This window comes from Leifsonia sp. 2MCAF36, from assembly GCF_052115525.1.
In the GTDB taxonomy this organism is placed as follows: Bacteria; Actinomycetota; Actinomycetes; order Actinomycetales; family Microbacteriaceae; genus Leifsonia.
Map to the genome: position 1 here is coordinate 1 of NZ_JBFRGV010000010.1, position 112,845 is coordinate 112,845.

Below are 112,845 nucleotides of genomic sequence, written 5' to 3' on the forward strand. Positions count from 1 at the left end.
ATATCGGGGTGTCCACCGTGAAGAACAGGGTGTCGAACCCCGCCGCTGCTGCCCGCTCCACCAGCCCGTAGGAGATCTCGCGTTGCCGCATCACATACAACTGGAACCAGTTCCGACCGGCCGGGTTGACCGCCTTCACCTCCTCGATCGACGTGGTCCCCAACGTGGACAGGGTGAACGGGATCCCCGCCGCCGCCGCCGCCCCGGCACCCGCGGTCTCCCCCTCGGTCTGCATCAACCGGGTGAACCCGGTCGGCGCGATCCCGAACGGCAACGCCGACAGTCCACCCCAAATCTGGCACGACGTGTCCACGGTGGACACATCCTTCAGGATCGACGGGTGGAACTCCACATCCTGAAACGCCTGCCTGGCCCGCGCCAACGACAACTCACCCTCCGCCGCGCCCTCGGTGTAATCGAACGCCGCCTTCGGCGTCCGACGACGAGCAATCCGCGCGAGGTCCTCGATCGTCAACGCAGACTCAAGCCGACGCTTCTTCAGATCCAGCTCCGGCTTCTTGAACTGCATCAACTCCAACAGTTCAACCGGCTTCGGGAATTGGCGAGTCACCATGGGGAAAGATCCTAACGGGGGTCGTAGCGGACGATCTGGGTGGTGCGGGCGACCAGGGCGCGGAGCGTCTCCAGGTCGCCGGTGAGGAGGCCGACGGCGCGGCCCTGGACCAGGACGTTGCCGATGGCGGTGGCCTCGACCGGGCCGGCGAGCACGGGCAGCCCGCTGCGGTCGGCGGTCGCCTGGCAGAGCAGGGCATTGCGCGCTCCGCCGCCGACGATGTGAATGGCCTCCACCCCGACGCCGGTGAGCGAGCCTGCGCGCTGGACCGTATCCCCGAACGCGGCGGCCAGGCTTTCGACGATGACGCGGACCATCCCGGCCGGCGACGCCGGCGCGCGCAGGCCGCGCTCGTCGAACCACGACGCGATGCGAGACGGCATATCGCCGGGGGCGAGGAAGCGCGGGTCGTCCGCGTCGAAGACGTCCGTCGGCCGCGGCAGCTCGGCCGCCTCCGCCAGCAGGCCGGAGAGTCCGACCTGCAGTCCACGGCGCTGCCACTCGCGCAGCGACTCGCTGAGCAGCCACAGCCCCATGACGTTGTGCAGGTAGCGGATGCGGCCGTCCACGCCGCCCTCGTTGGTGAAGTTGGCGGCGCGCCCCTCCTCGGAGACGACGCGATGCTCCAGCTCCACACCGACGAGCCCCCAGGTGCCGCAGGAGATGTACGCGGCGCGGGACGCATCCATCGGCACCGCGACGACCGCCGACGCCGTGTCGTGCGAGCCGACAGCGGTGACGACCGGTCCGGCGCCCGCGAACGGCAAGTCGCGCGCCAGCGTCGGCAGCAGACCGCCGACAGACGTGCCCGCAGAAACCAGCGACGGGAACGCTTCCCGCGGCAGCGCCAGTCGCCCGATGAGCGCGTCGTTCCACTCACCTTCGGCGGTCAGCAGCCCGGTCGTGGAGGCGTTGGTCCGCTCCGCCTGCTGCACCCCGGTCAGCCAGTAGGTGATGAGATCAGGCACCAGGAGGAAGCGATCGGCCGAGTCGAAAGCGCCGTCGGCCGCATCCACCGCCAATTGATAGAGGGAGTTGAACGGCAGGAACTGCAGGCCGCCCTCGCGGTACAGCTCGGCGGGCTCGACAGCCGCTTGCACCAGCGACACGCCCCGCTCGGTGCGCTCGTCGCGGTAGTGGTACGGCTCCCCCACCAGCCGTCCGTTGCGCAGCAGCCCGTAGTCGACCGCCCACGAGTCGACACCGATGCTGCGGAGCGCCGGGTCCGACCGGGAGACGGATGCGAGACCATCGAGCACGCTCGCGTACAGCCCCGTCAGGTTCCAGTGCAGGGCCGCGCGGCTCCCCTCCCACACCCGGACGGGCGTGTTCGGGAAGCGCGCGGCCTCCGTGAGCTCCAGCGTGTTCGCGCCGACCCTAGCGTGCATCACCCGGCCGCTGGTCGCGCCCAGGTCGACGGCGGCGACCGTACCGTCCTGCGTCGCCCTGCCGAGAGGGTTCCCGCTCATCGCAAGAAGGCGGCCGCGACCCCGGCGTCGACCGGGATGTGCAGGCCCGTGGTGTGGTCGAGGTCGCTGGTGCAGAGCACGAACACCGCGTTGGCCACGTGCTCGGGCAGCACCTCGCGCTTGAGCAGCGTGCGCTGGGCGTAGTACTGGCCCAGTTCCTCCTCGGGCACGCCGTAGACCGCGGCGCGCTTGGCGCCCCAGCCGCCGGCGAAGATGCCGGAGCCGCGCACGACCCCGTCCGGGTTGATCCCGTTGACCCGGATGCCGTGCTCGCCGAGCTCCGCCGCGAGCAGTCGCACCTGGTGCGCCTGGTCGGCCTTGGTCGCCGAGTAGGCGATGTTGTTCGGTCCGGCGAAGATGCTGTTCTTGGACGAGATGTAGACGATGTCGCCGCCGAGCTTCTGGTCGATCAGGACCTTCGCCGCGGCACGCGAGACCAGGAACGAGCCCTTCGCCATCACATTGTGCTGCAGGTCCCAATCGGCGTTCGTGGTCTCCAGCAGCGGCTTCGAGATCGACAGGCCGGCGTTGTTGACCACCAGATCGAGGCCGCCGAACGCGAGCAGCGCATCCCGGATGGACGCATCCACCGCCTTCTCATCGGTCACGTCGGCGACGACACCGATCGCGACGTCACTCTTGCCGATCTCGGCAGCGGCAGCCTCCGCTTTGGCCAGGTCGAGGTCGGCGATGACCACGCACGCGCCCTCGGCGGCGAGCCGGGTGGCGATCGCCTTGCCGATGCCCGACGCCGCACCGGTGACGAGCGCGATGCGGCCGGCGAGCGGCTTGGGCTTCGGCATCCGCTGAAGCTTCGCCTCCTCCAGCGACCAGTACTCGATCCGGAACTTCTCCGACTCGTCGATCGGCGCGTAGGTCGAGAGCGCTTCGGCGCCGCGCATGACGTTGATCGCGTTCGTGTAGAACTCGCCGGCGACCCGGGCGGTCTGCTTGTCCTTGCCGTAGGAGAACATCCCGACGCCGGGGATGAGGACGATCGCCGGGTCAGCACCGCGGATCGCCGGCGAGTCGGCGGTCGCGTGCCGGTCGTAGTACGCCTGGTAGTCGGCGCGGTACTGCTCGTGCAGCTCCTCCAGCCGTGCCACCGAGTCCTCGATGGACGCGTCGGCCGGCAGGTCGAGCACCAGCGGCTTCACCTTGGTGCGCAGGAAGTGGTCCGGGCACGAGGTGCCGAGCGCGGCAAGGCGCGGGTGCTCGGACGACGCCAGGAAGTCGAGCACCACGTCGGAGTCGCTGAAGTGGCCGACCTGCACCCGGTCGGTGGATGCGATGGCGCGCAGGTGCGGAGCCAGTTCCGCCGCCTTCGCACGGCGCTCCGCCTCCGGCAACGGCGCGTAGCCGGCCAGAGGCGTGCCGAACGGATCGGGACGGCCATTGGCCGCGATGTAGTCGGCCGCGGTCTGGATGATCCACAGCGAGTTGGCCTCGGCCTCTTCGCTGGTCTCCCCCCACGCCGTGATGCCATGGCCGCCGAGGAGGGTGCCGATCGCCTCGGGGTTCGCCGCCTTGATCGCGGCGATGTCGAGCCCGAGCTGGAAGCCGGGGCGCCGCCAGGGCACCCACACCACGCGTCCGCCGAAGATCGTCTCGGTCAGCGCCTCCCCGTCGGCCGCGGTCGCGATCGCGATCCCGGAGTCGGGGTGCAGGTGGTCGACGTGCGCCGCGTCCACCAGGCCGTGCATGGCCGTGTCGATCGAGGGAGCCGCACCGCCCTTGCCGTGCAACGTGTAATCGAACGCGGCGACCATCTCGTCCTCGCGCTCCACCCCCGGGTAGACATTCTGCAACGCGCGCAGGCGGTCGAGGCGGAGTACGGCCAGGCCGGACTCCTTCAGGGTGCCGAGGTCTCCCCCGGAGCCCTTCACCCACAGCAGCTCCACGGGCTCACCGGTGACCGGGTCGGTCTCGGTGCCCTTGGCCGAGGTGTTGCCGCCGGCATAGTTCGTGTTCTTCGGGTCCGACCCGAGGCGGTTGGAGCGGGCGATCAGCGCCGCGACTGTCTCGTTCGTCATCGGTGTCACGCACCCCATCCGGCTTGGGTGCCGCCCACGCGGTCGGCCTCGATCTTCTGCTGGTACCCGGAGGCCTTGTAGGCGGCCATCGGGTCGGCGGGCAGACCGCGGGACTCGCGCCAGGCGGCCAGGTCGGCACGGACGTCGGTGTTGAACGCATCCATGAACACCGTGTTGGCGGCGAGCACGTCGTTGGCGCGCTGCGCCGCGGCGAGTGCCTCGGTGTCGACGAGAAGCGCCTTGGCCGTCGCCTCCTGCACGTTGAGCACCGAGCGGATCTGCCCGGGGATCTTCGCCTCCAGGTTGTGGCACTGGTCGAGCATGAAGGCCACGTCGGGGTTGGCGTAGCCGCCGCCCTGGATGACCTCGAACAGGATGCGGAACAGCTGGAACGGGTCCGCCGCCCCGACGATCAGGTCATCGTCCGCGTAGAACCGGCTGTTGAAGTCGAACGAGCCGAGCTTCCCGAGCCGCAGCAGCTGCATGACGATGAACTCGATGTTCGTGCCCGGCGCGTGGTGGCCGGTGTCCAGGCAGACGAACGCACGCTCACCGAGAGCGGCGGTCTGGACGTAGCTGGTCCCCCAGTCCGGAACATCGGTGTGGTAGAACGCCGGCTCGAAGAACTTGTACTCCAGCACCAGCCGCTGGCCCTCGGCGATCCGCTCGTAGATCTTCTGCAGGCTCTCCGCCAGGCGGTCCTGACGGGCGCGCATCGAATCCTGACCCGGGTAGTTCGTGCCGTCGGCGAGCCAGATCTTCAGGTCGCGCGAACCCGTCTCGTTCATGATGTCGATGCACTCGAAGTGGTGATCGATCGCCTTGTTCCGGATGCGGTCGTCGGCGTGGGAGATCGAGCCGAACTTGTAGTCGTCGTCCTGGAACGTGTTCGAGTTGACGGTGCCGAGGTCGACGCCGTTGTCCTGCGCGTGCTTGCGCAGGTCGGCGTACGAGTCGACCTTGTCCCACGGGATGTGCAGCGCGACGGTCGGGGCGAGCCCGGTGTGCTTGTGCACCTGGGCCGCGTCCGAGATCTTCTCGAACGGGTCGCGTGCGGTGCCGGGGGTGCCGAACACCTTGAAGCGGGTGCCGGAGTTGCCGAACGCCCAGCTCGGAAGCTCGATCGCCTGCAGCGCCAGCTGGTCGCGGATGGACGTGAAGTCAGTCACTGTTCCTTACGCCTTTCGTGTCGTGTCGTCGTGCGTGTCATCGATCGCAGCGAGCTGGTCCTCGAGATGGAAGATCTCGGGGATCAGCTCGAACGACCGATCGGGCGCTGCCCCGTCGAGGCCGTCGAACAGGCGGCTCATCTCGGCCTGCCAGCGCGTGTTGACCTCCGTGAGGTCCATCCGCCGCTGCGCCGATTCGTAGTCGTCCCGCGCCTCGACGTAGCCGATCAGCCAGCCGTCGTCCGCGAGGAAGAGCGAGTAGTTGTCCCATCCCGTGTCCTTCAGTGCCGTCAGCATGTCCGGCCAGACCGCGGCGTGCCGCGCGCGGTACTCGTCGAGGTGCGCCGGATCGACACGCAGTCGGAAGCACGCACGTTGCATGGCGGTCACCTTCAGGAGAGGGAGGGAGGGGTTCGCCCGGCCGGCCGGAGCCGGCCGGGCGAGGGGTCAGGACAGGATCAGAAGTGGAACTTGTCGATGTTGTCCTTGTTGAAGACGAACGGGTCGCCCAGCAGCACGGTCCCCTTGTCGCCGACCGTGAACGAGCCGAGCTTGCCCGCCTTGAAGGTGTCGCCCTTCTTGCCGGTGATGGTCCCGTCGATCAGCGCCTTCGCGGCGAACGCGGCCAGGTAGCCGAGGTCCTCCGGGTTCCACAGCGCGAACTCGTCGACCGTGCCGTCCTTGACGTAGGCACGCATCTGGTTCGGGGTGCCGAGGCCGGTGAGCTTGACCTTGCCCTTGGCGTCCGACGTCGAGAGGTACCGAGCGGCTGCCGCGATGCCGACCGTGGTGGGCGAGACGATGCCCTTCAGCGTCGGGTGGGTCTGCAGCAGTGCAGCGGTCTTGTCGAAGGAGGTCTGGTCGTCGTCGTTGCCGTAGACGGTGTCGACGAGCTTGACGTTCGGGTGGTCCTTCGCCAGGTCCTTCTTCATCAGGTCGATCCAGGCGTTCTGGTTCGTCGCGTTGGCGGCGGCCGACAGGATGGCGATGTCGCCGCTGTCGCCGATCTCCTTGGCGATGGTGTCCACCTGGATCTTGGCGATGCCCTCGGCCGTGGCCTGGTTGACGAAGACGTCGCGGTACTTGGCGTCGGTGTCGGAGTCGAAGGTGACGACCTTCACGCCGGCCGACTTGGCCTGCGTGAGGGCGCTGCCGAGCGCCGTCGGGTCGTTGGCGGAGAGCACGATCGCGCCGACCTGCTGCTGCGTCAGCGTGTTGATGTAGCTGACCTGCGCGTCGGCGGTGGCGGTCGACGGTCCGACCTGGTTGTAGGTGCCCTTGAAGGACTTGATGGCCGTCTCGCCGCCCTTGTCGGACGTGTCGAAGTACGGGTTGCCGAGGTTCTTGGGCAGGAAGGTGATCTTGTAGTTCTTGTCGCCGGAACCGGAGCCGGAGCCGCCGGAGCTGCTCGAGCAGCCGGTGAGGGCGAGGGCGACGGTGACGACGCCGGCGCCGAAGGCGAGTAGGCGCTTGGTGCGGCGCGAGGTGGAGGGCAACATCGTTGTTCCTTTCGGGGTGGGTGAGTGCAGGTGATGCGGGTGGAACGCGCCTACGGCTGACTTCGCCGTCGGCGGGCACGGGAGCCGCGCGCCCAGGCGAGGATGCGCGGTGAGAGGACGGACAGGATCAGCAGGACGCCGGTGATGATGTTGATGGCGTCGGAGCTGACGTTCGCCAGGCGGAGCGCGCTCTGCAGCACGCCGATCAGGAGCACGCCGGCGATCACGCCGTGCATCGCGCCCTTGCCCCCGAAGATCGAGACGCCGCCGAGCAGCACCGCCGCGATCACGGACAGTTCCAGGCCGACCGCGTTGTCGCCTCGGGCGCTGCCGTAGCGCAGGGTCCAGTAGATGCCGGCCAGCGCGGCGATCAGTCCCGTCAGCAGGAAGGCGATGAACTTGGTGCGCGCGACATGCACGCCAGAGAAGGCGGCCGTCTCGGAGCTGAGCCCGAGGGCGAACAGCCCGCGCCCGTACGGGGTGGCATGCAGCAGCAGCGCGAAGACGATGACGAGCACCACGACCAGCACCATCACGACCGGAATGCCCGAGGTGCCGAAACGCTGCTGTGCGAGGTTCTGCCAGAAGAACGGGAAGTCGGTGATGGCCGTCGTCCCGAGCAGGCCGACCGCGATGCCGCGGAACAGCGCGAGCGTTCCGATCGTCACCGCGAGCGACGGCAAGCCGACCACAGTGACCAGGAACCCGTTCACGGCGCCGCAGACCAGCCCGACCACCAGGCAGACGACGAACGCCCCTTCGATCGGCCAGCCGGCTTTCGTCAGCACGCCCAGGAGGACGCTGCTGAGGCCGAGAGTGCTCGCCACCGACAGGTCGATCTCGCCGGTGACGATCACGAAGGTCATCGGGAGGGCGATCATCAGGATGGGCGTCACATCCAGCAGCAGGAAGCCGAGCGTGACCGGCGTGCCGAAGTTCTGCACGGTCGAGGAGGCCACGATGGCGACCACGATCAGCGCGACGATCACGGCGGACTCGCGGGTCAGCAACCAGCGCTGCCACAGCGGGCGGCTGTAGTCGGGGTAGCTGCGGGTGGACGCGGCGGCGGTGGGCACCTGGGTGTCGGTCACGCGGTGACCTCCCTTTCGGCGACGAGGCGGCGGGACAGCCGCAGAGCGAGGACGCGGTCGAGGACGATGGCGCCGATGATCAGTACGCCGACGACCGCCTGCTGCCAGAAGTCCTGGATTCCGAGGATGGGCAGCGCCCGGTTGATGGTGAGCAGCAGCACAGCACCGAGCACGGCGCCGTACACCGAGCCGCTGCCGCCGAAGATGGCGACGCCACCGATGACCGCAGCTCCGACCGCCTGCAGTTCGAGGCCCGTGCCGGTCTGCGAGCTGACCGTGCCGTAGCGGGCGACGAAGAGCACGCCGGCGAGGCCGGCGGTCGCACCCGAGAGCACGAACGCGGTGAGGATGCGACGCGTCACCTTGAGCCCGTAGAGCTCGGCCGCTGCAGGGTCGGACCCGATCGCGTACAGTTCACGACCGCCTCGCCGGTTCCGCAAGAACCAGCCGGCGACGAGCATGACGAGCACGGCGAGGATGGTGAGGTACGGGATGGTCAGGAACGACCCCGTCCCGAGCCCGAGGAAGCCTGCGGGCATGTCGCTCGCGTTGATCCGGTTGCTGCCTGCCCACAGAACGTCGATCCCGCGGAACGCGTACAGCGTGCCGAGGGTGATGACCAGGGCGGGCACCTTGCCGAACGCGACGAGCGCCCCGTTCACCAGTCCGAGGACGGCCCCGGCCAATGCGCCGATCACGAACACCGCGATGATCGGGATGCCCGGGATGTCGGCGAACAGACGCCCCGTCAGGTAGGCGGTGAGGCCGACGACCGAGCCGACCGACAGGTCGACGTTGCGGGTGATGATCACGATCGCCTGCCCGATCGCCACGAGCGCGAGGATGGCGGGCGTCAGCAGCAGGTCGCGCCAGCCGTCGGCGCTGAACAGGAACGACGGGTTGATGGCCGTTGTCACCGCGATGACGACGAGGATCGCGAGCAGGATGCCGGTCTCGCGCGCCCGGACGAACGAGCGTGCGATCCGGACACCCGCATTGGGCACCTTCTCCGGGGTGAGGGCGGGTGTCGTCATTCGGCGGCCTCCTCGAGAGCGTGGGTCGCCGCGAACATGACGTTCTCGGCGTCGGCGACGGAGCGGTCCAGCTCTGCCGTGATGCGGCCCTCGCGTACAACGAGAACGCGGTCCGCCATCCCGAGCACCTCCGGCAGTTCGGACGAGATCATGAGGATGCCGATGCCCCGCCCGGCCAGCTCGCTGAGCAGCCGGTGCACTTCGGCTTTGGTACCGACGTCGATGCCGCGAGTGGGCTCGTCGATGATCAGTACGCGGGGGTCGGTGGCCAGCCACTTGCCCAGGACGACCTTCTGCTGGTTGCCGCCGGACAGCGTGCCGACGAGCGTGTCGAGGGAGTTGGTCTTGAGCTGGAGCCGGCTGGCCCACACGCGGGCGGCCGAGTTCTCGGAGGCACTGCGGATGAACCCCGCCTTGGTCAGCTTCTTCCGGATGGCCAGGGTGCTGTTGCGCGCGACCGACTCCTCGAGCACCAGACCCTGCTTGCGGCGGTCCTCGGGGACCAGCGCGAGGCCGGCGGCCATCGCAGCGGTCGGCCGGCGCTTGGGAACCGCCCGCCCCTCGACCCGCACACTGCCGGTCTCGTAGCCGTCCACACCGAACACCGCTCGCGCGATCTCGCTGCGGCCGGCGCCGACGAGGCCGGCGAGCGCCACGATCTCGCCGGCGCGAACCGTGAAGCTCACATCGTGGAAGACGCCAGGGGAACTCAGGTGCTCGATGACGAGGAGCGGCTCGCCGATCGTCGTCTCCTGCTTGGGGAACAGCTCGGTCACATCCCGGCCCACCATGCGGCGCACGATCTCGTCCTCGGTGACATCGACCGTGCTATCGGTGGAGACGTAGGCGCCGTCGCGCATGACGGTGATGGTGTCGCAGAGGGAGAACACTTCGTCGAAGCGGTGCGAGATGAAGACGATGCCGCGGCCCTCGTCCCGGAGGCTGCGAGCCACGGCGAACAGCCGCTCGACCTCGACGCCCGAGAGGGCGGCGGTGGGCTCGTCCATGATCAGGAGGCGCGCATCGAGCGAGATGGCCTTGGCGATCTCGATCAGCTGCTGATCGGCGATCGACAGGCCCTCCGCGAGGCGGTCGGGGTCGATGTGGACACCGAGCCGCTGGAAGATCGCGCGGGCCTCGGTGCGCATGCCCTTGCGGTCGATGCGCCCGGCACGGTCGGTCGGCTGCCGGCCCATGAAGATGTTCTCGGTGACCGACAGGTCGGGGAACAGCGTCGGCTCCTGGTAGATGACGGCGATGCCCGCGTTCTTGGCCTCGGCCGTTGTGCTGAAGTCGACCGTCTCGCCGCGGAAGCGCATCTCACCGCTGTCGCGCTGGTACAGCCCGGCGACGATCTTGACGAGAGTGGACTTGCCCGCGCCGTTCTCGCCGACGAGGGCGTGGATCGACGCCTGCTGGACGAGGAGGTCGGCGCGGCTGAGGGCCACGACCTGTCCGAAGGACTTGGCCACGCCGCGGAGTTCGAGAACCGGCGGGCCGCCGGGGGCGGCAGTTGCTGGGGACGTCATTGTCGTGAACGTATCTCCGCGTCGAGCTGTGAACCGTTTCAATTTGAAACGTTGAAATGACCTTGCCAGACCGAATGGGGGTGCGTCAAGTCTTTGGGAAAAACTGACACGGAGCGCGTTGAAACGTGCATAATTGCAGGCACTGCCCCGAACGAAGGAGCCCCATGCCCTCCGCCAGCGTCAAAGATGTCGCCGCGCTCGCCGGTGTTTCCGTCGGGACGGTGTCCAACGTGCTGAACCGCCCCGAGCGCGTCTCCGACGCCGTGGTGCAGCGCGTGCAGTCCGCGATCACAGAGCTCGGCTTCGTGCGCAACAACGCCGCCCGCCAGCTCCGCATGGGTCAGGGCAGCGGCATCGGCATGGTCGTACTCGACGTCGGCAACCCGTTCTTCGCCTCCCTCATCCGCGGCGCGGAGGACAGGGCGGCCCGCGACGGGCTCTCGGTGCTGGTCGGCAACTCGGACGAGAACGAGCAGCGCGAGGCCGGGTACCTGACCATGTTCGAGCAGGAGCGCATCCGCGGCGTGCTGATCTCCCCGGTCGGCGACGCGATCCCGCGCCTGCACCGGCTGCGCGAGCGCGGCATCCCCTCGGTCCTGGTCGACCGCACCAGCCTGGACCGCTCGTTCAGCTCGGTCGCGGTCGACGACGTCGCCGGCGGCCGACTGGCCGCGAAGCACTTGATCGAGCAGGGTTTCCGCCGCATCGCGTTCGCCGGCGGACCGTTCGCGATCGAGCAGGTAGCGGACCGCTACAGCGGCGCCGCCGACGAGCTGGCCGCAGCGTACCCTGGGAGCACGATCGAGAAGCTGGAAACCGAGAACCTGACACTCGAGGGCGGCCAGCGGGTCGGCACGGCGCTCGCATCCCGTGCGCCGGAGGACCGCCCCGACGCGGTCTTCGCCGCGAACGACCTGGTCGCGATCGGCCTGCTGCAGAGCCTCCTGCAGGCGGGCCTGCGGGTGCCGGAGGATGTGGCGCTGATCGGCTACGACGACATCGCGTTCGCCTCGGCGGCCGTGGTGCCGCTGTCGTCCATCCGCCAGCCCAGCCACGAGATCGGTTCGACCGCGATGGACCTGCTGCTCCAGCTCACCGTCCAGCCGGATGCCCCGCCGGTGCACGTCGAGTTCCAGCCGGCGCTCGTCGCGCGAGCGAGCAGCGGCGCGGTCCCCCGCGCCTGAAGGCCGCCAGCGTCCGTCCGGGCCGCCGCCGGCTTCCGTCCGCGCTGTCGCTGCTTCCGTCGGAGATCCGAATGGATTCCGGTCGAATCTCCTGCACGACCGCGGTCCGTCGGAGATTTGAGCACACTTCTCCTTCGCTACAGGCCGCGACCCCTCCGGTAGCATCCCGGTAGAACCACGACGAAGGGGGATGTTCGTGATCGAGTCGAAGCTGCGACCGAAGGTCGTGCTGTGGTGGGGAATCGGCCTGACGCTCGGAGGACTGGTGCTGACCACCGTCTACCCGGCGCTCGCGTATGGGGTGATGCCGCAGAACCTGGGCGCCGGCGGCGTCGACCAGGGCATGCTGACCGCGTCGTCGTACGTGGTGCAGCTGATCAGCCAGGTCGTGCCGCCGCTCGGTGTCGCGCTGATCGGCGCTTCGGTGGTGATGGCGTACGTCGGCCGGCTGCTCGTGCCTGCCGGTAGCGTGCATGAGAAAGGCGCGGCACCCGTCGAGTGACGGGCCCGCGCCTCCGCGAGTGCTGACGGACGTCAGCTCTGCTGCTGCTCGGCCGCGGCCTTCAGCTCGTCGTACTGCTTCCGCACCTCGGTCATGTCGAGTTCGCGAATCTGCGCGATGAGGTCCTCGACGGCCTCGCCCGGCAGCGCGCCGGCCTGCGAGAACAGCGGGATGCCGTCGCGGTACGCGACGAGGGTCGGGATGGACTGGATGCCGTACGACGCGGCGAGCGCCTGCTGCGCCTCGGTGTCGATCTTGCCGAAAGTGACGTCGGTGTGCTGCTCGGACGCCTTCTCGAAGACGGGGGCGAACATGTGACACGGGCCGCACCAGTCGGCCCAGAAGTCGAGCAGCACGATGCCGTCGGCGACGGCCTGGTCGTGGTTGGTCGAAGTGATCTCGGTGGTTGCCATGTCAGCTGAAACGTAATCGGACCAGGCACTATTCCGGCTCAGCTGCCGCGACGCCCGGCGAACACCGCGACGGCCAGCGGGATCACCGAGGCGATCATGATGACGCTCCCGAGCGTCGTGTCGTCGGCGTGCACGATCGCCCCGGCGATGATCGCACCGCCGAATACGACGGCCGCCACCAGCCGCCGGGCCGTGCGTTCCAGTCGCCCGACCCGCTGCTCGAGCCGCGGCGACGTGACTGCGACCGAGCCGTCCTCGACCTGCGTGACCAGCGCATCCAGCCGCTTCGGCAGCCGCCACGCGATCCCCGCGAGCTCGAGGGCCTGCTGCGCGACATCCTGGATGACGTTGCCTCGCTCGTCCCGGATCAGCTGCCCCGCGTACGGCTCGACCGAGTCCCACAGGTTGAACGCAGGGTCGAGCGCGCTGCAGACACCCGACGTGAGCGCCATGGCCCGGATGATGAGGAGGAAGTTCTCCGGCAGCTGGAACGGCAGCGACCGCACCACGTCGCCGAACTCGACCGCGAAATCGCGGAACTCGCGGGGGTCGACCTCCCGCAGCTCAGCGAACCCCATGCCGCCGAACCGGGCGAACAGGTGCGTCATCGCCCGCTCCAGTTCGGCCGTGTCGGCGGTCGGGAGCAGCACGCCCACGTCGCGGATCGCATCCACGAGCCCTTTGCCGTCACGGGATGCCGCAGCGATCAGCAGCTTGCGGAGCCCGCTGCGGGTGCCGGACGGGACCTCGCCCATCATGCCGAAGTCGACGAACGTGAGCTTCCAGGGGCGGCCCTCCGCCCCCTCCGGTCGCGGTGTCACGAAGATGTTGCCCGGGTGCGGGTCGGCGTGGAAGAACCCGTTCGAGAACAGCTGGTCGAACATCACCTCGGCGAACATCGGTGCGACCTCGGCGGGGTCGATGCCGGCGGCGCGCAGCCCCTCCGCCTCCGTGATCTTGATCGCGGTGACGTCCTGCATTGTGAGGACGCGCCGGGTGGTCCGCTCCCAGACGACGGTGGGGACGGCGACGCGCTCGTCGCCCTCGAACTCTTCCGCGAACCGCTCCGAGTTGGCGCCCTCGTGCAGGTAGTCGATCTCTTGGAGGCTGGTGCGGGCGAACTCTTCGACGAGCGCCGGAGCGTCGACGCGGTCGGAGACGAGCCGGACGTGGCTGAGCCAACGGCCGACCCGGCGCAGGGCGGCGAGGTCCACATCCACGATCGCGTCGATGCCGGGACGCTGCACCTTGATGACGACGCCGACCAGCCCGGTGTGCTCGGTCGCCTGCGCCGTCAGGGTGGCCCGGTGAGCCTGCCCGAGGGAGGCGGCCGCCACCGGCACCTCATCGATGGAGGCGAACGCCTGCCCGAGCGGAACGCCCAGCTCGGCCTCGGCGAGGTCGCGGATCGCCGGGAACGGCACGGGCGGGACCTCGTCCTGAAGCCCCTCCAGCTCGCTGGTGATCTCCGGGGGCAGAACATCCAGGCGGGACGACATGAACTGCCCGACCTTGATCATCAGACCACCGAGGTCGACGGCGAGCACATGGAAGCGCTGCGCGAACCGGCGCATCCGCCGCGACCGGGTGCGCGCGGCGACGCCGGCGAGCCCGATCCGCGGCAGGAACAGCTCGTACCACCAGGTGACGGCGAGGTTCCAGCCGGCGAATCGCAGGATGCGGCGGTAGCGGGCGCGGGTGGCCGGTGTCGCCGCGGGGCGAGCCGCGGCGGCCTGGTCAGACGTCACCCGCGTCAGCCCTCGGCGAGGATCGAGTACAGACGCCGGCGTGCCTCCTCGAGCACGCTCACCGCCTCCTGCACCTGCTCGGGGGTTCCGGTGCGGTGCACCTGCGCCGCCGCCTGGGCCAGCGCGACGCCGGCCTTGGGCAGAGCACCCGAGTTCGTCCGTCGCTGGCCGGTCGTGCTGCCGGCGCCGCCGGTCGTACCGTCGGTCTGCCAGGGGGCGGATGCCTCGCTCGCGGCGACCTCCCGGCCGGCCTCGGTCAGAGCGTACGTCTTGCGCCCGTTCGACTCCTCGGCGGTGATGAGGCCCTCGTCGGCGAGCAGCTGCAGCGTCGGGTAGACGGAGCCGGCGCTCGGCTTCCAGCTTCCTCCGCTGCGCTCCTCGATCTCGCGGATGATCTGGTACCCGTGCATCGGCTTCTCAGCCAGTAGGGAGAGCACGGCCGCGCGGACGTCGCCGCGGCCCATGCGCGAGCCGACCTTCTTCTCGAACGTCGAGCGCAACTGCTCGAACGCCTGCCACATGGCGTCCGGGTCCATGCGGGCGCCGAACCCGCCGGTGGGGAATGAGTTGGACATGACAGCCTCCTATCGTCAGCGATACCCAACGATATATCGTTCAGAGGCGGAGGGGAAGGATCTTCAGGCTTCGCTCAGCGAACACGCCCGAGCACCCCGTTCGGGGGCAGTTCCGTACCGCACGGCCCGTTTCCGGATAATCTGCACGGGACCCGAAACGAGAGAATCTCACGTGACCGAAGCCTCCCTTCCGCCCGCCGGCTGGTACCCGAACCCCGACGACCCGTCCGAGCTGCGCTGGTGGGAGGGAGCCGCATGGTCCACTCACACCGCGGAGCCCGGGACGGTGACACCCGCAGCCTCCGTGGGCGGTTCCGGCAAGAAGACTCGCCGCATCCCCGTGAGCACCTGGGTCGGCGGCGCGCTCACCGCGCTGATTCTGCTCCTCGTGGCACCGGCCGGCGTCGGCACCCTTCTGGTCTTCCTCGCACTCGTGGCGATCTTCACCGCGATGTACACGATCATCACGCGTCGGCGCGGGTGGGCACTGCTCCCGAGATCCCGCCGGTTCGCGGGTGCCATCGCGGGTGGCGCCGTCGTGCTGCTGGTGGTCGGAGCGACCGTGTCCGCCGCCGCTCACCCGAGGGACCCGGTGAATGCGGCCGCAACAGTCGCCTCGCCGACCGCGACCCGGACCCCGGCTCCCACTCCGACGAGGACGAGCTCACCGCCGGACGAACCCCTCGACCCGGCGACCGTCGTCGCCGCCGAGAGCGGGCCGTCCGTCGCGCTGGCCGACAACAGCATCACCTCGAAGACAGCGCTCGAGGTGCTCGCGACGCTTCCCGTGAAGGGCAGAGCACCGGCAACCGGGTACCAGCGCACCTCCGACTTCGGGGCGGCCTGGCTGGATGTCGACCGCAACGGCTGCGACACCCGGAACGACATCCTGGCTCGAGACCTGACCGGCATCGTGCGACAGGGGACGTGCACCGTGCTCAGCGGGAGCCTGCACAACCCGTACACGGGAGCCACGATCGGCTTCGTCCGCGGCGCCAAAACCTCGGCGCTCGTGCAGATCGACCACATCGTGCCGCTGCAGAACGCATGGGTGACCGGAGGGCAGCAGCTCACGCAGGCCCAGCGGATCAGCCTGGCCAACGACCCGCTGAACCTCCTCGCGGTGGATGCGCACTCGAACGAGCAGAAGTCGTCCGGCGACGCCGCCACCTGGCTCCCGGCCGACAAGTCATTCCGGTGCGAGTACGTCGCACGTCAGATCTCCGTGAAGGCGACCTACGGACTGTGGGTGACGAGTGCGGAGCAGGCAGCGATGAGCCGCGTGCTGGCCGGGTGCTCCTCGCAGAGTGCCGAATCGTCGACGTTCACGCCGGCCGCTCCGGCACCGACGCCCACCGTTGCGCCCGCGCCGGCACCGGCGCCCGCCCCGGCTCCAGCGCCCGCCCCTGCGCCCGCGCCCGCTCCTGTGCCCGCGCCTGCGCCGGACCCGTTCTACGCCAATTGCACGGAGGTCCGCGCTGCGGGCAAGGCTCCTCTCTACGCAGGCCAGCCGGGCTATTCCCGCAAACTCGATCGGGACGGCGACGGCATCGCCTGCGAATAAGCATCCGACCCGCTCCACCCCGGCCCCCCGGCTGTCGCCCCCCTGCCCCTGTCACCGAGGGGCGAGTAGATGTCGGAAATCCGGCGGAATAAGGGCATCTACTCGCACCTCGCGGCCCCGCGAGGCGGGTCAGGGGCTGGGAGCGGGGGCGGGGGTAGGAGGCTGGTCCGTGGGCGGGAGTGCGCTGGGCTCGGTGGTCGGCTGCGGTGCGGCGGTCGGGGCGGGTGCCGGCGCCTCCGTCGTCGGAACGCCGGGCGCGGGCGCGGGCGCCGACGTACTGCCGCCGTCCGGCGCTCCCGAGGACCCCGGCTGCGGGGTCGAGGTCGGCGCGGTCCCACCCCCGCTCGCCCTCGGGCTGGCGGCCGGATCCTTCTGGATGACGTCCTTCAGCTGGCGCTCGTAGGCGAGCAGCTGCGACTGGATGTCCGACGCCGAGAGTCCCTGCAGGTTCCGCGACAGCGCCATGATCTTCGACCAGAGCGCGCTGACGCTGTCCATGGTGCTGGGGTTGAGCGGGCCGGAGAGGGTGAGCACGAGCTGGTCGGCGATCGCGGCGGTGAGGCAGTTGACGCATCCATAGTTCGCAGCGACCGAGAGGTTCTGCGGGACGATGACGTTCGACTGACCGACGATCAGGACCACTTGGAAGGCGACCGCCACCGTCGTGCAGCCGCTGCAGTGGGCGAACGCGTAGGCGGAGTTCGTGTTCAGCGCAGCGTCTCCGCCCTGCACCCAGACCAGCGCGAACGCGACGTCGTAGAGCACCGAGCCGTCCGCGGTGTTGACCGCCAGCGCCTGGTTGTCGCCCGGGCGCGGCGGCTGCGGCTTGTCGAACGGGAAGACCCACGAGGGCGCCCGCCCGTTGCGTGGCACGAGGACCATCGCCAGTTGCGGGTGCGCGGCGGTGGGCCGCGCCGCCCCGGCAGGCCACACGGTCTGGACCTGTCCGTGACTGCCGGCGGCGAGGCGGCCGGTCCGGTCGCTCACCGGCGAGAGCACGTCGCTGATCGTGCCCCGCTCGTACGACTGGATCGGACGGTACGTCTGCGGCGCCGGCCACCAGGCCCAGGCGAGGCCCGCCACCATGGCGAGCACGAGCACGACGGCGGCGATCCGGCGACCGGGGCGGCCGTGGGTGCCGGTGCGCAACCGGCCGAGTCCGGCGCGGGCGAGCCGGAACAGGATGTACAGCGTCGCCAGGATCGGGATGGCCGTCGCCGCCATCAGCACGAGCTGGGCGCCAGCGGCCGCCAGCTCCCCGTGGGCGAACGCCGTCGCGAGAGCGCCCCCGCGTGCGCTCAACGCAACCCAGGCTGTCGCGAGCACCCGCGGCAGGGTGAGCACCATCATCAGCAGCGAGAACAGCAAGAGGGGGATGACGACCAGAACCCAGACGCACACGACGGCGCGCGCCCAGGGCTTCAGGGTGCGGCCCTCGGCGCGGCCCCACCGCCAGGGCAGCAGGCCGAGGAGGGTCGGCCGGATGCGCTGGAAGAGATCCGGGACGCCGGTCAGGTCGGCAAGAACGTGGTAGCCGTCGAAGCGGACCATCGGAAGCAACTGGTGCACCATCTGGAGCACCTGGGTGAGGACGACGAGGAGGAGCGCGTCCCACCGCGTCGCCCACCAGATCCCGACGATGGCCACAGCGACGATCGCGTTGAAGTAGAGTCCGCCGAGATCGGTGCGAACGCGGCCCGCCCGGCCCAGTCGGTAGGAGTCGGTCACGTCGGTGAAGAACGCCGGCCAGAACAGGTAGAGCCCGAACCCCATCCGGCCGGGAGGCGCACCCCCATAGCGAGCCGCCGCCGCGTGCCCGAATTCATGGAAACCCGCCGAGAGGATGGTGACGACCACGATCAGCAGGAGCACGCCCGGGTCCTGGAAGGCGTGATAGGTGGCGGCGGCGAGACCCTCGACCAGGAACAGCCACCAGCACACCGCGAGGAACAGGCAGACGAGCGGGATGACGACGAGCGGATGGAACAGCCGGGCGAACGGAGCGGTCACCCGTCGCGTCACATCCGGGTTGGTGATCTCCTTCCGCAGCCGCAGGGCGAGCAGAGGATCGGACCGTTTGAGCTCGGGTTCCGATCCGTCCGGCTGCGTCAGCAGGCCGAGGGGCCGGAGGGAGCCGTCGACCAGTTGGGCGACATCCGCGGCCCGCACCAGCCGACCGGTTCGTGAGCTCACGCGCGCGGCGATCTGCGTGAGCGTGCTCCGCCCATCCACTTCGTCGAGCGTCGCGTACAGCAGCGGTGTGAGCTGGAGGGTCTGGCCGTCGATGCGTCGCGCGAGCGACGGCGGCTCCCGGTACCCCGAGCCGCGCATCGCGCCGAGGAGTTCGACACCGCCGGCGCGCGTCGGGACCTCGTCGCCGCGGTTCGCGACGACCTCGGGCCGCTCGCCGGCCGCGTCGACGGCAGCACCGGCCGGAGGATCGTGCCGCTCCGGCCGGCGGTCCGCGATTTCTGTCACGCGCGGTTACTGCTGGATGGTGGACTGCTGGCCGGCGGTGGCGTCGGCGGTCCCGGTGATGTTCTGGTCGATCACGGCGTCCTGGTGCGAGACCGCGGCGGCCTGGCTGTCGATCGTGCCGATGTTCGCGGCCACGCTCGCGTCGATCGGCGCCGCGACGTTCGCGTTGGCGGCGACGGCGCCGTTGATCGGTGCCGCGATGTGCGCGTCCGCCGCCGCATTCACGTTGACGTTGAGCAGGCTGCCGTCGGTCAGCGATCCGGGGGTGGCCGCGGGAGTGGCGGGAGCCGGTGCCGGGGTGGTGGTGTCGGCTGCCGGAGCCATGTCGCTCGTCTGCTGGGAGTTGGCGAGAGCGTCCGCGGCGATTCCCTGGTGGATGCCCGCGGACTGATCCGCACCGGCCACCGCCGTCGACCCCTCCGAGAGCACGTTCGCGCCGGCCGAAGCCTCGATCGGCGCAGCGACGTTGGCGTTCGCGGCGACGCCGAGGTCGACCGGCGCCGCGAGCCCCAGGCCGAGGTTGAGGTCGGCGTTGAGGTCGAGGATGGACGCCACCTCTTTGTCGGGCAGCGCCGTCACGCCCTCCGCGGCGAGTTCGTCGGCGGAGAGCGGCTGCAGCTCCTGCTGGTCCTGTTCGTCGTTCACGTGTGACTCCCTGTCCGGCGCAGGTGCGCCTTGTCGGTGCGGGCGACCGGTTCGGTGACGACCGGCGCTGACGGCGACGGTATGCCGGATTCCGGGGGCGAAAAGGCCGTTTTCCAAAGCGCTCGTTCGTGCTAAAGGAGCCCGAGAGGGAGGCGTTTTGTTGCCTCAATGGACAAACCCGTCGCGGTGGGTACTATCCGATTCATGGAATATCGTCACCTCGGCAAGACCGGCCTCAAGGTCTCCACCGTCAGCCTCGGAACGATGGGGTTCGCGGGCACCGGCTGGGCGAGTCCCGTCGGCCACATCGATGTGGACGGTGCGCGGCGGCAGATCGACGTCGCCCAGGCCGCCGGCGTGAACCTCATCGACACCGCCGACGTGTACTCGGACGGCGCGTCGGAAGAGATCCTGGGCAAGGCTCTCGGTGCCGAGCGCGACCGGATGCTCATCGCGACGAAGGTGCGCGGTGGCATGGGCGAGGGGCCGAACGACGGCGGACTCTCGCGTCACCACATCATCGAGGCGGCCGAGGCCAGCCTGCGGCGGCTCGGCACCGACCACATCGACCTGTACCAGCTGCACGGCTGGGACGGCTCCACCCCGCTGGAGGAGACGCTCTCCGCACTCGACGACCTGGTCCGCTCCGGCAAGGTGCGCTACATCGGCGCCTCCAACTTCTCCGGCTGGCATCTGATGAAGGCGCTCTGGGCCTCCGACAGGGGCAGCTTCGAGCGTTTCGCCAGCCAGCAGATCTACTACTCGCTGCAGTCGCGCGAGGCCGAGAACGAACTGGTCCCGATCACCCTCGACCAGGGTCTCGGCATCCTGGTCTGGAGCCCACTGGCCGGCGGGCTGCTCACCGGCAAGTACCGTCGCGGGCAGGACGCACCGGAGGGCTCGCGTCGCTTCGAGGGCTGGACTGAGCCTCCCATCTACGACGAGGACCGCCTCTACAACACCATCGAGGTGCTGGTCGAGATCGCCGAAGAGCACCATGCCTCCCCCACCCAGGTCGGCTTGGCGTGGACGCTGTCGAAGCCGGGCGTCACGTCCGTCATCGTCGGTGCGCGCACCGAGGAGCAGCTGACCGACAGCCTGGGCGCGGCCGACCTGAAGCTGACCGACACCGACATCGCCCGTCTCGACGAGGCCAGCGCGACCCCGCTCCCCTACCCGTACTGGCACCAGGCGAACACCGCGGACGGCCGGTCCAGCGACGCCGACCTCAGCCTGATCGGACGGCATCTGAACCGCGACTGACCCGGTGCGCCGCTGGATCGGCTCCGAGCCGAGGCTCACAGGGTGTGCCACGATGGGCGCATGACGCAGGCCTACGACACGATCGCCGAGGGCTACGCGGCTCTGAACGAGACCAGCCTCCTGAACGAGTACTACAACCGTCCGGCACTGCTGGGTCTCGCCGGAGACGTAGCCGGCCGGCGGGTGCTCGACGCCGGATGCGGCTCCGGGCCGATCCTCTCCGACCTCTGTGAACGCGGTGCCATCGTCTCCGGCATCGACTCCAGTGCCGGGATGCTGGAGCAGGCGAGGCAGCGCGTGGGCGTCGACGCGGACCTCAGCGTGGCCGACCTGGCCGATCCGCTGCCGTTCCCCGACGACACCTTCGACGACGTCATCGCGTCGCAGGTCCTGCACTACCTCGAGGACTGGGCGCCCACCCTGGCGGAGTTCCGTCGGGTGCTGAAACCGGGCGGACGACTCATCGTCTCCGAGGAGCACCCGTCGGCCACCTTCCTGAGCGACCGGTTGTCCGGAGGAAGCGCGGAGTACTTCGGGACGCATGCACGGACCGAAGAGTGGACTCTCGGCGGCAAGAGCGCGCAGCTGACGTTCTGGGACCGACCGCTTCACGCGATGACCGACGCGTTCGCTGACGCCGGCTTCCGCATCGTCTCGATCAGCGAGCCGCCACCGGCAGCGGCAGCGTACGAGCGGTTCCCGGAGGAGTTCGCTGCGCGGCCCAGCGGGCGCTTTCTGGCATTCCTGTTCTTCGTGCTGCGGGCGGAACCGGCCCACCACCCCTAGTCCTCATGGCATCTGCTACGCCACCACAGCCGAGGCACGACTTACGCCGAGGGTCGCGCGGTCGTCGTCGCGCCCGGGTCGCGGTGCTCTCGGCCGCGGCGCTTCTGCTGTCCGGCTGCACTCCCCTCTTTCCTGCGGCGTGCGCCATGCCGGCGATTCAGCCGCCCCACATTGCCGTCGACGCCCGGGCCTGGCACGGAGCGCACCCCGGCGGGACGGTCCGCATCTGCTACGCGGGCTCCTGTGATGAGAAGGACGACAGCGCGCTGGAGTTCGAGTTGATCGTCCCCGCCGCAATGGCGCCGGGCGAGGAGCATCCGCTTGCCGTGACCGAGACCGACAGCGACGGCACGGGCACCTTCACGGCCAGGGTCGCGCTCGAGCGCATCCCCGGACAGCCGGGCGCTCCCTGCCCGATGCCGGACCAGTGGAGCCTGCGGCTCACGATCCTCCTCGACGGCCGACTCCGGTTCGACGGCGCGGACGACGGCCACCTCGTCATCCCGACGGTGCCCCAGACACCCGACACGACTCCGACACCAGGCCCAAGCCCGACGCGCGTCGGCCCTTAGACTGCTGCGCGCCAACTAGCTCCGCGGCCTGCTGAACAGGTTGACGAGGTTGCCGTCCGGGTCGCGGAGTACGGCGGAGCGGTTGCCCCACGGCATCGTCGACGGCTCGATCACGACATCCCAGAGGTCCGAGTCGTGGAGTTCGTCCTGCAGACGCGCGAATTCACGGTCGACGTCGTCCACCTCGAATTCGACGATCACGGAGCGGTTGGACGCGGTAGCCGGCGCCCCGCCGAGCATCGCCACAGTGGCCGGACTCGCGATCGCGAGCGTCGCTCCCGGACCGGTGAACTGCGCGAACACCGGCGCAGGCCGATCGGCCGGCCTTCCGGTGACGCGCTCGTAGAACGACGCGAGCCGATCGACGTCCTCGGTGATGATGCGGATCGATGCGAATGACATGGGCTGCCTCCAGCTGGTTGGGTTCCCCTCCATGGTCACAGCGCCTGGCGACACCGTCCTGTCGGTGTTTCTCGACACGATGCTTGTCGACAGGGTGTTTGCCGAGACATTCAGTCCAGGTCGTCGCCGATCGAGCGGAGAGTCCCGAAGGGGATCTCCAGGTCCGCCCGCTGCAGCGACCGGGTGGCCGGCCGCTCACCCGTCGGCTCGAGCGACGTCATCCGGTCCGCCCGGAACGCCCGAACCCCGTCCCGGAGCCGGCACCAGGCGATGAGGTACCAGTCGCCGCTTTTTCCGATGTACCCGAGGGGCTCCACCTCGCGCTGGGTGACGGCGCCCTGCTTGTCGCGATATCCCAGTGCGAGCACGCTGTTGGAGCGGAGCGCCTCCGCGAACATCGGAGGGGCGGACGCGGTCTCGCTCTCGTCCTCGCTCTCCAGCAGATGCACGCGCGCCGCCAACGACGCGGCCCGCCGCGCATCGGCGTCCGGCATCACGGCCAGGAGCTTGCGGAGCGCCGTTCCCGACGCATGCCGGAACGGCCCTCGCCGCAACCCTCCCAGCCCGATCATGATCGCGAGAGCCTCGTCCGGCGAGAACCCGAGCGGGCCGAGAGTGGATGCGGCGTCGATGACGTACCCGCCCGTCCGGCCTTGCTCCGCCCAGATCGGGACGCCCGACTCCTGCAGGGCCGAGAGGTCGCGCTCGATGGTCCTGGCCGACACCTCGAACCGGTCGGCCAGCCAGCGGGCGCTGCGCGGACGCGGCGAGACGGCGCGGAGTTCCTCCACGAGGGCGTAGAGGCGTTCCGTTCGGTTCACCCGAGGAGTCTACGGTCCCGGCTCAGCGCACGGGACCGGCCGAAGTGTCGGAGATTCGCCGCCTTGCGTCGGAGATCCGGCTGCGATGTACGCGGTTGCTCCGACCGGCCGCGGTGCGTCGGAGAATTGCGGCCGGTTGTCCGACGCTGGGTGGCAGCCGGGCCCTCCGCCCCACCGTCGCCGAGCGCGTCTATCGGCCGTTATGCAAGCGTTGCTTGTTTTGGTAAGTCGACCGTACGAACGCCATTAGTGTTCGATCATGAGGGGAATCACATCGGGGTTTCTGGCCCTGTCCGTCGCTGCCATCCTTGCCGGGTGCTCAGCGACATCCACGGTCGCCGACTCGACGCCGATAGCGCACTCGACCAGTTCTACAACCCCGACCGCTTCCGCCCACACACCGACGCCCACGCCGACGCCGACGGCCGCCGCGCCGGTCGACAACGGACAGCTCAGCGCGACGGTGCCAGACGCGCAGTCGCAGCCGCTGCCGGCCGTTCCCGTGCCTCCCAGCCAGCCAACGCGCGACCCGAACGCGGTCGACCCCGCCGACTACACATCCCACGCGTGGGACACGACCAATAACGTCCCGCTGAAGGGCGTGGAGTTCATGACCGCCGACGGCAACATCATCTGCGGAATCCGGTCCAGCGACGCCGTGACGGGCGCTGGAGTCTGCACCCCGAGCACCTGGAAGGACATCATTCCGCAGGTGCCCGGTGGGGGCATGGGCACGCACGCCGTCGAGGTCATGGACGGGAGCCAAGGTGCCCTGTACTTGTATCCGGACACCTTCTCGCAGCCCGCACGCACCATCCCCGTGCTGCCGGACGGCAAGAACATCACCCTCGAGCAGATCACCTGCTCGGTCTCGGGTGCAACGGTGACGTGCACCAACTTTGTCTACAACAAGGGCTTCACGGTCTCCACCTCCGCGATCACGATGCACAACTGACGTCCCCGGCGATCGTCGGCGTGAAACTCGTCGGGGTGTGACTCCGGACGATTCGGTTTGGGGTGCTCGCCGACCTCAGGGCAGCACGTGCTCCTCCGAGTCGCGCTCGAGCTCTGCCGCCTGCTGCTCGGCGAGGGCCTGCTCGGCGACGACATCCACGTTGCGGGTCAGCAGCCAATATGCGCCCGCGGCCACGGGTAGGCCGACGAAGAGCGAGAGGTCGACGCCGCCGAGGGCGTGCGCGATGAACCCCTCGAAGAAGCCTGCGACGTTGAAGAAGGGGATCATGCACACGAAGCCGAGCAGGTAGGAGGCGATCCCCGCCCAGCCCCAGCGCCCGTAGATGCCGTCCGGTTTGAAGATCTCGGCGATGGCGTAGTGCCCGCGCCGGACGATGAAGTAGTCGGTGAGGTTGACGGCGGTCCACGGGATGAACAGGTACAGGATCACCAGCAGGAAGTCGGCGAAGTTGCTGAGGAAGCTCTCCGAGGCGAAGTTCGCGAAGCCGATCGAGATAGCGGCGGTGATCACGATGGTGATGATGCGGATCCTGAGCGTCGGCCGGATCTTGCGGATGCTGTCGATCGAGGAGATCAGGGTGAGCGACCCGCCGTACATGTTGAGGGCGGTGACGGAGATGAGTCCGAGGGCCGCCACGATGAGGGCGATGGAGCCGAATCCGGGGAACAGCTTGTCCGCGACGGTGCCGATGGCCGCGATCGTCGCGGAGCCGATCGTCTTGACCGACACGGCGATGTACGTGCCGAGGAACATCACCCAGATCCCGCCGAGGGCACTGCCCCAGAACGTCCAGCGGAAGGTGCTGCTCCGGGATACGGTCGCCGGCAGGTACCGGGAGTAGTCGGAGACGTAGATGGCCCAGGAGATCTGGTAGCCGGCCGCGACGCCGAGCTGGGCGAAGAACGGTACCGCCGAGAAGTGCCCGAGGTCCCACTGGGATGCGGGCATCTGAAGGTGGGTCAGCACCGCGATCGTGAGGAGAAGCAGCATCACCACGGTCACGATGCTGAGGTAGCGCTCGAACGAGTGGATCAGGTCGTAGCCGTACAGGGCGATCCCGGCGGCCACGATGGTGACGACCCAGAACCAGAGGTTGTCCAGGCTCGACGGAGTGTGCAGCGAACCGCCGACGGCTTCGCCGGCCAGCACCGTGTTGAAGATGTTGAACCCGGCGTACTGGATGTACGCGAAAAGCCAGACGAGAAGGGCACCGATGTAGCCGAACTGCGGCCGGGACTGGATCATCTGCGGAAGGCCCAGCACCGGACCCTGCGACGAGTGTGCCGCCATGAACAGGGTTCCGAGGGCGGTTCCCAGCGCGATGGCGATGAGGGACCAGACGACGTTACCGCCGCTGGTGATGCTGATCAGGCCGGTCGCCAGGGTCGCGATCTGCGCGTTGCTCATGAACCACAGCGAGCCGATCCGGGACACCTTGCCGTGGCGCTCGCTCTGCGGCACGTAGTCGATCGAGCGGACTTCGATTCCGCGCTGCGGCCTGGTGGCCGTTGATTCCTGGCTCATGTCGCTCCTCGTCGCTCAACACCATCCGTCTCGTTATCCGAGACGATAGCGACATCGGGGCGCCCACTGTCCTGAGAACCCTCACATGGTCAGGGCTTGATCCCGACCGCGGGGAGCAGCACGCCGTCGATCAGCGACAGCAGGAACTCGCGATCCACCGGCTTCTGGAGGATGAGCACGCGATACGAGGTCATCGACGGCATGATCATCGCCAGGGTGTCGACGTCCGTGTCGGCGGCGATTTCGCCGCGCTCGATGGCACGGCGCATGAGCATTCGGTTGAGCGCCGCGCGCGGCTCGACGATCGCGGCGGTCACCGCATCCACCAGTTCGGGATTGCGGGCGAGCATGGAGGTGATGCCGGCCATCACCTGCAGCTTCTTCTCGCCGTCCTCGATGGCGTGCGGCCGGATCATGGCGACCAGGTCGCCGCGCAGCGTGCCCGTGTCCGGCACGTTGTCGAGGTCGATGTCGTTCTTCTTCAGGCAGGCGATGGCCTCCACGACCAGTTCGCTCTTGGAGGCCCAGCGGCGGTAGACCGTGGCTTTGCCGGCCTGCGCCCGGGCGGCCACCATGTCCATCGTCATCCGGTCGTAGCCGGTCTCGGCCAGCACATCGACGGCGGCGTCGAGGATCTCGGCGTCGCGGGTGTGGTCGCGGCGGCGGCCGAGTTTGCGCGGCGCGTCGCCGGTGTCGAGCTGCGTCATTGCGGCTTCTCCCTGTTCTGGCTGGTGCATCGCATCCATTGTAAGGTTAATTTTGGAACTAAAGAGATCCGAAACTGACAAGTTTCGTATATGCTTGCCGCCATGTCGCAGACTTCCTCCCTCACCGCAGTCGCTCCCGAGGCGCCCGCCGCGCCCGCTGCGCGCTCCCACCGCTGGTGGACGCTCGTGACCGTCGCCCTGGCGCAGCTCATGGTCGTGCTCGACTCGACCGTCGTCAACATCGCCCTGCCGTCCGCCCAGCAGGACCTCGGCTTCTCCAACGCCGACCGGCAGTGGATCGTCACCGCCTACTCCCTCGCTTTCGGCAGCCTGCTGCTGCTCGGCGGCCGCCTCTCCGACCTGATCGGCCGCAAGCGGGCGTTCATCATCGGCCTCATCGGCTTCGCGGGCGCCTCGGCCCTGGGTGGCGCGGCCGGCACGTTCGGGATGCTCGTCGGCGCCCGGGCGCTGCAGGGCGCGTTCGGCGCGTTGCTCGCTCCCACCGCGCTGGCCGTGCTCACCACGACGTTCACCATCACCAAGGAGCGCGCCCGCGCGTTCGGCATCTTCGGCGCCATCGCCGGTGCGGGCGGTGCCGTCGGCCTCCTGCTCGGCGGCGTGCTCACCGAGCAGTTCGACTGGCGCTGGAACCTCTACATCAACGTCTTCATCGCCATCATCGGCATCGTCGGCGCTGCCTTCTTCGTGGTCTCGACGCCCCGCACCGGCCCACGTCCGAAGCTCGACATCCCCGGGACGGTCCTCGTCTCCGGCGCCCTGTTCTCGCTGGTCTACGGCTTCTCGAACGCCGAGACGGACGGCTGGGACTCGCCGTCCGCCTGGGGCTTCCTCGCGGCGTCCGGCGTGCTGCTGATCGCCTTCGTGATCTGGCAGCGCCGGGCCGCACATCCCCTGCTTCCGCTGCCGATCGTGCTCCACCGCAACCGCGCGGCGTCCTACATCTCCATCCTGATCGCCGGCGCCGGGATGTTCGGCATCTTCCTCTTCGTCACCTACTACCTGCAGACGACGCTAAAGTTCACCCCCATCCAGACCGGGCTGGCGTTCCTGCCGATGATCATCATGCTGGTGGCCGCCGCGCAGCTCTCCACCAACCTGACCCTTCCGCGATTCGGGCCGAAGTTGATGGTGCCGATCGGGATGGTGATCGCCGGCTCGGGAATGGTGTACCTGACGCACCTCGGAGTCAGCGCGAACTACGCGGCCGACATCCTGCCCCCTCTGATGATCCTCGGCTTCGGCATGGGGTCGATCATGCCCGCCGCGATCCAGACCGCCACCCTCGGCGTCGACCGGCACTTCGCCGGCGTGGCGTCCGCCCTCGTGAACACCAGCCAGCAGGTGGGCGGCTCGATCGGAACGGCCCTCCTCAACACGCTGGCCGCGACGGCAGCGGTCGACTATGTCGCATCCCACCTGCCCCCGACCGCGGAGGTCGCACGGCAGGCGGCCGTCCACAGCTACGCGACCGCGTACTGGTGGGGCGCGGCGTTCTTCGCCTTCGGCGCCCTGCTGTCCGCGCTGCTGTACCGGCGGCGCGAGGCGCTGAAAACGGGTGCGTAGGCGGTAACTCGCGGGAGGTCAGCGAGCCTGCTCCACTGCTTTCACGGCGGCCGCGATGCCGCCGTGCCACGGTGCGCCATGCCCGGGGAGGACCCAGCTCGCTCCGGTCGCCAGCAGCGCCTGGAGCGAACTGATCGCCTGCTCGGGCTCATCGGTGAAGGGCGCGGGCTGCGGCCCGACCGTGCCCGTCAGAACATGGCGTGTCGTCAGCCCGTCTCCGACGAACACCGCGTCGACCGCAGGGATGTGGATCGCAATGCTCCCCGCCGAGTGACCGGGAAGCGCAATGATCCGCGGCGCACCCGGCAGATCGAGGATTTCCCCATCGGATACTTCGACGACCTCCGTCAGCCACTTGGCGCGCGCGCCGCCCTTGCTCAGGGAGTACGCCCCGAATTGGAGCAGCGGTCCGAGGCGCATCGTCTGCTTCGCGTTGGCGGGCTTGGGTCCGCCCTTGGCGCGCTCGGCGTCGGCCGGGTGCACATATATCGGGACTCCGTGCTCGCGCCGCAGCCGCTCGGCGAAACCGACATGGTCGGAGTCTCCGTGGGTGAGGATGAGGCCCTTGACGTCACCGATCGGGCGCCCCATCGCCTTGAGTTCGGCGAGGAGGTCGCGCCAGTGTCCGGGAAGTCCGGCATCGATGAGCGTCACGCCCTCGGAGGTGTCGACGAGATAGGCGGCGACGATGTCGTTGCCGATGCGGTGGAGGTGGGGGGCAAGTTCCATGATGGCTACGCTACATAGCCTTCATGGCTATTGTCAATAGCTATACTGTGAGCATGCCTGCACCGGACCGCACATCGCTCGACGCTATCGTCCTGGCTGCCCGCAAGATTCTCGAGACGGACGGTCTGACCTGTGTGACGATGCAGGCCGTTGCTGCCCGGGTCGGCGTGCGCGCTCCCTCGCTCTACAAGCGCGTGCGGAACCGTGATGAGCTCATCCGCCTCGTCGCCGAAGCGACCCTGCGCGACCTCACCGGCCGGCTGCACTCTACTTCGAACGCACAGGACCTCTTGAACGGTCTCCGGGTGTTCGCGAAGGAGTCTCCTGCAGCGTTCCAACTGGTGATGACCCCGGATCCCGGTGCTCCGGTGGCCAGCTCGGATGTGAACATCGCGTCCAGCGCGGGGATCCTCCGCGTGGCGAGCGACCTCGCCGGCGAAGCGTCGGCGCTCGAAGCAGCGCGCACGTTGACGGCATGGGCGACCGGCTTCATCAGCATGGAACTCAATGGGCGGTTCCGCCTCGGCGGGGACGTCGATCGCGCGTGGGAGTTCGGGCTGACGCGGATCATTCGTGCGGTAGGCATGCCGTCACCGAGCTGAGCTTTCCGGTGGGCGGTCCGCGAAGCCGGCCGAGCCCGACGCCACGGTCGCACCGGGAGTCAGCCGAGGAGCGCCTCGTGCGCGACCTCCAGCAGGCGACCCGTGCGGAACTCCTCGTGGGCGGTGACGGTCAGAACCGCGTCGTGAGCGTCGTCGACGACCACATACTGGCCGTACCGTCCGTCGAACCGCCACAAGCCGGACGGGCCCTCCCAGGTCCCGATGCCGTAGTGCGCCGACGATCCGGCCTCCCCCGTGTCGCGCCACTCGGTGTGCATCCCGTCGATCCACGCCGCGCTGACGATCCGCGAACCCTGCCACTCGCCCCGGTCGCGCAGCACCCTGCCGATGCGGGCCACCTCCCCGGTGCGGAGTTGGAGGCCGCTGCCCGCGACGATCCAGCCCTGCGGGCACCGCATCCACTGCGGATTGTCGATGCCGAGCGGGCCGAAGAGCCGCGGGAGCAGCCAGTCGCGGACGTCGCCCACGGCAGCGCCGAGCATCCGCATCGCGACGTACGTGCTGGAATCGGTGTACAGGAAATGCTCGCCGGGGCCACGGGTGGGGTGACGCAGCATTTCCTGCGCCAGGTCCGGCCCTGGCACCGGCTGATCGCCGAACCACTGGAACGGGATGCCACTCGACATGGTCAGGAGGTGGCGGAGCGTCACCCGCTCCACCCCCTCGCCCAGCTGGACCTGAGGCAGGGCCTCTACGACGGTCGTGTCGAGTGTTAGCAGGCCCTCGTCCACGGCGATGCCGGCAGCCAGGGCACTGACCCCCTTCGACACGGAGTACAGGTTGACCCGGTCGTCGCTGCGCCAGCGGTGCTGGGCCTCGTCGCCGCCGACGAGCGCGTGGGCACCGTAGGCGCCGAGGCCCTCCCGGTCGACGGCGTGGACGAAACGGGCCAGGAGGGCGTCAGCGGCGGTCATCCCCTCATTCTGGCGGGAAACCGGACGCGGTCATCAGTTGTGCATGGTGATCGCGGTGGTCGACACCGTGAAGCCCGCGTTGTAGACGAAATTGTTGCAGGTCACCGTCCCGCCGGACACGGAGCAGGTGATGTTATCGAGAGTGATGTTCTTGCCGTCCGGCAGCACGGGGATGGTGCGCGCGGGCTGAGAGAACAAGTCGGGGAACAGATACATCGCACCCCTGTACGCCTGGTCGACCTCGACAGCGTGGGTCGGGGGCATCTGCGGGACGCCCTGGGGAATGATGTCCTTCCAGGTGCTCGGGGTGCACGCGGCCACGCCCAACCCCTCACCGCTCGGGCCGATTCCACAGACGATGTTGCCGTCGGCAGTCATGAACTCCACGCCCTTCAGCGCGACATTGTTGCCGGTGTCCCAGGCGTGAGACGGGTAGTCAGCTGGGTCGACAGCGTTCGGGTCGACAGGCGGCGCGGGCGCAGGCGCCGGAGCAGGAGCGGGAGCGGGAGCCGGGTCGGGCGACGGGGCGGAGTCGACCGGCACCTCCGCCGTGTCGGGCATGACCGCGCCCGGGCCGTCCACGGCCGCTGAAGAAGGGGGTGTCGCGATCGGCGTAGGAGTCGCCGCGTCGGAGTTCGACGGCACCGGCGTGGAGCTCGGGCTCGCGGAAGCAGTCGAACTCGGCCGCGCGGTGGCCAGCGCCACCGGCGACATGCCGGACGGCGACGATGCCGAACAGCCGGCCATGGTCAAAACGACGGCCGCAGCGACGAACAGCGCAACCTTCTTCATGTGATCCCCCTTGGTGTCAACGGGCAACTGCCCTTACCTCATAGTGTCCGGACGGGGTCAAATGGTTCCATCGGGCCACTTCGGATGTGTCAGCGGCGGAGTACGAGGCTGCTTCCAGCTCGATGAATGGTTACTACCAGTTCGGTGCCGGCCACAGAGCGAGGTCAGAGAATGCTCAGTGCGCTTGCAATGAGCAGTTGCTCCACTCCGTCTGGTGAGGTTGAGGTTGGCTTGCCGCGGAAGTGGGCGATGTGATTGTAGACACCCATCGAACCGCCGCCGATTCCGGGCGCATCAGCGTCATATCCTGCTTCGTAGCCAGCGGCACGCAGTATCTCGTCGCTTGGGATATAGGCGGGTACTTCGTTCGAGTACGCGTTGATCCACACGTTCTCCGTGCCAAATACGTTCCTGAAGTACTCGGCGTACCCGGACACGAGCTCTCCGCCGGTGAAGAGGATACGGAGGCCTCCGAACTTCCACGACTGAATCGGCAGTGGAATGCTCGTTTCAAGCGAGTCGAGGGGCGGCTTGGACCGGAGATATGCCGCTGAGACGGACGCGTGTCGAATAACCCAGCCCGGGTACGGAGGGTCGTTCGGGCGAGTTGCTCGCGCAGCGAAAGCATTCGCGACGGCCTTAATGTTTTCGTCCGTCAGGGTGATGTCAAGCGGTAGTTGGACCTCGGAGTACGAGGTGGAAATGGGACCCGATATCGATCGGCCCGGCAACTCTACGGCGTTTACAACGGTCAGGCCGAGGTCTTGCCCATAAGCGTCCGACTGTTCGAACGACTCGGTGGTTGCCGGGTTCTGGTCGCCGGCTGCACCGGTGAGAAATTGTGCGAAGCAACCGGGCAAGTACGCCTCGATCGTCTTGATCGCCTCGGACGGATAGTCAGGGTCGAAACTAACCTGCCCTCCGGCGGCCACCGGGTGGGTTCCGTATCCGAAGAGCACTGAACAGGGATTGCCTGCGAGGTCGCGGGCGACGAGAGTCGGTACCGCGGTTTCCTGGTGTGCGAACCCTGTGCGGTTAATGGAGAAATTTTCGTCGAGTAAGTAGTACTCAAGCGTGCACGTCGTTCGGGGAGCCGCGAGGGCATCCGCCACGAGGTCGATCAGCGCTTGCACCAGCCATGAGCTGTATTCCGAGATTTCGGTCTGGTCGCTCATGTTGTAGGCGATATAGGGGTCAAGCTTCTCGATGAGCACGGGGCCGTTGTGAGTGTGGGTCGCGGTCAGAACAAAATCCGAATTGCCGACGCCGAGATCCACCACGCCGGCGCGGATCTGTTGGTGCATCGTTCGACCGAACGCGAGCACATCAGCCGTGACGATGACGTTGGGCGCGCCCGAGTCCCAGAGAACAGTGCAGCGCGCGCGCAGCGGCTCGTTCACGTCTTCGGAGAGGCGTGGCGAGTCCACCCCATAACCCGCCATCGGATATCCGATGGACGGGGTTATGTCGATGTCCGCGTTGGAAACCTGGAATGCAGGCACCGCCGCCGCAGCGGCTGGCGCCACCTTTGCGGTAAGCGCCGCCGCCTCCACGGTGAGGGCCACGCCACCAACAACTAATGCCCGACGCGAAATCTCCACAAATCCCCCCCCGAGTGACCGTTACGTCCGTGCCGACTATGCCAGAGCCGCCAAGCGAATCTCAAGAACAATCAGAATCCACGAATGACCACCTTCGATAGAGTGCGTGCCATGGACGCTTCGTGGCTGGGCCTGATCGGCGTCGTCGTAGGAGCCGCCTTGGTGTCAGTTACAACGCTCGTCACCGAACACTTCAAGCGACGGAACGACCGCCAAAGGGACGACTCCCTACGCGAGGTAGCAAGACGCGAAGCCCTCCGGGCTGTCATTATCAGAATGGGAGCCGCCGTAACCGCCCTCGCATTGGACAAGCGACAGGGGGAACGCCTGCGCGTGGCATTTGACGCGGCCCTCTCGTGCGAATTGGAATTCGGCCTGCTCATAGCTGCAGAGGACAGTTCAGCCGGGCTCGCCGTGTCCAACGCGATGAAAGCTGCCATGCGCGCCGAGACGGCCGAGCAGACCAGCTGGATATCCGTACTCATCGCGGAGCATCTTCCTCGCTGGTATCGAGGTGAAATCTCCGGTGAAGAAATGAACGACATTTTCGGGTCGGTGACCTCCCGAATCCCCGCGAATCCTGCCGCCGAATAACCGTCCACGTGTCGTCACGTCTCACCCCCGAAACCCTCCACTGCAACTCATCCGCAAAGGCCGCGCCCATCAACCCACGCCGCCGCCCTCCCCGCCGACGAGGTGGAAGCTCGGCCTCAGTGATCTGTGGAAACAATTCATTGAAGACGGGCAAACAGTTACGCAAACGGCCCACAACGCCGGGCTGCGCCCCACGCGCTACCCCAAACGCCGCTCCGCGCTTCGCGCGGGGCGTCGCCCGGGGCCCCTCGCGCGCGGGGACCCCAATAGTCAGGTGCGAGTTGTGACATGAGAGAAGCCCCGATCTACTCGCAGAGCGAGTTGATCGGGGCTTCTCTCATGTCACAACGTCGGGCTGACAGGATTTGAACCTGCGACCCCTTGACCCCCAGTCAAGTGCGCTACCAAGCTGCGCCACAGCCCGCTGTCCGCGAGAGCCGAGGCTCCGCGCGAGGCAACCCGTCCATCTTACCGTGTCCGCGAGAGGCTCCGCGCACACGCGATCACACATTCGATCGTGCCGGCGGGGACCTCGTGCGCCACCCGACGGCCGCACACATCCCCGCCGGCACTGCGCAGCGCGCGTCGGCCGAATTCCGGCGCGCGTGGGCGCCCGGGCGCTCCCGCCCCGCAGCGGGAGTCCAGGTTGGGGTCGGCGACGGGGCGCGAAGGGGGATCAGCGCCCCGCCGCCGAGCTGGGTCAGCGGCCGGAGCCGCCGATGATCTGGTCGATCTCGTCCTGGGTGAGCGGGTTCCAGGGGGACGAGTCGGGGTTGGCGCTGGCGGCCTCGGGGCTGTCGCCCTGCGTCCACCATTTGGCCTCGAAGGGCACGCCGTCGAAGAGGACGCGCTGGCCCTTGTCGTAGGCGGTCATTCCGCTCCAGTTCGGGTACGTTCCGGCGGGCAGCGTGGGCTGCGGGATGGGCGTCTCACCGGGCAGCACGGGGCCGACCAGGTCCCACGGGGTCTCCCACGCGTTCAGCACCGGGTTGTCGGGGACGTCGCCCTTCGTCCACCACTTCGCCTGGTAGACGTTGTGGTGCCAGACGACCTTCGCGCCCTTCAGGTACGAGTTCTTGGTGGCCCAGACCGGGTACGGCGACGTCGCGGGGTCGTCGGCCGCGATGCTGGAGGTGGGCTCCGGCGTGGTGACCGCCGCCTCCCCCAGCGCGATGTGGCCGGCGAAGCCCTTCGCCAGCACGCCGGCGAACGTCTTCTTGCCCTGGGCGACGCCGCTGCAGGCGTCCGAGACGACGGTCAGGTCGACGTAGTTGGAACCGCACGTCTTGTCCCTGTTCGCCGACCACATCGACATGCGCCCGAGTCCGTTCGAGACCGCCCAGGCGTTGAAGGATGCGGCGTCCGCCAGGGTGAAGACCTCATCCTGGACGTCGTTCTGGCCGATCATCGGCGTCGCGCCGAGCTTCGCCCACAGACTCGGGTCGCTCTGGTGCAGCTTCGCCCGGTCGTACAGGATGCCGAGCTGGCGCTGGGCGGCCGACACAGCCGCCTCCGACGCCTTCGCCATCGAGGACTTCGCGTCCTTGGCGTTGCCGTAGTCCATCGTCATGACGTTGACGCCCGCGATGTCGACCTTCGCCTTCAGCATCGCCTCGATGGCGTCGGTCCCGTCGGAGGTCATCCCGGTCGGCGCGACCGGGAGGGTCAGCCAGACGGCCAGGCTCTTCCCCGCTGCCCGTCGCTCCTGCTGCAGGGCGGCGATGGCGGAGGCGCGGCGCGCGGCGGCGTCGCGGTCGGCGAGTCCGCTCCCCTCCAGGTCCAGGTCGATGGTGCCGATCTTGTAGCGGTCGACCACGGAGGCGTACGCCTTCTTCAGTGCGGACGGGTCGTCGCAGTGCACGGCGAGCTCGTCGTTCGCCTGGCCGCCGAACGAGACCGCGACCGTCCCGCCCTGTTGCTGCAGGCGTGCGATCCGGCGATCCAGGTCGAGGGAGCCTCGCGCCTCGTCCATCGTGTACGCGGTGCCCCAGGTGGGCTCGCACGGGTCGCTCTTCGACGACACGACGAACGAGAGCACCGCATCCTTGGTCGACGTGCCGCCCATGTTCTCGAACGCGAACCGGGGAGTTGCCGTCACATCCACATAGGAGGCGAACCACGGCTGCACGTCGACGGAGGCGCGTGCGCTCCACCACTGCAGCCCGACGGCGCCGACGGAGACGACCACGACCGCGACCAGGCCTGCGCCGATCACCCGCCACGGGGAGAGGCGGCGGCCGCCGGTCGACTCGGGAGCCTGCGCGCGCTCGACAGCGTCGGCAGGCTTCGACCCGGCGTCCTTCGACGCCTTTCGTGCGCGGGCCATCAGGCGGCCTGCCTCTCGCCGGAGACGGACTCAGCAGTGGACTCAGCGGCGGCGGATTCGGCGAGCGCCGACTCCGGGTCCCCGCTCAGGTCGGAAGCCGAACCCGCCGGGACGTTCACATCCGCGCCGACGCCCGCCAGATGCGGAACCTCGCCACCGGCGTGCCCGTGGTAGAGCACGGAGCGCCAGTCGATGGATGCGGTCGCGGGCGTCGCGACGGAGGCCGACTGCGTGCGGGACTTGTCCACGTACAGCGGCTTCGTCACGCCGAGCCAGATGTCCACGATCGTGTTCCACGGGCCGATGTAGGCGACGATCGCCCAGATGGCCAGGGTCGCGTTGAAGGCGGCGAACGCGGCATTGCCCCAGTTGTGCGCGTTCACGTCACGCCACAGGGTGAACAGCGAGAACCCGACGATCGCGAGCGGGGCGACGACGTACAGCAGCGGCGAGGCGGTGCGGTTCTTCACCTTCGGCGTGCGGGCGAACGGGATCTTCTTGCCGGTCAGCGACTGCTGGATCGACTTGAGCACACCGGCCAGGTTCACCGGGAGCAGGATGAGGTTGAAGCCGTAGATCCGGAAGATGTCGGTGGCCTTGTAGCCGCTGTAGCGGAGGTCCGCCGCCTGGCTGATGAAGTACGGCAGGGCGGCGAGGAGCACCATCGGGCTCAGCAGCCGGCCGTCGTACGGATACGCCAGCAGGAAGACCAGGCCGAAGCTGGCCCAGCTGATCGACGCCATGTAGTTGACGCGCAGCAACAGTTCGATGCGGGAGACGGTCTCGCCGCGGCGCTTCCGCTCCTTCACCTGACGCCAGAGCTTCGGGAGGATCAGGAGTCCGCCGTTCGCCCAGCGGCGGCGCTGGACGATCAGCGAGCCGAAGTCCGGCGGGGTGGCCGAGTAGCTGAGACGCTCCGGGTAGTTCGACAGCGTCCAGCCGTGGGTGCCCAGGTCGATGCTCGACTCGGTGTCCTCGATGACCGTGCGGTCCTGGATGTAGCGGCGCACCTCGAACCCGCCGACGAACTCGGTCTCGACGATGTCGTCGAGTGCGCGCTTGCGGATGACCGCGTTCGCACCCACCCAGAAGGTGGCGCCGTAGTACGACTTGCCCTGGTGCAGGATGTGCTGGATGTCGGTGGTCGCACCGGCGAGGCGCTCGATGCGAGTGCCGGCGCCACGGAACGACGAGTACGGCGTCTGGGTGACCGCGACGCGCGCGTTGTCGGGCTGCTGCAGGAAGTAGGTGAGCCGGAGGCAGTACTCGCGCAGCAGGATCGAGTCGGCATCCAGGGTCAGCAGGAAGTCGCTGTCCGGGATCTCGATGTCACCGTGGCGGCGCTGACCGGCCGGAACCGGGCTCAGGATGGGGCCCTCCGGCGTCTCCTCGACGCGGTAGTTGCCACCCATCAGGCCGATGTAGGCGTTCAGGTTCATCGCCTTGTTCGCCTCATGCGAGAGGGACGCCCACTTCTTGCGCTCGAAGACGGTGAGCTCGGCGTCGAAGGTCCAGGCGAGGCGGCGGTACAGCTGCGCGACGCGCTTGGTGGTGAGGGACGCCCCCTCGGCGATCGCCGCGGAGACGGCCTCGCCGGTGAGCGCCAGGTCGTCGCCGAGCGCCCGGAGCACCTGGTCCACGAAGAAGACGTCGACGTGGTCCTGGATGCTGTGCGCGTCGGCCTGCCCGTACAGCCACTGGGCGGCCCAGCGGTAGTGCTCGGCCAGCTCGAGAGCGGACTCGTCGGTCGCGTAGACGCCGGAGTCGCCGAGCTCGTAGCGCATGAGCGCGTCGGAGAAGCGGAACCGCGGCTCGGCGAGCATCGCGCTGATGTCGTCGGCGAGGTCGCGGGTCGCGTCGAGCCGCTCGCGCACGGCCGGGTCGGTCGGGTTCGGGTTGTCGTCGAGCAGCAGGACGACGCGCTTCGAGGGGAACTCCTGCAACGCGGCGGAGAGCAGGGTCATCCGGACCACCTCGGGCTCCTCCGCGTAGGAGGGCACGAGCACCGTGATGCTCGGCTGGTTCTCGGCGAAGTGCCGGTCGATTTCGGCGCGCGGCACGCGGACGTGCTTCTGGAAGCGCTGGAGCGCTCCCTGCCGGGCCACCAGGTACATCAGGGCCGAGAACGTGAGGAACGTGACGACGACCGTGTAGCCGATCGCCTCCATCGTGAAGCGGAAGTTCTCGCTGCCGCTGTCGATGAACTGGCGGATGATCGTGGTGACCACGTAGATCGCCCAGAACAGGACGGTCAGCACGATGGCGACACGGCTCCAGGTGATCTTGCGATCCGACGGCTTCGGGTGGACCGTCGGGAGGGGTTCGGTGCGCTTCTCGGAGCCGAGCTGGCGCTTTCGGGCAGGGGTGTATTGATTTGTAGAACTCATGATCGGGTATGCGTCCTTGTACGTCGGGAGCCCGGCCCTCGGGTGGGCACGGTCGGGTGGCTCCCGGTTGTCCACACTAGTGAGGACAAACCGGGGTACAAATACCCCTTTTCGGGTCCCCCTCCCTTTGGGGGTGGATTTCTCTGAAGGTGCACAGCGTGCGGCGGCGTGTCGGAGTTGCGGGGGTCGGTGATTCATGCGAACGCATCGACTGGGCGGGCAGGTCGCAGGGCGAGCGCGCGAATGGCGGAGCATGTCGGAGGGCGAGGCATAGGCTGGCGGCATGCCGTCGCAGCCGTCTCCGCAGCTGTGGCGGGGCCGCAGCGCAGGTGGGCGAGTCGTCTTCGTCCTCGGGCTGATCGTCGGAATCCCGATCGCCCTCGCCCTCGGGCTGCTCCTGCTGGCGGTCGGAGTCGTTGCTGCTGTTGTCGGGCTGCTGCTCTGGCTGATCTGCGCCGGTGCGGCCTGGGTGTGGTTCGCCATCCAGAGCAGGGAGCGCATCCCGTATCCGTTCGCGACGCCGCCGCCGTCCACCCGCCGGACCAGGCGCGTCGCCCTGAGCGGGCTCTACCTGACCCTCGTGCCGCGGACGGTCGGAGCGGCGGCCCGCGGCGCCGGGTGGCTGTTCGCCCCGCTGGCGTTGCTGGTCTCGCTGATCGGAGTGTTCCTCCCGCGCTGGCGGGCGCGGCCGTACGTCGCGGTGTTCACTTTGCCGGCCATCCTGCGCAAGATCGTGAACCTGGGGCGGCGGCGCGGGCTGCTGCGCGACGGCCACGACGCGCTGCTGCTCGGCTACGACGACTTCCTGGGCCGCGCGTTTCCGCTGATCCGCGACGTGCTCGACTGGTGGAACGATTCCGACGGCGGCGACGACTACGTCCCGACTCCGGGTCTTCCGGACGTACCGGGCGGGCTGCTCGGGCTGCCGCTCGGGCCCTCCCCCGACCCGCTCGGTCAGCCCGGGATCGCCGCGGGCGCGATGCGGCGGCGGTCGATCGGCTCGCTGCGCGAGCTGCTGCTCAGCCAGCGGGAGATCGACGACCTGTGCGATCCGGACCTCGACGACCGGGCGGACGTTGCGCTCGTGCGTGTGGTCGAGGTGGATGCGCCGGGCGGTCGGCGCTGGGTGGTGCAGTTCGCGAGCACCAAGTCATGGCACCCACGCGCCGGAGCGGCGCCGAACGACATCACGGCCGACCTGCTGATCGGCGCAGGGGCCGAGCCGACCGTCACCCGTGCGGCACTCGACACGATGCGGGCGGCGGGGATCCGGCCGGGCGAACCGGTGCTGCTGGCGGGCTTCAGCCTGGGCGGCATGGTGGCCGCGCAGGTCGCCTCGGCCGCGGTCACCGAGGGGCTGACGGTGACGCACCTGGCTGTCGCGGGGACACCCCTGGGGCGGATCGGCGTGCCCGACGCGGTGACGGTGCTGGCGCTGGAGCACGTACTCGACCCGGTGCCCCGGGTTGAGGGCCGCGACAACCCGGTCCGCATCCAGGCCGGGACCCCGTTCCTCACCGTGAGGGCGCGCCCGCCGCTGACGCACGGCTTCCGGATCGGCTCGCTGCACCAGTCGACGGCCTACGCGGACACGGCGGCGGCGGTGGAGGCGGACCCGCCGGACCCACGGGTGGCGGACGTGCTGGCCCAACTGAGGGAGTTCTTCGGGCCGCCGCAGCGCATCCACGACCACGCCACGTCGCGAGCGGGCGGGCTGCCGCCGCGACCGTCGGTGCCGCTCTACCTGCACAGCACGGTCGAGGAGGGCATCACCCGTGGGACGCTTCGGCAGACCGTGCGGCGCCTCGACGGCGTGATCGCGGTGGACGTCTACGAGTCGCGCAGCGGGTTCGCGACGACGATCCTCTGGAACGCGGACATCCTCGTGCGCGAACTCGACCCGTGGCTCATCGACGCCGGACGGACCGCCGTGTACCGGGGCCTGCTGTCGCTGCTCGCGCGACGGCGCGCTGTGGGCATCCACCTGCGGCTGCAAGCCCGCGCGACGCCCGGGATCACGTGGGAGTCCACGGTGCAGCGGCTGTCGGACGGCCGCTGGCGCGAGTCGATCGACATCACGGTCGACGACCGGGCCGACCCGGCCGAGGTCGGGCGGCTGTTCCCCGGCGGTACGGCGCCGGTCGTCATCGTGCACGCGCCGGACGCCTTCGACCCCGTCCTGGACGTGGCCCGCCAGCGCTGAGCAAGCTCACACACCATCGCTTCCTCGAAAAATCCGCGCCTCGAGCCGCGAGACACGGATTAAGTGAGGAAGCGATGGTGGGATTCGCGCCCCGAGCGCCTAGCGCTTGCGCTTCTCACGCACCCGCATGTTGAGCACGATGGGCGTGCCCTCGAAGCCGTACACCTCGCGGAGCCGCCGGATGATGTACCGCCGGTAGCCCGGGTCGAGGAACCCGGTCGTGAACGCCACGAATGTCGGCGGGCGGCTCGTCGCCTGGGTGCCGAACAGGATGCGCGGCTGCTTTCCGCCGCGGACCGGGTGCGGATGCGCGGCGGTCAGCTCGGCGAGGAACGCGTTGAACTTACCGGTCGGGATGCGCGTGTCCCACGACTCGAGCGCCAACTCCAGCGCGGGCACCAGCTTCTCGAGGTGGCGGCCGGTGCGGGCGGAGATGTTCACCCGCGGCGCCCACGCCACGTGCGCGAGGTCCTGCTCGATCTCGCGCTCCAGGTAGCGGCGGCGGTCGTCGTCCAGCAGGTCCCACTTGTTGAAGGCGAGCACCAGTGCTCGGCCGGACTCGAGCACGAGATCGATGATCCGGACGTCCTGCTCGCTGATCGGCTCGCTCACGTCGAGCACCACGACGGCGACCTCGGCCTTCTCGAGGGCCGTGGAGGTGCGGAGCGAGGCGTAGAAGTCGGCGCCCTGCTGCAGGTGCACACGGCGGCGGATGCCGGCCGTGTCGACGAAGCGCCAGACCTTGCCGCCCAGCTCGACCTGCTCGTCGACCGGGTCGCGCGTGGTGCCGGCGAGTTCGTTGACGACCACACGCTCCTCCCCCGCCGTCTTGTTCAACAGGGAGGACTTTCCGACGTTCGGTCGCCCGATGATGGCGACGCGGCGGGGGCCGCCCACTTCGCGCTTGGCGACGGCGGACTCCTCCGGCAGCACCTTGAGCATCTCGTCGAGCAGGTCGGCGACGCCGCGGCCGTGCAGAGCCGAGACGGGATGCGGCTCGCCCAGCCCGAGCGACCACAGCTCGGTCGCGAACGGCTCCTGGCGTGCGTCGTCCACCTTGTTGGCGGCGAGGAAGACCGGCTTCTTCGTCTTCCGGAGCAGACGGACCACGTGCTCGTCGGTCGAGGTCGCGCCGACCGTCGCATCCACCACGAACAGCACGGCGTCGGCAAGATCGATCGCGACCTCCGCCTGCGCCGCGACGGACGCGTCGATGCCGCGAGCATCCGGCTCCCAGCCGCCGGTGTCGACGAGGGTGAAGCGTCGGCCGTTCCACTCCGCCTGGTACGAGACACGGTCGCGGGTGACGCCAGGGGTGTCCTCCACGACGGCCTCACGGCGGCCCAGGATGCGGTTGACCAGCGCGGACTTGCCCACGTTCGGGCGGCCGACGATGGCCAGCACGGGCAGCGCCGGGAGGTAGGTGATGCCGTCGACGTCCTCGCCGGCGATGTCGAGCAGGTCGAGGTCGCTCTCTTCGAGCTCGTAGTCCTCGAGGCCGCTGCGCAGCGCGTTCGCCCGCTGGACCGCGAGGTCCTCGTCGATGGCGGAAAGCCGGGCGACGAGGTCGTCGTCGCCGATGGGCTCGTTTTCGATGTCAGACATGTGCTGCTTTCTGTACGACCTGGATGACCGCGTCAACGGTCTGGTCGAAGTCGAGGTCGGTGGAGTCGACGGTGGTCACACCGTCCGCGGCGTTCATGAAGTCGACGACGCGGGAATCCGCGGCGTCGCGCCTTCGCAGGGCTTCACCGACGTGGGCGGCGGAATGGCCGATCAGCTCCGCGGAACGCCTGGCCATTCTAACGGCTTCGTCGGCGGTCAGCAGGATGCGCACCGGAGCATCGGGGCAGACCACCGTCGTGATGTCCCGGCCCTCCACGACGATCCCGTCGCGGTCGGTGTGCCGGATGATGTCGCGGAACAGCCCGGTCAGGAACGTCCGCACCTCCGGGACACGAGCGATCGGGGCGACGACCGCCGTGACCTCGGGCGTGCGGATGGCCTCCGTCACGTCGTGGTCGCCGACGAACACGTGGTAGGTGTCCGGGTCGGTTCCGATCCGGTAGTCGAAGTCGGGGAGAGCGTCGATCACCGCGGCGGAATCGGTCGGGTCGACGCGCCGGGCCACCACGTGCCAGCTCAGTGCGCGATACGCCGCCCCGGTGTCGAGGTACGCCCAGCCCAGGCGGCGGGCGGCCGCCTTGCTGACGCTCGACTTGCCGCTGCCGGCCGGTCCGTCGACCGCGACCACGATTGTCTCGGTCATCCGGTGATCCTCCATCCACGCTCGGTCAGGTCTGTGACGGTGCGGTGCTCCACCTCGGGCAGCACCGCGATGTCGGCGAGGCCGAACGGTGCGCCGGGCGAGTGCTCCAGTCGCAGGTCCTCCATGTTGACGCCCAGCTCGCCGAGTTCGTTCAGCAGCCGCGCCAGTTCTCCGGGGCGGTCCTCCACCATCACCACGAACCGCGCATACCTGCGATCCTGGCCGTGCTTGCCCGGCAGCCGGGAGACGCCGGTGTTGCCGCCCGCGATCTCCTCCGCGAGGGTGCGACGGGCGCCGGAGGCGTCGACGTCGCCGAGCGCGACGAGCACGCGGTCGAGGTCGTCCCGGTAGGCACGCAGGATCTCGACGATCGCCGGGGCGTTCGCACCCAGGATCTGCACCCACAGTTCGGGCTCGCTCGCGGCGATGCGCGTCACGTCGCGGACGCCCTGCCCGGCCAGCGCGAGCGCGGCGTCGGGAGAGTCGGCCAGTCGTTTCGCCATGAGGGAGGACACGATCTGCGGAGCATGCGACACCAGAGCCACGGCGGCGTCGTGCTGATCGGCAGCCATCTCGACCGGGGTCGCACCGAGGTCGAGGATGAGCGCCTCGACCAGGCTGACCGCCGACCGCGGGTTCTCCGGCCGCGCCGCGACGACCCACGGCCGCCCGACGAACAGGTCGGCGCGAGCCGACGAGGGTCCTCCGCGCTCGCGCCCGGCGAGGGGATGCCCGCCGACGTAACGGGCGAGGTCGAGACCCGAATCCTCGAGCTCCGCCAGGGGCGCGACCTTCACGCTCGCCACATCCGTCACCACCGCTTCGGGGTGCGCCGCCAGCTCGTCAGCGACGACCCGGCCGGTCAGGTCGGGCGGCACGGCGACCACGATCAGGGCGGGCTCCACTCCGCCGTCGTCGATCCGTCCGGCGCCGTAGTCCGCCGCCAGCCGCAGATGCGCGGGCGAGGCGTCGGCGAGCACCACGTCGACGCCGCGGGCACGCAGCCCGAGCCCGACGGAGGCGCCGAGCAGCCCCGCGCCGACGACGCGGACAGGGCCGGTGAGGCGGGCGGAGTTGTCAGTCACCCGTCCACTTTAGCCAGCGGCGGGCGCGGGTTTCCGCCGAGAGCGGGCAACGGAGGAGCCTTCGGGCGGATCGGTTGCCGATTCCTCCGTTCCCCGCGCGTGATCGGCGCGTCGGGCCCGGACTCCTCCGTTCTCCACGCGACGTCTCCGCGGCGGGAAACGGAGGACATCCGGCGCGACACGCCGCGGGCAGGCGGGAAAGGGAGGTAGATGTGGCAGGAAGTGGCCAGACCTCCTCCGTTCCCGGAGGGCAGGGACGGGACAGCCGGTCAGCGACTCTCGCGCGAGATAGTCAGCAGCTGCCCGAGTTCGGCCTTCGTCAGGTCGCGCAGCTGGCCCACCTTCAGCGTGCCCAGATGCAGCGGCCCGAACTGCCGACGGACCAGCTCGATGACCGGGTGCCCGACCTCGGCCAGCATCCTTCGCACGATCCGGTTGCGACCCGAGTGCAGGGTCACCTCGACCAGCGAGTCGTCGCTGCGCGTCTGCAGCAGCTTGGCCTTGTCGGCGGCGATCGGCCCGTCCTCCAGCTCGACGCCCTTCGTGAGCCGGCCGATCGTCTGCGGTGAGACGACGCCGCGCACCCGCGCGATGTAGGTCTTGGTCACGCCGAACGACGGGTGGGCGAGCACGTGCGCCAGCTCGCCGTCGTTGGTGAGGATGAGCAGGCCCGAGGTCTCCGCATCCAAACGGCCGACGTTGAACAGCCGCTCCGGGTAGTCCGCGGTGAAGCGCGACAGGTCGGGCCGGCCCTGCTCGTCGCGCATGGAGCTGACCACGCCGACGGGCTTGTTCAGCATCACGTAGCGGCGGGAGGTGTCGAGCTGAACGGCGGTCCCGTCGACGGCGACCAGGTCAGTGGTCGGGTCGACCCGTCGTCCGAGCTCGGTGACGACCTTTCCGTTGACCGTCACGCGGCCTGCCACGATCATGTCCTCCGAGACGCGGCGGGACGCCACCCCGGCCGCGGCCATCACTTTCTGCAGGCGCTCGCCCTGCGCGTCGTTCTCAGCGGACATCGCCCTGGAACCCGTCCGCTCCGTCGCTCAGCAGCGGCGAGATCTTCGGCAGCTCGTCCACCGAGTTGATGCCCAGCTGGCTGAGCAGGAGGTCGGTGGTGCCGTAGTTGATGGCACCCGTCTCGCTGTCGGTGAACAGCTCGGTGATGAGGCCGCGGCCGAGCAGCGTCCGCACCACCGAGTCCACGTTGACGGCGCGGATGGAGGCGATGGCGCCGCGGCTGATCGGCTGCTTGTAGGCGATCACCGCCAGAGTCTCCAGCGCCGCCTGCGAGAGCTTCGTCGGGTTCTGCTGCAGCACGTAGCCGGACACTACCCGGTCGAACTCCTCGCGCACGTAGATGCGCCAGCCGCCGCCCACCTCGCGCAGCTCGAAGCCGCGGCGGACTCCCCCGTCCTCGCCGTCGAAGTCGGCGACGAGCGTCGCGATCGCGGCGCGCACACGCTTCACCGGCGCGCCGACGGCGGTCGCCAGCGTGATGATGCTCATCGGCTCGTCGGCGACCATCAGGATGGCCTCCAGCGCACGCTCGATGTCCGCATCTTCGACCGGCGCCGGGACCTCGGTGGTGTCCGTCGCGTCGACCACCGCTTCCGCGGCCACATTCTCAACCGTCATAGTCGGCTCCCAGATTCGACAGGTTCTCTTCGGACCAGTGCTCGGCGGTCCACCGCAGTGTCAGCTCACCCAGCGGCTCCAGCTGCTCGAAGGCGATCGCCGCACGGCGGTACAACTCCAGCACGGCGAGGAAGCGCGCGACGACCACGCCCTTCTGCTCGGCCCCGGCCACCAGCTGGCGGAAGTTCATCGGCTCGCCGTGCCGCAGCATCCCGACCACGATCGCCGCTTGCTCCCGGATGCTGACCAGCGGGGCGTGCAGGTGGTCGAGCCCGACCACGGGGATCTCGCGCGGCGTCATGGCGAGCGTGGCCAGCGCGGCGAAGTCGTCCAGGCTCAGTGTCCAGACGAGCTCCGGCGTGCGCTGGCGGAACTTGTCCTCCAGCCGCACCAGGCGCGCGTGCCGGGCGCCCTCCGCCTCGAGCCGCTGCGCGAACCAGGTGGACGCCTCCTTGAACGCGCGGTACTGCAGCAGGCGGGCGAAGAGGAGGTCGCGCGCTTCCAGCAGCGCCACATCCTCCGCGTCCACCAGCTCGCCCTGCGGCAGGAGACCCGCCACCTTCAGGTCGAGGAGGGTGGCGGCGACCAGCAGGAACTCGCTGGCCTCGTCGAGGCTCTCCTCCGTGTCCAGGGCGCGGAGATAGGCGATGAACTCGTCCGTCACGCGACTGAGTGAGATCTCGGTGATGTCGAGCTCGTGCTTCGTGATCAGCGAGAGCAGCAGGTCGAACGGACCCTCGAACTCGCCCACGGAGACGCGGAAGCCGGCTTCCGCCGGCTCGGCGGTGCCCTCCGGCTCCGTCGCGTGCTCCGGCTCCGTCGCGTGCTCCGGCTCGGTCGTGCGCTCCGGCTCTGTCGCGTGCTCCGGCTCGGTCGTATCAGGCGACGGCGCCACGGAACACCAGTTCCCGCGCCAGCTGGCGGTACGCCTCCGCCGCCGGGTGCTCGGGCGCGAACTGCGTGATCGGGGTGGCCGCGACCGACGCGTCCGGGAACTTAACGGTGCGCGAGATGACCGTCTCCAGCACCCGGTCGCCGAAGGCGTCGACGACGCGCTCCAGCACCTCGCGGGAGTGCAGCGTCCGGGAGTCGTACATGGTGGCCAGGATGCCGTCCAGCTCGATCGCCGGGTTCAAACGCTCACGCACCTTGTCGATGGTCTCGATCAGCAGGGCGACGCCGCGCAGCGCGAAGTACTCGCACTCGAGCGGGATGAGGACGCCATGGCTGGCAGTGAGCGCGTTCACCGTCAGGATGCCCAGCGACGGCTGGCAGTCGACGAGGATCACATCGTAGTCGTTGGCGACCCGGCGCAGCACGCCGGCGAGGATCTGCTCGCGCGCGACCTCGTTGACGAGGTGCACCTCTGCCGCCGACAGGTCGATGTTCGCCGGGATGATGTCGAGACCGGGAACCGACGTGGACTGGATGGCCTCCTGGACGTCGGCCTTCCGGTTGAGCAGCAGGTCGTAGATCGTGGTGACGTCGTGCGTCCGCGCGCCGAGACCGGCCGACAGCGCACCCTGCGGGTCGAAGTCGACGGCCAGCACCCGGCGGCCGTACTCGGCGAACGTCGCACCCAGGTTGATGCTGGTCGTCGTCTTTCCGACGCCGCCCTTCTGATTGCAGAGGGCGACGATCTTGGCGGGTCCGTGCTGGGCGAGCGGGGCGGGCACCGCGAAGGGGCGCAGCGGCCGACCGGTGGGCCCGTGCTTCACGGCGATGGATGCGGCATCCATGCCCGGAAGCTGGGTCTCGACCTCGTCGTTGCGCGTCACCTGGGTGTTCCTCGTCCCTCTCGTGGAGCGGTCTTTCAAGGCACCAGTCTATGCGCGCCGTGCCTCGCTTGCGGGGCGTGCGCCCGGCGGTTCGGTACGCTGACGCCGTGCAGCAGATGCCGTCCACCCTCCAGACCCCGCGCCTGCGTCTGCGTCGGCGCGACGGGCGGGACGCCGAATGGAACCTCGCACTGCTCGCCGAGCACCCTCTCGGCCGCGAGCCAGGGTCGGTGGAGGAGGAGCGGAAGCGGCTGGATGCGCAGCGCGATGCGTTCGACGAGCTGGGCTTCGGGCTGTACACCGTGGAGCTCGCCGAGACGGGCGAGGCGGTCGGCTACTGCGGGCTCGTCGTCGGCCGGGCCAGCCTCGCCCAGCCGGAGATCGCGTACGAACTGCTGCGCGCGCATGTCGGCCACGGGTACGCGACGGAGGCCGCCGCCGCGGTCGCCGACGCGGCGTTCGACGCGGGTCTCCCCGTGGTCTGGGCGACGGTGGCGACCTGGAACGCGCCGTCGTTCGGTGTGCTCGGCAAGCTCGGCTTCACCGGCACCCGGCGGGCCGGGGGCGACGGCCGGTCGGTCTTCGTCTGGTTGCGCCGTCGCGCGCCGCGCCGGCGCCACCGCGACGCTCAGCCGACCGGCGAGCGCGGCGGTTCGTAGCGTCGGCGGCCGCGCGCGCAGCGGCGCACGTGACGAACGCCGGCGCCACCGCGACGGTCAGCGGGCGCGCGGGTGGGATGTCGTGTAGACGTCGCGCAGCGTGTCGGCCGTCACGAGGGTGTAGATCTGCGTCGTGGCCACGGATGAGTGGCCCAGCAGCTCCTGCACGACGCGGACGTCCGCTCCCCCGGCCAGCAGGTGCGTCGCGAACGAGTGCCGCAGCGTGTGCGGCGACAGCTCGATGTCGAGTTTCGCCCGCTCGGCCGCGGCGCGGATGATGAGCCACACGTTCTGCCGCGACAGCCGCGCACCGCGCATCCCCAGGAACAGCGCGGGGGTCGCACGGCCCTTCGCCGACATCACAGGCCGCGCCCGCACGAGGTACGCCGAGACCGCCTCCTGCGCGAAACTGCCGAGCGGGACGATGCGCTGCTTGCTGCCCTTGCCGGTCAGGCGGACGACGTCGGTGTCGATCACGTCGTCCACATTCAGGCCGACCGCCTCGCTGACGCGGGCCCCGGTCGCGTACATGAGCTCCAGGAGCGCCTTGTCACGCAACGCGGCCACGTCGTCGCCGTCGGTCGCGGCGAGCAGGGCCGCCACCTGCTCCACGGAGATCGCCTTCGGCAGCCGGCTGGGCAGCTTGGGAGGGCGGAGGTCGCGCGCCGCATCCACCTCGACCCGGCCCTCCTCGAGCAGGAACCGGTGGAACCCGCGCACGGTCGACAGCATCCGGGCCAGAGAGGATGCGGCCAACGGGGATGCGCCGAGCGGTGACTCCTCACGCGTACCGAGGTGCACGGCGAACGCCGAGAGCATGACGGGGGTCACCTGCTGCACGTCGCCGATGCCCTCAGCCTCCAGCCACGCGCTGTAGACGGTCAGATCGCGCCGGTACGCCGCGACGGTGTTCGCCGAGAGGCCGCGCTCGATGGCGACATGCCTCAAAAAGGCGTCGACATCGACCGCGACGGTCATGGCGTGAGCTTCGGGTGGCTCGGCCAGGGCTCGTTCGCCGCGCCGAGCGTGCTCCATCCCTGCTCCCGCGCGGTGCGTGCGGCCAGCAGGGCGATGATCAGCGGTGCGTTGTGGACCCGGCGCTGCAGCACCGCCTCCACCGCATCGTCGAGCGGCACCCAGCGCACCTCGATGTCGGCCTCCTCCGCCTCGCGGGCGAACGCGGAACCGGTCGAGCGGATGCCGCGGGCCAGGTACAGGCGGATGGACTCGTCGTTGCCGCCCGGGCTGGTGAAGACGTCGGTGAGCACGTTCCACTCGTCGGCTTCGAGGTCCGCCTCTTCGCCCAGTTCGCGCTGGGCCGCGGTCAGCGGGTCCTCGCCCGGCTGGTCGAGCAGCCCGGCCGGGATCTCCCAGTCGCGGTGCCGCACCGGGTGCCGGTACTGGCGGATGAGGAGCACGCGGCCGTCCTCATCCATCGCCAGGACGGCGACGGCCCCGGTGTGGTCCACGTACTCACGAGTGATCTCGTCGCCGTTGTAGCGGAAGACGTCGCGGCGGACGTTCCAGATCTTGCCCTCGAACACCGTCTCGGACGAGACGATCTCCGGCCGGAACGGCTGGTCGTTCAGGTCGCCCGTCATCAGGCTTCGGCGACCATCTCGGCGTCCGCCTCGGCCACCTCGAACAGCAGGGCGGCCTTCTGACGCTCGAGCGCGGCGCCGACCAGCCCGGAGAACAGCGGGTGCGCGCGGTTCGGGCGCGACCGGAGCTCGGGGTGCGCCTGCGTGCCGACGTAGAACGGGTGAACCTCGCGCGGGAGCTCCACGTACTCCACCAGGTGGCCGTCGGGCGACGTTCCGGAGAACCAGAGGCCGGCGTCGGCGATCTGCTCGCGGTAGTTGTTGTTCACCTCGTAGCGGTGGCGGTGGCGCTCGGAGGCCTCGCTCGCGCCGTAGAGCTCGGAGACGATGGAGCCGTCGGCGAGGGTCGCCGGGTAGAGGCCGAGGCGCATGGTGCCGCCCAGGTCGCCGCCCGCGATGATGTCGACCTGCTCCGCCATCGTGGCGATCACCGGGAACTCGGTCTCCGGGTCGAACTCCGACGAGGATGCGCCGCCGAGGTCGGCCTCGTGCCGGGCGTACTCGATGACCATGCACTGCAGTCCGAGGCACAGGCCGAGCGCGGGGATACCGTTCTCGCGTGCGAAGCGCAGTGCACCGACCTTGCCCTCGATGCCGCGCACGCCGAAGCCGCCCGGCACGCAGATCGCGTCCACGTCGCTGAGCTTCGACGCGGCACCCTCCGGCGTCTGGCACTCGTCGGACGGGATCCACTTCAGGTTCACCTTGGTGCGGTGGGCGAAACCGCCCGCGCGCAGAGCCTCGGTGACCGAGAGGTAGGCGTCCGGGAGGTCGATGTACTTGCCGACCAGGCCGATGGTGACCTCGTGCTTCGGGTCGTGCACCGACTCCAGGAGGCGCGCCCAGCCGTTCCAGTCCACGTCGTCGGCCTTGTCCAGGCCGAGCTGATCGATGATGTACGCGTCGAGTCCCTGCTCGTGGAGCATGGTCGGGATGTCGTAGATGCTCGGCACGTCGATGGCGTTCACGACGGCCTGCTCGTCCACGTCGCACATCAGCGCGATCTTGCGCTTGTTGCTCTCGGAGACCGGCCGGTCGCTGCGCAGCACGAGCGCATCCGGCTGGATTCCGATGGAGCGGAGGGCGGCGACGGAGTGCTGCGTCGGCTTGGTCTTCTGCTCGCCGGAGGCGTTCATGAACGGCACCAGGGAGACGTGCACGAAGAAGCAGTTCTTGCGCCCCAGCTCGTGCCGCACCTGGCGGGCCGACTCGATGAACGGCTGCGACTCGATGTCGCCGACGGTTCCGCCGATCTCGGTGATGATGACGTCGGGTGCGGGCTCGCCGTCCGGTCCCGGCTGCGCCTGCAGCCGCATCCGGCGCTTGATCTCGTCGGTGATGTGCGGGATGACCTGGACCGTGTCGCCGAGGTACTCGCCGCGGCGCTCCTTGGCGATCACGTTCGAGTAGATCTGCCCGGTGGTGACGTTGGCCGACTGGCCGAGGTTGATGTCGAGGAAGCGCTCGTAGTGTCCGATGTCGAGGTCTGTCTCGGCCCCGTCGTCGGTGACGAAGACCTCACCGTGCTGGAACGGGTTCATCGTGCCCGGGTCCACGTTGAGGTACGGGTCGAGTTTCTGCATGACGACGCGGAGTCCGCGAGCCGTCAGGAGGTTGCCGAGAGAGGCCGCCGTGAGGCCCTTCCCCAACGAAGAAACGACACCACCCGTCACAAAAATGTGCTTGGTAATGCCGTTTGAGAGGTCCGCATCTGAATTATCCACCACGGGCTTACAGCCTATCATCTGCGCGCGGACGCCATCTCGACCAGTTCGCGCGCGTGGGCCAGCCCGCTCTCGGAATCAGGCAGGCCGGAGAGCAGGCGCGCCATCTCGGCGATGCGCTCGTCGCCGTCGAGCCGGCGGACACTGGAGGCGGTGACCGCGCCGTCGTTGCCCTTGACGACCGTGAGGTGGTTGTTGGCGAACGCGGCGACCTGAGCCAGGTGGGTGACGACGATGACCTGGGCCGACTCGGCGAGGCGCGCGAGGCGCCGGCCGATCTCGATGGCCGAGGCGCCGCCGACACCGGCATCGACCTCGTCGAAGATGAAGGTCGGCACGGGGTCGCTCCCGGCGATGACCACCTCGATCGCGAGCATCACCCGTGACAGCTCGCCTCCCGAGGCGCCCTTGCCGAGCGGGCGCGGCTCGGCTCCGGGATGCGGCTGCAGCAGGATGGCGACCTGGTCGCATCCATTGGAGCTGTACGAGCCGAGGTCGTCGGCGTCGCGCTGGGTCACCTCCACCACGATGCGCGCGTCCGGCATGGCCAGGGCGGACAGCTCGTCGCTGACCGCCTCGGAGAGCCGGACCGCCGCTGCCGTGCGCTCGGCGCTCAGACCGGCGGCGAGCTCGCGGACGAGGGCGGCCTCCTCCTCCACCTCGCGCGTCAGCTCGCCGATGCGGTCGGCGTCGCTGTCCAGTTCGAGCAGGCGGAGGCTGCCGGTCTCCAGGGTCTGGATGACGTCGTCGAAGGTCGGACCGTACTTGCGGATGAGTCCCGCGAGTTCGGCGCGGCGCTCCTGCACCGCTTCGAGCTCGTGGGCCCCGTCCGCATCCAGCGCCGCCAGGTAGGACGACAGTTGTGCGGCGATGTCCGAGATGAGGTAGTTGGCTTCGGCGACGGACTCGGCCAGCGGCCGCAGCGCGCTGTCGTGCGGGGCGACGCGCTCGAGTTGGCGACGGGCGTTGTCGAGCAGGGCGAGCGCATCGACGCCCTCCGACTCCTCCGCGCTCATCAGTTCACGGGCGGCGGCCGCGGCAAGGCGCAGCTCTTCCAGGTTGGTGAGTCGCTCTGCGCGATCGGCCAGTTCGTCGTCCTCGCCCGGCTGGGGCGCGACGGACTCGATCTCGGCCATCGCGACCCGCAGATCCTCGGCCTCACGGGCCCGGCGGTCCTGATCGGCCACCAGCTCGTCGAGTTCCGCCCGGTTGTCGCGCCAGCGGTGGAAGACCTGCTCGTAGGCGGCGAGCGCCTCGCCGAAGACCGGCCCGGCGAAGCGGTCGAGCGCGGCACGCTGGGCGATGGCGGAGCGGAGCCGGATCTGGTCGGACTGGCCGTGCACCACCACGAGTTGCTCGCCAAGCTCGGAGAGCACAGCGACGGGCGCGCTCCGGCCGCCGACGACCGCGCGCGAGCGGCCCTCCGCCGACACCGAGCGGGTGAGCACCAGCTCCGCCTCGGCGGCATCGATCGGATCCACATCGCCGCCGGCGTCGCGTACGCGCGCGACGACCTCGCTGGCCGACGGCACGCGCCACCTGCCCTCCACCCACGCCTGCGGGCTGCCGAGGCGCACGGAGCCGGTGTCGGCGCGCTCGCCGAGCAGCAGACCGAGCGCAGAGACGACCATCGTCTTGCCCGCGCCCGTCTCGCCGGTGATCGCGGTGAAACCGGACCCCAGCGGGAGGGACGCGTCGGCGATGACGCCCAGGTCTTTGATCGAGATCTCCTCGATTCCTCCGCGAGCGTCAGTCACGACCGGCCGGCCCCCGCCATCCCGTCACGGGAAGGTTGAACTTGTGCACCAGGCGGTCGGTGAACGGCGACGTGTGCAGGCGGGCGAGGCGCACCGGGATGGGCGAGCGGCGGACGACGACGCGGGCGCCGCGCGGCAGGTCGAACGGTCGGCGGCCGTCGCACCAGAGGATGCCGGCGCCCCCTGCGCGATCGAGCAGTTCGACGGCGAGCGACGAATCGGCGTCGACGACGAGGGGCCGCGAGAACAGGGCATGAGCGCTCAGCGGTACGAGCAGCAGGGCGGCGACGCCCGGCCAGACCACCGGACCGCCTCCCGAGAACGAGTACGCCGTCGATCCCGTCGGCGTCGACATCACCACGCCGTCGCAGCCGAAGCTCGACATCGGCCGGCCGTCGACCTCGATGACGACCTCGAGCATCCGCTCGCGGCTCGCCTTCTCGACCGTCGCCTCGTTGAGGGCCCAGCTCTCGTAGACGACCTCGCGGCCGACCTTCACGCGGGCGGAGAGGGTCATCCGCTCCTCGACCTCGTAGTCCTTCGCGAGCCCGCGTGCGACGGCGGTCTCCAGGTCGTCGCGCTCGCTCTCGGCCAGGAAGCCCACGTGCCCGAGGTTCACGCCGAGGAGCGGCGCCGAGCAGCCGCGCACGAGCTCCGCTGCACGCAGGATGGTGCCGTCGCCTCCCAGGACGATGACCAGTTCCAGCTCGCTCGGCGGAACGTCGTCGCCGAGAACGGCCACGGCCTCCAGCGACGGGTCCGCTTCGAGCAGGTCTTTGCGCTCGTCGGCGCTGAGCACCGGGACCACGCCCGCGGCGAGCAGCTGCCGGGACACCCGGACACCCGCCTCCAGGGAGTCCTGACGACCGGTGTGCGCTACGACGAGGATGTACCGCGTCGCTGCACCCATCAGTGTCACGTCGTCTCCCTTCACAAGCGGTCCTCCCATTCTGTCTGGTTTCTCGCGCGGGACGAGTCCGCGGTCCGGGTTTGTGGAGAACATTCACTCAGCGCGAAAGCCGGACCACCTCGTCGCGCAGTCCGGACGGGTCCGGCGCGCCCGCCCGGAACCAGGCGAGGAACTCCCTGTTACCGTGGCTGCCGGCGATCGGAGAGGCGATCAGCCCGGCCGTCCCGATCCCCGCGTCGTACGCGGCCCACAGCACATCGGAGACTGCATCGGCCCGGAGACCCGCGTCCCGGACCACCCCTTCCCGGATGCCCTGGCGGCCGACCTCGAACTGCGGCTTGATGAGCAGCACGAAATCCGCGCCGCGCGCCGCCGTGGCGACCAGAGCGGGCAGCACCTGGGTGAGCGAAATGAACGAGAGGTCGGCGACCACGAGGTCCGGGCGGACGTCGTCCCCCGCAAGCCCGGCCAGCGCTTCGGCCGTCAGCGAGCGGACGTTCACGCCCTCATACGACTCCAGCCGTTCGTCGGCGGCGACGACCGGCGACAGCTGCCCGTGCCCGACATCCACGGCGATCACCCGGGCGGCTCCCCGCTCCAGCAGGACCTGACTGAACCCGCCCGTGGAGGCACCCGCGTCGAGCGCCACCCGGCCGACCGGGTCCACCGCGAACGTGTCCAGCGCGGCGATCAGCTTGTCCGCGCCCCGGCTCACGTAGTGGTCGGCGCCGGCAACGCGGATGTCCTGGTCGTCCGACACCTTGAGGGATGCACGCACCGCCGGGCGCCCATCCACCGTGACGAGGCCCTCCGCGATCACGGTCGCCGCGTGCGAGCGCGACCGCGCGAGACCCAGTTCGGCGAGCGCCACGTCGAGGCGGCGCTCAGCCGCGGCCATGCTCGTCGTCGCCCTCCAGCGTTCGCCGGAGCTGCTCGTGCAGCTGCGCGTACGCGTCGGCGCGAGCGGTGAGCGGCTGCTCCTCGATCACGTCCAGGCGGGCGACGAGCCCGTCCTCGCCGACCTGCGGTTCATCCGTCATGACCCCACCGTACGTCAGCGCGTCACGCGACGAAGACACCCGCGAGCGTCTTCTTTCCGCGTCGCAGCACGACCATGTCGCCCGGGAGCACGTCCGCCCCGATCGACTGGTCGGCATCCTCCACCTTGGCATTGTTGACGTAGACGCCGCCCTGGGCGACCGCGCGGCGCGCCTCGCCCAGGCTCGAGGTGAGTCCGGTGTCGACGAGCGCCTGCGCGACCGTCGCCGACGGTTCTGTGGTCGTCGTGTTCGGAAGCTCCCGCAGCGCGGCCTCCAGCGTTTCCGCGTCGAGCGCCGTCAGCTCGCCCTGGCCGAACAGCGCCTGCGACGCGGCGATGGCCGCCTGCGTCGCCTCCTCGCCGTGGACCAGCGACGTCACCTCGAACGCCAGGCGGCGCTGCGCCTCGCGCTTGAAGGGCTCGTCGGCGACCTTCTGCGCCAGCTCCTCGATCTCGGCACGCGACAGGAACGTGAACACCTTCAGGCGGTCGATCACGTCGGCGTCGTCGGTGTTGAGCCAGAACTGGTACATCGCGTAGGGCGTCGTGAGCGCGGGGTCGAGCCAGATGGCGTTGCCCTCGCTCTTGCCGAACTTGGTGCCGTCGCTGTTGGTGATCAGCGGCGTGCCGATGGCGTGCACATGCACGCCCTCGACCTTCCGGATGAGCTCGGTGCCGCTGGTGAGGTTGCCCCACTGGTCGCTGCCGCCGGATTGCAGAACGCAGCCGTACTGCCGGAACAGCTCGAGGAAGTCCATGCCCTGAAGGATCTGGTAGCTGAACTCGGTGTACGAGATGCCCTCGTCGGAGTTCAGACGTGCGGCGACCGCATCCTTCTTCAGCATCGTGCCGACTCGGAAATGCTTGCCGATCTCGCGCAGGAAGTCGATCGCCGACAGCGGGGCGGTCCAGTCCAGGTTGTTGACCAGGCGGACGGCGTTCTCGCCCTCGTCGGAGAGGTAGCGGGTGACCTGCGCCTGCAGGGAGCCGACCCACTCCGCGACCGTCTCTTTGGTGTTCAGTGTGCGCTCTGCCGTGGGTCTCGGGTCGCCGATCAGGCCGGTGGACCCGCCGACCAGGCCGAGCGGGCGGTGGCCGGCAAGCTGCAGACGACGCATGGTGAGGAGCTGCACCAGGTTGCCGAGGTGCAGGCTGGCCGCTGTAGGGTCGAAGCCGCAGTAGTAGGTGATCGGCTCGCCGGCCAGGAGCTCCTTGAGCGCGGCTTCATCCGTCGACACGTGGATGAGGCCGCGCCATGTGAGCTCGTCCCAGACGTCGTCGAAGGACGCGTCGTTGGTCTGCGCGGTCAGGTTCTGCGCGCTGGCGATGGCGATTTCGGACACCCGTTCAGGGTAGCAGCGGTGACGAGGCCGCCGCCGTGCGCTGTCAGGACCACGCGCCTGATGATCTAGCGATCAGGTGCAGAGACCTGATATGGTCGTCATCAGGACCAGAAGCCTGATGAAGGGGATCAGATGTACGTCGTCACTGCCGACCAGGTGGACAGCCGGCGTCGCGCCGACATCGTCGCGCCGACGCTGGCCTCGTTCGCCGAGCGCTTCGGACCGCGGCTCGCACTGCCGCCCGACCGCAACGCAGGCGACGAGCTCCAGGTGCTCACCGCCGACGCGGCGACCTCACTGGACGTCGTCCTCTCCCTCACGCGGGACGGCACGTGGAGCGTGGGGCTCGGCCTCGGCGACGTCCGGCGCCCACTCCCCGAGAGCACTCGTGAGGCCACGGGCGACGCGTTCGTCGCGGCCCGCGCCGCGGTCGACCGCGCCAAGCGCATCCCGACCCGGCTGGCGGTCGAAGCGGTGACCGCGCCCGAGCCCGCTGCCGATGTGGAGGCGATGCTCGCCCTGCTGCTGACGCTGCGGCAGGGGCGCACCCCGGCCGGGTGGCAGCTCTACGACCTCCTCACCGCCGGACTGACCCAGGCGAAGGCCGGGGCGCGCCTCGGCATCACCCCGCAGTCGGCCAGCGATCGCGCCCGCGCCGCCGCCCTCCGTGTCGAGTTCGCCGCCCTCCCGGCGCTGACTAGGCTGTTGGCACGCGCCGACGCCGCACAGTCCGGCACTGCATCGGATGACGCACCCGCCGAGGAGGACGAATGACGACCTGGCCACCGGTCCCCGTGCTGCTGAACCAGGTCCTCCCCCAGGCAACGTGGGCCCTCGCACTGGTGCTGCTCATCGCGGCACTCGGCTGCATCGCCGCGACGCTCCGGAGCCCGCGCCGCCCCCTCGTCTACTGCGCGACCGCGCTGCTCGGCGCCGCTTTCGTCGTCGTCCTGATCCCGGAGCAGCACGCGCCCCCGATCTTCCGCATCCTGATCGGCATCGTCGTCTTCGCCCTCGCCGTGCTGGGCGGCTGGCCCGCGTCGCAACTGGCCCTCGTCCTTGCGACCCGGAGCACCACCCGGCCGAGCCCGCACGACGGCATCCTGGTGCCCGCACTCACTCCCGGCGGTGAGACCACGACACGCGAGGTGCTTCGTGGTGGAACCACGATCGGGGTGCTGGAGCGCTTCGCCGCCGCGGCGACGATCATGGCCGGATTCCCGGAGGGGCTGGCCGTCCTGGTGGCGATCAAGGGTGTCGGCCGCTTCACCGAGCTGGCGGAGGCGGAGGCGCGCGAGCGCTTCATCATCGGCACGCTGACCAGCGTCCTCTGGGCGTGCGTCTGCGCAGGGATCTTCCGGATCGTCGCGGGCTGAGCGCGGGCGACACCCCCGCCGGGTCGGCGGGCCCGGTCAGTCGTGCGACTTCGGGTGCCGCTTGTACGGCGAGACCGTCGGGTCGCCGGGCAGCCAGTAGCGCCAGGGGAAGCCGCCACCGCCTCCCCGGCCGGACACACCCGTGCGCGGGCCGGTCGCGTACTCGGCCTTCTCCGTCGGCAGCTCCAGCTCGAACGGCGAGCGGAACAGGTCGGCCCCGTCGTCGGCGAGGCTCATCCCCGCCGCGACCACCAACCGGGCCGGCCCGCGGGCGAGGTCACGGTGCGGGATGCGGCGGCCGCTGGCGCCGACGCGGCGGTGCTCCGCGAGGTCCTCACCCTCGACGACCTCCGCCGCGCGCAGCAGCACAGCGGTCGCCTCGCCCTCGGGCGAGCAGACCACGTTGGCGCAGACGTGCATCCCATACGTGAAGTACGTGTAGACGTGCCCGGGCGGACCGTACATGACGGCATTGCGCTTGGTCCGGCCACGGAAGGCATGCGAGCCCGGGTCGAGGCCGTCGCCGATGTACGCCTCCACCTCGGTGATGCGCAGAGCGACCGCCCCGTCCGGCGAATCGTGACGCAGCACGGCGCCGAGGAGCCGCGGGGCGACCTCGAGCGAGGACGCCAGGAACTCGTCGCGCGCGGGTCGGTAGAGCGTCACGTCAGAAGATCCGGCCGCCCACGGCCACCGCGACGATGAGGCCGACCACGACGACCACGACGGCGACCGTCACGATCGTCGGGATGATCCAGGGCCGCTTCCGCTCGGGCTCGAAGCGGGCCATCAGACGAGGTCCCGTCGTGTCGCACGCAATCCGAGCGTGGCCTTCCGGACGTGCTCGGTGAGGGCTGCCAGCTGCTCCGCAACCCGGTCGGGAGCCGTCCCGCCGACGCCGTCGCGACTGGCAACCGAGCCCTCCACCGACAGCACCGAACGCACGTCCGGGGTCAGCAGGGGCGAGATCGCGGCCAGCTGCTCGTCGGAGACCTCGTGCAGCTCCAGACCGTTCTCCTCCGCCACCCGGACCAGGCTGCCGCTCAGCTCGTGAGCGGTACGGAAGGGGACGTGCTGCTTGACCAGCCACTCGGCCACGTCGGTCGCGAGCGAGAAGCCCTGCGGCGCGAGCGCGGCCATCCGTTCGGTGTTGAACCGCAGCGTGGCGACCATTCCGGTGAACGCCGGCAGCACCGTCTCCAGCGTGCGGACCGAGTCGAACACCGGCTCCTTGTCCTCCTGCAGGTCGCGGTTGTACGCGAGCGGCAGACCCTTCAGGGTCGTCAGCAGGCCGGTGGCGTTGCCGATCAGGCGACCGGCCTTGCCGCGTGCGAGCTCGGCGATGTCGGGGTTCTTCTTCTGCGGCATGATCGACGACCCCGTCGAGTAGCCGTCGTCCAGGGTCACGAAGCTGAACTCGCGCGTGTTCCACAGGATGATCTCCTCGGCGAACCGGGAGAGGTCGACACCGATCTGGGCGGCGACGAAAGCGAACTCGGCCACCACATCCCGGGCCGCCGTGCCGTCGATCGAGTTCTCGGAACTGCGCGCGAAGCCCAGCTCCCGCGCGACGAGCAGCGGGTCGAGACCCAGGGTCGAGCCGGCCAGGGCACCCGAGCCGTACGGCGAGACGTTCGCGCGGACATCCCAGTCGGCCAGCCGCTCCAGGTCGCGCACCAGCGGCCAGCAGTGGGCCAGCAGGTGATGCGCCAGGAGCACCGGCTGCGCGTGCTGGAGGTGCGTGCGCCCCGGCATGACGGCGGTGGGATGCGCGCCCGCCTGCGACGCGATGGCGTCGACCAGGGCGATCAGCTGCTCGGCGATGACCCCGGCGTGGTCGCGGAGGTACAGCCGGATGAGCGTGGCGATCTGGTCGTTGCGGCTGCGACCGGCGCGCAGCTTGCCGCCGAGCTCCGGGCCGGCACGCTCGATGAGGCCGCGTTCCAAGGCTCCGTGCACGTCCTCGTCGCTCTCGGCGGCGGCGAACGCACCGGAAGCGACGTCGCGGTCGAGAGCGTCGAGGGCGGACAGCATCCCGTCGAGCTCCTCTGGTGTGAGGTACCCCGCGGCGGCGAGCGCCCGGGCGTGCGCCCGCGACCCCGCGATGTCGTAGGCCGCGAGCTCCCAGTCGAAGTGGGTCGACTTGCTGAGCGCGGCAAGCTCGGGTGACGGACCGCCGGCGAACCGGCCGCCCCAGAGCGAGCCCTCGCCGGTCTTTCCGACGCCCGTCGTGCCGCATGTCGTCTCGTCCGTCATGCGGTGGCCTCCGCGGCGTCGTTCTTCTCGAGCAGGTCGTCGTTCTTCTCCAGCAGCCAGGCGAGCAGCGCCTTCTGCGCGTGCAGCCGGTTCTCGGCCTCATCCCAGACCATCGACTGAGGACCGTCGAGCACGTCCGCGCTCACCTCGTAGCCGCGGTAGGCGGGCAGGCAGTGCAGGAAGATGGCCTCGGGGTCGGCCAGAGACATCAGCCGGGAGTCGACGGTGTAGTCGCCGAAGACGGCGACGCGTTCGGCCTTCTCGTCCTCCTTGCCCATCGACACCCAGGTGTCGGTGACCATGACATCCGCACCGGCCGCAGCCTCCGCCGGGTCGGTCAGGAGGGCCACCGAGCCGCCGGTGCGCTCCGCGATCGCCCGCGCGTCGGCGACGATGGCCGCGTCCGGTGCGTAGGCGGCGGGGGCCGCGATGCGCACGTGCATGCCCGCTGTCGCGCCGCCCAGCAGGTACGAGTGCGCCATGTTGTTGGCGCCGTCTCCGAAGTAGCTCATCGTCAGCCCCTCGGTGCGGCCCTTGTGCTCGCGGACCGTCAACAGGTCGGCCAGGATCTGGCAGGGGTGGAAGTCGTCCGACAGCGCGTTGACGACCGGGACGCGCGTCCCCGCCGCCATCTCCTCCAGCCCCTTCTGGGCGTAGGTGCGCCAGACGATCGCGGCGACCATCCGCTCCAGCACGCGGGCCGTGTCGGCGAGCGACTCCTTGCCGCCCAGCTGGCTCTCCCCGCTCTGAATGATCAGCGGGCTGCCGCCCAGGTCGGCGACCCCCACGGCGAACGAGACGCGGGTGCGGGTGGACGTCTTGTCGAAGATCACGGCCACGGTCTGCGGGCCGGCCAGTGGTGTCGCGGAGAAGCGGTCGCGCTTGAGGTCGGCCGCGAGGGCCAGCACCTCGGCCTGCTCGCTGGGCGAGAGGTCGTCGTCGCGGAGGAAGTGCCGGGTCATGCTGCCCGCCCTTTCGTCGTGCTGAAGGAGGTCGTGGTGTTGCAGGAGGTGGTCGAAGGTGGTCGAGATGCGGTCAGACGGCGGCGAGAGCGCGGCCGAAGCGTTCGCGGAACTCCGCCAGCTCGGCGTCGCCCACGATGAGCGGCGGCGCCAGGCGGATGCTCGCCTCGTTTGGTGCGTTGATGATCAACCCTTGCGCGAGCGCGGCGTCGGAGAGGCGGTGCGCCTCCCCCTCCGTCAGGCCGATGCCGATGAGCAAGCCGTGGCCGCGCACGTCCCCGATCAGCGGCGATTCGAACGACCGAATGATCTGCTTCAGCTCTTCGCCGCGCCTGGCCGCGTTGGCGACCAGGCCGGCGCGCTCGATCTCGGCCAGAACCGCATTGCCGGCGGCCGTCGCGAGCGGGTTGCCGCCGAATGTCGAACCATGCTGGCCCTGCGAGAACAGCTCGGACGCCCAGCCGAACGTGACGAGCGCGCCGATCGGGACGCCGCCGGCCATGCCCTTCGCGACGGTGACCGCGTCGGGGAGGATGCCGTCGTGCTGGTAGGCGAACCACTGGCCGGTGCGGCCGACCCCGGTTTGGATCTCATCGATGATCAGGAGCGCGCCGTGCTGCTCCGTCAGCTCACGAGCCCGGCGCAGGAAGCCGGCCGGGAGGTCGAGCACGCCGGCCTCACCCTTGATGGGTTCGAGGAAGAGCGCGGCGACCCGGTCGTCGATGGATGCCTCCAGCGCTTCGATCGTGGAGTCGATGTGCTCGACACCGCCCGGCAGCGGCTCGAACGCCTCCCGCATCGGCGGTTTACCGGTGAGCGCGAGCGAGCCCATGGTGCGACCGTGGAAGGCGTTGTGCAGGGCGAGAACCCGGGTGCGGCGACCGTGCGGGCCCCGCTTGTTCAGCCGGGCCAGCTTGAAGGCGGCCTCGTTGGCCTCGGCGCCCGAGTTGCCGAACAGCACACGGCCGCGCTCACCCGCGCCCGTGATGGTGCGCAGGCGCTCGGCCAGCTCCAACTGCGGCGGCGTCGAGAAGTAGTTGGACACGTGGGCGAGCGTGCCGACCTGACGACTCACCGCCTCCACGAGTGCGGGATGCGCGTGCCCGAGCGAGTTGACCGCGATGCCGGCCAGGAAGTCGAGGTACTCGTTGCCGTCGACGTCCCACACGCGGGCGCCCTCGCCGCGGACCAGCATCACCTTGGGCGTGGCCAGCGTGCGCATGATCGCGTCGCCGAACGGTGCCCTCCAGGCGCCGTCGCGCCACTGCGCCGTCCCGCCGACCGCGTTCTCCTCCAGCGCCTCGCTCACGCGGGCACCACCTCCGTCCCGATTCCGGACTGGGTGAACACTTCGAGCAGAATCGAGTGCGGCACCCGCCCATCGATGATCGCGGCTTTCGCCACTCCCCCGTCGACCGCGTCCAGGCAGGCCGCCATCTTGGGGATCATGCCCGACTCCAGTGACGGCAGCAGTTCGCGCAGCTCGTCCGCGCCGATCTTCGAGAGCAGCGAATCGCGGTTCGGCCAGTCGCTGTAGAGCCCGGCGACGTCGGTCAGGATCACCAGTTTGGATGCGCCCAGCGCCACGGCGAGCGCGGCCGCGGCGGCGTCGGCGTTGACGTTGAGCGCCTGCCCGGCGTCGTCGATGTCCGGCGCGATGGACGACACGACCGGGATGCGGCCGGCCGCCAGCTGCGCCAGAACCGCCTCAGGGTCGACGGCGACCACATCGCCGACGAGACCCAGGTCGACCTCCTCGCCGTCGATGACCGCCGCCCGGCGCCTGCCCTGGAACAGGGCGGCGTCCTCACCGGAGAGACCCGACGCCAGGGGCCCGTGCTTGTTGATGTTCCCGACGATCTCGCGGTTGATCTGGCCGGTGAGGACCATGCGCACCACATCCATCGCCTCCGGGGTCGTCACCCGGTAGCCGCCACGGAACTCGGAGGCGATGCCGAGCCGGTCGAGCATCGCCGAGATCTGCGGACCGCCGCCGTGCACGACGACCGGGCGGATGCCGGCGTAGCGCAGGTAGACGATGTCCTCGGCGAAGGTGCGCTGCAACTCTTCGTTCACCATGGCGTTGCCGCCGAACTTCACCACGATGATGCGGTCGTGGAAGGCCTTCAGCCAGGGCAGCGACTCGATGAGGGTCGCCGCCTTCGCGGCGGCGAGCTCACGGTCAGCCTGCTCGTCGGTCAGCTCGTCGACGTTCTCGTCGATACTCTCGTCGACATTCCCCGCAAGGGCCTCGTTGGTCATCTCGTCCGTCGTCATCAGCTGGAGTACGCGCTGTTCTCGTGCACGTAGTCGTGGGTCAGGTCATTGGTCAGGATGGTCGCCGTCGCCTCGCCCGCGTGCAGGTCGATCAGGATGTGCGCCTTCCGCGGCGTGAGGTCGACGAGTTCGCGCGGCTGGTCGGGCTCCCCCGCGGTGCAGACCTGGACACCGTTGATCGCCACGTCGATTCCATACGGGTCGAAGGCGGCGTCGGTGGTGCCCGCAGCCGCCAGGACGCGTCCCCAGTTGGGGTCGTTGCCGAAGATCGCTGCTTTGAAGAGGTTGCTGCGGGACACCGCCCGGGCGACCGTCACGGCGTCGTCCTCGCTCTGCGCGTTGACGACCTCGATGGCGACGTCGTGCGCGGCGCCCTCGGCGTCGGCCTGCAGTTGCTCGGCAAGGTCGCGGCAGAGCGCAGTCAGCGCGAGCGTGAACTCCGCCTCGTCCGTCTCGGCGCCGCTCGCACCGGACCCCAGCAGGGCGACCGTGTCGTTGGTGGACATGCAGCCGTCGGAGTCGAGGCGGTCGAAGGTGACGCGCGTCGCCGAGCGGAGGGCCCGATCCAGCTGGGCCGAGTCGAGCACGGCGTCGGTGGTGATCACGACGAGCATGGTCGCGAGGCCGGGCGCGAGCATCCCGGCGCCCTTCGCCATCCCACCGACCGTCCAGCCGGCGGGTGAGCGGTACTCCGTCTGCTTGGGGCGGGTGTCCGTCGTCATGATGGCCTCTGCGGCACCGAGTCCCGCATCCGGCGCCAGGGCCCCGGCCGCCGCGGAGACACCGCCGAGCAGCTTGTCGAGCGGCAGCTGCTCCCCGATGAGACCGGTGGAGCAGACCAGCACGTCGCCTGCGGAGACGCCGAGCTGCTCGGCCACGGCCTCCGCGGTGGCGTGCGTCGTCTGGAAACCCTGCGCGCCGGTGTAGCAGTTGGCGCCGCCGGAGTTCAGCACGATGGCGGAGACGACACCGTCACGGATGACGCGCTCGCTCCACAGCACGGGATTCGCCTTGCAGCGGTTCGTGGTGAAGACGGCGGCCGCCGCGAACAGCGGACCGCGGTTCTGTACGAGCGCCACGTCGCGCTTGCCGGTGGACTTGAGGCCGGCGACGACACCGGAGGCGGAGAATCCGGACGCGGCTGTGACACTCACGGTGCGACCCCGTTCACGCTGAGGCCCGCGGTCTCGTCGAGGCCGAGGGCGATGTTGACGGACTGGATGGCGGCGCCGGCCGTCCCCTTGTACAGGTTGTCGAGGGCGAGCACGGTGACGACGCGGCCAGCCGCTTCGTCCAGCGCCACGCTCATCAGCACGGTGTTGGCCCCCAGCACGTCCGACGTCCTCGGAAGCGTCCCCGCGGGAAGCACCTCGACGAACGGCTCGCCGGCGTACGCGGCCTCCCAGGCGGCCTGCACCTGCTGCGCCGTCACGCCGGGCTTCACGCGGGCGGTGGAGGTGGCCAGGATGCCACGCGACATGGGGACGAGGACCGGCGTGAACGAGACGGTCGGCGCGGTGGCCCCCGCCTTCCGCAGGTTCTGCTGGATCTCCGGGACGTGGCGGTGCGTGCCGCCCACCCCGTAGGGGCTGGCGGAGCCCAGGATCTCGCTGGCGAGGTACATCGTCTTGAGCGACTTGCCCGCCCCGGACGGACCGACCGCCAGTACGGCCACGATGTCCTGGTCGTCGATGAGTCCGGCCTGGATGCCCGGCGCGAGCGCCAACGAGACGGCGCTGGCGTTGCATCCCGGCGCGGCGATGCGGCGGGCGCCGACGAGGTTGGCCCGCTGCTTGGCGGCGTGCGGGCTGGCTGCGTGCGGGCTCTCGGCGTCGGGCGCTCGGGTGCTCGTAGCATCCGCCAGCGGAAGCTCGGGCACGCCGTACGCCCAGGCGCCGAAGTGCTCGCCGCCGTAGAAGGCGGCCCAGTCGGCCGCGTCCTCCAGGCGGTGGTCGGCGCCGCAGTCCACCACGAGCGTCTCGTCGGGCAGCTGGGCGGCGATCTCGCCGGAGGCACCGTGCGGCAGCGCGAGGAAGACCACGTCGTGCCCGGCGAGGGTCTCGACGGAGGTCTCCTGCAACGTCAGGTGCGCCAGGGAGCGGAGGTGCGGCTGGTGGGCGATCAGCGGGTGTCCGGCGTTCTGGTGCGCGGTGACGGTGCGGATCTCGAAATCCGGGTGGCCTGCGAGGATGCGCAGCAGCTCACCACCTGCGTAGCCGGAGGCGCCTGCGACAGCGACCGAGAAAGTCATGCTTCTTCCTTTTCGTGGGGACGACGTGGGTCTCGGCGACGGCGACGCCCCACGTCGATCCGCACAGGACCGCCCGGAACGCCGCCTAGCTTCGGCGGTCGCGCAGGCGTCGGCGCAGAGCGCGGGCGGCGAATGCCGCACGCGTCGAAGCGGTGCACCGGACGGAAAGCATGAGTCAACCCTAGCGCTCCTTCCCCGACCGCCGCCAAATCCGGCCGGTCGGCGTACGCCCGCGGCACCGTGCGCCGCTGTTCGTACCATGCGCCGCCGCTCGCGCAGCGGCGCATGGTACGAACGGCGGCGTACACGCCCAGCGGGTGAGGGGACACGCGGCGCTACTCGCGGATGGCTGCGCCGTAGAGGTCGGCGGCGCGGGCGGAGCCGGCCAGTTTGGCTTCGCTCGCCTCGGCCGCGGTCAGGGTGCGGTCGTCGGCGCGGAAGCGCAACGCGAACGTGAGGCTCTTCGTGGCGTCCGGGAGACCGGGGCCGCGGTAGTCGTCGACGAGCCGGATGTCTTCGAGGAGCGGACCGGCACCCTCCCGGACCGCGCGCAGCACGTCGCCCGCGGGCACCTCGACGGGTACGACGAGGGAGAGATCCTGCGTGGCCGCCGGGAAGCCCGCGATCACGCCCGCCACGATGTCCGCCGGCGCGACTGCGATGAGCGCGTCCAGGTCGAGTTCGAAGACCGCGACCACGCGCGGAAGGTCGAGCTCGTGGGCGAGCGCGGGCAGCAGCTCTCCTGCGTAGCCGACCGGCACCTGGGTGCCGTCTGCCGCCAGCGCGACCAGCTGTGCCGTCCGGCCCGGGTGAAGGGCCTGGTGCGACGACTGGACGACGTCCACGACCACGCCGACCGCCGCGGCGGTCTGACGCACCATGTCGAGCGCGTCGATCAGGCCGCCGGGCGTCGCGGGCATCCCCGGCTGCTTGTCGACGACGTCGCCGACGACGAGTCCCGCGAGGAACCGCGGCTGCGCAGGGATGCCGGCGTTGAGTTCGGCGAGCACGTCCGCTCCCGGTCGCGCGGCGCCCGGCGGCAGCGACGTGCTGCCGACGGAGCCGTCGGACGGGCGGAACACTGTGCCGAGCTCGTACACGCGCAGGTCGACGAGTCCGCGGGCGAGGTTGCGCTTCGCTGCGTCGAGCAGGCCGGGAAGCAGCGACGTGCGCAGGTAGGGCGCGGTGGCGTCGAGCGCGTTGGCGAGGCGCACGGCCGGGACGTGACCGGTCGCGTCGGCTCGGCCGAAGCGGTCGTTCTGCGCCTCGCTGACAAAGGGGAAGGACAGCACCTCGGTGGAGCCGTTGTCCGCGAGGGTCTGCGCGACGGCGCGGCGCAGCCGCTGCTCACGGGAGAGGCCGCGACCCGGAGGCGCGACCGGCAGCACGGAGGGGATGCGGTCGTACCCGACGATGCGGGCGACCTCTTCCGCGAGGTCGGACTTGTCGCGCAGGTCGGGACGCCAGGTCGGCGGCGCCACGAGCAGTCCGTCGGCTGTCTCCGTCACGCCGCCACCGATCTCGGCGAGGGCACTGCGGATCTCGTCGTCGGTGTAGTCCACGCCGATCAGCGCCGAGAGGTAGCCGTCCGGAAGGCGGATGGCGTCTGCGGTCTGGGATGCGTCGAGCAACGAGCCGAGGTCGTCCGCGCGGCCGCCGGCGAGCTGCTCCAACAGCTGCACCACGCGGCCTGCTGCCGCCACCGCGACCTGCGGGTCGACACCGCGCTCGAAGCGCTTGGACGCCTCGCTGGGCAGCTTGTGCCGGCGGGCCGTGCGCGCGATCGACACCGGGTCGAAGTTCGCCGCCTCGATGAGGACGTTGCGCGTGCCCGCGCCGATCTCGGTGGAGGCGCCTCCCATCACGCCGGCCAGGCCGATCGGGCCCGAGTCGTCGGTGATCACGAGGTCTTCGGCGTCGAGCGTGCGGGTCTGGTCGTCCAGGGTGACCAGCTTCTCCCCCGCCGTCGCGCGGCGCACCACGATGCCGCCCGAGAGTTTGTCGAGGTCGTAGCCGTGGATCGGCTCTCCCAGTTCGAGCATCACGTAGTTGGTGATGTCGACGATGAGCGAGATGGAGCGGATGCCGGCGAGCTTGAGCCGGGCGATCATCCACGCGGGGGTCGGGCGGGTGGCATCCACGTCGCGCACCACTCGGGTCACGAACACACTCGCACCGACGTGACCCCGGATGGGCGCCGCGTCGTCGACCGTGACGCTGAAGCCGCTCGCGTGGTTCGCGCTGACCGGGACGGCCTGCGCCGGGTCGCGGAAGGCCGCGCCGGTCGCGTGCGAGTACTCCCGGGCGATACCGCGGATCGAGAAGGCGTACCCGCGGTCGGGCGTGACGTTCACCTCGACAGCCGCGTCGTCGAGGCCGAGCAGGCTGACGGCGTCGGTGCCGACCTCGGGATCGAGGCCGAGCGTGGTCAGCCGCAGGATGCCGTCGTGGTCCTGGCCGAGGCCGAGCTCGCGCGCCGAGGCGATCATGCCGTCGGAGACGTGGCCGTAGGTCTTGCGGGCCGCGATCGGGAAGGGGCCGGGCAGCACCGCGCCCGGCAGCGTCACCACGACCTTGTCGCCCTCGAAGAAGTTGCGGGCGCCGCAGACGATGCCGCGCACGTCGGCACCGCCGTCAGCTGCGGTCTCGCCCTCGGGCGCTACCCGCACCTGGCACCAGCGGATCGTCTTGCCGTTGGTCTGCGGCTCCTCGACGAACTCGAGCACCTGGCCGACGACGATCGGACCGGAGAGCTCGAAGGTGTGGATGTCCTCCTCCTCGAGCCCGACGGACACGAGGGCGGCATGCACCTCTTCCGGCGTCGTTCCGGGCTCCAGGTCGACGAACTCGCCGAGCCAACTCAGAGGGACGCGCATCAGACCACCATTCCGAACTGCTGGGAGAACCGCACATCGCCCTCGGCCATGTCGCGCATGTCTTTGACGTCGTTGCGGAACATCAGCGCCCGCTCCACGCCCACACCGAACGCGAAGCCGGAGTAGACCTCGGGGTCGATGCCCGCCGAACGCAGGACGTTCGGGTTGACCATGCCGCAGCCGCCCCACTCGATCCAGCGCGCTCCGCCCTTGAAGGTCGGATGCCACAGGTCGAGCTCCGCGCTCGGCTCGGTGAACGGGAAGTAGTTGGGTCGGAGGCGCACGCGCGCGTCCTCGCCGAACAGCGTCTTCACGAAGTGATCGAGCGTCCCGCGCAGGTGCGCCATGGTGAGTCCCTTGTCGACCGCGATGCCCTCCGTCTGGTGGAACACCGGAAGGTGCGTCGCGTCGAACTCGTCCGTGCGGAACACCCGGCCCGGCGCGATCCGATACACGGGGAGGTCGTCGCCGAGGAGGGCGCGCAGCTGCACCGGGGACGTGTGGGTGCGCATCACCAGGTGGGCGTCGGTCGGCTCGACGAAGAAGGTGTCCTGCATCGCACGCGCCGGGTGGTCGGCGTCGAAGTTCAGCGCGTCGAAGTTGTACCACTCGCTCTCGAGCTCCGGGCCTTCTGCGACCTCCCAGCCCATCCCGACGAAGACGTCGGCGACGCGCTCCTGGAGGAGGCTGAGAGGATGACGCGCGCCGGGCGTCCACCGCGACGGGAGGGCGGTGACGTCGACGGTCTCGGCGGCGAGCTGAGCCGCCTCCTCCGCTGCCGCGATCTCGGCCTCTTTGGCCGTGAACGCCTGGTTGACACGCGCACGGGCGCCACCGACCAGCTTGCCCGCTGCGGCCTTCTGGTCGCCGGGCAGCGAGCGGATGCTCGCGTTCAGCTGGGCGAGCGGCGAGTGCTCTGCGGTGTGGTCATGGCGCACCGCCTTCAAGGCCGCCGAGTCGCTCGCGGCGTCGATCGCGGCGAGGGCCGCGCCGACCGCCGCCTCGACGGCGGATTCGGTGATCTCCGTGGTATCTGACACAGTCACCCAGTCTAGTCGGCGCGGGCACGCGCTCCCGGCCCCGAGCCGGGACTGTGGACAGCCGGGATGCCTGTGGACGAGCGGGCTCAGGTGCGCTGGGCGAATGCCGATTCGTAGAGGCAGACGGAGGCCGCCGTGGCGAGGTTCATCGACTCCGCCCGGCCGTAGATCGGCACGGTGACGACGCGATCCACCAGCGTCAGCAGCTCGTCAGCGAGGCCGTGCGCCTCGTTGCCGAACACCCATGCGGTCGGCTGTGCGAGCTCGCCGTCGCGGCGCGCGGACAACAGGTCTTCACCCTTGATGTCGGCGGCGAGCACCTGGAGGCCTGCAGAGTGGGCGCGGCCGATGACATCCGCCAGGTCGGCCCCGACCGCCACCGGAAGATGGAACAGCGACCCGGTGGTCGAGCGGACCACCTTGGGGTTGTACAGGTCGACCGTCCGGCCGGTCAGCACCACGGCGTCGGCGCCCGCCGAGTCGGCGGCACGGATGATGGTGCCCGCGTTGCCGGGATCCCGTACCTCTTCGAGGATGGCCACGAGTTTCGGCTCGCCCGCGAAGATCTCACGGATCGAGGTCGGGAACTGCCGGGCGACGGCCACGAAGCCCTGAGGCGTGACGGTGTCGGCCATCGCATCCAGCACGTGCTCGGAGACGTACTCGACTTCGAGGTCGACCTCCGCCGCCAGGCGGGCGATCTCCGGGTACCGCTCCAGGGCGGTCGGCGTCGCGAACAGGTCGACCATCAGCTCGGGGCGGAAGGTGAGGGCCTCGAGCACGGCCTGCGGTCCCTCCAGCAGGAACAGCCCGGTCTCGGACCGGGCGGAGCGCTTGGCGAGTTTGGCGACGGCCCTGACGCGCGGAGAGCGAGGGTTGTCCAGCATGGCACCAGCATATGGGGCGGTGAACCGAACGGTGGCGTGTCCCGGATGAAGGGCAAGCGGATGGTGGCTGAACGTGTGGAGAGTGTCGGAAAAAGGAGGAGGTGCGGTTCGACACGCCGAGTGGAAGCCGGATACGGAGGATGGCCGCGCCGGGACCACTTGAAGCTCCTCCGTTTCCCGCGGCCGGCGTCGCGCGTCCGCAAAACGGAATGGTGGTCGCAGTCCCCTGAAAACCAGGGACTACGACCACCATGGCCGTTCGTGCACGAGTTACGCCGCGGCGTCCGCCTTCGGGGCCGACGTGTCGGCCGGCAGGGCCTTCCGGGCGGTCTCGACGAGGGCCGCGAAGGTCGCGGGCTCGGTGATGGCCAGGTCGGCGAGGATGCGGCGGTCGACCTCGACGCCAGCCAGGGCCAGGCCCTGGATGAAGCGGTTGTAGGTCAGGCCGTTGGCGCGGGACGCGGCGTTGATCCGCTGGATCCAGAGACGGCGGAAGTCGCCCTTCTTCTGGCGACGGTCACGGTACGCGTAGACGAGGGAGTGGGTGACCTGCTCCTTCGCCTTGCGGTAGAGGCGCGACCGCTGACCGCGGTAGCCCTCTGCGCGCTCGAGGATGACCCGACGCTTCTTGTGGGCGTTGACGGCCCTCTTCACTCTTGCCATTAGTGGATTTCCTTAACTACGTCGGGTGGATTACTTGCCGAGCATCCGGCGGATGACCTTGGCATCCACCTCGGGCACGACCTGCTCGGCGTTCAGCCGACGCTTGCGGCTGCTGGACTTGAGCTCCAGGTTGTGGCGCATGCCGGACTGCTGCTTCATGACCTTGCCGCTGCCGGTGATCTTGAAGCGCTTCTTAGCGCCGGAGTGGGTCTTCTGCTTGGGCATTAGTTCTCCTCGTTCGTCGCCTGGACGGGCGAACTCTCGTCGGACTGAGCAGCATCCGCTGCGTCAGCAACCGGCTCCTGGTCGCGCCCCTGGGCGCGCGCCTTGGAGGCGGCACGTACTGCGTTGGCCTCTTGCTTTGCTTCGGCCTTGTTCTTCATCGGGCTGATGATCATCACCATGTTGCGCCCGTCGATCATGGGGCTGGACTCGACCGTGCCGAGCTCGGCGACATCCTCCGCGAAGCGCTGCAGGAGGCGCACACCCTGGTCCGGGCGCGACTGCTCGCGGCCTCGGAAAAGGATCATGGCCTTCACCTTGTCGCCGGCCTTCAGGAAGCCTTCGGCGCGCTTGCGCTTGGTCTCGTAGTCGTGCTTGTCGATCTTGAGGCGGAAGCGGACCTCTTTGAGGATCGTGTTCGCCTGGTTGCGCCGGGCCTCCTTGGCCTTCTGCGCAGCCTCGTACTTGAACTTGCCGTAGTCCATGATCTTCGCGACCGGCGGCTTGGAGTTGGGCGCTACTTCGACCAGGTCGAGGTCGGCCTCCTGCGCGAGTCGCAATGCGACCTCGATCTTGACGACACCGACCTGCTCTCCGCTGGGGCCGACGAGTCGAACTTCGGGGACGCGGATACGGTCATTCGTACGGGGATCGCTGATGTCTGTCTCCTCTGATCAAGCGATGATTCTCGGCCACGGACTGTCGGTGACGGTCCGGCGAAAGAGGAGGTTCCACGCACCAGCCGGCCTGTGCTCAGTGATTCCGGAGAATCTGATAGCACCGGCCTGGTACCGCACCCTGTCTACCCCCGCGTTCACACGCGTTGGCGGAGTGCAATGACCCGGTAACCTATAAAACGGTCAAGCGCGGGTGGGAGGAATCTCCACTTTCGTACCGGGACAGAAGTCCCGGAGCCCGAACGATTCTAACAGAGGAATGCAGTGAGCGACACATCCTTCACCTTCGACGACTCCGCGGACGATCTCGACGGCGTCGCGGACGCCACGCGGGACATCGCGGAGGTCCCCGCAGTCGAGGTGATCACCACCACCGCCGTCCACCTGATGAGTGCCGCCGCCGTGAAGTGCGGCCTGGCGGACGATCCCGAGCACCAGACCGACCTGGATGAGGCGCGAAAGCTCATCGACGCCCTCGCCGGCCTCGTCACCGCGAGCGCCCAGCACGTCGGCGACCAGCACGCGCGCAGCCTCCGCGACGGCCTCCGCTCGCTACAGCTGGCCTTCCGCGAGGCGTCCGCCATCCCGGATGAGATCGGCAAAGGCCCCGGCGAGAAGTACACCGGCCCCGTCAGCTGACATGGCCTTCACCCCGCCGCCGGCGTTCACCACCCGGCCGACCCTGCAGGGCCGGTTCGGGATGAGTGCGTCCACCCACTGGCTGGCGACCGGGGCCGCGCAGGCGGTACTGGAGCGGGGCGGCAACGCGTTCGACGCCGCAGTGACCGGCGCGTTCGTCCTGCACGTCGTCGAACCGCACCTGAACGGCCCGGGCGGCGACCTGGTCGCCCTGTTCGCCACCGCGGACGACCCGACCCCGGTGGTGCTCTCCGGCCAGGGCCCGGCGCCGGCGGGCGCCACCCGAGAGCACTACCTTGCCGAGGGGCTGGAGCTGGTGCCCGGCTCCGGCGCGCTGGCCGCCGCCGTGCCGGGCGCAGTGGATGCGTGGCTCCTCCTGCTGAAGGACCACGGAACGTGGGAGCTCGCCGACGTCCTGGCGTTCGCGATCGAGTACGCCGAGGGCGGCCATCCGGTCCTCGAGCGGGTGTGTGCGACGATCCGCGCGGTCGCACCGCTCTTCACCGAGCACTGGCCGACGTCCGCCGAGCGCTGGATGCCGGGCGGCCGGATCCCGGAGCCCGGGGAACTGATCACGGCCCCCGCGTATGCCCGCGTGCTGCGCGAACTGATCGCAGCAGGTGCCGACGCCGCCTCGCGCGAGGAGCGGATCGAGGCGGCACGCACCGAGTGGGCCACCGGGACGGTCGCGCAGGCGGTTGCCGCGTTCGTGCGCACGCCCCATCGGCACTCCGACGGCGGCGACCATGCCGGCGTCATCGCCGAGGCCGACTTCGCGGAGTACCGGGCGCAGTACGAGGACGCGGTGACCCTGGAGTTCCGCGGCCACATCATCGCGAAGGCCGGCGCGTGGGGTCAGGGGCCCGCCCTGCTGGCGACCCTGGCCATCTTGGACGGCTTCGACGACGAGCGCCTCGACCCGTCGACCGAGCTGGGCGCCCACACCGTGCTGGAGGCGCAGAAGCTCGCGTACGCGGACCGGGACGCCTACTTCGGCGACTCCCGCGTCCCGCTCGAGACGCTGCTCTCCGCGGGCTACGCCACCGAACGCCGGGCGCTGATCGGCGAGAGCGCGTCGGCCGAGTTCCGGCCGGGCACGGTGCCGGGCGTCGAACCGTTCCTGCCGCCGCTCCGCACGGAGTACACGCCGCCGTCCGGCATCGCCGGTCAGGGCGTCGGCGGGGGCGTCGGCGAGCCGACGGTGTCGCGCACCGGCGAGACGCGCGGCGACACCTGCCACATCGACGTCGTCGACCGCTGGGGGAACATCGTGTCGGCCACGCCATCCGGAGGCTGGCTGCAGTCGTCGCCGACCGTCCCGGAACTGGGTTTCTGCCTCGGCACGCGCCTGCAGATGACGTGGCTGGAGGAGGGGTCGCCCGCCACTCTGACCCCGGGCAAGCGGCCGCGGACCACGTTGACGCCGACCCTCGTCCTGAGCGACGGCGTGCCCGTCACCGCCCTGGGCTCACCGGGCGGCGACCAGCAGGACCAGTGGCAACTGCTCTACCTGCTGCGCACCATCGTCGGCGGGTACACGCCGCAGCAGGCCATCGACGCTCCGGCGCTGCACACCACCTCGATCGCGGAGTCGTTCTGGCCGCGCACCTGGGTGCCGGCGGGGGCGGTGGTGGAGTCGCGACTCGGCGACGAGGTCATCGCCGGGCTGGAGGCGCGCGGCCACCGGATCACCCGGGCAGGAGAGTGGACGCTGGGCCGGCTGTCGTCGGTGGGGCGGGATGCCGAGACCGGCATCCTGAGCGCCGCGGCGAACGCGCGCGGCATGCAGGGCTACGCGGCCGGGCGCTGAGCCCGCGCGGCGGTTTGTAGCCACGGCGGTCGTTCGCGCAGCGGCGGACGCGACAAACGGCGGCGGACGTCGCGGCGGGAACCGGCGCGGCGGGACGGGAACCGGCGCTGGCGTCAGTCGACGGAGGCGACGGCCCGGCGGACGGCCTCCACCGTCCTCTCGGCCTCGGCGGAGTCGGTGAGCCAGTTGCTGACGGAGAAGCGCAGCACGGCCTGCCCGCGCCAGCTCGACGGAGACGCCAGCGCGACACCGTCAGCGAGGAGTGCCTGCCCGACCGCCCGGGTGCGCTCGTCGCTCCCGAAGGCGGCGCACACCTGGGTGTACACCACGTCGTTCAGCACCTCGGCGCCGGGAATCGTGCGGATGCCGTCGGCGATCATCGCGGCGCCATCCGCCAGCCCTTGCACCAGCTCGCTCGCGCCCTCGCGCCCCAGCTGGGCGAGCGCTGCGTAGACCGGCACGCCCCTGGCGCGGCGGGAGAGCTCCAGCACCCGGTCGGCCGGGTCCGCCACGTCGGCGGAGGACGCCAGGTAGGCGGCGTGCTGCGCGACGGCGCGGTGCAAGGCGTCCGGGTCGGCGACGACCGCGATCCCGCAGTCGTACGGGATGCTGAGGGTCTTGTGCGCGTCCGTCGCCCACGAGTCGGCGTGTTCGAGGCCGGTCGTGAGCGCCCGCAACCGCGGTGCGGCGGCCGCCCACAGGCCGAACGCTCCGTCGACATGCGCCCAGGCGCCGGCGTCGTGCGCGATCCCGATCAGCTCCCCGAGCGGGTCGAACGCGCCCGAGTGGATGTTGCCCGCCTGCAGGCACACCACCGCCGGCCCGCTCCCCTCGGCGAGCGCCTCCCGCAGTGCATCGGGCCGCATCCGCCCCTGGTCGTCGACGGCGACCACCCGGCCGCGTCCGAGCCCGGCCACCAGGCCCGCGCTGTCGACGGACCCGTGACGCTCCGCGCCGACCAGGAAACGGATGGCCGGACCTCCGGCGATCCCCCGCTCCTGCGGGTCCCATCCTGCGCGCCGGAGCACTTCATCCCGCGCGGCGATGAGCCCGACGAGCGTGGCCACCGTCGCGCCGGTGACGAACCCGACGTCGGCGGTCCCCGGCAGGCCGAGCAGGTCGAGCAGCCAGGCGCCGGCGAGCTCCTCCGCCGCGACGACGCCGGGCGTGACGGAGCGGAGGCCGCCGTTCTGGTCCCAGGCAGCGACGAGCCAGTCCGCGCCGAGTGCCACCGGCTGGGTGCCGCCCATGACCCAGCCGTGGAAGCGGGGCGAGCCGATCCGCATCAGCCCAGGCTCGATCGCTTCGGCCATCCGACGGAGCACATCGGTCGGGGCCGGGCCGCGGTCGGGCAGCTCGCGCCCGAGCGCATCCTTCACCTGCTCGATGCCCACGGTGGGTGGGATGCGGCCCTCGCGCGTCCCATCCAACCAGCGCCCGGCGAGTACGACAGCCTCGTCGAGCACCGGGCCGAACGCCTCCCGATCGCTCACACGGGCATGCTAGTGCCCGGCCGAGGCGCTCGGCACTGCTGGTTTCGGGCTCCCGCACGTCACCAGACCGGCGGACGCCGATCCTGCCAGCGGACCCGCCGTTCGAGCTGCGTCGCCAGCGACAGCAGCGTCCGCTCGCCTCCCGGCCGGCCGATCAGCTGGACCCCCATCGGCAGGCCCTCCGCCGTCTGCGAGACGGGAAGCACGATCCCCGGCAACCCGGTGACGTTGAGCATCGAGGTGAACGGCGTGTACTGCACCTGCTGGGCGAAGTTGCGCTCGCCGTCCTCCTGGTCGTACCAGCCGACCGGTCGCGGGGTCATCGCCATCGCCGGCGTCAGCACGGCGTCGAACGACGACAGCTGCCGGATGAACGACCGCTCGTACGCGGTCAGCAACGTCAGAGCCTCGCTCAGCTCGCGGGCGCTGAGCGCACGGCCCCGGTCCACCAGCCAGGCGGTCAACGGTTCGAGCAGCCCCAGCGACTCTCCCTCCGCCGGGATCCGCGCGGCGCCCGCCTGCCAGATCGTCCGGAACGCGGGCGCGTAGGTGTCGTCCGGCTCCAGCGCGGTCTCCTCGATACCGTGACCCATCGACGAGAAGGCATCGATGGCGGCGGCGAGCGCGTCGCTTGCCTCGGGCGCGATGCTGATGTCGTATGCGCCGTCCCAGGCGGAGGTCGTCATGACGCCGAGCTGGAACCGGCCCTCCCCGCGCACGGCGGTGCCGAGGAACGGGCCGTCGTCGTCGTACGGGGCGCGGAGCGTGTAGTGGTGGTCGATCCGTCCGTTGTGCTTGGCGATCATCCCGTCGAGGAGCATCGCCGCGTCCGCGGTGGTCCGGGCGAGCGGTCCGTCGACGACGAGGCCCGCCAGCGAAGCGATGCCGCTCCCCGCCGGCACCAGCCCGCGAGTCGGCTTAAGTCCGACGAGGCCGCACGCCGCCGCCGGGATGCGGACCGAACCGCCACCGTCCGAGCCCGGCGCGAAGGGCAGCATTCCGCTCGCGACCGCCACCGCCGCTCCCCCGCTCGACCCGCCTGCACCGAGCTCCGGGTTCCACGGGTTGCGGGCGGGCGGGGCCGCGAGCGATTCGGTGTACGCGGGGAGCCCGAACTCGGGCGCATTCGTCTTCCCCAGGCTGACCGCGCCCGCCGCGTCGAGCGTCTCGACGATCTCGTCGCTCTCCTCCGGAACGAACCCGGCCATCGCCCGCGACCCGAACCCGGTCGGCACGCCGGCGCGCATCCACAGGTCTTTGTCGCCCGACGGCAGGCCCCACAGCGGTGCCGTCTTCGGGAGGTGCTCGGCGACGTCGTCCGCCCGCTGGAGCGCCTGGTCGCGGGTGACGGTCACGAATGCGCCGAGCTGCGGGTTCAGCCGCTCGATCCTGTCCAGGTAGTGGGAGGCGAGCTCGCGGGGCGACACGCGCCCGGTCTGCAGCTCCTGCCAGAGTTCGAGCGCTGTCAGCTCGTGGAGGTCGGCCATCTGGCCAGGCTAGCCGAGGCCGTGATCGGGTTCGAGGAACTCGATGATCGCCCGGTTGAAGGCGGCAGGGTCGACGTTGTACTCCCAGCAGTGGTCGGCCGGCGAGAGTTCGACCAGCCGCACCAGGCGGGGATTGGCCATCGCGAACAGCACCGACGACGAGAGCGGCACCTCCCGGTCGCCGTCGGAGTGGATCACCAGCGTCGGAAGAGTCAGCCTCCCAGGGCGCGCCCAGTCGAGCCGGTCGAAGTCGATCGGCCGGCTGAGCCCGACCCGGGCGCTCGCCGACCCGCTCGCGAGCGCACGGATCGCCAGCCCGGCGGTCCACCCGGGGAGGAGCCGCTCCTGGACGCCCTTCCGGATCACGGCGCGCCAGTCGGTCACCGGTCCGATGAGCACCAGCCTGTCGAGGGATGCGCGGTGCGCGCTGCGCTCGCTGAGCTGCAGCGCGACGGCCCCGCCGAGGGACCAGCCGACCAGCACCACCCGCTGGGCTCCGTGGTCCAGCGCGAAGCCGATGGCCGCATCCACGTCCTCCCACTCCGTCATGCCCAGAGTGGAGGCGTCGCCCGGCGCTGCCGGAGCCTCCCCGTCTCCGCGGAAGGAGACAACGAGCGAGGTCATGCCGAGGGCATCGGTCGCGTGGACCGAGCGGAGGGCGGTGACGCGCGTCGTGCTCCAGCCGTGGATGTGGATCGCCCAGACGGCGGACCGTCTCGGTCGCCCCGTCTCGATCAGCCAGGCTGGGGCCTCCCCGCCCGGAACCTCGATCAGCACCTCGCGGAACGGTCGCCGCAGCGAGGCGGGACCCGGGTGGAGGTGCCCCGTCCAGTAACCGGTATCGGCTGCGGCCAGGTCGCCGGTGACGTGGAGCAGCTCTCGCGTCACCGTTCCCGCCTCCCGGTCGTGCGACCGGGCGTGGCCGACGACCGCATGCCCGTCCACACCGAACCACAACCCGAACTGCCCGCGGTGCAGGGTCCGCCGATCGGCCTGCAGAGTCACGCTCGTCTCGGTGCTGGCGTGGATGCGCGTGGCGGTGAGCGCCCGCCGTCGCACCACGGTGCGCGCCAGCCGGTCTCCGGCGCGGCGCGCTCCCCAGACCGCGCCGACCACTGCCAGCGCGGCGACGACGCCCAGAAACCATCCCATACCCAGTAGGACGTTCCGTCTACGCGAATCGTGACGCGTGCGGATCACTATTGACAAGAAGGGGCCGAACCTGATTGGTTAGTTACATGAGTAATGAACCGGTGAAGCCCGGATGATCGACGAAGGCAAACCGATCTTCGTCCAGATCGCCGAACAGATCGAAGACGACATCATCGACGGGATCTACCCCGCCGAGACGCAGGTGCCGTCGACGAACGAGTTCGCCGCCTTCCACCGGATCAACCCCGCGACGGCGGGCAAAGGCATGGGTCTCCTCGTCGACGAAGGGATCCTCTACAAGAAGCGGGGAATCGGCATGTTCGTCACCGAAGGGGCGCGGGAGCGACTCATCGCCAAGCGTCGGGACGCGTTCCCAGCCGAGTATCTGGGCCCCCTCCTCACCGAGGCCGCCAAGCTCGGCATCGGCCCCGACGAGCTCACCCGCATGATCCAGACGGCTCTGCCGTCCCCGACGAAAGGAGTGAGCGCATGAGCGCCACCCTCGCCTTCCCCGGCCCGGCTGTCCAGGTGACGGGCCTGACCAAGCGGTTCGGACGCGTCAGCGCGATAGACGACGTCAGCCTCACCATCGCGCCCGGTCGCATCCACGGCCTGCTCGGCCGAAACGGCGCGGGCAAGACCACCTTGATGCAGCTCATCACCGGGCAGGACTTCCCCAGCGCCGGCGACATCCGGGTCTTCGGCGAGCCGCCGACCGAGAACGCCCGCGTGCTGCAGAACATCTGCTTCATCAAGGAGAGCCAGCGCTACCCCGAGGACTTCCAGCCCAAGCATGTGTTCCGAAGCGCTCCCTGGTTCTTCGAGAACTGGGACGCGGACTTCGCCGACCGGCTGGTCGAAGAGTTCCGGCTGCCGCTGGACCGGCGCATCAAGAAGCTCTCCCGCGGCCAGCTCTCGGCCGTCGGCGTGATCGTCGGCCTCGCCTCACGCGCACCGCTCACCTTCTTCGACGAGCCGTACCTCGGGCTGGACGCCGTCGCCCGGCAGCTGTTCTACGACCGGCTGCTGGAGGACTTCGCCGAGCATCCCCGAACCGTCGTCCTCTCCACCCATCTCATCGACGAGGTCGCCAATCTGCTGGAGCAGGTCATCGTGATCGACCAGGGCCGCATCCTCATGGACGAGGACGCCGAGACGCTGCGCACGTCCGCCACCACCGTGGTCGGGCAGCGCGCTGCCGTGGACGCCTTCGTCCGCGGACGCGATGTGCTGCACCGCGACGGTCTCGGCGGGCTCGCCTCCGTCACGGTCAGCGGCTTGGGCCCCACCGACCGGGCGGAGGCCGCAGCCGGGGGACTCGAGCTCGCGCCGGTCTCGCTCCAGCAGCTCATCGTCCGCAAGACCGACATCCGCACAGGAATCGAGCAGAGCGCATGACCGCAGCACATCCCTCACCCGCCCTCGTCGCCGCGCCCGCGGCGGGGCAGCGCATCTGGCGCGTCGTCCGGCTGAACCTGGTGAACACGTGGACCGTCATCTGGATCCCAGCCATGATCATGGGCTTCATCTGGCTCGTGAACTGGCTGATCTGGTGGATCATCTGGGCCGCCACCGCACCGGCCGACCGGGCGCAGGCGATGGATGGGACGCAGTGGAGCGGCGGCGGGTTCTACATCTTCGTCTACATGCTGGTGGTGGCCATCCAGGTGATCTCGGCCACCTTCCCCTTCGCCCTCGGGTACAGCGTGACCCGGCGCGATTTCGCCCTCGGCTCGGGGGCGACCTTCCTGCTCCTCGCCGCGGGCTACGCGCTCGGCTTCACCCTGCTGTCGGCCGTCGAGGAGTGGACGAACGGGTGGGGACTCGGCGGCCACCTGTTCACGTCGGTGTACTTCGCCGGCGCGAGTGTCGGCGGCCGGCTGTTCATCGTCTTCGGCGCGATGCTGTTCTTCTTCGCCGTCGGCGCGTTCTCCGCATCGCTCTTCATGCGCTGGCGGATGAACGGCATCCTCGTCGCGGGCGCGGTGCTTGCCCTCGTGCTGGTCGGCGCGGTCGCGCTCATCACCCTCACCGAGAGCTGGCCGGCGGTCGGCACGTGGTTCGCGGCGAGCGGGCCGGTCGGCGTGACCGCCTGGCTGCTCGTCCCGACCGTTCTCGCTGCGGTGGCCGCCTACCTGGCGCTCGGACGCGCGACACCGCGCAACTGATGGGGCCCGCGGGCCTGGACGTGGCCGGGAGAGTCGCTCCCCCGGCCACGGTTTCAGGCCATCGGCCTCACTCGACCGGCGCGGATTCCGCGCCGTCCGACGATGTCGTCGCCTCAGGCTACGGGCCGCAGTCGACGCGGAACGGAACGCCCGGTGAACTCATAGCGGGGTGAGAGCAGCAACCCGTCCACCACGTTCGCTAGCGTGGGCTCCGTGCTGGGCTATCTCTTCCTCGCGGTCGCCATCGCGACCGAGGTCGTCGCCACGACGTTCCTCAAGTTCACCGCCGGCGACAACCCGAAGTGGTGGGCGTTCGTCATCGTCGTCGTCGGCTACGTCGCGTCGTTCTTCGCCCTCTCCCTGGCCCTGGGCCGCGGGGTCCCGCTCGGGATCGCCTACGCGATCTGGTCGGCCGTCGGCGTCGCGGTCATCGCGATCATCTCCTGGGTCTTCTTCAAGGAGTCGCTCACCTGGGTGCAGATCGCCGGCCTGGTGCTGGTGATCGGCGGTGTCGGGCTCCTTGAGCTCGGCGCGCGCCACCCCGCCTGAAGTCGGTCGGCTAGGCGGAGCCGACGAACGCGCTGAGCGCCTCATCCATCGTGCGCGCCGGAGGGATGTACTCGTACACCGCTCCCACTCCGGAGGGCACATACTCCCCCTCGGTCGTCACGGTGATCTCCCCGAGCAGTCGCCCACGGCCCAGTTCGGCGTCCTCGTCGGGGAAGGAGTGGTCGTAGACGTTGTAGCGCTCGCCGTCCTCGTAGACGGTCAGGTCTTCCAGCAGCGGCATCAGAACCTCCTCGTGAACGGCAGCGGCTTGCGCATCCGGATGAGCAGCAGCAGCGGGACGAGCACGTACGGCCCGTTGTACAGCAGGAACACCACCGGGTTGGGCGTGCGGTCGCCGACCGGGCCGAAGAACTCGACGCCGAAGATGGGGATCGCCGTGAGGCTGATGATCATGGTCGCGTAGATCACGGCGAACAGCTGGATCCAGTTGAACCCCTTCACCAGGCAGACCACCAGCAGCACGTAGAACGGCAGGTAGACGAACGCGCTGGTGCCGGTGATGAACCGCAGCCACAACGGTTCGTGCATGTAGAGCGGGTCGTACTGCGACGAGTAGGTGTAGTTCCACTGCGCGAGGATGTTCGTCGTCGTCGCGGTCTGCGGGATGCCGAGGGTGGGGATGGCGTCGCTGATGATGCACGTCACGATGAACAGCGAGAACATCACGATGAAGAAGATGTCGACGGGACGCTTGCGCAGCGGCAGGTTCGCCGGCCTCGCGACTGCGGGCAATGGGGCCTGGCCGGTTCCGGGACTCACGGTGGTCACGTTCGGGAGCCTAGCGCCGCACGGCCGGTGACGGCATTCCCGCCCGCGCTGCGTCGGAGATTCGGCGCCCACGGTCGGAGATCCGCCGCGATTCAGCCGCGATCGTCCGGCGCACCGCGGTACGTCGGAGATTCGGCGCCGAATCTCCGACCGACATGCCGAGCGGGCCGCTACTTGAGCGACTTCTGCAGCAGCACCGTGCCGAGCCAGCGGTCGAACTTGTAGCCGACGCGGCCCATCCGGCCGATCTCGGTGAAGCCGAAGTTCTCGTGCATCTTGATGGAAGCCTCTGCGCCCTTGTCGGCGATCACGGCGATGATCTCCTTCAGGCCGGCCGCCTTCGACCGGTCGATGAGCTCCTGCATCAGCACCGGGCCGAGGCCCTTGCCGGTGGATGCTGCGCCGAGATAGATGGAGTTCTCCACCGTGAAGCGGTACGCGCGCTTCTGCTTCCACGGCTGCACCAGTGCGTAGCCGAGGATCTGGCCCGCGGGCGACTCGGCGACGATGAACGGCATCCCGAGCTTCTTGAGGTAGGCGTACTTGCTCTTCCACTCGCGCAACGTCATCGCATCCTCGTCGAAGGTCACGGTGCTGTTGGCGACGTAGTGGTTGTAGATCTCGCGGACGTGCGGCAGGTCTTCCGGCCGCGCGTCACGGAGGGCGTACTCGAACGGCGCCTCCGCCGGCGGCGGTTTGCGCAGGTGACGGGGCAGCACACGCCGCTCCTGGTATTCCTCTTCCAGCACCCCTCAAGCGTACGTCGCCCGTGTTGCAGCCGCGTTACGAATGCAGGGTCCAGTCGACCGGCGTCTCCCCCACCTGCTCGAGCAGGGCATTCGCCCGCGAGAACGGCTTCGAGCCGAAGAAACCGCGCGACGCCGACAGCGGGCTCGGATGCGCCGACTCGATCACCGGGTTGCCGCCCAGCAGCGGCTTCAGGGTGGATGCGTCCCGCCCCCACAGGATGGACACGAACGGCCGCCCGCGCGCGACGAGCGAGCGGATGGCGTGCTCGGTCACCGGCTCCCAGCCCTTCCCACGGTGCGAGCCGGGTTCGCCCGGGCGCACCGTCAGAACCCGGTTGAGCAGCATGACGCCGCTGTCCGACCAGCCGCTCAGGTCGCCGTGCGGCGGCGGGGTGACCCCCAGGTCGTCGCGCAGCTCGCGGTAGATGTTCTGCAGGCTCCGGGGCAGCGGGCGCACGTGGCGCTCCACGGCGAACGACAGGCCGATGGGATGCCCCGGTGTCGGGTACGGGTCCTGGCCGACGATCAGCACCCGGACATCCTGGAGCGGCGCGCGGAACGCCCGCAGAACGGAGTCTCCGGCGGGCAGGTAGGCGCGGCCGGCGGCCACCTCTCCGCGCAGGAAGGCGCCCATGTCGGCGATCCGGGCGGACACAGGGTCGAGCGCCTGCGCCCATCCCGGGTCGATGGAGCCGTCGGCGGCCAGCTCCGCCAGCGTCTTGGGCACCGGAAACCTCAGTGCGTGGCGGCGGTCACCGGCGGAAGCGCCGACCAGGGGAAGGTGATCCACCGGTCGGTGCGACGCCAGACGAAGTCGGGCTCCAGCACGGTGCGCGGCTTCGAGTAGAGGCAGACCGTGCGGACGTCCGCACCCGACGCGGCGATCAGGTCGACCACCATCGCGAGCGTCCGGCCGGAGTCGGACACGTCATCCACCAGCAGCACGCGCTTCGCCTCGAGGGCGGAGGAGTCGAGCATCGGCGGCAGCAGCACGGGCTCCGGGAGCCGCGTGTCGACGCCAGTGTAGAACTCGACGTTCAGGGCGCCGCATGCCTTGATCCCGAGCGCGTACGAGATCGCTCCGGCGAGCAGCAGACCGCCGCGGGCGATGGCGGCGACCATGTCCGGCTCGAAGCCCGACTCGACCACCTCGCCGGCCAGATGACGGGAGGCCTCGCCGAACTCCAGCCATCCCAGGACCTCCCGCTCCGTCTCCTGAAGAACGTCTACTCCGGAATCGTCGAGTTCGCTGGCCATCCCTCTACCGTACCGGGGCGGCCCGGGTGTTAGCATCGCGCATGACATCGGAGAAGACGTCACCCGACCGCCGTGCGACGGTCGCGATCGGGGCCACCGCCGCCCTCATCGGCTGGCTGGCGCTGGTGGAGCTGACGAGCGGCATCCTGCAGGGATACTACGTTCCGCTCATCTCCGACATCGTGCGGCATCTGGGCATCCACGATGCCGACTACAACTGGTTCGAGGCCGCTCAGCTGCTGGTCTCCGCCCTGGTCGTGCCCGTGCTCGCGAAGCTCGGCGACATGTTCGGGCACAAGCGCATCCTGCTCGTCGCCACCGTCGTCACCGCCCTCGCCAGCTGGGCGCTCGCCTTCTCGGGCGACTTCGTCAGCTATCTGCTCGCGTTCGCCCTGCAGGGCTTCTACGTCGTCTGGCTGCCGCTCGAGGTCGCACTGATCTTCGACCGCGGACGGCGGAGCGGCACGGCCTCCTCACGCACCCGGCGCGCGGCCGGCCTGCTGGTCGTCGCGCTGGAGACCGGGGCCATCGTCGGCGCGATCGGCGCCGGTCTCCTCTTCGAGGCGCTCGGCGGCAACGTGACGGCGACGCTCCTGGTGCCGGCCGTCGCCGTCACGCTCGTGTTCTTCGCGATCCTGTTCGGCGTGCCCGAATCGGAGCCGGTGCCTGGCCGCACCCTCGACGGGATCGGCTTCACCCTGCTGGCGCTCGGTCTCCTGCTGATCACCTCGGGCCTGACCTTCCTGCGGCTCAACGGGGTGGGCACCTGGTGGGTCTGGGCCCTCATCGCGCTCGGCCTGCTGACCTTCATCCCGTTCGGACGCTGGGAGCTGCGCCAGGCCGACCCGGCGATCGACCTCCGCGTGCTGCGGCAACCGGCGATGTGGCCGGTGCAGCTGACCGCCGGTCTGATCGGGATCAGCCTGCTCGGCGCGCAGGCACCGCTCAGCACGTATGCGGGCACCGACCCGGCCAACGGATACGGGCTCGGGCTCTCGGCCGGCCAGCGCAGCATCCTGATCGGCGCCTACCTGATCTCGATGATCGTGGGCGCTCTACTGTTCCCGCTCGTCTCGTCGTGGCTGACCCCGCGGGTCACCCTCATCGGTGCATCGTTCCTCGTGGCGGTCGGGTACCTCCTCTTCCTGCCCTTCCACCTGCAGACCTGGCAGGTCTTCACGAACATGGCCATCGCCGGGATCGGCTCGGGGGCGCTCGTCGGCGCCCTCCCCGCCGCGGCGGCGGCAGCGGCCCCACGCGGGCAGACCGGTGTCGCCACGGCGATGACGAACACCACCAAGACGGTGGGCGGCTCCTTCGCATCAGCGGTGTTCGGCGTCGTGCTGCTCACCGGTGCCGCGACGGTGACCGCGACCGCCGCCAGCCTCTTCGGCTACATGATCGTCTGGACCATCTGCGGCCTCGGCGCGCTCGTCGCCGCAGTGCTCCTCTTCTTCGTCCCGCGACGTGCGTTCGCGGACACTCGACCCGCCCAGGAGTGACCATGTCCGAGCAGCTCCCACCCGCCGTCGCCGACGCTCTCACGCAGTTCCTGCTGGAGCACCGAAGGATCGCCCCCGGCCTGGTGAGTCGCGCCATCGTGACGGGCTCCGCCGCGGCCGGCGACTGGCATCCCGGCAGCGACATCGACGTGGTGTTCGTCGTGAACCGTGATCCGGCCGACGACCTCGCCGCCCTCGCCGAGCTCCACGCGGCCTCCGATCCGCACATCGACGGGGTGTACCTGACGGAGTCGGAGATCGCCCGCGGACCGGACGTGGTGCAGACGGCGCCGCAAGTAGTGGAGGGCGTGCTCGTGTCGGCGCTCGCCGGCGCGCAACTCAGCTGGATCACCTGGCGGGAACTCGAGTCCGGCGTGCAGGGGGTCATCGACGGTGGCGACGTGATCTGGACGCCGGTCTCGGACCGCCACCCGCAGACCGCCGAGGGGGTCGTCGCGTTCTCGCGCAACAACCTCCTCGACTACTGGCAGCCCATCGGGGATGGGTTCGAGCAAGAGCTCTCCGAGCGGCCCGACGATGGTCCCCTACGCTCGGAGACCATCCGCTGGGTGACGCTCGGGCCGATCCGGCTGGTCGCGACGATGGAGACCGGGGATGTGCTCTCCAAGACGGCCGCGGCCGCCTTCGCCGCCGAGCGCTGGCCGGAGCACGCGGAACTGTTGGAGCGGGTGGTGCGCGACCGCGCCGGCGACCGGCAGGTCTTCACCGCGAGCGACGGCCGCGAGGCGCTGGCGCTGCTGCGGAAGTGCGTGGCGGTCGCCGAGAGCTGACGTTCCCGGTCTCAGGCGTCGTCGCGAGCCTCGTCGACTCCTCCGCGATCCGACACTCGATCGGCCGCTCCGGCATCCAGCCGGGCCGCGCCGTCCGTGCGCCGGACCGCCTGGGTCCGTTCGTTGAGGAGGTTCACGATCGTGGCGCTCGCAGTGCCGACGATCGCGACGCCGCCGATCATGAGCACCACCGCCAGTACGCGCCCGGGCACCGTGACCGGATAGTAGTCGCCGTACCCGACCGTCGCCATGGTGACACAGGCCCACCACACGGCATCGCCGAAGGAGCGGATGTTCGACCCCTGCGCGTACCGCTCCGCCTGGAATTCGGCGAGCGAGATCACGTAGATGAACATGACGACGAAGCTTCCCGCGATGATGACGACCCGTCGCCGGAGATGCGAGCCGCTGTTCCCCTGCAACCCGGGCAGCCGGTGCAGGCCGGTCAGCAGCCGGAAGGGTCGCGCCATCGGCAGGAAGACCGACAGCAGGTCGACCGCGTTGTGCCGGATGAAGCCGCCCTTGTCGCGGGCGAGCAGCAGTCGCGTCACGTAGTCGACGAGGAAGAACAGCCACACCGAGAAGAGCACGACGAGAAGGGTGATCTTCAGTGCGGGCGACTTGTTCTCATCCAGGATGTTCCACGAGTAGGCGACGAGGAAGAGCGCGCTGGCGGCGATCCCGATCCAGACGGTGGCCCGCTCCCAGCGGAGCCGCCTCGCCTCATCCGCGTCGGTCATCTCAGTCCCCGACTCGCAGCTCGCCCCTGTGCAGGCGGTACGGCGCGGCCTGGGCGACCGGTTTGACCACGATGAGGTCGAGGTCGACGTGCCGTGGCAGGCTGAGCGCGTGCACGATCGTCTCGGCGACGTCCTCGGCGCTGAGCGGCTCCGGTACGTCCTCGTAGACCGCGTCGCGCCTCGCCTGGTCGCCGCCGAACCGCACGAGGGAGAACTCCTCGGTGGCGACCATCCCCGGTGCCACCTCCACCACCCGGATCGGTTCGCCGTTGAGCTCCAGCCGCAGCACCTCGGTGAGCGCGTGCTCGGCGAACTTCGCCGCGTTGTAGCCGCCGCCCCCGGCGTAGGCGGTGAGCCCGGCGATCGACGTCACATTCAGGATGTCGGCATGCCCGGTCGTCCTGGCGCCCTCGCGCAGCAGCGGCAACAGGGCCGAGATGACCCGCTTCGTGCCGATGACGTTGATCTCGTACATCCACGCCCAGTCGTCGATGCTCGACTTCTCGACAGAATCGAGGCCCTTGGCCCCGCCCGCGTTGTTGACGAGGGAGTGGATGCCGCCGGTCGACGCCAGGTGGTCGCGGAGCGCATCCACGTCGTCCTGCTTCGTCAGGTCGGCGGCGACGAACTCGGCACCTGTCTCCGACGCCAGCTCCCGCAGGCGGTCTTCGCGCCGCGCGACGGCGACCACGTCCCAGCCCTGCCCGCGGAAGGCCCGCACCGTCGCCGCCCCGATACCCGAACTCGCTCCCGTCACGACCACACGTCTGCTCATGCCCTCATTGTCGCGGGTTACGGCGTGTTTCGGATACGTTGCCCGCGGGCGACGGCGCGTCTAGCCTGCTCAGCAGGGCGGTGGACGACCGCTTCCCGGCTCCACGGAGCAGGCTCCAGACAGATGCGCCTCCCGCGCACTCGCAGACCCGAAAGAGAGAAGCCATGACCGACGCCGCCGACTGGCAGTTCGAGACCAAGCAGATCCACTCGGGGGCCGCTCCGGACCCCGTGACCAACGCCCGCGCGACCCCGATCTACCAGACCACGTCGTACGTCTTCAACAACGCCGAGCACGCCAAGAACCTGTTCGCGCTGGCCGAATTCGGCAACATCTACACGCGCATCCAGAACCCGACGCAGGCCGTCGTGGAGGAGCGCGTCGCCGCGCTCGAAGGCGGCACCGGTGCCCTGCTGGTCGCCTCCGGCCAGGCGGCCGAGACGTTCGCCGTGCTGAACATCGCGCAGGCCGGCGACCACATCGTCTCCTCCAGCTCGATCTACGGCGGCACGTACAACCTCTTCAAGTACACGCTGGCCAAGCTCGGCATCGAGACCACGTTCGTCGAGAACCAGGACGACGCCGACGAGTGGCGCCGCGCGGTCCGCCCGAACACGAAGCTGTTCTTCGCGGAGACGATCGGCAACCCGAAGATCAACATCCTGGACATCGCACTCGTCGCGGACATCGCTCACGAGGCAGGCGTGCCGCTGATCGTCGACAACACGATCGCGACGCCGTACCTGATCCGCCCGTTCGAGCACGGCGCCGACATCATCGTCCACTCGGCCACCAAGTTCCTCGGCGGCCACGGCACGGTCATCGGCGGCGTCATCGTCGACGGCGGTACGTTCGAGTGGTCGAAGAACGTGGAGAAGTTCCCGGGCCTCACCGAGCCGGACCCGTCGTACCACGGCGCCAGCTACACCACGGCGGTCGGCGACGGTATCGCCTACATCATCAAGGCGCGCGTGCAGCTGCTCCGCGACCTCGGCGCCGCCATCGCGCCTGCAAGCGCATGGCAGCTCATCCAGGGCATCGAGACCCTCTCCCTCCGCGTCGAGCGGCACACGCAGAACGCGCAGGAGATCGCCGAGTTCCTGGAGGCGCACCCGGATGTGGCGTCGGTGAACTACTCCGGCCTTCCGACGAGCCCGTGGTACGCCGCCGCCAACAAGTACGCCCCAAAGGGTGTCGGCGCGGTCCTGTCGTTCGAGCTCAAGGGCGGCGTGGATGCAGGAGCGGCTCTGGTCGACAACCTGTCGCTGTTCAGCCACCTGGCCAACATCGGCGACGTACGCAGCCTCGTCATCCACCCGGCGTCCACGACGCACTCGCAGCTGACCCCGGAGCAGCAGCTCACCGCCGGCGTCACGCCGGGCCTGGTCCGCCTCTCCGTCGGCCTGGAGAGCATCGACGATCTCAAGGCGGACCTCTCCGCCGGCCTGGCCGCCGCCCGCTCCGTCGCCGAGGCCGCCCGCGCCTGACCCATCCCCCGCTCGCACCGTCGAGTACACGAAAAGTGCACGCGCAACGCCGGTTGCGCGTGCCCGTTTTTTGTAAACGACGGCGCGTTCGCGTTCGAGAGCGGCGAAAACCTTCCGTACGTCCGCATCGCCTACGAGACCTGGGGCGAGCCGTCCCCTGAGCGCGACAACGCCGTCCTCGTTCTGCACGCGCTGACCGGCGACTCCCACGCCGTCGGACCCTCCGGTCCCGGCCACCGAACGGCCGGCTGGTGGCAGGGCATCATCGGGCCCGGCAAGGCGATCGACACCGACCGCTGGTTCGTCGTCGCCCCCAACATGCTGGGCGGCTGCCAGGGCACCACCGGTCCTGCGTCCCTCGCGCCGGACGGTGCGGAGTGGGGCCCCCGGTTCCCGTTCACGACCATCCGCGACCAGGTGAACGCGCAGGCGGCCTTCGCCGACGCGATCGGGATCGACCGCTGGGCTGCGGTCATCGGCGGCTCGATGGGCGGGATGCAGTCGCTGGAGTGGGCGGTCGCCTTCCCGGAGCGGGTGGAGCGCCTCGCGGTGATCGCGGCCCCGCCGCATTCGACCGCCGACCAGATCGCGCTCAACTCCGTCCAGGTGGAGGCGGTCCGCACCGACCCGCTGTTCCGCGGCGGCCAGTACTACGACGCGGAGGACGGCGACGGACCGCACCGGGGGCTCGCGCTCGCCCGGCGCATGGCCCTGCTGAACTACCGCAGCCCCTCGGAGCTCAACCAGCGGTTCCAGCGCGCGTGGCAGAGCGGCATCAGCCCGCTGGGCGGCGGCGGGCGCTTCGCCGTCGAGTCGTACCTCGACTTCCACGGCAACAAGTTCACCCGCCGCTTCGACGCCAACAGCTACATCACGCTGGTGGAGGCGATGAACTCGCACGACGTCGGCCGGGGTCGCGGCGGGCTTGCCGCCGCGCTCTCCCGGGTGACCGCCCGGACGCTGGTCGTCGGCATCGACAGCGATCGGCTGTTCCCCGTCGAGGGACAGGACGAGATCGCCTACCACGTTCCCGTCACGCTGGACGGTAGAGTTCCAGTGGTGATCCGCTCGGACTTCGGCCACGACGGGTTCCTGATCGAAGACGATGCGGTCAGCAAGCAACTGCGGCGGCTCTTCGCCGAGTGACGAGGATGGAGGGGCATGTCGCGCATCCAGAAGGAGCGTGATCGTCTCCTCGCCGCGACGGCCCGCACCGTCGGCCTGACCGCGACGGCGACCGCGCTGATCTGCCTGAGCGTGCCCGGTTCGCTCCCCCTCCCGCTCTACCTCGCGTCGCTTGTGCTGGCGGTCTGCCTCGGCTACGCGCAGTGGCAGCTGGCCAGCCTCCTCCGGCTGATGCTCTGGATGTGGGTGATCGTCGTCGCCGGCGTCGCGCTCATCCTGATCCACCTGCTGCCGGGGCACCCTCTCGGTCCGTCGGCCATCAGTGCGGTCGGCGTGATCGGCGCGGCATCGGTCGCCTGCGTCGGCGTGCTGGCGGTGACGTCCCGCCCGCGCATCCTGCTGCTCATCGTGGCCGGTGCTGCGACACTCGCTGCTCTCGGCGTCACGCTCGGGATGACGGGGTCGCGCATGCTGGAACCGCTCGTCTTCACGGTGACGGGCTGGATCGCGCTGACCGCGACGGGAATCTGGCTCTCCCGCACCGTGCCCCGCACGCTGAAGCGCATCTCCACCATGAGCCGGGCGTACCGCGTCGAGCGGCAGGCCAGCGAGACGGAGGCGCGGCGGCGGCAGAGCGCCCGCCTGCTGCACGACACGGTGCTCGCCACGCTCACCCTGCTCGCCCACTCCGGCGTCGGCGTCAGCCATTCGGCGCTGCGCGAGCAGGCGGCCGAGGATGCTGCGCTTCTGCGGCAGCTGCGCCTCGGGTTCACACCCGACCCGGCGCGCTCCGGCGACTACAAACTGAAGCCGGTGGAGGAGTCCACCCTGGGCAAGACGCTCGAGTCGGTCAAGCAGCGCTTCCGCCGGATGGGTCTCGAGGTGAACTGGCACGGCGCCGGGCAGGTGCTGCTGCCGTCGGACGTCCTCGACGCCTTCCTGCTCGCGCTCGGCGAGTGCCTGGAGAACGTCCGCCGGCACTCCGGGGTCAACGAGGCGCACGTCACGATCACCGACGATGAGACCAACGTGAGGGCGATGGTGACCGACGCGGGCAAGGGCTTCGACGTCGCGACGATCGACGCGGGCCGGCTGGGCTTCACCGAGTCGATCGTGGCGCGGCTGCGCGACGTCGGCGGCAACGCCCGCCTGTTCTCGTCGCCCGGCAGCGGGACGACCGTGGTGCTGGAGGTGCCGAAATGACGCGCGTCGATGAGCGGACGCTGCCGCGCAGCCCGATCGCACGCGGTGCGGCGGGTGACGAGCGGGATGCGCTGAGCCGCGCGCGCCTCGATCTCGGGTTCAACGTCGCGACGGTGGCGCTGATCGCGTTCCTCCTGCTCCTGTTCGGACTCGACGTGCGGGAGTACGCGCTGCTCGGCTTCACCATCGCCGCGTGGGTGCTCGTCGCGGTGACGCTGGCCGGGGCGCTCGTCCTCCGCTTCCGCCTGCCGGACGAGCTGCCGCTCTGGGTCTACCTCGCGGCACTCGTCGCGTGGGGCGGGGCGGTCGTGCTCGATATCGTCGGGACGTGGCCCGTGGGCGGAGCCCTTGTCCCGCTGACGGCGGCGACCGCGGTCGGTCCCGCCCTGCTGCTGTGCGTGCCGGTGCGGCCGGCCCGCGACATCCTGCTGGCAGCATCCGCCCTCGGTGCCGTTCTCCTGGTTGTCGAGATCTGGCGGGCGCTGCCCTACCCGCAGCTCCTCGGACCCGGCCTGGTGATCGTCGCCATCGCCGTCGCCCCGCCGGTCGTCGGGGTGCAGATCGTGCGGTCCCTCCGCACGCTCGTGCAGTTGGAGCTCGACCTGGTGCAGGTGCAGAGCACGGTCGTCTCCCCGGGCTACGCCATCGGGATGCTGGCCTCCGAGGAACTGGCCCGGCTCGACCTCGCAGCCGAGCGCCTGCTCGACGGGGTCGCGACGGGTCGCACCGCGCTCCCTCTCGACGACGACACGGCGGATGCGGCTGCCAGCATCGCGACCGAGCTGCGGCTCCATCTCATCCAGGGCAGGAAAGAGACCTGGCTGTACCACGCGGTGACCGAGTCGGCCCTGCTCGGACCGTCGGTCACGCTCACCGACCCGGACGGGCTCGCCGCCGGCCTCAACCGCGAACAGCGCGACGGACTGCTCACCGCGGTGTGGCTGCTGATCAGCGATCCTGTGCGAACCGGCGCGGGCCAGCCGCGCACGCTCACCCTCGACCTGACCCGACCCGTCGGCACGTACCCGAAGACCGCGAACCCGCATGCCACGATGTCCATCGTGATCAGGACCAGCGGTGTGCCGCGAAACGGGGTAGACCCCGCGGCATGGCAAGCTATCCGTAAGGTGGGGCGTCATACCGAGTCGTTCTCGGGATCTGCCCTGCGCATCGAGATCACCACGGTGCGCGACACCTCAGCGGAGCTGGGCTGAACCAGCCCCACCGGGAAGAGAAAGGCACGACATGGGCGAGGAACCGCCGATTCGGATCGCGATCGTCGATGACCACAAGATGCTCCTCGGGGCTCTCACGGAGTGGATCCGCAGCGTTGCGGACGACATCCGGATGGTGGCGGCCGTGGCCAGCTGGCCAGAGCTTCTCACACATCCCGAGTTCCCCGTCGACGTCGTGCTCCTCGACCTCGACCTCAAGGACAACATCCCCATCTCGCTGAAGCTCTCGACGCTGAAGACGACGGGCGTGGCGACGGTGCTGATGAGCACCTACTCCGAGCCCGCGGTGGTGCGCGAAGCTCTCGCCGCCGGAGCGCTGGGCTACCTCGTGAAGAGCGAGGACGCGGAGATGATCGTCGAGGCGATCCGCGCCGCGCGAAAGGGCGAGTCCTTCATCTCCGCCGAACTCGACCTGGCGCTGAACGCCGGCGAGGTCGGCGGCGCGCCGAAGCTGAGTGCGCAGGAGCGGCGGGTGATGGCGCTGTACGGCGCCGGGGAGCCGGTCAAGGCCGTGGCGTTCCAGCTCGGGATCTCCGACGAGACCGCAAAGAGCTACCTCAAGCGCATTCGCGAGAAGTACCGGGTCGCCGGCTACGACGTCGGAACCAAGGTGGCGCTGCGGAAGCGGGCGATCCAGGACGGCATCCTGCTGCAGAACGACTGACGGCCGCCCCGCGGGCCCGGCTGACCATCCCGGGCACGCTGTCGCCGCCAGCCGCAGGAACCGGAGGTGTTCTGGACGGACGCGGTCCCGGCATCCTCCGTTCCCGGTTCCGTCGCGGCGTGTCGGATGGCACTTCCTCCCTTTCCGACACCGCCAGGGCGACGACCGGGCGGCCGGAAACGGAGGAGACCTGTCTCGACACGCCGTCGCCCGGCCAGGAAGGGAGGAGAAGGGTCGCCGAGAGCGGCGGATCTCCTCCGTTTACCGAACCGACACGCACGAGGACGGCGTGTGCGGCGCGTGCGCACGTTGCGAGGGGAAGCCGTCAGTCGACGCTGACCGGGTCTGGTCGCTGGGCGTGCACGACGCCGGTGTCGACGCCACGGCGCTCGCGCGAGCGGTCGATCGAGAACGACAGCAGCGCGAGCAGGATGCCGGCCACGGCCAGCACAGCGCCGACGACGATCGGCGACAGGTAGCCCAGCCCGGCGGCGATCGTCAGCCCGCCGAGCGCAGCACCGGACGCGTTCGCGATGTTGAGCGCCGAATGGTTGAGGGCGGCCGCGATGGACTGACTGTCGTGCGCCACATCCATCAGCCGGGTCTGGATGGTCGGCGAGAGGGCCGAGCACGCGCCCGACACGACGAAGATCGACACCAGCAGGCCGACGATGGTGGATGCCGTCAGCCACAGCACCGCCAGGCCGACCAGGAGGATGGCGAAGAACAGCAGCATGCTGTTCCTGACGCTGTGATCGGCGGCCCGCCCACCGATCAGGTTGCCCACGGTCATGCCGAGCCCCGCGACGACGAGGACGAACGGCACGGTCGCCTCCGGCATCCCGGTCACCGTGGTCACGATCGGGGCGATGTACGTGTAGACGGCGAAGAATCCACCGAAGCCGATCGCACCGATCCCGAGCGCCAACCACACCTGAAGCCGTGTGAACGCGCGCAGCTCGTTCCGCATCGTGGCCCTGGCGTTCCCGGCCTGCCAGGGCACCAGGAGCGCGACAGCCACGAAGGTGAGAGCGAAGATGGCGGCGACCACGAGGTACGCGATCCGCCAGCCGCTGTGCTGGCCGACCCAGGTGATCGTGGGGACACCGATCACGTTCGCGATCGTCAGCCCGGACAGCACGAAGGCGACCCCGCGGCCGCGCTTGCCCGGCCCCATCAGCGAGGCTGCGACGAGGGAGGCGATGCCGAAGTACGCGCCGTGCGGCAGGGCGGAGATGAACCGCGCCAGCATGACCAGTTGGAAGGTCGGGGCGACCGCCGACGCGATCGTGCCGACGGTGAAGGCGACGAGCAGCCAGAGCAGCAGCTTCTTGCGCGGCCAGCGCGCCGCGAAGGCGGCGATCGTCGGGGCTCCGACGACCACGCCGAGCGCGTAGGCCGAGATGATCCAGCCGGCCTGTGCGTTGGCGGCGGTCGGCGAAGCGGCGTACACCTGCGGCAGCAGGTCGTGCGCGATGTTGGGCAGCAGGCCCATCGCGACGAACTCGGTCGATCCGATGCCGAAGCCGCCGAGGGCGAGCGCCAGCAGCGCAAGACGAATACGGGCCGACGACAGCTTCGTCGGCCCGTCAAGAGATGGGGTCACCCACCCAGCCTATATCGAATCGTTTCGACCCGTTGCCATCGCGGCGACCGTCTGTTCGTGGAAGAACTCCGCGACGTCGACGTCGCGGGTCTCCTCCGGACCGGAGACGCTCGTGCGAACCGCGCCGATGATCGCCACGATCACGCACCCGAGGAGGACCCCGCCGACCAGCACGCCCGCCATGGCGAGGAAAGGGCCGAAGGTGACGAACAGCCCGAAAACGACGCTGACCAGGGTGTAGACATCCATTTCAGTCCTGCCGCTCCAGTGCGGCCTCGAGCCGCTGCACCTTGCCGTCGAGCTCGCCGGAATAGCCCGGACGGATGTCGGCCTTCAGCACGAGCGACACGCGCGTCCCGAACCGGCCGACCGCTTCGGTCGCCCGGCGAACGACATCGAACACCTCGTCCCACTCGCCTTCGATGGTCGTGAACATCGCATCGGTGTGATTCGGGAGGCCCGACTCGCGCACGACGCGAACGGCCGCAGCGACGGCGTCGTGCACCGACGCATCCGCCCCTTCGCCACCGCTCGGGGCCACAGAGAATGCCACCAACATGATTTCTCTCCTCTCTCGGCGCCGGGTGAAACGCTCGGCGCAACGTCAGCGCGGGTCGCCGCCGACCGGTTCCGCGTGGGCGCCCGGCGCTGAGCGGAAGGGCCACGCGTGGGCCGGGACGAGGTCGCCCGCCGCTTCCTGACGGTGCCGCCGTCGCCAGAGTGCGACGATCGTCCATCCCAGGATGACGAAATACATGAGGTTTCGCAGCGTGAGCACGCCGACCATCGCCGGGTCGGGCACGAGCAGCCAGTCGTACAGGAACGGGTAGAACAGCTGGGTCAGCCCGGCGGTGACCAGCACCAGGATCGCCGGGGTGCGGAATCCGCGACCCTGGTAGGCGAGCCCGATCACGACCGGTGCGGCCAGCCACACCACGTACTGCGGTGAGCCCACCTTGTTGAACGCGATGAACGCCGTCACCAGGGCCAGCGACAGTTCCGGCAGGATGCGCGTGTACGGAGTGCCGCGGCGGAGGGCGCGCACACCGATGAGTGTCACGACCAGGGCCGTCACCGCGAACAGCGGATTCATGAGCGACCCGGCGGCGCCCGTCCCCTGACCGCTCACCTGGAAGGTCAGCAGCCGGTGGTCGTAGTAGACCTCCGACCCGGGAACATGGAACGCGGCCTGCCACATCCAGATCGTGCTCACCGGCGCCTCGATCTGCAGGCCGCGGTCGGTCTGCATCGTGATGAAGCTCAGGATGTGCCACCCGGCGCCGAAGATCAGGGGGACGGCCGCGATGATGGCGGACGTGATCACGGCGACGAGCACGATGTGCCAGCGCGAGCGGAGCGCCACGACGGCGGCGAGCAGGATGGCGGCCGGCCAGACCTTGATCCACGTGGCCGCGGTCAGCACCACGACGGCCGCGCGCTCGTGGAGCGTCAGCCAGAGCAGCCCGACGATCGCCAGCGATGCGGACACGGCATCCAGCCGGCCCACGGCGATCGGGCCGAGCAGCAGCAGGAATCCGAGCCACCACCAGGCGGCGACCATCCGCCGCGGCTCGCGCCCGACGATCAGCACGGCGAATGCGGCCGCGTTGAGCAGCAGCACCATGTTCAGCCAGGCCCAGACGTAGCCGCCGTCGCCGAACAGCAGCGGCAGCATGATCGGTACGATCGCGCCGAACGGGTAGACCCAGTCGGAGTTCACGCCGACGATCTGGGTGCCCTGCGACGCCAGTTCCGCCCACGGCTTGTAGACGAGGAAGACGTCGCCGAGGCCCTTGCCCTGGTCGAGCGCGAGGCCGCTGATGATCAGGTGCACGGCGAGGAACGCGATCCACAAAGCGAGCGGACTGTGAACCACTCGGTGGAAGGTGCCCGGCTCGGCTCCCGGGGTCGCCTCGGCGCGCACCGGCGCCGTTTCCATCCCCATAGCGCCACATCCTATGGGATGCGCCGAACGCGGTCGTGAACTCTGGCCGCTATCCGTCAACCGGCAGCCCGGACGAGGTCTCGTACGACGCCGGCGAGGCCGCCGACGATGTCGAGGGCGACGATCGGACCGCCGTCCGAGACGCGCTCCCCCGCCCGCCCGTGCAGCCAGGCCGCGGTCGCGCCGAGTGCGGCAAGGGCCGCGTGATCGTTCTCATCGATCTCACGGGCGTGCGTCGCCACAAGAGCGCCGAGCACACCGCCCAGCACGTCCCCGCTGCCGGCAGTGGCGAGCCAGGCCGGCCCAGCGGTGACCGCGTACCGCGGTCCGCCCGGGGCCGCGACGTACGTCGTGTGCCCCTTCAGCAGCACCGTCACGCCCAGGCTCTCCGCGGCGCGCACCGCCCAGTCGCCCGGGTCTGCTGCGATGTCGTCAGCGGTCACCGCGTCGGAGTCGTCGTCGGCCCCCGCAGCGAGCATGGTCGCCAGTTCGCGGTAGTGCGGTGTGACGATCACCGGAGCCGACGCCTGGCCGATCAGATCGAGCGCTCCGGCGTCGACCACCAGCGGCCGGCCGTCACGCAGTGCCGCGCGCAGTCGCTGCGCGTCGTCGTCCGGTCGTGCCGCCGCATCCATCCCGGACCCGATCAGCCAGCCCTGCACCCGGCCGGGCGCCGTGACGACCTCCGGCCGGCGGCGGATCACCAGATCGGACGGCCGGTCCGCCCCCAGGTACCGGATCATCCCGACGCCCGTGCGCGACGCACCCTCGACACCGAGCACGGCCGCGCCAGGGTAGCGGTCGGAGCCGGTCACCACCCCGAGCACGCCGCGCGAATACTTGTCGCTCGACTCCTGCGGCACGGCGACCCACGCCGCAGCATCCTGCTCGTCCCAGCTCTGCCATCCTGTCACCGGTCGCCTCCGCTCCGTCGTGCCATCCGTGACCCATAGAACCCCTACGGACCTCACGATAGGTTGAGAGCATGGCGATCAGCATCCCCGGAAAGGTGATCGTGTTCGACTACGGCGAGGTCATCTCGGTGACCCCGACGCCGGAGGACCGCGCGGCCCTGGCAGAGCTGGCGGGCGGCGACGCCCACGTGTTCTGGCCGGCCTACTGGCGGCACAGGGATGCGCTCGACCAGGGCACACTCAGCATCCAGTCGTACTGGCGCGGCATCGAGCGGGAACTCGGCGAGAGCTGGGGCGACGCGACCATCCACCGGCTGTGGCTGGCCGACTTCCGGAGCTGGCTCACCATCGACCACGACACCCTCGAGGTGCTGCTCGAGCTCAAGGCGGGCGATACCCGGATGGCGTTGCTGTCGAACGCGGGCCGCGACTTCGGCTCGTACTTCCGTCACGGCGCGCTGGGCGACCTCTTCGAGAAGGTCTTCGTCAGCGGCGAGCTCGGCACCATCAAACCGAGCCGGGAAATCTTCGAGCATGTCTGCTCCGAACTCGGCGTCAGCCCTGAGCAGATGGTCTTCATCGACAACAAGGAGGCCAACGTGCGCGGAGCGGAAGCCCTCGGCATCGCCGGCCATGTCTTCACGAGTCCGCAGGACCTCCGGGCATATCTGGATGCTCTCGGGTCTTAGATAAAGGCATGCCCTCTCTTTTCGATCCCCTGACCCTGCGCGGCGTCACTGTCCGCAACCGCATCTGGACCTCGCCGATGTGCCAGTACTCGGTGCTCGACGAATCGGGCGTCCCCACCAGCTGGCACCTCGTGCACCTGGGCGCGTTCGCCACCGGGGGCAGCGGCCTGGTCTTCAGCGAGGCGACGGCCGTCAGCCCGGAGGGGCGCATCAGCCCGCGCGACACGGGGATCTGGAATGACGAGCAGCGGGACGCCTGGAAGCCGATCGTGGCCTTCATCGAGGAGCAGGGCGCTGTCCCGGGCATCCAGCTCGCCCATGCCGGCCGGAAGGCATCCAACTGGCCGGCCTGGGGCTTCGACGGGAAGACCGGAACGGTCCCGGAGAGCGAGGGCGGCTGGCGGGCCGTCGCCCCCTCCCCCGTCGCGTTCGAAGGCTTCGATGTGCCGGAAGAGTTGGACGCGGCCGGGCTGGACAAGGTCGTCGACGACTTCCGCGCGGCCACCCGTCGCTCGCTCGAGGCGGGCTTCCGCGTACTCGAGATCCACGCAGCGCACGGCTACCTGCTGCACCAGTTCCTCTCCCCGCTCTCGAATCAGCGGACCGACGAGTACGGCGGCTCGCTGGAGAACCGCGCGCGGCTCCTGCTGCGCGTCGTCGCGGCGGTCCGCGAGGAGGCCCCGGACGCTCCCCTGTTCGTGCGCTTCTCCGCGAGCGACTGGACCGAGGGCGGCTGGGACGAGCACCAGACGGCCACCGTCGCCGCGTGGGCGCAGGAGGCAGGCGCCGACTTCTTCGACATCTCCAGTGGCGGCATCCAGGCCGGCATCCGCATCCCCGTCGAGCCGGGCTACCAGGTACCGTTCGCGCACCACGTCCGCAGCACGTCCGAGGTGGATGTGAGCGCGGTCGGGCTGATCACCACGGCGGAGCAGGCGGCCGAGATCGTGGAAAGCGGCCAGGCGGACGCGGTGATGCTGGCGCGCGAACTCCTGCGCGACCCGCACTTCCCGCTGCGGGCGGCGCACGAGCTCGGCGTCGAGATCGGTTACTGGCCGCCGCAGTACCTGCGGGCACGCTGGCGGCGCTGAGTCGACCGGGGCGGCCCGGTCAGGCCTCCTGGGTCAGGCAGAGGTAGTTGCCCTCGCTGTCCTGGAACCACGCCGACCGGCCCATGTCGTCGGTCGCGATCCCGTTCTCGGTGTGCAGTCCGGGGAAGTCGTAGTCCGCGAAGACGACACCCCGCTCCCTGAGGCGGCCCATCGCGGCCTCGATGTCCGCGACCAGCCAGCACATCGCCGTGTTCTGCGCTGTTCCGGCGTTCGCGGTCTCGTACACGAAGATCTTGCTCTCCGACCCGGTGCCGTACAGCACCCCTCCTTCGGTGGTCCGCTCCGGTTCGAGCTCCAGCTTGTCGCGGTACCACTCGGTGGCCCGCTTCAGGTCGGAAGCAGGAAGGACGGAGTATGTGACAGATGACTCCAACATGGTGATTCCTCCTTCATCCGGGCCGGATGCTACGCCGCTCGGCGCGCCGGCGGACTACTGGAATCGGTCGTCTAGGAGCCGCCCATCCGGCCTCGTTATACTGGCGGGCACATGGACGACCCTCCCTCTCGTAGCCCATTCGCTCCGGCACGCCCGCCCCTGAGCGTGCGAGGTGACCATCGTGCTGTCTGAGTGGGTCCTGCTCGGCGTCGGCCTCCTCTTGACCATCGGCACCGGCCTCTTCGTCGCGAGCGAGTTCGCGCTGGTGAACCTCGATCGCGGTGACCTGGAGGCCCGCCGCGACCGCGGTGAGTCCCGGCTCACCATGACCATCGCTGCGCTGAAGATCACCTCGACACACCTGTCGAGCGCCCAGCTCGGTATCACCCTCACGACGCTGCTGACCGGTTACACGATGGAGCCGGCCATCAGCTCCCTGCTGCACGACCCGCTGACGGCGACCGGTCTGCCGTCGGGTGCGGTGATGCCGATCGCGACCATCGTGGCGATCGTCGTGGCGACGCTGCTCTCCATGATCCTCGGCGAGCTGGTGCCCAAGAACTTCGCGCTCGCTCTGCCCCTGGCCACGGCCCGGGTGGTGATCCCGTTCCAGACGGTCTTCACCACGGTGTTCCGCCCGTTCGTGGCCCTGCTGAACGGCACGGCGAACGGATTCCTCCGGCTCCTCGGCGTCGAGCCGAAAGAGGAGCTGTCGGGGGCCCGCACCGCCGACGAACTGTCCAGCCTCGTGCGACGGTCCGCGAGCGCCGGCCTGCTGGAGGAGGATACCGCCACCCTGCTGAGCCGCACCCTCGCCTTCTCCAGCCGTTCCGCCTCCGACGTGATGACCCCGCGGCCGCGCATCGAGGCCGTCCAGCGCGCCGACCCGGCCCAGGCGGTCAGCGACCTCGCCCGCAGGACCGGGTACTCCCGGTTCCCCGTCATCGGCGACGACATCGACGACGTCCTCGGCGTCGTGCACGTGAAGCAGGCGGTGGCCGTGCCGCGCCAGCGTCGCGGTCGCGTCCCCGCGTCCGCATTGATGACGGACGCCCTGCGCGTACCCGAGACCATGGGCCTGGACACGCTCCTCGGTGAGTTGCGCGCCCGCGGCTACCAGCTCGCCATCGTCGTCGATGAATATGGCGGAACCTCGGGCATCGCGACCCTGGAGGACCTGGTGGAGGAGATCGTCGGCGAGGTCGCCGACGAGCACGACCGCACCCGCGCCGGCGTCATCCGCGGGCGCGACTCGATCACCTTCCCCGGCATCCTGCGCCCGGACGAGCTGGAGGAGCGCGCGAGCGTCACGGTTCCGGAGGACGGGCCGTACGAGACGGTCGCCGGTTTCGTCATGAACGAGCTGGGGAGGCTGCCGAAGGTCGGCGACGAGGTCGCCATCGACGGCGGCACCCTGCGCGTCGAGCGCCTCGACGGCAGGCGTGTCGACCGCATCCGCTACACGCCCGATCCGGTCGCGGTGGCCGACGCCCCGAACGGCGAGGAGGCCACCCATGAGTGACTGGGCCGGACTCGCCTGGCTGGTCGTGCTGCTGGCCGTCAACGCGTTCTTCGTCGCCGCCGAATTCGCCGTGATCTCGGCCCGTCGCTCGCAGATCGAGCCGCTCGCGGAGCGCGGCAAGCGCAGCGCGAAGACCGCGCTGTTCGCCATGGAGCACGCCACGCTGATGCTGGCGACGACCCAGCTCGGCATCACCGTCTGCTCGCTGCTCATCCTGAACGTCTCCGAGCCGGCGATCCACCACCTGCTGGAGGGGCCGCTGCACGCCACGGGGTGGTCCGAGGAGGTCATCGGCACGATCGCCTTCATCGTGGCGCTGGTGGTGGTGTCGTTCCTGCACGTCGTCTTCGGCGAGATGGTGCCGAAGAACATCTCCTTCTCGATGCCCGACAAGGCTGCCCTGCTGCTCGCACCTCCCCTCGTCGGGATCGGGCGCGCTGTCCGGCCGATCATCGTGGCGCTGAACGCGAGCGCAAACGCCGTTCTTCGCCTGTTCCGGGTGGAGCCGAAGGACGAGGCGGCGAGCACCTTCACCCTCGACGAGGTGGCGACGATCGTCTCCCAGTCGACCAGGGAGGGTCTGCTCACCGACCGGACCGGAGCGCTGACCGCGGCATTCGAGTTCACGGAGAAGAAGGTCCGGGATGTGGCTGTCGCGCTCGACGCGCTGGTCACCCTCCCCCTGGCGCCGACCCCCGCCGACGTGGAGAAGGCGGTCACCAAGCACGGCTTCTCGCGCTACGTCGTCCCCGACGCCGACGGCGAGCCGACCGGCTACCTCCACCTGAAGGACGTGCTCGATCTGGAGGAGACCGGCTTCGAACTGCCCGTGCCCGCCAAGCGCATCCGCCGCCTGGTCACGGTGTTCTCCGGAAGCGACGTGGAGGACGCCCTGGCGACGATGCGGCGCTCCGGCAGCCACCTGGCCCGCGTGGTCGACAACGAGGGCGCGACCGCCGGCGTGCTGTTCCTTGAGGACATCATCGAGGAGCTCGTCGGCGAGGTCCAGGACGCCACCCGGCGATCCTGAGGCCTGCGTGCGCCGCCGTTTGTAACGTCGGCGGCTGCGCGCGCAGGCGCAATCGTTCCGAACGACCGCAGTCGCGGCGCCGCATTACCAGCTGACCGGCAGCGCCTTGCCCTCTTCGTAGCCCGCGGCCGACTGGATGCCGACAAGAGCGCGCTCGTGGAACTCCAGAAGCGTCCGCGCTCCGGCGTAGGTGAACGAGCTGCGGACACCGGTCGTGATCATGTCGAGCAGGTCTTCGACCGAGGGGCGGAGCGGGTCGAGGAAGATCCGCGAACTGGAGATCCCCTCCGCGAAGAGCTCCTTGCGGGCCAGGTCGTACGCGTCCAGCCGCTCGAAGCGTCCCTTGACCGCCTTGGTGGATGCCATGCCCCAGCTCTCCTTGTAGAGGGCGCCGTTCGCATCCCGGTTGAGCGTTCCCGGCGCCTCGATCGTGCCGGCGAACCAGGAGCCGATCATGACGGAGGCGCCGCCCGCGGCGAGCGCCAGCGCCACGTCGCGCGGGTACCGCACACCGCCGTCCGCCCAGACGTGGGCGCCGAGCTCCCGTGCGGCGGCACTGGTCTCGAGCACCGCCGAGAACTGCGGACGCCCGACCGCGGTCATCATCCGGGTGGTGCACATCGCACCGGGGCCGACGCCGACCTTCAGGATGTCGGCGCCCGCGTGCACCAGGTCGCGTACGGCCTGCTCGGTCACGACGTTGCCCGCGACGATCGGCAGCCCGAGGTCGAGACCCTTCACGGTGCGGATGGCACGGAGCATGCCGTCCTGGTCGCCGTGCGCCGTGTCGACGACGAGCACGTCGACACCCGCGGCGGCCAAGGCCTTCGCCTTGCCCGCGACGTCGCCGTTGATGCCGACCGCCGCTGCGACTCGCAGCCGGCCGCTCGCGTCGAGGGCGGGCGTGTAGATGGTGGAGCGCAGCGCGCTGCGCTTGGAGAGCGTTCCGACGATGCGACCGTGGTCGAGCACCGGCGCGAACTCGAGGCCCGCCGCATCCATCACCCGGAACGCCGACTTGCCGTCTGTCACGTCTTCGGCGTCGAGCGACGTGAGTGCGCCGTGCAGGAGGTCACCGATCCGGGCGTCCGGCAGCGCGGAGCCGAGCTGGATGGCCGCCAGGCAGCCTAAATAGTCGCCGTTCGCGTCGCTCACCACGATGCCGTGGCCCTCGACGGCGGGGACGCGCCGGAGCACGTCGGCGACCGACTCCTCCGGGCGCGCGTCGTACGGCGTGTCCAGCATCACCGGCTGTGCCTTCACCCAGCGGATCGCGTCGTCCAGGTCCTGCAGGTGCATGTCCTGCGGCAGCACCCCCAGGCCGCCGCGGCGCGCGAGGGTCGCGGCGAGCCGCTTGCCGGTCACCGAGTTCATGTTGGCGGACACGATCGGGATGGTCGCGCCGCTGCCGTCGTTCGGCGCGAGCGACACGTCGAGACGGCTGGTGACGTTCGACCGCGACGGCACGAGGAACACGTCGGAGTAGGTGAGGTCGTGGCGCGGCGAGGTTCCATAGAACTGCATGGGAATAACGGTATCCCGCTCGGCTGAGCGACCGCACCCGGGCGCCGATGGGATTAGGCTTGATGCTCGGATGGAAGCGGGCGGTTCGAAGCCGCTCGGTCATGAGAAATCAACGGAGAGAGTGGGCGATCGGCTGTGTCGAGCCAATTGACCGGAGTGGGAACCGACGACGGCTCCTCAGGAGAATTCGGGGCCAACGAATGGCTCGTCGATGAGCTGTACGAGCAGTTCGTCCAGGACAAGAACTCGGTCGACAAGTCGTGGTGGCCGGTCCTCGAGAACTACCACCAGGCTGTGAAGGACGACTCGATCGCATCGCCGAACGAGACATCGACCCCGAGCGAGACGCCCGCCCCGACCCCGGCCGAGCCCAGCGTCCCCACGCCGTCGGAGCCCACGGTGCCTGCACCCGCCGAGCCGACAGCGCCCAGCCCGTCCGAGCCGTCGACACCGGTCCCGCCCGCCGGCGGAGGCGCCCCGGCACCGCACCCGAACGAGCCGAAGCCCGTCACCACCCCCATCCCGGTGATCGGCCAGCAGCCGGTCGCACGCACCACATCCGTGGCCCCGAAGCCGCAGCCGGTCCCGGCCGACGCGCCGGTCACCGCCCCCAACGCCACCCTGGAGGCGGCGGAGGAGGACAAGGTCACCCCGCTTCGTGGCATGTCGAAGACGCTGGCGACCAACATGGATGCGTCGCTCACGGTCCCGACGGCGACCAGCGTCCGCACCATCCCGGCCAAGCTGATGATCGACAACCGCATCGTCATCAATAACCACCTCAAACGTGCGCGCGGCGGCAAGGTCTCGTTCACGCACCTCATCGGCTGGGCGCTCATCCAAGCGCTCAAGGAGTTCCCGAGCCAGAACGTCTACTACGACGAGGTCGACGGCAAGCCGTCGGTCGTGGCCCCGGCGCACATCAACCTCGGCATCGCGATCGACCTGCCGAAGCCGGACGGCACCCGCGCCCTCCTGGTGCCGAGCATCAAGCGCGCCGACACCATGGGGTTCGGCGAGTACCTCGCCGCATACGAAGAGCTGGTCGGCAAGGCGCGCAACAACAAGCTCGCAGCCGGCGACTTCGCCGGCACCACTCTCTCCCTCACCAACCCGGGCGGCATCGGCACGGTGCACTCCGTCCCGCGCCTGATGAAGGGCCAGGGCTGCATCATCGGCGCCGGGGCGCTCGAGTACCCGGCCGAGTTCCAGGGGTCCAGTGAGAAGACGCTCGCCGGCCTCGCCATCGGCAAGACCATCACGCTCACCAGCACGTACGACCATCGCGTCATCCAGGGAGCTGGCTCCGGCGAGTTCCTGAAGATCGTGCACGAGATGCTGATCGGCAAGCGCAGCTTCTATGAAGACATCTTCGCCGAGCTCCGCATCCCGTACATGCCGATCCATTGGAACCCGGACATCTCGGTCGACCTGGCCAGCGCCGTCGACAAGACCGCTCGCGTCCAGGAGCTCATCAACTCGTACCGCGTCCGCGGCCACCTCATGGCCGACATCGACCCGCTCGAATACAAGCAGCGCACCCACCCCGACCTCGAGATCGAGAGCCACGGCCTCACCTTCTGGGACCTCGACCGCGAGTTCGTCACCGGCCAGTTCGGCGGCGACCGCCGCAAGATGAAGCTGCGCGACATCCTCGGCGTGCTCCGCGACTCCTACTGCCGCACGGTCGGCATCGAGTACATGCACATCCAGGACCCGGCCCAGCGCAAGTGGTTCCAGGACAAGCTGGAGCGCCCCTACGAGAAGCCCACTCACGACGAGCAGCTGCGAATCATGGGCAAGCTCAACGAGGCCGAGGCGTTCGAGACCTTCCTGCAGACCAAGTACGTCGGCCAGAAGCGCTTCAGCCTCGAAGGCGGCGAGTCCACGATCGCGCTGCTCGACTCCATCCTCCAGGGTGCCGCAGAGGCCGGGATGGACGAGGTCGCCATCGGGATGGCGCACCGCGGCCGCCTCAACGTGCTGACCAACATCGCCGGTAAGACGTACGGCCAGATCTTCCGCGAGTTCGAGGGCACGCAAGACCCGCGCACGGTGCAAGGATCCGGCGACGTGAAGTACCACCTCGGCACCGAGGGCACCTTCAAGGGCGCCGGCGGCGAGGAGATCCCGGTCTACCTCGCGGCGAACCCGTCGCACCTGGAGGCCGCCGACGGCGTGCTCGAGGGCATCGTCCGGGCCAAGCAGGACCGACGTCCGGCTGGCACCTTCCTCACGCTGCCGATCCTCATCCACGGCGACGCGGCGATGGCCGGTCAGGGCATCGTGGTCGAGCAGATGCAGATGTCACAGCTGCGGGCGTACCGCACCGGCGGCACCATCCACGTCAACATCAACAACCAGGTGGGCTTCACGACGTCGCCCACCGAGGCGCGCAGCTCGATCTACTCGACCGATGTCGCGAAGACGATCCAGGCGCCGATCTTCCACGTGAACGGCGACGACCCGGAGGCCGTCGTCCGCGTGGCCGAGATCGCGTTCGCGTACCGCCAGGAGTTCAAGCGCGACGTCGTCATCGACCTCATCTGCTACCGCCGTCGCGGCCACAACGAGGGCGACGACCCGTCGATGACGCAGCCGTTGATGTACAGCCTGATCGAGGCCAAGCGCTCGGTGCGCCGCCTCTACACCGAGGCGCTCGTCGGCCGCGGTGACATCACCGAGGAGGAGTACGAGCAGGCGCACCGTGACTTCCAGGACCGCCTGGAGCGGGCGTTCATGGAGACGCACGCGGCGCAGACCAACTCGACCCCGATCCTCACCGCGCGCGACGCCGGCGACCTCAAGCAACCGGCCCAGCAGGACGAGCACGACAACGTGGGCGAGCCGGAGACGACCGCGGTCAGCGAGCAGGTCATCCACATGATCGGCGACGCCTTCAACAACCCGCCGGCCGGCTTCACCGTGCACCCCAAGCTGCAGCAGCTGCTCAACAAGCGCAGCGACATGAGCCGCAACGGCAACATCGACTGGGGCTTCGGCGAACTGCTCGCGCTCGGCACCCTGCTGCTGGAGGGCACCCCGGTGCGCCTCGCCGGCCAGGACGCCCGCCGCGGCACCTTCGTCCAGCGCCACGCCGTATTGCACGACCGGGTCAACGGGCAGGAGTGGCTGCCGCTCGCGAACCTGAGCGACAACCAGGCCAAGTTCTGGATCTACGACTCGCTGCTCAGCGAGTACGCGGCGATGGGCTTCGAGTACGGCTACTCGGTCGAGAGGGCGGATGCGCTCGTTCTCTGGGAGGCCCAGTTCGGCGACTTCGCCAACGGCGCCCAGATCATCGTCGACGAGTTCATCTCCTCGGCCGAGCAGAAGTGGGGCCAGCGGTCGTCGCTGGTGCTGCTGCTCCCCCACGGCTACGAGGGTCAGGGACCGGACCACTCCAGCGCCCGCATCGAGCGCTACCTGCAGATGTGCGCCGAGAACAACATGACCGTCGCGCGCCCGTCGACCCCGGCGTCGTACTTCCACCTGCTGCGCCGCCAGGCGTACGCCCGTCCGCGCCGTCCGCTGGTGGTCTTCACGCCCAAGGCGATGCTGCGCCTCCGCGGCGCGTCGAGCAACGTCGACGACTTCACCAGCGGTCGCTTCGAGCCGGTGATCGACGACCAGCGGATCACCGACAAGGATTCGGTGAAGCGTGTCCTGCTCCTGGCCGGGAAGCTCTACTACGACCTCCTCAACGAGTTGGAGAAAAACCCGAACCCGGAGATCGCTCTGGTGCGCGTGGAGCAGTACTACCCGCTCCCGGCCCAGGAGCTGAAGGCTGCCGTCGACTCCTACCCGAATGCGGAACTCGTCTGGGTGCAGGACGAGCCGGAGAATCAGGGCGCCTGGCCGTACATGATCCTGGAGACCTCCAAGCTCGGCCCGCGCCCGCTCGGCGTCGTCTCGCGCCCACCGTCGGCCTCCCCGGCCGCCGGCTCGGCCAAGCGTCACGCGGCGGAGCAGTCGATCCTCCTTCAGCGTGCGCTGACCCTGTGACGGTTTCTTCGTAACGCACGTCGAACGGTGAGTGGATGCTCGAATCCGCGCCGAGTGGTGACATGATGTCGCGACTCGGCGGAGGCGATCCGGAACGTCCCACAGACTTTCACTGCTGTCGGCGAGAGGGTGCGACGGCGTAGCGTGGGTTCATGCCCGTTGTGACGAACCACCGCCTCGGAGAACCGTGCTGGGTCGACTACGCCAGCACCGACGTACCGCGCGCCCGCGACTTCTACGCGAGCCTGTTCGGGTGGACTGCCGACACGGCCGGTGAGGAGTACGGCGGCTACGTGACCTTCCGGCGGGACGGACGCGCCGTTGCGGGCCTCGGGCCGGTGATGGGTGACGCGCAGGGCGACTCCTGGCTCACCTACCTCCTTGTCGATGACGCGGAAGCCTCCGAGAAGGCGGCCCTCCAGGCCGGCGCACAGGTGATCGCCCCCACGATGACGGTGGGCGACCAGGGCAGGCTCGCAGTGATCGCCGACCCCGGCGGCGCGGTGGTCGGTCTCTGGGACCCGGAGCAGCACCGCGGCTTCGAACTGGTCGCCGAGGTCGGCGGGCTGTCGTGGCATGAGCTGTACGCCCGCAGCTATGCGGAGCAGGTCGAGTTCTACACCCGGGTCTTCGGCTGGAACACCCAGGTGCTCAGCGACACGGCGGATTTCCGCTACGCGACGTTCGGCGACCCCACCTCGCCGAGCGGCGGCGTGTACGACGCGAACGGCATGCTGCCGGAGGGCGTCCCGTCGCACTGGGTCGTCTACTTCGGCGTCGCCGACGCCGCCGCCGCATCCCAGCGCGTCGTCGAACTGGGCGGAACGGTCATCCGCGACCCGTGGGACAGCGAGTTCGGCCGCTTCGCGCAGGCCACCGACCCGCTCGGGGGGCTGTTCTTCCTGCACGAGATCGGCTCGGGCAGCGCCGCCTAACCCCGCCCGAGCCGCACATTTGCCCCAAATCGGCGCTTACGCGGCCCCAAAGGGCACATTTGGGGCAAATCGGCGCTTACACGGCGGCATAGCGCACATTTGGGGCAAATCGCGGCTAGACGTTGGGGGGCGCGGAGGCGCGGAGGTCAGTGCGCAGTCGCCTGGAAGGAGCGGATGCGCAGCAGCACCTCGGTGCGCAGCTCCTCCGGAGCGGTCTCCTTGCACGCGCGCTGTACGACCTCGGTCAGCACCACGTTCAGGTGCGCTTCGTTGGAGCACCCGTCGCAGTGCGCCAGGTGCTCGCGCACATCGGCAGCATCCTCGCTGCACAGCTCGTTGCGCAGGTACTCCTCGAGTTCGGCTTTCGCCTTCTCACAACCGCAGTCGGTCATCTCTTGCTCCTGGGGGTCTGCACGGCTGGGTCTCCCTGGACGGCGGAGAGCCCGCGCTCGTGCGCGTAGTCGGTCAGAAGCTCCCGGAGCATGCGACGGCCACGGTGGAGGCGGCTCATCACGGTGCCGATCGGGGTCTTCATGATGTCGGCGATCTCCTGGTAGGAGAACCCCTCGACATCGGCGAGGTATACGGCCAGCCGGAAGTCTTCCGGGATGGCCTGCAGCGCGTCCTTGACGGCGCTGTCCGGCAGGTGGTCGATCGCCTCGGCCTCGGCCGAGCGGCTGGAGGACGAGGACATGGATTCCGCGCCTCCGAGCTGCCAGTCCTCGAGCTCGTCGATCGTCCCCTGGTAGGGCTCGCGCTGCTTCTTGCGGTACGTGTTGATGAACGTGTTGGTGAGGATGCGGTAGAGCCAGGCCTTCAGGTTGGTGCCCTGCTGGAACTGGTTGAAGGCCGCATACGCCTTCACGAACGTCTCCTGTACGAGGTCTTGCGCGTCGGCCGGATTCCGGGTCATGCGCAGGGCGGCAGCGTACAGCTGGTCCATGAAGGGCAGGGCCTGCTCCTCGAAGAGGTGGCCCGTATCCTCGGTCTCGGTGCTCATCACCGGCCAGTCTAGTTGCGACGCCCGCACCGTGCCCCAGGGGGATACGTCGACGGCTTCATCGCGTGTGGTGACGCCTGGGGCGTCGAGCACGGCGGTTGCTGCCACGAGCTGATCCTTCCTGGTACGCGGAACACGGATAATCTTGACAACAATGCTGATCTCGAAATATTCCGCTCCGGACTTCGACCCGTACGGCGACAACCGCGTCGACGAGCCGAACACGCTGTGGCCTGCGCCCGTCGCCGGCGGCCCGGTCTCCGCGTCCGTCTCCCTGCCCGGCTCCAAGTCGCTGACCGCTCGGGAGCTGGTGCTCGCCGCCTTGGCGGACGGCCCGTCGCTGCTCCGCTCCCCGCTGCACTCGCGTGACACCGCCAACATGGTGGATGCGCTCCGCGCCCTCGGGGTCGGCGTCGATGAGAAGACGGGCGCCGGAGAGTTCGGCGCCGACCTCCTCGTCACTCCTGCGGAGGAGCTGCTCGGCAGCACCACCATCGAGTGCGGTCAGGCCGGAACCGTCATGCGCTTCGTCCCTCCGCTCGCTGGTCTCGCGCTCGGCCCGACCATGTTCGACGCCGACGACTCCGCCCGCGGCCGGCCGATGGGCGCGATCATCGCCGCCCTGCGGGCGCTCGGCGTGGACGTGAACGACGACGGCCGCGGCTCCCTCCCCTTCACCGTTCACGGCACGGGCAGCGTCGCCGGCGGAGCGGTCGAGGTGGATGCGTCCAGCTCCAGCCAGTTCGTCAGCTCCCTGCTGCTCTCCGCGAGCCGGTTCGAGGACGGCCTCGACCTGACGCACGCGGGTGAGCGGCTGCCCAGCCTCCCGCACATCGAGATGACGATCGCGGCGCTGGCGGCACGCGGGGTCACCGTCGAATCCCCCGAGACCGGGCACTGGATCGTCGCCCCCGGGACCATCGCGGCGCTCGACGTCGACATCGAGCCCGACCTGTCCAACGCGGCGCCGTTCCTGGCGGCCGCTGTCGTGACCGGCGGCTCGGTCACCATCACGGGCTGGCCGGAGTCGACCACGCAGGTCGGCGCCGACCTGGCGGAGCTGCTCCCCCTGTTCGGAGCGACCGTGAGTCGTGACGGCGACCGGCTCACCGTCACCGGACCGGAGCGCCCGAACGGCGTCACACTCGACCTGACCACCGGAGGCGAGCTGGCTCCCGCGCTCGTCGCCATCGCCGCCCTCGCCGACGGCCCGACCGAGATCACCGGAATCGGGCACATCCGTCACCACGAAACGGACCGCCTCGCCGCCCTCGCCGCCGAGATCAACGGCCTCGGCGGTGCGGTCACGGAGCTCGAGGACGGCCTGCGCATCGAGCCGCGCCCGCTTCACGGCGGCGTCTGGCGGAGCTACGAGGACCATCGGATGGCGACGGCCGGCGCGATCATCGGCCTGGTCGTCGAGGGCCTCGAGATCGAGAACATCGCGACCACGGCGAAGACGCTGCCTCAGTTCACCCAGCTCTGGACACGGATGCTGCAGGAAGGCACCGAACGGCGTGGCTGACAACACCGGGTCGTGGTGGGATGACGGCGAGGACGACGAGGAGCTCGACCGGTACGACGAGTCCACCATCCGCAGCCGCCCCAACCCGAAGGGCAACCGCCCGCGAACCAAGACCCGGCCCGAGCATGCGGGCGCCGAGATCGCGCGCGTGCTGGGCGTCGACCGCGGCCGGTACACGGTCCTGCTCGACGAGGACGGCGACGACGAGCGACAGGTGACCGCCGCCCGCGCCAGCGAGCTGCGCCGCAACCCGATCGTGAACGGCGACCGTGTCGCGGTCGTCGGAGACACCACCGGCGAAGAGGGAACGCTCGCCCGCATCGTCCGCGTCGAGCCGCGCACGACCCTCCTGCGCCGCAGCGCCGACGACACCGACGAGGTGGAGCGCGTCATCGTGGCGAACGCCGACCAGATGCTGATCGTCGTCGCGGCCGCGAATCCGGAGCCGCGCACCCGGCTGGTCGACCGCTACCTCGTCGCCGCCTACGATGCGGGGATCGAGCCGATGCTGTGCGTCACCAAGACCGACTTGGCCGATCCGGAGGACTTCCTCGCGAACTTCGCCGGCCTCGACCTCCCCGTCTTCACGAGCCGCCAGGACAGCATGCCGCTGCACGAGATCACCGCTGCCCTGGTCGGGCACGACACGGTCGTCGTCGGCCACTCCGGCGTCGGCAAGTCCACCCTCGTCAACGCCCTGGTCCCGAGCGCGCACCGCGCGACCGGACACGTGAACGTCGTCACCGGCCGCGGCCGGCACACGTCGTCGTCCACCGTTTCGCTCCGGGTCGAGGACGCCTCCGGCCGTCACGGCTGGGTCATCGATACGCCGGGCGTCCGCTCGTTCGGGCTCGGGCATGTGAATACCGACAGCATCCTGAAGTCCTTCACCGACCTGGCCGCGATCGCCGAGAACTGCCCACGGGGCTGCACCCACCTGCCGGACGCCCCGGACTGCGCGATCATCGAGGCCGTCGAGGAGGGGCGGCTCGGCGACGCCGGGCGGGCGCGGTTGGACTCCCTGCAGCGCCTGCTCACCACCTTCGCGCACTGAGGACGTTGCGGCCGATCGCTGCGTTCGCTGCCAGAATGGAGCTATGACGGATGTGCGACTCCAAGCGGGCGAGCAGGCTCCCGCGTTCAGCTTGACCGATCAGGACGGCACGGCGGTCTCGCTCGGCGACTTCGCCGGCGAGAACGTGATCGTGTACTTCTACCCGGCGGCCATGACGCCCGGCTGCACCACGGAGGCCTGCGACTTCCGCGACAACCTCAACTCGCTGAAGTCGGCCGGGTACCAGGTGATCGGCATCTCGAAGGATGCGCCGGCGCGGAACAAGGAGTTCCAGGAGCAGGAGGGCCTCAACTTCCCGCTGCTCTCCGACGAGGACCTCGCGGTGCACCAGCGGTACGGCGCCTACGGGGAGAAGAAGCTGTACGGCAAGA

The 112,845-nt window shown here is 69.7% G+C and carries 107 protein-coding genes, 1 tRNA gene and 2 pseudogenes (1 of these 110 only partly in view); 37 read left to right on the plus strand and 73 right to left on the minus strand.

Features of this window, described 5'->3' with window-relative positions:
• The 9 genes from AB4079_RS15145 to AB4079_RS15185 all read right to left on the minus strand — a co-directional run.
• The coding region (locus tag AB4079_RS15145) for an alpha-hydroxy acid oxidase (protein WP_441788144.1) at positions 1–574 on the minus strand (574 nt) is incomplete at its 3' end.
• An 11-nt stretch (positions 575–585) separates the two neighbouring features.
• Positions 586–2,043, minus strand: a complete 1,458-nt coding sequence (locus tag AB4079_RS15150) for a rhamnulokinase (RefSeq protein ID WP_441788145.1) — start codon at positions 2,041–2,043, stop codon at positions 586–588.
• Positions 2,040–4,076: a bifunctional aldolase/short-chain dehydrogenase gene (locus AB4079_RS15155; RefSeq protein WP_441788146.1), complete on the minus strand. Its 2,037-nt coding sequence runs from the start codon at positions 4,074–4,076 to the stop codon at positions 2,040–2,042. The genes AB4079_RS15150 and AB4079_RS15155 overlap by 4 nt, the downstream gene beginning before the upstream one ends.
• A gap of 5 nt (positions 4,077–4,081) precedes the next feature.
• Complete coding sequence (gene rhaI, locus AB4079_RS15160; protein WP_441788147.1) at positions 4,082–5,245, minus strand: L-rhamnose isomerase; 1,164 nt, start codon at positions 5,243–5,245, stop codon at positions 4,082–4,084.
• Positions 5,246–5,251: 6 nt separating this feature from the next.
• Positions 5,252–5,626 (minus strand): L-rhamnose mutarotase, encoded by a 375-nt coding sequence (locus AB4079_RS15165; RefSeq protein WP_441788148.1) that lies wholly within the window; start codon positions 5,624–5,626, stop codon positions 5,252–5,254.
• A gap of 77 nt (positions 5,627–5,703) precedes the next feature.
• Positions 5,704–6,744, minus strand: coding sequence for a rhamnose ABC transporter substrate-binding protein (rhaS, locus tag AB4079_RS15170; protein WP_441788149.1), 1,041 nt, complete (start codon positions 6,742–6,744; stop codon positions 5,704–5,706).
• A 50-nt stretch (positions 6,745–6,794) separates the two neighbouring features.
• A complete protein-coding gene (locus AB4079_RS15175) occupies positions 6,795–7,835 on the minus strand; it encodes an ABC transporter permease (protein WP_441788150.1) in 1,041 nt (346 codons plus the stop codon).
• The gene (locus tag AB4079_RS15180) at positions 7,832–8,869 is read right to left on the minus strand and encodes an ABC transporter permease (RefSeq protein WP_441788151.1); all 1,038 of its coding nucleotides are present in this window, start codon (positions 8,867–8,869) and stop codon (positions 7,832–7,834) included. Before AB4079_RS15180 ends, AB4079_RS15175 begins: the two co-directional genes overlap by 4 nt.
• Positions 8,866–10,398, minus strand: a complete 1,533-nt coding sequence (locus tag AB4079_RS15185; protein WP_441788152.1) for a sugar ABC transporter ATP-binding protein — start codon at positions 10,396–10,398, stop codon at positions 8,866–8,868. The genes AB4079_RS15180 and AB4079_RS15185 overlap by 4 nt, the downstream gene beginning before the upstream one ends.
• 164 nt (positions 10,399–10,562) lie before the next feature.
• On the opposite strand from AB4079_RS15185, the gene AB4079_RS15190 reads away from it, so the two are divergent.
• Both AB4079_RS15190 and AB4079_RS15195 read left to right on the plus strand, forming a co-directional pair.
• Positions 10,563–11,582, plus strand: a complete 1,020-nt coding sequence (locus AB4079_RS15190; protein WP_441788153.1) for a LacI family DNA-binding transcriptional regulator — start codon at positions 10,563–10,565, stop codon at positions 11,580–11,582.
• 196 nt (positions 11,583–11,778) lie between these two features.
• Positions 11,779–12,084, plus strand: coding sequence for a hypothetical protein (locus AB4079_RS15195; RefSeq protein ID WP_441788154.1), 306 nt, complete (start codon positions 11,779–11,781; stop codon positions 12,082–12,084).
• A 32-nt stretch (positions 12,085–12,116) separates the two neighbouring features.
• On the opposite strand, the gene trxA is transcribed toward AB4079_RS15195, so the two are convergent.
• Genes trxA through AB4079_RS15210 form a run of 3 tightly spaced genes read right to left on the minus strand, consistent with a single transcriptional unit; the run spans position 12,117 to position 14,820 of the window.
• Positions 12,117–12,497: a thioredoxin gene (gene trxA / locus AB4079_RS15200; RefSeq protein WP_441788155.1), complete on the minus strand. Its 381-nt coding sequence runs from the start codon at positions 12,495–12,497 to the stop codon at positions 12,117–12,119.
• A 38-nt stretch (positions 12,498–12,535) separates the two neighbouring features.
• Positions 12,536–14,245, minus strand: coding sequence for an ABC1 kinase family protein (locus tag AB4079_RS15205; protein ID WP_441788156.1), 1,710 nt, complete (start codon positions 14,243–14,245; stop codon positions 12,536–12,538).
• Between the two features lie 5 nt (positions 14,246–14,250).
• On the minus strand, positions 14,251–14,820 hold the full coding sequence (locus AB4079_RS15210) for a PadR family transcriptional regulator (protein ID WP_441788157.1): 570 nt from the start codon (positions 14,818–14,820) through the stop codon (positions 14,251–14,253).
• 172 nt (positions 14,821–14,992) lie between these two features.
• On the opposite strand from AB4079_RS15210, the gene AB4079_RS15215 reads away from it, so the two are divergent.
• A complete protein-coding gene (locus AB4079_RS15215) occupies positions 14,993–16,384 on the plus strand; it encodes an excalibur calcium-binding domain-containing protein (RefSeq protein WP_441788158.1) in 1,392 nt (463 codons plus the stop codon).
• A gap of 129 nt (positions 16,385–16,513) precedes the next feature.
• Here AB4079_RS15215 and AB4079_RS15220 read toward each other — a convergent pair whose 3' ends face one another.
• Together AB4079_RS15220 and AB4079_RS15225 are read right to left on the minus strand one after the other, a co-directional pair.
• Positions 16,514–18,862, minus strand: a complete 2,349-nt coding sequence (locus AB4079_RS15220) for a hypothetical protein (RefSeq protein WP_441788159.1) — start codon at positions 18,860–18,862, stop codon at positions 16,514–16,516.
• 6 nt (positions 18,863–18,868) lie between these two features.
• Positions 18,869–19,507: a peptidoglycan-binding protein gene (locus AB4079_RS15225; RefSeq protein WP_441788160.1), complete on the minus strand. Its 639-nt coding sequence runs from the start codon at positions 19,505–19,507 to the stop codon at positions 18,869–18,871.
• 204 nt (positions 19,508–19,711) lie between these two features.
• Here AB4079_RS15225 and AB4079_RS15230 point away from each other — a divergent pair, with 204 nt between their 5' ends.
• The 3 genes from AB4079_RS15230 (at position 19,712) to AB4079_RS15240 (ending at position 22,128) form a co-directional block, all read left to right on the plus strand.
• Positions 19,712–20,770, plus strand: a complete 1,059-nt coding sequence (locus AB4079_RS15230; protein ID WP_441788161.1) for an aldo/keto reductase — start codon at positions 19,712–19,714, stop codon at positions 20,768–20,770.
• A gap of 60 nt (positions 20,771–20,830) precedes the next feature.
• On the plus strand, positions 20,831–21,556 hold the full coding sequence (locus tag AB4079_RS15235; RefSeq protein WP_441788162.1) for a class I SAM-dependent methyltransferase: 726 nt from the start codon (positions 20,831–20,833) through the stop codon (positions 21,554–21,556).
• A gap of 146 nt (positions 21,557–21,702) precedes the next feature.
• Positions 21,703–22,128: a hypothetical protein gene (locus tag AB4079_RS15240; RefSeq protein WP_441788163.1), complete on the plus strand. Its 426-nt coding sequence runs from the start codon at positions 21,703–21,705 to the stop codon at positions 22,126–22,128.
• A gap of 15 nt (positions 22,129–22,143) precedes the next feature.
• Here AB4079_RS15240 and AB4079_RS15245 read toward each other — a convergent pair whose 3' ends face one another.
• Both AB4079_RS15245 and AB4079_RS15250 read right to left on the minus strand, forming a co-directional pair.
• Positions 22,144–22,530: a VOC family protein gene (locus AB4079_RS15245; RefSeq protein WP_441788164.1), complete on the minus strand. Its 387-nt coding sequence runs from the start codon at positions 22,528–22,530 to the stop codon at positions 22,144–22,146.
• Between the two features lie 110 nt (positions 22,531–22,640).
• Complete coding sequence (locus tag AB4079_RS15250; protein WP_441788165.1) at positions 22,641–23,351, minus strand: helix-turn-helix transcriptional regulator; 711 nt, start codon at positions 23,349–23,351, stop codon at positions 22,641–22,643.
• Between the two features lie 259 nt (positions 23,352–23,610).
• Here AB4079_RS15250 and AB4079_RS15255 point away from each other — a divergent pair, with 259 nt between their 5' ends.
• The gene (locus AB4079_RS15255; protein WP_441788166.1) at positions 23,611–24,306 is read left to right on the plus strand and encodes a hypothetical protein; all 696 of its coding nucleotides are present in this window, start codon (positions 23,611–23,613) and stop codon (positions 24,304–24,306) included.
• A gap of 75 nt (positions 24,307–24,381) precedes the next feature.
• Here the strand turns inward: AB4079_RS15255 and AB4079_RS15260 are convergent, their stop codons facing one another.
• Positions 24,382–25,851 (minus strand): purine-cytosine permease family protein, encoded by a 1,470-nt coding sequence (locus AB4079_RS15260; protein WP_441788167.1) that lies wholly within the window; start codon positions 25,849–25,851, stop codon positions 24,382–24,384.
• 89 nt (positions 25,852–25,940) lie between these two features.
• Positions 25,941–26,588 (minus strand): TetR/AcrR family transcriptional regulator, encoded by a 648-nt coding sequence (locus AB4079_RS15265; RefSeq protein ID WP_441788168.1) that lies wholly within the window; start codon positions 26,586–26,588, stop codon positions 25,941–25,943.
• Positions 26,589–26,660: 72 nt separating this feature from the next.
• Between AB4079_RS15265 and AB4079_RS15270 the strand changes: the two genes are divergently transcribed.
• Positions 26,661–28,142, plus strand: a complete 1,482-nt coding sequence (locus AB4079_RS15270) for an MFS transporter (RefSeq protein WP_441788169.1) — start codon at positions 26,661–26,663, stop codon at positions 28,140–28,142.
• A gap of 18 nt (positions 28,143–28,160) precedes the next feature.
• Here AB4079_RS15270 and AB4079_RS15275 read toward each other — a convergent pair whose 3' ends face one another.
• Positions 28,161–28,871, minus strand: a complete 711-nt coding sequence (locus tag AB4079_RS15275) for an MBL fold metallo-hydrolase (RefSeq protein WP_441788170.1) — start codon at positions 28,869–28,871, stop codon at positions 28,161–28,163.
• Between the two features lie 53 nt (positions 28,872–28,924).
• On the opposite strand from AB4079_RS15275, the gene AB4079_RS15280 reads away from it, so the two are divergent.
• Positions 28,925–29,473: a TetR/AcrR family transcriptional regulator gene (locus AB4079_RS15280; protein ID WP_441788171.1), complete on the plus strand. Its 549-nt coding sequence runs from the start codon at positions 28,925–28,927 to the stop codon at positions 29,471–29,473.
• Positions 29,474–29,532: 59 nt separating this feature from the next.
• Here AB4079_RS15280 and AB4079_RS15285 read toward each other — a convergent pair whose 3' ends face one another.
• Both AB4079_RS15285 and AB4079_RS15290 read right to left on the minus strand, forming a co-directional pair.
• The gene (locus AB4079_RS15285) at positions 29,533–30,408 is read right to left on the minus strand and encodes a serine hydrolase domain-containing protein (RefSeq protein ID WP_441788172.1); all 876 of its coding nucleotides are present in this window, start codon (positions 30,406–30,408) and stop codon (positions 29,533–29,535) included.
• A gap of 33 nt (positions 30,409–30,441) precedes the next feature.
• The gene (locus AB4079_RS15290) at positions 30,442–30,969 is read right to left on the minus strand and encodes a hypothetical protein (protein ID WP_441788173.1); all 528 of its coding nucleotides are present in this window, start codon (positions 30,967–30,969) and stop codon (positions 30,442–30,444) included.
• Between AB4079_RS15290 and AB4079_RS15295 the strand changes: the two genes are divergently transcribed.
• Positions 30,968–31,204, plus strand: coding sequence for a hypothetical protein (locus AB4079_RS15295; RefSeq protein WP_441788174.1), 237 nt, complete (start codon positions 30,968–30,970; stop codon positions 31,202–31,204). The two genes, AB4079_RS15290 and AB4079_RS15295, sit on opposite strands and share 2 nt — an antisense overlap.
• Positions 31,205–31,364: 160 nt before the next feature.
• Here the strand turns inward: AB4079_RS15295 and AB4079_RS15300 are convergent, their stop codons facing one another.
• Positions 31,365–32,765: a hypothetical protein gene (locus AB4079_RS15300; RefSeq protein WP_441788175.1), complete on the minus strand. Its 1,401-nt coding sequence runs from the start codon at positions 32,763–32,765 to the stop codon at positions 31,365–31,367.
• 120 nt (positions 32,766–32,885) lie between these two features.
• Between AB4079_RS15300 and AB4079_RS15305 the strand changes: the two genes are divergently transcribed.
• Positions 32,886–33,395, plus strand: a complete 510-nt coding sequence (locus AB4079_RS15305) for a hypothetical protein (protein WP_441788176.1) — start codon at positions 32,886–32,888, stop codon at positions 33,393–33,395.
• Positions 33,396–33,745: 350 nt separating this feature from the next.
• Here AB4079_RS15305 and AB4079_RS15310 read toward each other — a convergent pair.
• The 3 genes from AB4079_RS15310 to AB4079_RS15320 form a co-directional block, all read right to left on the minus strand.
• Positions 33,746–33,819 (minus strand) — tRNA-Pro (locus AB4079_RS15310).
• A 276-nt stretch (positions 33,820–34,095) separates the two neighbouring features.
• Positions 34,096–35,721 (minus strand): chitinase, encoded by a 1,626-nt coding sequence (locus AB4079_RS15315; RefSeq protein WP_441788177.1) that lies wholly within the window; start codon positions 35,719–35,721, stop codon positions 34,096–34,098.
• Entirely contained in the window at positions 35,721–38,108 is a 2,388-nt protein-coding gene (locus tag AB4079_RS15320) for a glycosyltransferase family 2 protein (RefSeq protein ID WP_441788178.1), read from the minus strand. Before AB4079_RS15320 ends, AB4079_RS15315 begins: the two co-directional genes overlap by 1 nt.
• A gap of 283 nt (positions 38,109–38,391) precedes the next feature.
• Here AB4079_RS15320 and AB4079_RS15325 point away from each other — a divergent pair, with 283 nt between their 5' ends.
• Positions 38,392–40,311: a hypothetical protein gene (locus AB4079_RS15325; RefSeq protein WP_441788179.1), complete on the plus strand. Its 1,920-nt coding sequence runs from the start codon at positions 38,392–38,394 to the stop codon at positions 40,309–40,311.
• A gap of 99 nt (positions 40,312–40,410) precedes the next feature.
• Here AB4079_RS15325 and der read toward each other — a convergent pair whose 3' ends face one another.
• From der to AB4079_RS15360, 7 genes are all read right to left on the minus strand, one after another.
• Positions 40,411–41,916: a ribosome biogenesis GTPase Der gene (der, locus tag AB4079_RS15330; protein ID WP_441788180.1), complete on the minus strand. Its 1,506-nt coding sequence runs from the start codon at positions 41,914–41,916 to the stop codon at positions 40,411–40,413.
• On the minus strand, positions 41,909–42,580 hold the full coding sequence (gene cmk, locus AB4079_RS15335; protein ID WP_441788181.1) for a (d)CMP kinase: 672 nt from the start codon (positions 42,578–42,580) through the stop codon (positions 41,909–41,911). Before cmk ends, der begins: the two co-directional genes overlap by 8 nt.
• On the minus strand, positions 42,577–43,665 hold the full coding sequence (locus AB4079_RS15340; protein ID WP_441788182.1) for a prephenate dehydrogenase: 1,089 nt from the start codon (positions 43,663–43,665) through the stop codon (positions 42,577–42,579). The genes cmk and AB4079_RS15340 overlap by 4 nt, the downstream gene beginning before the upstream one ends.
• Before the next feature lie 269 nt (positions 43,666–43,934).
• Positions 43,935–44,684 carry a pseudouridine synthase gene (locus AB4079_RS15345; RefSeq protein WP_441788183.1) on the minus strand — a complete coding sequence of 250 codons (750 nt, stop codon included), beginning with the start codon at positions 44,682–44,684 and terminating at the stop codon, positions 43,935–43,937.
• Positions 44,674–45,303 (minus strand): SMC-Scp complex subunit ScpB, encoded by a 630-nt coding sequence (gene scpB, locus AB4079_RS15350; protein WP_441788184.1) that lies wholly within the window; start codon positions 45,301–45,303, stop codon positions 44,674–44,676. Before scpB ends, AB4079_RS15345 begins: the two co-directional genes overlap by 11 nt.
• Complete coding sequence (locus AB4079_RS15355; RefSeq protein ID WP_441788185.1) at positions 45,293–46,198, minus strand: segregation/condensation protein A; 906 nt, start codon at positions 46,196–46,198, stop codon at positions 45,293–45,295. The genes scpB and AB4079_RS15355 overlap by 11 nt, the downstream gene beginning before the upstream one ends.
• Positions 46,182–47,081, minus strand: a complete 900-nt coding sequence (locus AB4079_RS15360) for a ParA family protein (RefSeq protein ID WP_441788186.1) — start codon at positions 47,079–47,081, stop codon at positions 46,182–46,184. Before AB4079_RS15360 ends, AB4079_RS15355 begins: the two co-directional genes overlap by 17 nt.
• A gap of 116 nt (positions 47,082–47,197) precedes the next feature.
• Here AB4079_RS15360 and AB4079_RS15365 point away from each other — a divergent pair, with 116 nt between their 5' ends.
• Positions 47,198–47,740: a GNAT family N-acetyltransferase gene (locus AB4079_RS15365; RefSeq protein ID WP_441788319.1), complete on the plus strand. Its 543-nt coding sequence runs from the start codon at positions 47,198–47,200 to the stop codon at positions 47,738–47,740.
• A gap of 57 nt (positions 47,741–47,797) precedes the next feature.
• Here AB4079_RS15365 and xerD read toward each other — a convergent pair whose 3' ends face one another.
• The 8 genes from xerD to tyrS form a co-directional block, all read right to left on the minus strand.
• Positions 47,798–48,718, minus strand: coding sequence for a site-specific tyrosine recombinase XerD (gene xerD / locus AB4079_RS15370; RefSeq protein WP_441788187.1), 921 nt, complete (start codon positions 48,716–48,718; stop codon positions 47,798–47,800).
• Positions 48,715–49,341 (minus strand): NUDIX domain-containing protein, encoded by a 627-nt coding sequence (locus tag AB4079_RS15375; RefSeq protein WP_441788188.1) that lies wholly within the window; start codon positions 49,339–49,341, stop codon positions 48,715–48,717. Before AB4079_RS15375 ends, xerD begins: the two co-directional genes overlap by 4 nt.
• On the minus strand, positions 49,341–51,086 hold the full coding sequence (locus tag AB4079_RS15380) for a CTP synthase (RefSeq protein WP_441788189.1): 1,746 nt from the start codon (positions 51,084–51,086) through the stop codon (positions 49,341–49,343). Before AB4079_RS15380 ends, AB4079_RS15375 begins: the two co-directional genes overlap by 1 nt.
• On the minus strand, positions 51,083–52,822 hold the full coding sequence (recN, locus tag AB4079_RS15385; protein ID WP_441788190.1) for a DNA repair protein RecN: 1,740 nt from the start codon (positions 52,820–52,822) through the stop codon (positions 51,083–51,085). Before recN ends, AB4079_RS15380 begins: the two co-directional genes overlap by 4 nt.
• A complete protein-coding gene (locus AB4079_RS15390; protein ID WP_441788320.1) occupies positions 52,815–53,732 on the minus strand; it encodes an NAD kinase in 918 nt (305 codons plus the stop codon). The genes recN and AB4079_RS15390 overlap by 8 nt, the downstream gene beginning before the upstream one ends.
• 97 nt (positions 53,733–53,829) lie before the next feature.
• Positions 53,830–54,630, minus strand: coding sequence for a TlyA family RNA methyltransferase (locus AB4079_RS15395; protein ID WP_441788191.1), 801 nt, complete (start codon positions 54,628–54,630; stop codon positions 53,830–53,832).
• Positions 54,617–54,772 carry a hypothetical protein gene (locus AB4079_RS15400; RefSeq protein WP_441788192.1) on the minus strand — a complete coding sequence of 52 codons (156 nt, stop codon included), beginning with the start codon at positions 54,770–54,772 and terminating at the stop codon, positions 54,617–54,619. Before AB4079_RS15400 ends, AB4079_RS15395 begins: the two co-directional genes overlap by 14 nt.
• Positions 54,773–54,794: 22 nt before the next feature.
• Positions 54,795–56,114: a tyrosine--tRNA ligase gene (tyrS, locus tag AB4079_RS15405; protein WP_441788193.1), complete on the minus strand. Its 1,320-nt coding sequence runs from the start codon at positions 56,112–56,114 to the stop codon at positions 54,795–54,797.
• A 132-nt stretch (positions 56,115–56,246) separates the two neighbouring features.
• On the opposite strand from tyrS, the gene AB4079_RS15410 reads away from it, so the two are divergent.
• Positions 56,247–56,888 (plus strand): DNA-binding protein, encoded by a 642-nt coding sequence (locus AB4079_RS15410; RefSeq protein ID WP_441788194.1) that lies wholly within the window; start codon positions 56,247–56,249, stop codon positions 56,886–56,888.
• Positions 56,885–57,490 carry a hypothetical protein gene (locus AB4079_RS15415; protein ID WP_441788195.1) on the plus strand — a complete coding sequence of 202 codons (606 nt, stop codon included), beginning with the start codon at positions 56,885–56,887 and terminating at the stop codon, positions 57,488–57,490. Before AB4079_RS15410 ends, AB4079_RS15415 begins: the two co-directional genes overlap by 4 nt.
• 36 nt (positions 57,491–57,526) lie before the next feature.
• Here the strand turns inward: AB4079_RS15415 and AB4079_RS15420 are convergent, their stop codons facing one another.
• The 14 genes from AB4079_RS15420 to infC all read right to left on the minus strand — a co-directional run bounded on the left by AB4079_RS15420 (position 57,527) and on the right by infC (position 71,583).
• The gene (locus AB4079_RS15420) at positions 57,527–58,156 is read right to left on the minus strand and encodes a DNA-3-methyladenine glycosylase (protein WP_441788196.1); all 630 of its coding nucleotides are present in this window, start codon (positions 58,154–58,156) and stop codon (positions 57,527–57,529) included.
• 1 nt (position 58,157) lies between these two features.
• Positions 58,158–58,280 (minus strand): hypothetical protein, encoded by a 123-nt coding sequence (locus AB4079_RS15425; protein WP_441788197.1) that lies wholly within the window; start codon positions 58,278–58,280, stop codon positions 58,158–58,160.
• Positions 58,280–59,746, minus strand: a complete 1,467-nt coding sequence (gene argH, locus AB4079_RS15430) for an argininosuccinate lyase (RefSeq protein WP_441788198.1) — start codon at positions 59,744–59,746, stop codon at positions 58,280–58,282. Before argH ends, AB4079_RS15425 begins: the two co-directional genes overlap by 1 nt.
• Positions 59,743–60,708 (minus strand): ornithine carbamoyltransferase, encoded by a 966-nt coding sequence (argF, locus tag AB4079_RS15435; protein WP_441788199.1) that lies wholly within the window; start codon positions 60,706–60,708, stop codon positions 59,743–59,745. The genes argH and argF overlap by 4 nt, the downstream gene beginning before the upstream one ends.
• A 73-nt stretch (positions 60,709–60,781) precedes the next feature.
• Positions 60,782–62,017 (minus strand): acetylornithine transaminase, encoded by a 1,236-nt coding sequence (locus AB4079_RS15440; RefSeq protein ID WP_441788200.1) that lies wholly within the window; start codon positions 62,015–62,017, stop codon positions 60,782–60,784.
• On the minus strand, positions 62,014–62,985 hold the full coding sequence (gene argB / locus AB4079_RS15445) for an acetylglutamate kinase (protein WP_441788201.1): 972 nt from the start codon (positions 62,983–62,985) through the stop codon (positions 62,014–62,016). Before argB ends, AB4079_RS15440 begins: the two co-directional genes overlap by 4 nt.
• The gene (argJ, locus tag AB4079_RS15450; protein ID WP_441788202.1) at positions 62,985–64,139 is read right to left on the minus strand and encodes a bifunctional glutamate N-acetyltransferase/amino-acid acetyltransferase ArgJ; all 1,155 of its coding nucleotides are present in this window, start codon (positions 64,137–64,139) and stop codon (positions 62,985–62,987) included. Before argJ ends, argB begins: the two co-directional genes overlap by 1 nt.
• Positions 64,136–65,236 carry an N-acetyl-gamma-glutamyl-phosphate reductase gene (locus AB4079_RS15455; RefSeq protein WP_441788203.1) on the minus strand — a complete coding sequence of 367 codons (1,101 nt, stop codon included), beginning with the start codon at positions 65,234–65,236 and terminating at the stop codon, positions 64,136–64,138. Before AB4079_RS15455 ends, argJ begins: the two co-directional genes overlap by 4 nt.
• A 335-nt stretch (positions 65,237–65,571) precedes the next feature.
• The gene (gene pheT, locus AB4079_RS15460) at positions 65,572–68,112 is read right to left on the minus strand and encodes a phenylalanine--tRNA ligase subunit beta (protein WP_441788204.1); all 2,541 of its coding nucleotides are present in this window, start codon (positions 68,110–68,112) and stop codon (positions 65,572–65,574) included.
• Positions 68,112–69,152 (minus strand): phenylalanine--tRNA ligase subunit alpha, encoded by a 1,041-nt coding sequence (gene pheS, locus AB4079_RS15465; protein ID WP_441788205.1) that lies wholly within the window; start codon positions 69,150–69,152, stop codon positions 68,112–68,114. The genes pheT and pheS overlap by 1 nt, the downstream gene beginning before the upstream one ends.
• 86 nt (positions 69,153–69,238) lie before the next feature.
• Complete coding sequence (locus AB4079_RS15470) at positions 69,239–70,039, minus strand: TrmH family RNA methyltransferase (RefSeq protein ID WP_441788206.1); 801 nt, start codon at positions 70,037–70,039, stop codon at positions 69,239–69,241.
• Between the two features lie 270 nt (positions 70,040–70,309).
• Entirely contained in the window at positions 70,310–70,702 is a 393-nt protein-coding gene (gene rplT / locus AB4079_RS15475) for a 50S ribosomal protein L20 (RefSeq protein WP_441788207.1), read from the minus strand.
• Between the two features lie 30 nt (positions 70,703–70,732).
• Complete coding sequence (gene rpmI, locus AB4079_RS15480) at positions 70,733–70,927, minus strand: 50S ribosomal protein L35 (protein ID WP_441788208.1); 195 nt, start codon at positions 70,925–70,927, stop codon at positions 70,733–70,735.
• The gene (gene infC / locus AB4079_RS15485) at positions 70,927–71,583 is read right to left on the minus strand and encodes a translation initiation factor IF-3 (protein WP_441788321.1); all 657 of its coding nucleotides are present in this window, start codon (positions 71,581–71,583) and stop codon (positions 70,927–70,929) included. The genes rpmI and infC overlap by 1 nt, the downstream gene beginning before the upstream one ends.
• A gap of 282 nt (positions 71,584–71,865) precedes the next feature.
• On the opposite strand from infC, the gene AB4079_RS15490 reads away from it, so the two are divergent.
• Together AB4079_RS15490 and AB4079_RS15495 are read left to right on the plus strand one after the other, a co-directional pair.
• Positions 71,866–72,240: a DUF1844 domain-containing protein gene (locus tag AB4079_RS15490; RefSeq protein WP_441788209.1), complete on the plus strand. Its 375-nt coding sequence runs from the start codon at positions 71,866–71,868 to the stop codon at positions 72,238–72,240.
• 1 nt (position 72,241) lies between these two features.
• Positions 72,242–74,050: a gamma-glutamyltransferase family protein gene (locus AB4079_RS15495; protein ID WP_441788210.1), complete on the plus strand. Its 1,809-nt coding sequence runs from the start codon at positions 72,242–72,244 to the stop codon at positions 74,048–74,050.
• A gap of 113 nt (positions 74,051–74,163) precedes the next feature.
• Here AB4079_RS15495 and AB4079_RS15500 read toward each other — a convergent pair whose 3' ends face one another.
• From AB4079_RS15500 to AB4079_RS15510, 3 genes are read right to left on the minus strand one after another with little or no spacing between them, the layout of a single operon-like run.
• A complete protein-coding gene (locus AB4079_RS15500) occupies positions 74,164–75,543 on the minus strand; it encodes a pyridoxal phosphate-dependent decarboxylase family protein (RefSeq protein ID WP_441788211.1) in 1,380 nt (459 codons plus the stop codon).
• A gap of 59 nt (positions 75,544–75,602) precedes the next feature.
• Positions 75,603–77,030, minus strand: a complete 1,428-nt coding sequence (locus tag AB4079_RS15505) for an amidase (RefSeq protein WP_441788212.1) — start codon at positions 77,028–77,030, stop codon at positions 75,603–75,605.
• 9 nt (positions 77,031–77,039) lie between these two features.
• Entirely contained in the window at positions 77,040–78,182 is a 1,143-nt protein-coding gene (locus AB4079_RS15510; RefSeq protein ID WP_441788213.1) for an alpha/beta hydrolase family protein, read from the minus strand.
• Positions 78,183–78,294: 112 nt separating this feature from the next.
• Between AB4079_RS15510 and AB4079_RS15515 the strand changes: the two genes are divergently transcribed.
• The 4 genes and pseudogenes from AB4079_RS15515 to AB4079_RS15530 form a co-directional block, all read left to right on the plus strand.
• Positions 78,295–78,675 carry a GntR family transcriptional regulator gene (locus AB4079_RS15515; RefSeq protein WP_441788214.1) on the plus strand — a complete coding sequence of 127 codons (381 nt, stop codon included), beginning with the start codon at positions 78,295–78,297 and terminating at the stop codon, positions 78,673–78,675.
• Positions 78,672–79,580: an ABC transporter ATP-binding protein gene (locus tag AB4079_RS15520; protein ID WP_441788215.1), complete on the plus strand. Its 909-nt coding sequence runs from the start codon at positions 78,672–78,674 to the stop codon at positions 79,578–79,580. Before AB4079_RS15515 ends, AB4079_RS15520 begins: the two co-directional genes overlap by 4 nt.
• Positions 79,577–80,350 (plus strand): hypothetical protein, encoded by a 774-nt coding sequence (locus AB4079_RS15525; protein ID WP_441788216.1) that lies wholly within the window; start codon positions 79,577–79,579, stop codon positions 80,348–80,350. The genes AB4079_RS15520 and AB4079_RS15525 overlap by 4 nt, the downstream gene beginning before the upstream one ends.
• A gap of 198 nt (positions 80,351–80,548) precedes the next feature.
• Positions 80,549–80,899: pseudogene (locus AB4079_RS15530) on the plus strand (DMT family transporter); the annotation flags it as partial.
• Positions 80,900–80,909: 10 nt separating this feature from the next.
• On the opposite strand, the gene AB4079_RS15535 reads toward AB4079_RS15530, so the two are convergent.
• From AB4079_RS15535 to AB4079_RS15555, 5 genes are all read right to left on the minus strand, one after another.
• Positions 80,910–81,140, minus strand: coding sequence for a hypothetical protein (locus AB4079_RS15535; RefSeq protein ID WP_441788217.1), 231 nt, complete (start codon positions 81,138–81,140; stop codon positions 80,910–80,912).
• Complete coding sequence (locus AB4079_RS15540) at positions 81,140–81,688, minus strand: DUF2781 domain-containing protein (RefSeq protein WP_441788218.1); 549 nt, start codon at positions 81,686–81,688, stop codon at positions 81,140–81,142. Before AB4079_RS15540 ends, AB4079_RS15535 begins: the two co-directional genes overlap by 1 nt.
• Positions 81,689–81,858: 170 nt before the next feature.
• On the minus strand, positions 81,859–82,437 hold the full coding sequence (locus AB4079_RS15545) for a GNAT family N-acetyltransferase (protein WP_441788219.1): 579 nt from the start codon (positions 82,435–82,437) through the stop codon (positions 81,859–81,861).
• A 34-nt stretch (positions 82,438–82,471) separates the two neighbouring features.
• Positions 82,472–83,164 (minus strand): uracil-DNA glycosylase, encoded by a 693-nt coding sequence (locus AB4079_RS15550; protein ID WP_441788220.1) that lies wholly within the window; start codon positions 83,162–83,164, stop codon positions 82,472–82,474.
• An 8-nt stretch (positions 83,165–83,172) separates the two neighbouring features.
• On the minus strand, positions 83,173–83,694 hold the full coding sequence (locus tag AB4079_RS15555) for a phosphoribosyltransferase (RefSeq protein ID WP_441788221.1): 522 nt from the start codon (positions 83,692–83,694) through the stop codon (positions 83,173–83,175).
• Between the two features lie 41 nt (positions 83,695–83,735).
• Here AB4079_RS15555 and AB4079_RS15560 point away from each other — a divergent pair, with 41 nt between their 5' ends.
• Positions 83,736–85,196 (plus strand): MFS transporter, encoded by a 1,461-nt coding sequence (locus AB4079_RS15560; protein WP_441788222.1) that lies wholly within the window; start codon positions 83,736–83,738, stop codon positions 85,194–85,196.
• Between the two features lie 2 nt (positions 85,197–85,198).
• Complete coding sequence (locus AB4079_RS15565) at positions 85,199–85,987, plus strand: nucleotidyltransferase domain-containing protein (RefSeq protein WP_441788223.1); 789 nt, start codon at positions 85,199–85,201, stop codon at positions 85,985–85,987.
• 11 nt (positions 85,988–85,998) lie between these two features.
• Here the strand turns inward: AB4079_RS15565 and AB4079_RS15570 are convergent, their stop codons facing one another.
• Complete coding sequence (locus AB4079_RS15570; protein WP_441788224.1) at positions 85,999–86,727, minus strand: potassium channel family protein; 729 nt, start codon at positions 86,725–86,727, stop codon at positions 85,999–86,001.
• A gap of 1 nt (position 86,728) precedes the next feature.
• A complete protein-coding gene (locus AB4079_RS15575; RefSeq protein WP_441788225.1) occupies positions 86,729–87,502 on the minus strand; it encodes an SDR family oxidoreductase in 774 nt (257 codons plus the stop codon).
• Positions 87,503–87,666: 164 nt separating this feature from the next.
• Between AB4079_RS15575 and AB4079_RS15580 the strand changes: the two genes are divergently transcribed.
• From AB4079_RS15580 to AB4079_RS15600, 5 genes and pseudogenes are all read left to right on the plus strand, one after another.
• Entirely contained in the window at positions 87,667–88,989 is a 1,323-nt protein-coding gene (locus tag AB4079_RS15580) for a bifunctional o-acetylhomoserine/o-acetylserine sulfhydrylase (protein ID WP_441788226.1), read from the plus strand.
• Between the two features lie 69 nt (positions 88,990–89,058).
• Positions 89,059–90,135, plus strand: a pseudogene (gene metX, locus AB4079_RS15585) (homoserine O-acetyltransferase MetX); the annotation flags it as partial.
• A gap of 15 nt (positions 90,136–90,150) precedes the next feature.
• Positions 90,151–91,317 (plus strand): sensor histidine kinase, encoded by a 1,167-nt coding sequence (locus tag AB4079_RS15590; protein WP_441788227.1) that lies wholly within the window; start codon positions 90,151–90,153, stop codon positions 91,315–91,317.
• A complete protein-coding gene (locus AB4079_RS15595; protein WP_441788228.1) occupies positions 91,314–92,531 on the plus strand; it encodes a hypothetical protein in 1,218 nt (405 codons plus the stop codon). Before AB4079_RS15590 ends, AB4079_RS15595 begins: the two co-directional genes overlap by 4 nt.
• Before the next feature lie 31 nt (positions 92,532–92,562).
• Positions 92,563–93,216: a response regulator gene (locus AB4079_RS15600; RefSeq protein ID WP_441788229.1), complete on the plus strand. Its 654-nt coding sequence runs from the start codon at positions 92,563–92,565 to the stop codon at positions 93,214–93,216.
• A 325-nt stretch (positions 93,217–93,541) separates the two neighbouring features.
• Here AB4079_RS15600 and AB4079_RS15605 read toward each other — a convergent pair whose 3' ends face one another.
• Genes AB4079_RS15605 through AB4079_RS15625 form a run of 5 tightly spaced genes read right to left on the minus strand, consistent with a single transcriptional unit; the run spans position 93,542 to position 97,681 of the window.
• Positions 93,542–94,822: an MFS transporter gene (locus AB4079_RS15605; RefSeq protein ID WP_441788230.1), complete on the minus strand. Its 1,281-nt coding sequence runs from the start codon at positions 94,820–94,822 to the stop codon at positions 93,542–93,544.
• A gap of 9 nt (positions 94,823–94,831) precedes the next feature.
• Positions 94,832–95,071 carry a hypothetical protein gene (locus AB4079_RS15610; protein WP_441788231.1) on the minus strand — a complete coding sequence of 80 codons (240 nt, stop codon included), beginning with the start codon at positions 95,069–95,071 and terminating at the stop codon, positions 94,832–94,834.
• A gap of 1 nt (position 95,072) precedes the next feature.
• Positions 95,073–95,381 (minus strand): thiamine-binding protein, encoded by a 309-nt coding sequence (locus AB4079_RS15615; protein WP_441788232.1) that lies wholly within the window; start codon positions 95,379–95,381, stop codon positions 95,073–95,075.
• 45 nt (positions 95,382–95,426) lie between these two features.
• Positions 95,427–96,767, minus strand: a complete 1,341-nt coding sequence (locus tag AB4079_RS15620) for a hypothetical protein (RefSeq protein ID WP_441788233.1) — start codon at positions 96,765–96,767, stop codon at positions 95,427–95,429.
• Positions 96,768–96,823: 56 nt separating this feature from the next.
• A complete protein-coding gene (locus AB4079_RS15625) occupies positions 96,824–97,681 on the minus strand; it encodes an ADP-dependent NAD(P)H-hydrate dehydratase (protein ID WP_441788234.1) in 858 nt (285 codons plus the stop codon).
• A 71-nt stretch (positions 97,682–97,752) separates the two neighbouring features.
• On the opposite strand from AB4079_RS15625, the gene AB4079_RS15630 reads away from it, so the two are divergent.
• The gene (locus tag AB4079_RS15630; protein ID WP_441788235.1) at positions 97,753–98,370 is read left to right on the plus strand and encodes an HAD family hydrolase; all 618 of its coding nucleotides are present in this window, start codon (positions 97,753–97,755) and stop codon (positions 98,368–98,370) included.
• 8 nt (positions 98,371–98,378) lie between these two features.
• Positions 98,379–99,461: an NADH:flavin oxidoreductase/NADH oxidase gene (locus tag AB4079_RS15635; RefSeq protein ID WP_441788236.1), complete on the plus strand. Its 1,083-nt coding sequence runs from the start codon at positions 98,379–98,381 to the stop codon at positions 99,459–99,461.
• Positions 99,462–99,480: 19 nt separating this feature from the next.
• Here AB4079_RS15635 and AB4079_RS15640 read toward each other — a convergent pair whose 3' ends face one another.
• Positions 99,481–99,858 (minus strand): VOC family protein, encoded by a 378-nt coding sequence (locus tag AB4079_RS15640; protein WP_441788237.1) that lies wholly within the window; start codon positions 99,856–99,858, stop codon positions 99,481–99,483.
• Between the two features lie 172 nt (positions 99,859–100,030).
• Between AB4079_RS15640 and AB4079_RS15645 the strand changes: the two genes are divergently transcribed.
• Together AB4079_RS15645 and AB4079_RS15650 are read left to right on the plus strand one after the other, a co-directional pair.
• Complete coding sequence (locus AB4079_RS15645; protein WP_441788238.1) at positions 100,031–101,380, plus strand: hemolysin family protein; 1,350 nt, start codon at positions 100,031–100,033, stop codon at positions 101,378–101,380.
• Positions 101,373–102,410 carry a hemolysin family protein gene (locus AB4079_RS15650; protein WP_441788239.1) on the plus strand — a complete coding sequence of 346 codons (1,038 nt, stop codon included), beginning with the start codon at positions 101,373–101,375 and terminating at the stop codon, positions 102,408–102,410. Before AB4079_RS15645 ends, AB4079_RS15650 begins: the two co-directional genes overlap by 8 nt.
• 84 nt (positions 102,411–102,494) lie before the next feature.
• Here AB4079_RS15650 and AB4079_RS15655 read toward each other — a convergent pair whose 3' ends face one another.
• Entirely contained in the window at positions 102,495–103,934 is a 1,440-nt protein-coding gene (locus AB4079_RS15655) for a GuaB1 family IMP dehydrogenase-related protein (protein ID WP_441788240.1), read from the minus strand.
• Positions 103,935–104,069: 135 nt separating this feature from the next.
• Between AB4079_RS15655 and AB4079_RS15660 the strand changes: the two genes are divergently transcribed.
• Together AB4079_RS15660 and AB4079_RS15665 are read left to right on the plus strand one after the other, a co-directional pair.
• Positions 104,070–107,939 carry a multifunctional oxoglutarate decarboxylase/oxoglutarate dehydrogenase thiamine pyrophosphate-binding subunit/dihydrolipoyllysine-residue succinyltransferase subunit gene (locus tag AB4079_RS15660; protein ID WP_441788241.1) on the plus strand — a complete coding sequence of 1,290 codons (3,870 nt, stop codon included), beginning with the start codon at positions 104,070–104,072 and terminating at the stop codon, positions 107,937–107,939.
• A gap of 152 nt (positions 107,940–108,091) precedes the next feature.
• A complete protein-coding gene (locus AB4079_RS15665; RefSeq protein ID WP_441788242.1) occupies positions 108,092–108,874 on the plus strand; it encodes a VOC family protein in 783 nt (260 codons plus the stop codon).
• A gap of 146 nt (positions 108,875–109,020) precedes the next feature.
• On the opposite strand, the gene AB4079_RS15670 is transcribed toward AB4079_RS15665, so the two are convergent.
• Together AB4079_RS15670 and AB4079_RS15675 are read right to left on the minus strand one after the other, a co-directional pair.
• Positions 109,021–109,266: a zf-HC2 domain-containing protein gene (locus tag AB4079_RS15670; RefSeq protein WP_441788243.1), complete on the minus strand. Its 246-nt coding sequence runs from the start codon at positions 109,264–109,266 to the stop codon at positions 109,021–109,023.
• On the minus strand, positions 109,263–109,874 hold the full coding sequence (locus AB4079_RS15675; RefSeq protein ID WP_441788322.1) for a sigma-70 family RNA polymerase sigma factor: 612 nt from the start codon (positions 109,872–109,874) through the stop codon (positions 109,263–109,265). Before AB4079_RS15675 ends, AB4079_RS15670 begins: the two co-directional genes overlap by 4 nt.
• Positions 109,875–110,028: 154 nt before the next feature.
• On the opposite strand from AB4079_RS15675, the gene aroA reads away from it, so the two are divergent.
• The 3 genes in view from aroA to bcp are tightly spaced (at most 43 nt apart) and all read left to right on the plus strand, a layout consistent with a single transcriptional unit that may run on beyond the window.
• Positions 110,029–111,399, plus strand: coding sequence for a 3-phosphoshikimate 1-carboxyvinyltransferase (aroA, locus tag AB4079_RS15680; protein WP_441788244.1), 1,371 nt, complete (start codon positions 110,029–110,031; stop codon positions 111,397–111,399).
• Positions 111,392–112,453, plus strand: a complete 1,062-nt coding sequence (rsgA, locus tag AB4079_RS15685; protein WP_441788245.1) for a ribosome small subunit-dependent GTPase A — start codon at positions 111,392–111,394, stop codon at positions 112,451–112,453. Before aroA ends, rsgA begins: the two co-directional genes overlap by 8 nt.
• A gap of 43 nt (positions 112,454–112,496) precedes the next feature.
• Positions 112,497–112,845, plus strand: partial view of a thioredoxin-dependent thiol peroxidase gene (gene bcp, locus AB4079_RS15690; RefSeq protein WP_441788246.1) — the 5' portion only. 128 nt of this gene lie beyond the right edge of the window; only the first 349 of its 477 coding nucleotides appear in the window; it begins with the start codon at positions 112,497–112,499; its stop codon lies beyond the right edge, outside the window.

Coding starts and splice junctions, on each gene's coding strand:
- AB4079_RS15150 (WP_441788145.1), bottom strand. CDS start 2,043: ATGAGCGGGAACCCTCTCGGCAGGGCGACGCAGGACGGTACGGTCGCC.
- AB4079_RS15155 (WP_441788146.1), bottom strand. CDS start 4,076: ATGACGAACGAGACAGTCGCGGCGCTGATCGCCCGCTCCAACCGCCTC.
- AB4079_RS15165 (WP_441788148.1), bottom strand. CDS start 5,626: ATGCAACGTGCGTGCTTCCGACTGCGTGTCGATCCGGCGCACCTCGAC.
- rhaS (WP_441788149.1), bottom strand. CDS start 6,744: ATGTTGCCCTCCACCTCGCGCCGCACCAAGCGCCTACTCGCCTTCGGC.
- AB4079_RS15180 (WP_441788151.1), bottom strand. CDS start 8,869: ATGACGACACCCGCCCTCACCCCGGAGAAGGTGCCCAATGCGGGTGTC.
- AB4079_RS15185 (WP_441788152.1), bottom strand. CDS start 10,398: ATGACGTCCCCAGCAACTGCCGCCCCCGGCGGCCCGCCGGTTCTCGAA.
- AB4079_RS15190 (WP_441788153.1), top strand. CDS start 10,563: ATGCCCTCCGCCAGCGTCAAAGATGTCGCCGCGCTCGCCGGTGTTTCC.
- trxA (WP_441788155.1), bottom strand. CDS start 12,497: ATGGCAACCACCGAGATCACTTCGACCAACCACGACCAGGCCGTCGCC.
- AB4079_RS15210 (WP_441788157.1), bottom strand. CDS start 14,820: ATGTCCAACTCATTCCCCACCGGCGGGTTCGGCGCCCGCATGGACCCG.
- AB4079_RS15230 (WP_441788161.1), top strand. CDS start 19,712: ATGGAATATCGTCACCTCGGCAAGACCGGCCTCAAGGTCTCCACCGTC.
- AB4079_RS15235 (WP_441788162.1), top strand. CDS start 20,831: ATGACGCAGGCCTACGACACGATCGCCGAGGGCTACGCGGCTCTGAAC.
- AB4079_RS15240 (WP_441788163.1), top strand. CDS start 21,703: ATGCCGGCGATTCAGCCGCCCCACATTGCCGTCGACGCCCGGGCCTGG.
- AB4079_RS15245 (WP_441788164.1), bottom strand. CDS start 22,530: ATGTCATTCGCATCGATCCGCATCATCACCGAGGACGTCGATCGGCTC.
- AB4079_RS15255 (WP_441788166.1), top strand. CDS start 23,611: ATGAGGGGAATCACATCGGGGTTTCTGGCCCTGTCCGTCGCTGCCATC.
- AB4079_RS15260 (WP_441788167.1), bottom strand. CDS start 25,851: ATGAGCCAGGAATCAACGGCCACCAGGCCGCAGCGCGGAATCGAAGTC.
- AB4079_RS15265 (WP_441788168.1), bottom strand. CDS start 26,588: ATGCACCAGCCAGAACAGGGAGAAGCCGCAATGACGCAGCTCGACACC.
- AB4079_RS15270 (WP_441788169.1), top strand. CDS start 26,661: ATGTCGCAGACTTCCTCCCTCACCGCAGTCGCTCCCGAGGCGCCCGCC.
- AB4079_RS15275 (WP_441788170.1), bottom strand. CDS start 28,871: ATGGAACTTGCCCCCCACCTCCACCGCATCGGCAACGACATCGTCGCC.
- AB4079_RS15280 (WP_441788171.1), top strand. CDS start 28,925: ATGCCTGCACCGGACCGCACATCGCTCGACGCTATCGTCCTGGCTGCC.
- AB4079_RS15285 (WP_441788172.1), bottom strand. CDS start 30,408: ATGACCGCCGCTGACGCCCTCCTGGCCCGTTTCGTCCACGCCGTCGAC.
- AB4079_RS15295 (WP_441788174.1), top strand. CDS start 30,968: ATGACCGCGCCCGGGCCGTCCACGGCCGCTGAAGAAGGGGGTGTCGCG.
- AB4079_RS15290 (WP_441788173.1), bottom strand. CDS start 30,969: ATGCCCGACACGGCGGAGGTGCCGGTCGACTCCGCCCCGTCGCCCGAC.
- AB4079_RS15305 (WP_441788176.1), top strand. CDS start 32,886: ATGACCACCTTCGATAGAGTGCGTGCCATGGACGCTTCGTGGCTGGGC.
- AB4079_RS15315 (WP_441788177.1), bottom strand. CDS start 35,721: ATGGCCCGCGCACGAAAGGCGTCGAAGGACGCCGGGTCGAAGCCTGCC.
- AB4079_RS15320 (WP_441788178.1), bottom strand. CDS start 38,108: ATGAGTTCTACAAATCAATACACCCCTGCCCGAAAGCGCCAGCTCGGC.
- AB4079_RS15325 (WP_441788179.1), top strand. CDS start 38,392: ATGCCGTCGCAGCCGTCTCCGCAGCTGTGGCGGGGCCGCAGCGCAGGT.
- der (WP_441788180.1), bottom strand. CDS start 41,916: ATGTCTGACATCGAAAACGAGCCCATCGGCGACGACGACCTCGTCGCC.
- cmk (WP_441788181.1), bottom strand. CDS start 42,580: ATGACCGAGACAATCGTGGTCGCGGTCGACGGACCGGCCGGCAGCGGC.
- AB4079_RS15345 (WP_441788183.1), bottom strand. CDS start 44,684: ATGTCCGCTGAGAACGACGCGCAGGGCGAGCGCCTGCAGAAAGTGATG.
- scpB (WP_441788184.1), bottom strand. CDS start 45,303: ATGACGGTTGAGAATGTGGCCGCGGAAGCGGTGGTCGACGCGACGGAC.
- AB4079_RS15365 (WP_441788319.1), top strand. CDS start 47,198: ATGCCGTCCACCCTCCAGACCCCGCGCCTGCGTCTGCGTCGGCGCGAC.
- xerD (WP_441788187.1), bottom strand. CDS start 48,718: ATGACCGTCGCGGTCGATGTCGACGCCTTTTTGAGGCATGTCGCCATC.
- AB4079_RS15375 (WP_441788188.1), bottom strand. CDS start 49,341: ATGACGGGCGACCTGAACGACCAGCCGTTCCGGCCGGAGATCGTCTCG.
- AB4079_RS15380 (WP_441788189.1), bottom strand. CDS start 51,086: ATGATAGGCTGTAAGCCCGTGGTGGATAATTCAGATGCGGACCTCTCA.
- AB4079_RS15390 (WP_441788320.1), bottom strand. CDS start 53,732: ATGGGTGCAGCGACGCGGTACATCCTCGTCGTAGCGCACACCGGTCGT.
- AB4079_RS15395 (WP_441788191.1), bottom strand. CDS start 54,630: ATGGCCGCGGCTGAGCGCCGCCTCGACGTGGCGCTCGCCGAACTGGGT.
- AB4079_RS15400 (WP_441788192.1), bottom strand. CDS start 54,772: ATGACGGATGAACCGCAGGTCGGCGAGGACGGGCTCGTCGCCCGCCTG.
- AB4079_RS15410 (WP_441788194.1), top strand. CDS start 56,247: ATGTACGTCGTCACTGCCGACCAGGTGGACAGCCGGCGTCGCGCCGAC.
- AB4079_RS15415 (WP_441788195.1), top strand. CDS start 56,885: ATGACGACCTGGCCACCGGTCCCCGTGCTGCTGAACCAGGTCCTCCCC.
- AB4079_RS15425 (WP_441788197.1), bottom strand. CDS start 58,280: ATGGCCCGCTTCGAGCCCGAGCGGAAGCGGCCCTGGATCATCCCGACG.
- argH (WP_441788198.1), bottom strand. CDS start 59,746: ATGACGGACGAGACGACATGCGGCACGACGGGCGTCGGAAAGACCGGC.
- argF (WP_441788199.1), bottom strand. CDS start 60,708: ATGACCCGGCACTTCCTCCGCGACGACGACCTCTCGCCCAGCGAGCAG.
- argB (WP_441788201.1), bottom strand. CDS start 62,985: ATGACGACGGACGAGATGACCAACGAGGCCCTTGCGGGGAATGTCGAC.
- AB4079_RS15455 (WP_441788203.1), bottom strand. CDS start 65,236: ATGACTTTCTCGGTCGCTGTCGCAGGCGCCTCCGGCTACGCAGGTGGT.
- pheT (WP_441788204.1), bottom strand. CDS start 68,112: ATGCGCGTCCCTCTGAGTTGGCTCGGCGAGTTCGTCGACCTGGAGCCC.
- AB4079_RS15470 (WP_441788206.1), bottom strand. CDS start 70,039: ATGCTGGACAACCCTCGCTCTCCGCGCGTCAGGGCCGTCGCCAAACTC.
- rplT (WP_441788207.1), bottom strand. CDS start 70,702: ATGGCAAGAGTGAAGAGGGCCGTCAACGCCCACAAGAAGCGTCGGGTC.
- rpmI (WP_441788208.1), bottom strand. CDS start 70,927: ATGCCCAAGCAGAAGACCCACTCCGGCGCTAAGAAGCGCTTCAAGATC.
- AB4079_RS15495 (WP_441788210.1), top strand. CDS start 72,242: ATGGCCTTCACCCCGCCGCCGGCGTTCACCACCCGGCCGACCCTGCAG.
- AB4079_RS15505 (WP_441788212.1), bottom strand. CDS start 77,030: ATGGCCGACCTCCACGAGCTGACAGCGCTCGAACTCTGGCAGGAGCTG.
- AB4079_RS15510 (WP_441788213.1), bottom strand. CDS start 78,182: ATGGGATGGTTTCTGGGCGTCGTCGCCGCGCTGGCAGTGGTCGGCGCG.
- AB4079_RS15515 (WP_441788214.1), top strand. CDS start 78,295: ATGATCGACGAAGGCAAACCGATCTTCGTCCAGATCGCCGAACAGATC.
- AB4079_RS15520 (WP_441788215.1), top strand. CDS start 78,672: ATGAGCGCCACCCTCGCCTTCCCCGGCCCGGCTGTCCAGGTGACGGGC.
- AB4079_RS15525 (WP_441788216.1), top strand. CDS start 79,577: ATGACCGCAGCACATCCCTCACCCGCCCTCGTCGCCGCGCCCGCGGCG.
- AB4079_RS15535 (WP_441788217.1), bottom strand. CDS start 81,140: ATGCCGCTGCTGGAAGACCTGACCGTCTACGAGGACGGCGAGCGCTAC.
- AB4079_RS15555 (WP_441788221.1), bottom strand. CDS start 83,694: ATGGCCAGCGAACTCGACGATTCCGGAGTAGACGTTCTTCAGGAGACG.
- AB4079_RS15560 (WP_441788222.1), top strand. CDS start 83,736: ATGACATCGGAGAAGACGTCACCCGACCGCCGTGCGACGGTCGCGATC.
- AB4079_RS15565 (WP_441788223.1), top strand. CDS start 85,199: ATGTCCGAGCAGCTCCCACCCGCCGTCGCCGACGCTCTCACGCAGTTC.
- AB4079_RS15570 (WP_441788224.1), bottom strand. CDS start 86,727: ATGACCGACGCGGATGAGGCGAGGCGGCTCCGCTGGGAGCGGGCCACC.
- AB4079_RS15575 (WP_441788225.1), bottom strand. CDS start 87,502: ATGAGCAGACGTGTGGTCGTGACGGGAGCGAGTTCGGGTATCGGGGCG.
- AB4079_RS15580 (WP_441788226.1), top strand. CDS start 87,667: ATGACCGACGCCGCCGACTGGCAGTTCGAGACCAAGCAGATCCACTCG.
- AB4079_RS15590 (WP_441788227.1), top strand. CDS start 90,151: ATGTCGCGCATCCAGAAGGAGCGTGATCGTCTCCTCGCCGCGACGGCC.
- AB4079_RS15595 (WP_441788228.1), top strand. CDS start 91,314: ATGACGCGCGTCGATGAGCGGACGCTGCCGCGCAGCCCGATCGCACGC.
- AB4079_RS15600 (WP_441788229.1), top strand. CDS start 92,563: ATGGGCGAGGAACCGCCGATTCGGATCGCGATCGTCGATGACCACAAG.
- AB4079_RS15610 (WP_441788231.1), bottom strand. CDS start 95,071: ATGGATGTCTACACCCTGGTCAGCGTCGTTTTCGGGCTGTTCGTCACC.
- AB4079_RS15615 (WP_441788232.1), bottom strand. CDS start 95,381: ATGTTGGTGGCATTCTCTGTGGCCCCGAGCGGTGGCGAAGGGGCGGAT.
- AB4079_RS15620 (WP_441788233.1), bottom strand. CDS start 96,767: ATGGGGATGGAAACGGCGCCGGTGCGCGCCGAGGCGACCCCGGGAGCC.
- AB4079_RS15630 (WP_441788235.1), top strand. CDS start 97,753: ATGGCGATCAGCATCCCCGGAAAGGTGATCGTGTTCGACTACGGCGAG.
- AB4079_RS15635 (WP_441788236.1), top strand. CDS start 98,379: ATGCCCTCTCTTTTCGATCCCCTGACCCTGCGCGGCGTCACTGTCCGC.
- AB4079_RS15640 (WP_441788237.1), bottom strand. CDS start 99,858: ATGTTGGAGTCATCTGTCACATACTCCGTCCTTCCTGCTTCCGACCTG.
- AB4079_RS15650 (WP_441788239.1), top strand. CDS start 101,373: ATGAGTGACTGGGCCGGACTCGCCTGGCTGGTCGTGCTGCTGGCCGTC.
- AB4079_RS15655 (WP_441788240.1), bottom strand. CDS start 103,934: ATGCAGTTCTATGGAACCTCGCCGCGCCACGACCTCACCTACTCCGAC.
- AB4079_RS15665 (WP_441788242.1), top strand. CDS start 108,092: ATGCCCGTTGTGACGAACCACCGCCTCGGAGAACCGTGCTGGGTCGAC.
- AB4079_RS15670 (WP_441788243.1), bottom strand. CDS start 109,266: ATGACCGACTGCGGTTGTGAGAAGGCGAAAGCCGAACTCGAGGAGTAC.
- AB4079_RS15675 (WP_441788322.1), bottom strand. CDS start 109,874: ATGAGCACCGAGACCGAGGATACGGGCCACCTCTTCGAGGAGCAGGCC.
- aroA (WP_441788244.1), top strand. CDS start 110,029: ATGCTGATCTCGAAATATTCCGCTCCGGACTTCGACCCGTACGGCGAC.